Below are 115,343 nucleotides of genomic sequence, written 5' to 3' on the forward strand. Positions count from 1 at the left end.
CGACCGTGACGGCTCGCGTTCGGGCGCTCCCCGCGAGGGTGGTTTCCGGGGCGGCGACCGTGACGGCTCGCGTTCGGGCGCTCCCCGCGAGGGTGGTTTCCGGGGCGGCGACCGTGACGGCTCGCGTTCGGGCGCTCCCCGCGAGGGTGGCTTCCGTGGCGGGGACCGTGATGGTTCGCGCTCGGGCGCCCCGCGTGAGGGTGGTTTCCGTGGCGGTGACCGCGAGGGCGGTTACCGGGGCGGAGAGCGTACCGGGGGTTTCCGGTCCGACGAGCGGCCGCGTCGCGAGAGAGAGTTCCGTCGCGATGACCGCGCGGTTGGCTCCGAGTCGTCCGAGGGTGGGCGTAGCTCGGCCCCGGCGCTGCCGGACGACATTGTCGCGACCGACCTCGACAAGGACGTCCGCGCTGAACTGCTCTCGCTGAACAAGCCGGTCGCCGAGACGGTGGCCCGGCACCTGGTCGCCACTGGGCAGCTGATCGACGAGGACCCCGCCGAGGCGTTGGCGCACGCGCTGGCCGCCCGGCGGCTCGCGTCGCGCATCTCCGCTGTCCGCGAGGCGGTCGGCCTGGCCGCGTACCGCGCGGGAGAGTGGCAGTCGGCGATCGCCGAGCTGCGCACGTACCACCGGATGAGCGGACTGCAGAGCCACCTGGCCGTGCTCGCGGACTGCGAGCGGGCTCTGGGCCGGCCGGAGCGGGCCATTGACCTGTTCCGTGGCGCGGACCGGGAGAAGCTGGACCAGGCCGTGGCGATCGAACTGCTGATCGTCGCCGCCGGCGCGCGGGGTGACCTCGGGCAGAAGGACGCCGCGGTCGCGATGCTCCAGGTTCCGGACCTCACCAACGAGGCCACCGTGCCGTGGACGGCCCGGCTGCGGTACGCGTACGCCGACGCGCTGCTCGCCGTGGGTCGGCGCGAAGAGGCCCGCGAATGGTTCTCCCGCGCTGCCGACGTGGACACCGAGGGCGAGACCGACGCCGCCGAGCGGTTGCTCGAACTTGACGGCGTGCTCATCGAGGGTGACGACGAGGACGAGGCCGCCGAGGAGATCGCCGCGGGCCCGGGTGCTCCCGGCGCGGTGCCGGCCCGACCCGACGCCGACCTGGCCGGCGACGACGACGATGACGACGATCGCGACGACGACGACGATCGCGACGACGAGGACTTCGACGACGACGACGAGGACTTCGACGACGACGAGGACGACGACGCTGTCGGCCGTCCCGCTGACGACGAAGGCTTCGACGACGAGGACGAGGATCGCCACCCCACCGAGAGCGGTAATGCCGACGCGGCCACCACTGGCGGCAGCGGCGTGACGAACGGGGACGCGGAGAGCAGCGACGCGGCGACCGCCGACGGGACCGTCCCGGCCCGGGACGACGAGTCGGGGTCGACGCAGCGGTGAGCGCGGGCGTGGGGGAGCGGCTGGTCGACGGGTACACCCTGGTCGTCTTCGACCTGGACGGCGTGATCTACCTGATCGACCGGCCGATCCCCGGCGCCGTCGATGCGGTGGCCCGGCTGCACGCGGAGGGACGGGCGGTGGCGTACGCCACCAACAACGCGTCACGCCGGTCCAGCGAGGTCGCGGACCTGCTGACCGGGATGGGCGTGCCGGCCCGGCCGGAGGAGGTCCTCACCTCCGCGGCCGCCTCGGCCGAGTTGCTACGCGACCGGCTGCCCGTCGGCGCGTCGGTGCTGGTGGTCGGCGCGGAGGCGCTGCGCGCGGAACTGCGCGCGGTCGGCCTCAACCCGGTCACCCAGGCCGACGAGAAGCCGGCGGCGGTCGTGCAGGGGTACGGCCCGCAGGTCGGCTGGGCCGAGCTGGCCGAAGCGTCGGTCGCGGTGCGGGCGGGTGCGATCTGGATCGCCACCAACACCGATCGGACCCTGCCCAGTGGGCGGGGACCGCTGCCCGGCAACGGGTCGCTGGTCGCCGTGCTGCGTACGGCACTGGAGCGGGACCCCGACGTGGTGGTCGGCAAGCCGGAGCCGGCGCTGTTCGAGACCGCAGCCAAGCGCAGTGGCGGTGGGCGGAGCCTGGTGGTGGGTGACCGGCTGGACACCGACATCGAGGGCGCCCGTCGGGCCGGGCTGGACAGCCTGCTCGTGCTCACCGGCGTCAGCGGCGTACCGGAACTGCTGGCCGCCGAGCCGCGGCGACGTCCCACGTACGTCGCGAAAGACCTGGCGGGGCTCTTCGACCCGGCCGCCGCCGTGCGGGTCCCGGGCCCGGCGGACGCCGGCGGCTGGTCCGTGACCGACCGGGACGGCACGCTTGAGCTGGCCGGGGCCGGCCGGCCGCTGGACGCCCTGGCGGCGCTCTGCGCGATGGCCTGGTCGGCGCCGGAGCCGGCGCTGCCGAAGATCCGTCCGGTGGGCCCGGACGCGGCCCACGTGGTGGAGAGTTTCGGTCTGACCGCGACGGCATGAGCCGGGCGGTCGTCAGAGCAGCTTGCGCAACTTGAGCAGGTCGAACGGGTTGGCCTTGATCGACACCCGGCGGGAGGTCACCGCGCTGGTGACGTCCAGCTCGCCCCGGACCAGGGCGAGCAGGTCGTCGCTGGACGTGCTCATCGCGATCTTGGCCTTGGGGTCGTCGCCGTCGGTCAGCTCGACCAGTCGGCCGCCGGTGATCCGGCCGTGGAACGCGGTGTCCAGGTCGGTGATCCGGCAGGCGAGCGTCCGGTCCAGGTCGATCCGTTCGCGCACCGTCTCGGCGTTGCGATCCAACCGGGCGGCCAGCTCCTGCAACGCCTGCCGGCACTCGTCCACGCTGGCCACATCTCCCCCTCGCTGATCGCCACGCCGTCCTCGGCACCGTACCGCACGGGTCGGTCGGGGGTGCCCGGTAGCGTGACACCTGCACACCCCGCCCCGTGGAAGGACTCAGGCATGCAGGACGCGTGGCGCGCCTACCTCGAGCTGGCCATGGGCCTTGCGGAGGCGCCCCGGAAGAAGGCCCAGGACGTGGCACGTCGCCTCGTCGGCTCCGGCGGTGCGACAGCCGCCCAACTCCAGGCCCTCGGCGAGGAGCTGGTCACCACCGGCGCCGCCAACCGGGAGGCGCTGACCAAGCTGGTCCGCTTCGAGGTCGACAGGGCCCTCGGCGCTGTCGGTCTGGCGACCGCAGACGAGGTGGCCGAGCTGACCCGGCGGGTGCACGACCTGGAACGGCAGTTGCGGGAGGCGCGGTCCACCGAGCCGGCCGAAGCGCCGACCGCCGGCCCCACGCCACAACCCGACCCGACCGTCGCCGCGCAGCCTGGCACCGGTCTCGTGCCGTCCGACACCGCGGCCGGTGCCCCGGTCTCCGCGCCGGTGGCGAAGAAGGCGGTCGCGAAGAAGGCCATCGCCAAGAAGGCGCCGGCGACGATCAGCCGGACCTCCGACGAGGACGTCCCGACGCCGGCCGTGATGCCCGCCAAGAAGGCGGCGGTCCGCAAGCAGCTGCCGGACGACGCCGAATGACCCGCCCCGGTCCGCCGCCTGGCAGCTCGTTTCCGGCCCGGCCCGGTCCGCCGGGTGGCGGCTCGTTTCCGGCCCGGCCGGGCCCGCCGGTGGGTGCCCGCCCCGGACCGCCGCCGGATCTCGGGGACGACGAGCCACGGCATCCGGCGGTGGACGCCGCCGTGCGGTCCATCGCCAACGCGGCGACGCTCGCTCCCGCCGACCAGATCGCCCAGTACGAGGCGGCCTACGAGACGCTGCGGGAAACCCTCGCCACCATCGACCAGACCTGAGCGGGACGACCAGGCCTGAACAGACCGGAGAACCACCCATGGCACGTCGTAACCGGCTGGACGCCGAACTCGTCCGCCGCGGTCTGGCCCGCTCCCGTGAGCAGGCCGCCGCGTTGGTGGAGGCCGGCCGGGTCCAACTGCGGGGCGTGGTCGCCCGCAAGGCGGCCGCGATGGTCGACCCCGCCGACCCGCTCCTGGTGACCGGTGCGGACCCGGCCGAGGAGTACGTCTCCAGAGGCGGGCACAAGCTCGCCGGCGCGCTGGCCGCGTTCGCCCCCGGTGGGCTGCACGTGGCCGGGCGGCGTTGCCTGGACGCGGGAGCGTCGACCGGTGGGTTCACCGACGTGCTGTTGCGCGCCGACGCGGCCGAGGTGGTGGCCGTGGACGTCGGCTACGGGCAGCTCGCCTGGCCGCTGCGGACGAACGAGCGGGTCCGCGTCCTGGAGCGCACGAATGTCCGTACCCTCGATGCGGACACGATCGGTGGCCCGGTCGACCTCACGGTGGCCGACCTGTCGTTCATCTCGCTGCGACTGGTGCTGCCGGCGCTGGCCGGCTGCACCCGCGACGACGGTGACCTGGCGTTGATGGTCAAGCCGCAGTTCGAGGTCGGCAAGGACCGGGTCGGCGCCGGCGGTGTGGTCCGCGATCCGGAGCTGCGCGCCGAAGCGGTGCTGGACGTGGCCGCGACAGCCGCGCGGCTCGGCCTCGGGCTGGCCGACGTTGCGGCCAGCCCGCTGCCCGGGCCGAGCGGCAACGTGGAGTTCTTCGTATGGTTGCGCCAGGGCGCACCAGAGGCCGACCCGCAGCGGGTGCGGGCCGTGGTAGCGGCCGGGCCGGACGGCTCGACGACGGCCGGCGACGTGCCGGACGTGGCGGCGGAGGAGGTCGCAGGGTGAACGCGCGCAGTGAGGGCGTCGCAACGGGCCGCGCGGTGACACGCGGCAGTGCCGAGGTGTCGGCGCCGGTGGCGCGACGCCGCCCGCTCCGGCGTGAGCGGGCGGCCCGATGAGCCGGACCGCGCTGCTGGTGACCCACACCGGCCGTCGGCGCAGCACGGAGCACGCCCGGTCGGTCGCCGCCGACCTGATCGACGCCGGTTTCGAGGTACGGGTGGTCGCCGACGAGGCCGACGACCTCGACCTGCCCGGCGTGGTGCCGGTCGCCGGCCCAGAGGCCGCCGAGGGCGCCGAGATCGTCTTCGCGCTCGGTGGGGACGGCACCTTCCTGCGCGCCGCCGAGCTGGCCCGCCCGGCGAAGGTGCCGCTGCTCGGCATCAACCTCGGCAAGGTGGGTTTCCTGGCGGAGGCGGAGATCGACGACCTGGACGTCGCGGTGCGTGACGTCGTCAGTCGCAACTACACCGTCGACGAGCGGCTCACCCTGGACGTCACCGCCGAGTTCGACGGTGGGCCGACGATCGAGTCATGGGCGCTCAACGAGATCAGCATCGAGAAGGGCGAGCGGGCCCAGATGCTTGAGCTGCTCGTGGACGTGGACGGCCGGCCGCTGTCGCGTTACGGCTGCGACGGTGTCGTCTGCGCCACTCCCACCGGCTCCACCGCGTACGCGTTCTCCGGGGGCGGCCCGGTGGTCTGGCCGGAGGTGGAGGCGCTGCTGCTGGTGCCGATCAGCGCGCACGCGTTGTTCAGCCGCCCGTTGGTCACGGCCCCGACGTCCACCTTCGTGATCACCGTGGACCCGTTCACCACCCTCGCCGTGCTCTCCTGCGACGGCCGGCGCGTCTACGACCTGCCACCCGGCGCGCGGGTGACGGTGCGCCGGGGCGCCCTGCCGGTACGCATCGTGCGGCTGCGTCCCCGACCGTTCACCGACCGGCTGGTGGCCAAGTTCGGCCTCCCCGTGCACGGTTGGCGTGGCAGCCGCCGGTGACCGCGGCGCACACTGTCGGTGGATGTCGGTTGTCCACCTGACGACATGTCGCCGCTGCGGCGGCGGGCGACTAGTGACCTGATGACACGCTCCGACGCAGACTCCGATCGGCCCTCGTCTACGGATGACGGGCCTGGAGGAGTAGAGGAGCCCATCGCATGCACTGGTCCCCACGCTGGCTCGCCGTCGGCGCTGTCGGCGCGTTGGTGGTCGGCGTCGCCGCACCGGCGTCCGCCGACCCGCCCGCCCGGCCCACCGGCCCGACGTCGGGCACGCCCGCCCAGCACGCACCCGTCCGCATCACCCTGATCACCGGCGACCAGGTCGACCTGGTGCAGGCGGCACCCGGTCGGGTCGCCGCCACCGTCCACCCCGGCCCGGGGCGCGACCGGATCGCCTTCCAGACGGTCGAGGCCGACGGCGGGTTGCGGGTGCTGCCCAGCGACGTCATGCCGTACCTCTCCGCGGGGGTGCTCGACCCCGACCTGTTCGACGTGCAGGAGTTGACGGCCGACGGGTACGGCGACGCCGCGCAGGGCGCGTTGCCGCTGATCGTCCGCTATCAGGAGCCGGCCGCCGGACGGGTCAGGCCGCTGGCCGGCGCGACCGACGCGCGTCCCCTGGAGAGCATCAACGGCGCCGCGCTGCGGGTTGCCAAGGGTGACCTGGGTGGCCTGTGGACGTCGCTGCGCGGCGCGCCCGGGCAGCGGGTGACAGCCGGTTCGCCGGCCCGGCTCGGCGCCGGCGTCGCACGGATCTGGCTGGACGGGAAGGTCCGCCCGACGCTGGAGCACAGTGTTCCGCAGATCGGCGCACCGATCGCCTGGGCCGCCGGCCGGGACGGTGCCGGCGTGAAGGTGGCGGTGCTCGACACCGGCGTCGACGCCACCCACCCCGACCTGGCCGGTCGGGTCGCCGAGGCGCAGGACTTCTCCGGCAGCGGCAGCGCCCGCGACGGGCACGGCCACGGCACCCACGTTGCCGCCACCATCGCCGGCAGCGGGGCGGCGTCCGACGGGAAACGCAAGGGCGTCGCCCCGGGCGCGCGGTTGCTGGTCGGCAAGGTGCTCGACGACGGTGGTTCCGGCTACAGCTCGTCCATCATCGCGGGCATGGAGTGGGCCGCCCACTCCGGCGCGAAGGTGGTCAGCATGAGCCTCGGTGGCGATCCGACCGACGGCACCGACCCGATGAGCCAGGCGGTGAACGACCTGACCGCTGAGACCGGCGCGCTGTTCGTTGTCGCCGCCGGCAACTCGGGCGCCGCGCGTACCGTCGGGGCGCCCGGCGCGGCCGCGTCGGCGCTCACCGTCGGCGCGGTGGACGGTGCCGACAACCTTGCCGAGTTCTCCAGCAGGGGCCCGCGCCTCGGCGACAACGGCCTCAAGCCGGAGATCACCGCGCCGGGCGTCGGCATCGTCGCCGCCCGGGCCGCGGGCACCGCCATGGGTACGCCGGTGGACGACGCGTACACGACCGCGTCCGGTACCTCGATGGCCACCCCGCACGTGGCCGGGGCGGCGGCGATCCTCGCCCAGGAACACCCCGACTGGCCCGCCGCGAAGCTCAAGGACGCGCTGGTCAGCACCACGAAGGCGAACCCGGCGCTGACCGTCTTCGAGCAGGGCGCCGGCCGGGTCGACGTGGCCCGCGCGCTCGGCCAGCGGGTGTACGGGTCCGGTACCGCGGACTTCGGCCGGCTCAGCACCGGTGGCGTGCCCGCCGAGCGGACAGTGACGTACACCAACGGCGGCACGGCCCCGCAGACCCTGCGGTTGGCGCTGGAGCTGCGCAACCTGGACACCAGGGCGGCCGAGACCGACGGGGTCGCTGTCGGCGGCGGCGAGGTGACAGTGCCGGCCGGCGGCAGCGTCGCCGTGCCGCTGCGGGCGGACCCGGCGAAGCTGGACCGTGGTGTGCACAGTGGATCGCTGGTGGCCACCGGCGCGGACGGCGTCGCCGTGCGTACCGCTGTCGCGCTCACCCTCAGCGGTCCGCTGCACACGGTGACAGTGAAGGCGCTGGACATGCAGGGTCAGCCCGGTCTCGCGTCGGTGCTCACGCTCTTCGGTGAGCAGCCCGAATCCGACTGGCTCGGCTGGGTCGGCGGCGAGGTGCAACTCCAGGTGGAGGAGGGCCCCTACCTGGTCGAGGCGTTGATCGAACACGGCGCACCGCTGGACGAGCAGATCACCCTGGTCACCGACCCGGAGTTGCTGGTCGACCGGGACCTCACAGTGGTGCTCGACCCGCGCAAGGGCACCCCGGTGCGGATCGAGACGCCGAAGCCCACCGAGCAGCGCTCGACGATCAGCTTCTACGAGCACCGGGTCTTCGGCAACGGTCGGCAGGTCGACCACGGCGTGATGACCTACAGCACCATCCAGCAGGTCAATGTCACCCCGACCCGCCCGGTGCGGCAGGGCGAGTTCGAGTTCGCGTCGCGCTGGCAACTGGTCGCGCCGATGGTGGACGCGAAGATCAGTGGGGTGTCCGGTCCGCTGGACATCAACCTGGTGGGCTACTCGCCGGCGACGTCCGACCGGCGCAGGCTGCCGCTGGTCTGGGCCGGCACCGGCACCCCCGCCGAGCTGACCCGGGTACGCGGCGCCGCGGCACTGCTCAGCACCAGCCCGGACGCCTCGGAGGAGGAGCAGATCGCGGCGGCGGCCGCCGCTGGCGCGACTGTGGCGCTCGTCGTCCGACCGGCCGACCAGAGCGCGTGGACGTCGTGGACGCCGTTGGGTGACCGGCTGCCGATCCCTTCGATGGCGGTGGCGTACGACGACGGGCAGAAGATCATCGCGGCGGTGCGGAAGCGTCACACGACGCTGGACCTGACGTTGACGGTGGAAAGTCCGTACCTGTACGACGTGTGGCAGGTCTCGAAGGACCGGGTCCCGGAGCGGATCCTGCACAAGGTCACCGAGCGCAACACCGCCGAGGTGACCAGCCACTACGGGAACGTCGGCGGGGAGTGGGCCAGCGAGCAGCGGTTCGGGTGGCGTGAGTGGCAGGACACCGCGTGGAACGACAACCAGCGGCTGGTCCGCGCCGGCACCACCCGGCGAGAGTTCGTCAGCTCCGGCGACAACTGGTGGCAGCAACGGGTGCTGCACAAGCTCATGTTCATGCAGTGGGGGCAGCTGACCGGTGGTCTGACCCAGCAGCCCCGGCGCTACGCCGCCGATGACCGGGTGACCGAGACCTGGCACGCGCCGGTGCTCCGCCCGGCCGTCCCGGCCAGCGGGGCGCCGGTGCCCACCCGCACCGGTGACAACCTGGAGTTGTGGGTGCCGGAGTTCGTCGACGCCGAGGGGCACTACAGCGTGGCGGGCGAGAGCGAGGAGTCGGACACCGTCACGGCGCGGGTCAGCCGCGACGGGCAGCAGATCGCGGACCTCTCCGACGGTTGGGCGTCGGTGCCCACGACCGCCGGGGCCGCCCGCTACCGCCTGGACGTGACCACCCAGCGGTCCTCGGCCGACTGGCGGTACGGCACGCGGACCGACACGGCCTGGGAGTTCACCTCGGCCCGACCGGCGGGCGACAGCGCCACGCCGTTGTCGCTGCTCCAGGTGGACTACCGGGTGCCGGCCGACCTGCGCGCCACGGTACGCGGCAACCGGCCGCACCAGCTCGGGCTGACAGTGCGGCAGCCGGCCGGGGTGCCGGCGCCGACCGGTACCAGCGTCCGGGTGCAGGTCTCCTTCGACGGGGGTGTCACCTGGCGCAACGCGCCGACCACGGGGTCGGGCACCCGGTACACCGCTACCGTGCCGGCGGGGCGCGGAACGGTGTCGCTGCGGGTGCGCGCCGCCGACCGGGCCGGGAACACCGTCGACCAGACGGTGCTCCAGGCGTACGGGCTGCGCTGACCGGGTGGGGCGGGGCGGCCTGGCCGTCCCGCCTCGCCGGTTGAGGGTCCGCCGTCGGCCGACGGCGGGCCCTTTGGCGTCAGAGCCAGCCGCGTCGGGCCACCTGGAACGCCAACCCGGGCCGGGTGTCCACCCCGGCGGCGGCCATCAGGTCGGCGATCCGCCGTTGCACCGTCCGCCGGCTCACCCCGAGCTGGGAGGCGATGGACTTGTCCGGTACGCCCGCCACGAACAGCGACAGCAGCCGGGCCTCCTCGGCGTCGGGCTGGTAACCGTCGCCCGGCCGCTCCGGGGGCTCCGGCCGTCGAGCCTCGGGGGTCGTGACGGCGAGGGGGTCGTCGAGGCGCAGCCGGGTGGCCACCCGCCAGTGGCTCTCGAAGAGGGCGAGCAGCGCGTCGAGCAGTTGGCTGCGGCCGATCACGGCGGCGCTCGGTTCGCCGCCGTCGCGGTCGGGCACCAGCGGACAGATGGCCGTACTGGCGTCCACTATGGCCAGTCGGACCGGCAGCCGGTCCAGGACGCGGGCCTGTTCCCCGGCGGCGACCCCCTTGGCGAGGTCGGCCAACGCGCCCGGCTCCAGCAGCAGGTCACGCTCGTAGATGGCCCGGTAGCTCACCCCACGGGCCAGCGCGTCGAACTCCTCGACATTCTCCGGGCCGGCCATGGCCAGGGGATTCGCCCGGCAGAACCAGAGCACCTCGGTACGCGCCGAGTTCTGCAGGTCGCGCAGGCGGTCGCGAAGGACCCGGGCGCCGGTGATCACCTCGACCAGGTGGTCGACGTGGTGTCGGCGCAGCCCGGAGCGGTATTCCTCGGCCAGTTGGGTGACCAGTCGGCGGGCCGACTCCAGGTCCTCCTGGCGTCGCAGCAGCGTTCCGCCGAGGGCGACGTCCGGGGCGGTCGGGCGCAGCGGGGCGTCCGGGTCGTTGTCGCTGCGCTGCACGAGGCCCTTGCCGCGCAACGCCTCGACCTGGGCGACGACCTGCTCACGGGGCCGGTGCAGGCGACGGGCCAACTCGTCGATGCGGGCTGTGGTGAGCTGGAGCAGGCAGCGGTAGAGCTCCTCTTCAGCCGAGGTCAGGCCGATCACGTCCAACACGGGGCAGAACTGTACGTCGGCCGGGTACGGGCCGTGCCCGGGCCCGTCGGCTGGTCAAGTGTCGGGCCTCGCGTCTACTGTCGGTGGCTGTGCTGGAAGAGCTGCGCATCACCGGACTGGGCGTCATCGAAGACACCACGCTGCCGTTGACCGGCGGCATGAACGTCATCACCGGCGAGACCGGTGCGGGCAAGACGATGGTGGTCACCGGCCTCGGCCTGCTCTTCGGCGGCCGGGCCGACGCCGGGCGGGTCCGCGCCCAACCCGGCCGCGCCGTGGTGGAGGGGCGGCTGCGGCTGCACGGGCGGGTCGCCGACGCCGTGCACGCGCGGATCGTCGAGGCCGGCGGCGAACCCGACGAGGACGGCTCGGTGCTGCTGAGCCGCACGGTGACGGTGGAGGGGCGCTCACGCGCCCACGTCGGCGGCCGGAGCATGCCCGTATCGATGCTCGGTGAGGTCGGCGAGCAGGCGGTCGCCGTGCACGGCCAGTCCGACCAGCTGCGGCTGCTGCGCCCGGCCGAGCAGCGGGCCGCACTGGACCGGTTCGCCGGCCCCGCGCACGAGAAACTGCTCGACGCGCTGCGCGAGGCGTACACGGGGTGGCGTCGGGTCGTCGACGACCTGGCCGACCGCCGACGTAACGCCCGCGAGCGCAACCAGGAGGCCGACCTGCTGCGGTTGGGCCTCGACGAGATCACCCGGGTCGATCCGCAGCCCGGTGAGGACGACGAGCTGAAGACCGAGGCGCAGCGGCTGGAGCACGCCGAGGGCCTGCGGACGGCCGCGCAGATCGCCCAGCAGTGCGTGGCCGGTGGCGTGGAGGCCGCCGAGGAGACCCCGGACGCGGCGGGGCTGCTCGGCACCGCCCGGCGGACCCTGGAGGCGCAGTCCGGCACCGATCCGGCCCTCGGCGAGCTGGCGGCCCGGCTGGAGGAGGCGGCCACGCTGGTCACCGACGTGTCAGCGGAGCTGTCGGCGTACCTGGCGACGCTGGACGCGGACCCGGCCCGGTTGCAGCACGTCTATGAGCGGCGGGCGGCGCTGCGCGGGTTGACCCGCAAGTACGCCGACGACGTCGACGGGGTGATCGCCTGGGCCGATCGGGCGCGCACCCGACTGTCCGACCTGGACATGTCCGACGACGTGCTCGACGAGTTGGAGCGGGAGGGCCAGCGGCTCGCCGTCGAGGTGGCCGACCTGGCCGGGCGGGTGTCCACCTCCCGGCAGGAGGCGGCGGTCCGCTTCGCCGACCAGGTCACCGTCGAGCTGGCCGGGCTGGCCATGCCGCACGCGCGGATCGAGGTGGCGGTGCTGCCCCGTCCGGCCGGGCGTGCCGAGCCGACGCTTGCGGTCAACGGCGTCGAGGTGGGTGTCACTCCGGACGGCGGTGACGAGGTGGAGCTGCGGTTGCTGGCCCACCCGGGCGCGCCGTCGCTGCCGTTGCAGCGCGGTGCCTCCGGCGGTGAGTTGTCCCGGGTGATGCTCGCCATCGAGGTCGTGTTCGCCGGCTCCGGCGGCCCGCCCACGTTGGTCTTCGACGAGGTCGACGCGGGGGTCGGCGGGCAGGCGGCGGTGGAGATCGGTCGCCGGTTGGCCCGGCTGGCCCGCAGCCACCAGGTGCTGGTGGTCACGCACCTGCCGCAGGTGGCCGCGTTCGCCGACCGGCACCTGGTGGTGGCGAAGGACACCGGCGGCGCGGTGACGACCAGCGGGGTGCGGGTGGTGGAGGACACCGAGCGGGCCCGGGAGTTGGCGCGCATGCTGGCGGGTTTGCCCGATTCGGATCTGGGTATCGCCCACGCCGAGGAGCTTCTGGCAGTGGCCGCCAAGGAAAGGCGGTTGTGACGCCGCGTATTGTGAGCGCAAGCACACCGGCTTGTGCCGGTGTGTGCTTCCCTGGGTAGGCGGCCCTGCTCAGGCATGTCGCGACAGAAAAGCCTGCCTCACATGCCAGGATGGTCACGATGCGTCTACCCACGTTGCGCCGGAACCGGAACTCCGAACCGGGCACAGTCCTCGGCACCGCGCGCCTTGATCGCCGGACGAAACGCCTGGTCGGTCGGCTGCGCCCCGGTGACATCGCTGTCATCGACCACGTCGACCTGGACCGGGTGGCGGCCGACTCGCTCGTCGCCGTCGGCGTCGCGGCGGTGCTCAACGCCAAGCCCTCGGTCTCCGGCCGTTACCCGAACCTCGGCCCGGAGGTGTTGATCGCCGCCGGCATTCCGCTCCTCGACGACCTGGGGGAGGGCGTCTTCGAGCGCATCCGCGAGGGCGACCAGGTGCGCATCGAGGGCAACACTGTCTTCGCCGGCGACGAGCCGGTGGCCCACGGCAGCCTTCAGGACGCCGAGTCGGTCGGCAAGGCGATGGCGGACGCCCGGGAGGGTCTGTCGGTGCAGTTGGAGGCGTTCGCCGCCAACACGATGGACTACCTGCGTCAGGAACGTGACCTGCTGCTCGACGGTGTCGGGGTGCCGGACATCGAGACCCAGATGCAGGGTCGGCACTGCCTGATCGTGGTGCGCGGCTACGACTACAAGGCCGACCTGGACGTGCTGCGCCCGTACATCCGGGAGTTCAAGCCGGTGCTCATCGGCGTCGACGGCGGCGCGGACGCCCTGGTCGAGGCGGGCTACACCCCCGACATGATCATCGGGGACATGGATTCGGTCACCGACGACGTGCTGCGCTGCGGCGCCGAGGTGATCGTGCACGCGTACCCGGACGGGCGCGCGCCCGGCCTGCCCCGGGTCAACGGCCTCGGTGTGCCGGCGATCACCTTCCCGGCCGCGGCGACCAGCGAGGACCTGGCCATGCTGCTCGCCGACGAGAAGGGGGCCTCGCTGCTGGTGGCGGTCGGCACCCACGCCACCCTCGTCGAGTTCCTCGACAAGGGTCGCGGCGGGATGGCCTCGACGTTCCTGACCCGGCTGAAGGTCGGCGGCAAGCTTGTCGACGCCAAGGGGGTGAGCCGGCTCTACCGGCAGAGCATCTCCGGCTCGTCGCTGTTGCTGCTGGTGCTGTCGGCGATCGCGGCGATGGCGTCCGCGGTGGCCGTGTCGACAGTCGGAAAGGCGTACCTGGGCGTGGTCGCCGAGTGGTGGGACAATTTCGTGTTCCAGCTGTACCGGCTCTTCTAGTTCCCGACCGATCAAGAGGCTGCAAGCGTGATCAACTTCCGCTACCACGTGGTGTCCCTCACCGCGGTCTTCCTGGCTCTGGCGATCGGCCTGGTGGTCGGCACAGCCGCCCTCAACGGCCCGGTCGCCGACTCGCTCGAGGGTCAGGTCACCGGGCTGCGCAAGGACAACCAGCACTGGCGTCAGACGGTCAGCAACATGGAGAAGCAACTCGCGCTGGAAGAGGAGTTCGCCGAGGAGACCTCCCAGATCCTCCTTCCCGGCACCCTCACCGCGCGTCGGGTCGTGGTTGTCAGCCTGCCCAACGGGCGCGACCACACCGAGGGCGTGCTCAAGAAGCTGCAGCTCGCCGGGGCCACCATCACCGGCCAGGTCGACCTGCAGGACAAGTTCATCAACCCGGACAACAACTCCAACCTGCTGGAGTTGGCCGTCACCGCGGCCCGCCCGACCGCGCAGACCACCGGCCTGCCGGGCAACGGGCACGGCGTGGAGACCTCCAGCGCGCTGCTGGCCAGCGTCCTGCTGGACCGGCCCCAGGGCGTCGCGCCGGTCAGTGACGCCGACCGGCGGGCGGTGCTCGCCGCCTACAACAACGCCGGCTACCTGACCACCGACAGCAACAAGGTCACCGCCTCGGCGGAGGCGGTCGTCGTGGTCAGCGGTCAGCCGTACGTCGACAAGGACTCCGACAAGCGGGACGAGTCAGTCGTCAACGTCGCGGAGCAGTTCGACCGCACCGGTTCGATCGTGGTGGCCGGCAACGGTTCCGTCGGCGGCAACCTGGTCGGCGTGGTGCGCGGCGACCCGGTGCTCACCCAGACCATCTCCACTGTCGACAACGCCAACACCGTGCAGGGCCAGGTGGTCACCACCCTCGCCCTGGTGCAGCAACTCACCGAGAAGAAGGCCGGGCAGTACGGCGTCGGCGACAACGCCGCGTCGCTGCTGCCTAGACTGCCCCAGTGAGCGAACGACGTACCCCCGTGTCCGGATCCGACCAGGTGGCGCGTGACCGAGCCAGCGAGGTGACGGCGTGAGCACGCTGGGCCGGCTGTTGATCGCCGGCGCGGGCGCCGCGGCGGCCCGCTACGCGCTGCGTGAGGCGCGCAGCTCGCCGGCCGGCCCCGCGCTGGAGCGCACCAACTTCCGTGGCCGCACGGTGAGCCTGGCCGCCGGGCCAGCGCTCGCCGTCGGCGCTGCCGCCGCCGGCGCGTTCGGTGCCACCGGCGGCGCCGCCGGTGGGGCCGCAGTGGTCGCCGGTCTCGGCGCGGGCGGCGTCGGCCTGTACGACGACGTGGTCGGCGCGCGGCCGGAGCAGAAGGCGGCCAAGGGCTTCGCCGGGCACCTCGCCGCGCTGCGCGAGGGGCGGGTCACCGCCGGTCTGGTCAAGGTCGTCGGGGTGGGCGCCGCCGGGCTGGGCGCCGCCGCGCTGCTCGCCGCCGACCCCCGGGTCGCCGCGCACCCGCGCCGGCAGCGGCACGGTGCGTTCGGGCGGAGCGTCGACGTGCTGCTCGGCGCCAGCGTGATCGCCGGCACGGCCAACCTGCTCAACCTGCTCGACCTACGGCCGGGCCGTGCGCTCAAGTCCGGGCTGCTGCTCGCCGCGCCGCTGACCGGCGGCCCGCAGGGCGGGATCGCCGCGGGCGCGGCCGGCGCCGCAGCCGGCCTGCTCCGCGACGACCTGGCCGAGGACGTGATGCTCGGCGACAGTGGCGCGAACGCGCTCGGGGCGGTGCTCGGCGTCGCGCTCGCCGCCCGTACCGGCCCACTCGGCCGGGCCGGTCTGCTCGCCGTCCTGGCCGGGCTCACCGCCGCCAGCGAGAAGGTCAGCTTCACCGCGGTGATCCAGCGGACCCCGGGGCTACGCGAACTCGACGCACTGGGCCGACGCGCCGACTGACGTGAACAGACCGGCACCCCTCGCCGGCGCCGGCCGGCTGGCCGGGGCAGCCGCGCTCATCGCCGTCCTCACCGTGGCCAGCCGACTCGCCGGCTTCGGTCGCACCGCCGTCTTCACCTGGAGCTTGGCGCCCACCGACCTCGGTGGCACCTACGTGGTGGCCAACGCGGTGCCGAACTTCATCTTCGAGATCGTCGCCGGGGGAGCGCTGGCCAGCCTCGTCGTGCCGCTGCTCGCCGGCGCTGTCGCGGCGGGCGACCGCGCGGCAGTGGCCCGGACCACCGGTGCGCTGCTGACCTGGACGCTGGCCCTGCTGGTCCCGCTGGCGCTGCTCGTGGTGCTGCTCGCCGGGCCGGTGGTCGAGTCGCTGGGCCACCACCTGACCACCGCCCAGCAGCAGAGCGGCGTGCGGATGCTGCGGGTCTTCGCGCCGCAACTGCCGCTGTACGGGGTCGGCATCGTGCTCACCGGGGTGCTCCAGGCACACCGCCGTTTCGCCTGGCCGGTGCTCGCCCCGTTGCTGTCCAGCCTCACCGTCATCGTCGTGTACCTGGGGTTCACCGTCACGCAGGGCCGCTACGCCACTGTCGGCGGGGTGAGCCCCGGCGGTGAGCTGCTGCTCTCCGGCGGCACCACCCTCGGCGTGGTGGTGCTGTCGTTGTCGTTGCTGATTCCGGTCCGCCGGTTGCGCCTCGGGCTGCGGCCCGGGTTCGGGTTCCCCACCGACGCGCGGGCCCGGGTCGGCGGGTTGGCGGTGGCCGGCGCGGTCACCGTCACCACCCAGCAGATCGCTCTGATCGTCAGCCTGAACCAGGTCACCGCCGGTGCGCGGAGCAACCCGGGTGTCTACAACCTGGCGCAGACCGTCTACCTGTTGCCGTGGGCGGTGCTGGCGGTGCCGCTGGCCATCGCCGCCTACCCGACCCTGGCGGCGGCGCGGGCCGCCGGGGACGAGCAGACCTACCGCACGACCCTGGCACCGGCCGTCCGCGGTGTGCTCCTGTTCAGTTGCCTCGGCACGGCCGCGTTGATCGGGACCGCCGGGCCGGTCGGGCACTTCTTCTTCCCGTCGGACACCGCGTCGACCGCCGCCGCCGCGATCATCGGGTACGCCCCCGGTCTGGTCGGCTACGGCCTCTTCGCGGTGCTCACCCGGGCGCTCTACGCGCGGGGCGAGACCCGGGCGGCGACGCTCGCCACGGCGGTCGGCTTCCTGGTGGTGCCGGTCGTCGTCCTGCTGCTCGGCGCGGTGCTGCCACTGCGGGACCGGGTGCTCGCGGTGACGTCCGCGAACTCGGTGGGGATGCTGGTGCTCGGCGCCCTGCTGCTCCTGGCGGTGCGGCGCAGCGCCGGCCGTCCCGCCCTCGCCGGAGCGGCACGGGCCGCAGCGGCCGGTGGCCTCGCCGGTGTGCTCGCCGGGCTCGCCGGGCTGGGCCTGAGCCGTTGGCTCGACCAGTCGGACGGCGGCACCCCGACTACGGCGGCGGCGTTCGGTCAGGGCATGCTGTCCGGGGTTCTGGTTGGGGTTGTGTTCCTCGCCGTGGTCTGGTTCGTCGACCGGCGGGACGTAGCGCCACTGCTCGCCGGGGTGCTGCGGCGTCTGGGCCGGCGGAGGCCGTCCGGCGGTGCGCCGACACCGGGCGCGGGCTCCGCGGAGCGGGGCGACGGGAAGGAGACGGCGACGCGATGACTGAGCCAGCTCAGCCTGCCGGCTGGTCGGGCACCGTCGCGTTGGTGCTCGCGTCCAGCACCGGCGGGGTCGGCCAGCACGTCCGTTCGGTGGCCCGTGGCCTCGTCGCGGGCGGCACCACCGTCGTTGTCTGCGGGCCCGCCGCCACCCAGGAGCAGTTCGACTTCACCGGTGTCGGTGCGCGGTTCGCGCCGGTGGAGATCCCGGCCAGCCCGACGCCGGCCGACGCGCGGGCGGTGCTCGCGCTACGCCGGGTGCTCGCTGCCGCGCACGTCGACGTGGTGCACGCGCACGGCCTGCGGGCCGGGTTGGTCGCCGTGCTGGCCCGTCCGGCCGCCCCGCTGATCGTCACCTGGCACAACGCGGTGCTCGCGGGGGGACTGCGGGGCGGTGTGTCACGGCTCGTCGAACGGGTGGTCGCCCGGGGCGTCCGGGTGGCGCTCGGCGCCTCCGCGGACCTGGTGCGACGGGCGGCCGAGGTGGGGGCCGCCGACGCCCGGCTCGCCCCGGTCGCCGCGCCGACGCTGCCCGCGCCGCGTCGACGCCCGGCGGCGGTACGCGCCGAGTTCGGCGTCCGCCCGGACCAGCCGTTGATCGTCTCGGTCGGTCGGTTGCACCCACAGAAGCGCTACGACGTGCTGATCGACGCGGCGGCCCGCTGGCGTACGCGTACCCCGCCGCCGGTCGTGGTGATCGCGGGCAGCGGGCCGGCGTATCTGCCGCTCGCCGCGCGGACGTCGGCCGCCCGCGCCCCGGTGACCCTGCTGGGGCACCGCACCGACGTGGCCGACCTGCTCGCCGGCGCCGACCTGGCCGTGGTGACCAGCGACTGGGAGGCACGGCAGCTCTTCGCCCAGGAGGCGCTGCGCGCCGGCGTGCCACTGGTGGCCACCGCTGTCGGCGGGCTCCCGGACCTGGTCGGCGACGCCGCGACGCTGGTCCCCGCCGGTGACGTGGACGCTGTCGACACGGCCGTCCGCGCGTTGCTGGACGACCCGGCGGCGCGTGCGGAGTTGGGCCGGCGTGGCGCCGAACGGGCGGCGACGTGGCCGACCGAGGCGGACACCGTGGCCACGCTCGCCGCCCTCTACGCCGAGCTGGCCGGAAATCCCGGCGGTCCGGCGGCCGCCCCGGGCTCCGACGCCCCGAGAACGGGACACCGGTGATGCTGCGCCGAATCGCCCCCGCCCTGTTGACAGTGCTCGTGGTGGCGCTGGGCGTCACCGCGCTCGCCGCCCGTCCACCCCAGGGCACTCCGCAACGCACCGCCGACTTCGTGGTGCTCGCCGGGATCGCCGGGCTGCGCTGGGAGGACGTGGATCCGCAGCGCACCCCGACGCTGTGGCGGATGGCCCAGGACGGCTCGATCGGCTCACTGTCGGTGCGTTCCGCGCACCGGCCCACCTGCCCGGTGGACGGCTGGCTGACCCTCGGCGCGGGCAGCTTCGCCGCGTGGAACGGCAGCCGGTCGGTCGACGGTTGCCCGTCGGCGGCGGTGACAGTGGAACAACCGGACGGCATCGGCGCGAACCTGCCCGACCAGGAGAGCGTGGTCCAGTACAACCAGCAGCGGCTGCCCTGGGGAGCCCTGCCCGGCTCGCTGTCCGAGTCGGTGCGGTGCTCCGTGGCCGTGGGCCCGGGCGCGGCGGTCGCCGCCGCCCGACCGTTCGGCCGCGTCGACCGGTACGCCTCGGGGTTGCCGGCCGACCCGCGGCCGCTGCTCGGCTCGTGTGTGCTGAGCATCGTCGACCTCGGCACTGTCAAGGGGGCCGACCCGGCCACCCGCGCCGAGGAGGCCCGTGCGGCGGACGCCGAACTGGCCCGGGTGCTGGCGGCGCGACCCCCACGGTCGTTGGTGCTGGTAGCGGGGATCTCCGACACCACCCAGCCGGCCCGGCTGCACGTGGCGGTCGCCGACGGGCCGGGCTGGGAGCGGGGGTGGCTCACCTCGGCCAGCACCGGCCGGGACGGGTACCTGCAACTTGTCGACCTCGCGCCGACCGCCCTCGCCGCGTTGGGCCGGCCCATGCCGGAGCGGCTCTTCCTCGGCCGCCCGGCGATCAGCACCGGCGGCCGTCCCGCCGACCTGGCCGAGGCCGTCAACGCGCCGGCGAACGCCGACCGGGAGGCGGCCGCCCAGCGCTCCGTCTCCGGGGCGTTCTTCGCGCTGTTCGCCGGGGTGCAGGTGTTGCTGGCGATCGCGATCCTGCCACTGCTGCGCCGGGCCCGTCCGCACGCCGGCCCGGCCGGTCCGACGCCCGTCTCCGGGCGGATCGTGGCGGTGATGGAGCTGCTGCTGGTCGCCGTGGCGTTGACAGTGCCGGCGGCGCTGCTGGCCGACGCGGTGCCCTGGTGGCGCGGCGAGCACCCCGCGTGGATCTTCGCCGGGGTGACAGCGCTGCTGGTGGCCGCCGGCACCGCGGCGGTGCGGTTCGCCCCCGGGTACGCGAACACCCTCGGGCCGCTCGGAGCGGTGGCCGGCCTCAGCACGCTCGTGGTCGGGCTGGACGTGCTCACCGGGGCCCGCCTCCAGCTCAACAGCGTGATCGGCTACTCCGCGTTGCAGGGCGGCCGGTACGCCGGGCTGAGCACTGTGGGGTTGGGAGTGTTCCTCGCCGGTGCGCTGGTCACCGGCGGCTGGTTCGCCCAACGGGTGCACCGGGGCTGGCGGCCGGCGGTGATGGTGGCGGTGGGTGGCCTCGCCGTGGTGGTGGTCGGCAGCCCGTACCTGGGTGCCGACCCGGTCGGCGCGATCGCGCTCACCGCCGGGGTGAGCGTCGCCGCCGTGATCAGCGCCGGTGGCTGGTTGACGATCAGCCGGCTGGCCTGGGCCACCATGGCCGCACTGGCGGTCGGTATCGGGTTCGCCGTGGTGGACCTGCGGCGTCCTCCGGCGGAGCGCGGCAGCCTGGGCCGGTTCCTCTCCGCGCTCGGTGACGGCACCGGCGGGTTCGCCGTGCACCGGTCCAGCACTGAGAATTTCGAGACGTTGGTCAACAGCCCGCTGACGGTGCTGGCGCTGACCGGCGGGTTGCTGGTGTGGTTCGCCCTGTTGCAGCCGTGGGGTGGGCTGATGCGGTTGTTCGGCATCTACCCCGCGGTCCGGGCCGCGCTGGCCGGCACCGTGGTCGCCGCGGTACTCGGTGGTGTGCTCGACGGCGCGGCCCTGGACGTGATGGGCGCTGCCGCCGCCCTGGTGGTGCCGATGGCCGCCCTGGCGTCGCTGCGGGTGCTCGGGCACGCCGCGGACCGGACCCGCCCGGCAGCGGGCCGCCCCCGCGCCAACGACGCCGACGACGACTCGGGGTCCGGCGGGGTCGGCCCGGTCGGTGGGGGTGACGGTCCGACCGGCGGTGGTGGGCCACTGGGTGCCGTGCATCCCCGTCCGATCGCCGGCCCGCCTCCGAGCGCCCCGGCGACCCTCGCCCAACCGGCGTCCGACGCTGCGGGCGAGCGCCGCGGGGACGCCGACGAACCGGCCGAGCCGACCGCGAGCCTGTCGACGCCGGACGCCGACCCGACGGTGCCCGTAGCGCCCCGGCAGGTCTCCCGGTCATCGACGGAGGTTGCCGCGTCCTGAGCGCCGGGCCTCGTCCGGATGGCCCGGAGGTGTCGCAGCCGGGGTGCGGCCTGCGGGTACCCGCCCGGGAGGTGTTACCGTCGAATCCCGTGGATCGCGTGATCACTTTGCTGATCAAGCACGGCGGTCTGCATGACCGCGACAGACGACACGGGAGCAGGCCTTGGCCCCATCAGCACGGACGACCAGGCACATTTTCGTCACCGGGGGCGTCGCCTCCTCGCTGGGTAAGGGCCTCACCGCCTCCAGCCTCGGCAACCTGCTGACCGCGCGCGGGCTGCGCGTGGTGATGCAGAAGCTCGACCCCTACCTGAACGTCGACCCGGGGACGATGAACCCGTTCCAGCACGGTGAGGTCTTCGTCACCGAGGACGGCGCCGAGACCGACCTCGACGTCGGGCACTACGAGCGGTTCCTCGACCGGGCGCTGTCCGGCAAGGCGAACGTCACCACCGGCCAGATCTACTCCGACGTGATCGCCAAGGAGCGGCGCGGCGAGTACCTGGGCGACACCGTTCAAGTCATCCCGCACATCACCAACGAGATCAAGTCGCGGATCCTGGCGATGGCCGACCCGGACGAGGACGGCCAACTTCCCGACGTGGTGATCACCGAGGTCGGCGGCACCGTCGGCGACATCGAGTCGCTGCCGTTTTTGGAGGCGATCCGTCAGGTCCGCCACGACCTGGGCCGCGACAACTGCTTCTACCTGCACGTGTCGCTGGTGCCGTACCTGGCGCCCTCGGGTGAGCTGAAGACCAAGCCGACGCAGCACTCGGTGGCGCAGCTGCGCAACATCGGTATCCAGCCGGACGCGATAGTGCTGCGCTGCGACCGGGAGATCCCGGTGAAGCTCAAGGAGAAGCTGTCGCTCTACTGCGACGTGGACGCCGAGGCGGTCGTCGCCGCCCCGGACGCCCCGAGCATCTACGACATCCCGAAGGTGCTGCACCGGGAGGGGCTCGACGCGTACGTGGTGCGCCGGCTCGGCCTGTCCTTCCGGGACGTGGACTGGGCCAGCTGGGACGACCTGCTGGAGCGGGTGCACCGCCCCCGGCACACCGTCACCGTCGCCGTGGTCGGCAAGTACGTCGACCTGCCCGACGCGTACCTGTCGGTGAGTGAGGCGATCCGGGCGGCGGGCTTCGGCCACCGGGCCCGGGTGCAGCTGCGCTGGGTGCCCAGCGACGAGTGCGTCACCCCGGCCGGCGCCGCCGCGGCGTTGGCCGGCGTGGACGGCATCCTCATCCCCGGCGGCTTCGGCGTCCGCGGCATCGAAGGCAAGATCGGCACCGCCCGGTACGCCCGCGAGGCCGGCGTCCCGCTGCTCGGTCTCTGCCTCGGCCTGCAGTGCATGACCATCGAGGTGGCCCGGCACCTGGCCGACCTGGACGGCGCCAACTCGTTGGAGTTCGACGAGCAGGCGGCCCACCCGGTCATCGCCACGATGGCCGACCAGGAGGACATCGTCGCCGGCCGGGGCGACCTGGGCGGCACCATGCGGCTGGGCGCGTACCCGGCGACGTTGACCGAGGGCTCGATCGTCGCCGAGGCGTACGGCAGCACCGAGATCAGCGAGCGGCACCGGCACCGCTACGAGGTGAACAACGCCTACCGGGACGCGCTGACCAAGGCGGGCCTGCACATCTCCGGCACCTCGCCGGACGGCCGGCTGGTCGAGTTCATCGAACTGGACCGGAGCCTGCACCCGTTCTTCGTGGCCACCCAGGCGCACCCCGAGTTGAAGAGCCGACCGACCCGCCCGCACCCGTTGTTCGCCTCGTTCGTCAAGGCCGCTGTGGCGTACTCGCAGGCCGACCAGCTACCTGTCGACCTGGACGCGGCGGCGGAGGCCCCGACGACGCGCAAGGCCGCCCGCAACGGCGCCGCGACGAAGGCGTCGTCGGCCTCGTGAGCGAGCGCAGCGAGCGAACCAGCAGGCTCAGCAACGTGGCGCCTCGCGCCGTCGTCGAGCGCAGCGAGGCGACGGCGTGAGCAACCTGGAGCACCGCTACGAGGTGCGTTCCCGGCAGGAGCGGTACCGGGGGCGGATCTTCGACGTGGTCACCGAGGAGGTGACCATGCCGGGCGGTGGGACCGGGCTGCGGGACCTCGTCCGGCACGTCGGGGCGGTGGCAGTGGTGGCGCTCGACGACGCCGGCCAGGTGGTGCTGATCCGGCAGTACCGGCACCCGGTGGGGCGGCACCTGTGGGAGCTGCCGGCCGGTCTGATGGACGTCTCCGGCGAGGAGTTGCCGGCGGCGGCGCTGCGGGAGTTGGCCGAGGAGGCCGACCTCACCGCCGGGCGGGTCGACGTGCTGGTGGACCTGCACAGCTCGCCGGGGTTCACCAACGAGATCGTCCGGGTGTTCCTGGCCCGCGACGTCGCCGACGTGCCGGCCGACGAGCGGCACGAGCGCCACGACGAGGAGGCCGACCTCCAGGTCGTCCGGATCGACCTGGACGAGGCGGTCGCCATGGTCCTGGCCGGTGAGATCACCAACGCGTCAGCGGTGGCCGGGCTGCTGGCCGCGGCCCGCGCCCGGGACACCGGCTTCGCGTCTCTGCGCCGGGCGGACGCGCCGCTGCCGCGCTGAGCGTCGCCGCCGGTCCAGCCCGGTTCGGGAGTACGCACGAAAGGGGCCCCGCGGTCAGCCGCGGGGCCCCTTTCGCTGGCTGGTCTAGGAGTCGCGCAGCGGACGGCCCTGCGCGTCCGTGCCGCCGTTGACCAGGATGAGGATGCCGTCGACGACGCCCCAGAGAGCGCCGACGCCGCAGGTCACCAGGCTCACGACGAGCTGGAGAACGGCGATCTTGGTGTGTCCGGTGTAGAAGCGACCGGCACCGAAGGTGCCGAGCAGGATGCCGAGGATGCCCGCGACGATCTTGCTCTTGTCGGAGACGCCCTGGGGATACCCCGGCTGGGGGTACCCGGGCTGGTAAGGAGGAGTGGTCATGGGCGGACACATTAGTGATCCACTCGCCGGCTGTCCGCACCGCCGCCCGGCAGATGGGACGATAATGGTGAAACACTGTCCTGTTGGCTGAGGTGACGCCCGGCCGCCGAATCTCGGCGCCGCCCTGACACTTCGTCAGAACACCCGGGCACCGGGTGCCACTGTGCTGGCTCCCGGCGGCACCGGGCGCGCCTAGACTGCCGCCGCAGGACCGGTGTACCGCGATGGCAAAGGGGCCGTCGTGGCACCGAGCAGTCGGGGGAGAGCAGCCCCGAAGAGAGGTGTCTGCATCGTGAAGGTCGGAATCCCACGCGAGGTCAAGAACCACGAGTACCGCGTGGCGATCACGCCAGCGGGTGTCAACGAGTTCACCCGCAGCGGCCACCAGGTCTTCGTCGAGTCCGGCGCCGGGGTTGGCTCCAGCATCACCGACGAGGAGTTCGCCGCCGCCGGCGCGAAGATCCTCGCCACCGCCGACGAGGTGTGGGAGACCGCCGAGCTGGTGCTCAAGGTCAAGGAGCCGATCGCCGAGGAGTACCACCGGATGCGCGAGGGGCAGGTGCTCTTCACCTACCTGCACCTGGCCGCCTCCAAGGAGTGCACCGACGCGCTGATCGACCGCCGGGTCACCGGCATCGCGTACGAGACCGTCGAGCTGCCCGACCGGTCGCTGCCGCTGCTCGCCCCGATGTCCGAGGTGGCCGGCCGGCTCGCCCCGCAGGTGGGCGCCTTCTACATGATGCGTACCGGCGGTGGGCGCGGTGTGCTGCCCGGCGGCGTCTCCGGCGTGTACGCGGCCAAGACCGTGGTCATCGGTGCGGGCGTCTCCGGCATGAACGCCGCCGCGATCGCGCTGGGTCTGCAGTCCGAGGTGCTGCTGCTGGACAAGAACGTCGCCCGGCTGCGGCAGGCCGACGCGATCTACCGGGGCCACCTGCAGACCGTCGCCTCCAACGCGTACGAGGTCGAGCGCGCCGTGCTCGACGCCGACCTGGTCATCGGCGCGGTGCTGGTGCCCGGCGCGAAGGCCCCGACGCTGATCTCCAACGAGCTGGTCTCCCGGATGAAGCCGGGCAGCGTGCTCGTCGACATCGCCATCGACCAGGGCGGCTGCTTCGAGGATTCGCGCCCCACCACCCACGCCGACCCGGTCTACAAGGTGCACGAGTCGATCTTCTACTGCGTCGCGAACATGCCCGGCGCGGTGCCGAACACCAGCACCTACGCGCTGACCAACGTCACCCTGCCGTACGCCCTGGAGCTGGCCAACCAGGGCTGGCGCGAGGCGCTGCGCAACGACCCGGCGCTGGCGCTGGGCCTCAACACCCACGCCGGGCAGGTCACCTACGGCCCGGTCGCCGAGTCGCACGGCATGGACGTGCTCCCGCTGGCCGACGCGCTGGCCTGAGCGGTGGCGGGCTGACCAGCGGCACGGACTCCGCCGGCGTGGGCACAGCACCCACGCCGGCGCTGCGCCGTGCCGTTCGCGGTTACCTCGACCACCTGACCGTCGAGCGTGGCCTCTCCGCCAACACGCTCTCCTCGTACCGCCGGGATCTGGACCGCTATCTCGCCACCCTGGCCGATGCCGGCGTCACCGACCTCGCGTCGGTCGGCGCCGGCCTCGTCGAGTCGCACCTGGCGCGGCTACGCGCCGGTGACGACGCGCACCCACCGCTGGCGGTCTCCTCCGCCGCCCGCGCGGCCAGCGCGGTACGGGGCCTGCACCGCTTCGCGGTGCGCGAGGGCCTGGCCGGCGCCGATCCGAGCCGCGACGTCCGCCCGCCCACGCCGCCCCGCCGGCTGCCCCGGGCGCTACCTGTCGACGACGTGGTCCGGCTGTTGGAGACCGCCGGCCCGATCACCGCGACCGGCGACGACGCGCCGCTCGCGCTGCGCGACCGGGCGCTGCTGGAGTTCCTGTACGGCACCGGCGCGCGCATCTCCGAGGCTGTCGGCGCCGCAGTGGACGACCTCGACACCGACGACGGCACTGTGCTGCTGCGCGGCAAGGGCGGCCGGGTGCGGCTGGTGCCCATCGGCGGGTACGCCGTCGACGCCGTCCGCGCCTACCTGGTCCGGGCCCGCCCCGGGCTGGCCGCCGCCGGCCGGGGCACCCCGGCGGTGTTCCTCAACGCCCGCGGCGGCGCGCTGTCCCGCCAGGGCGCCTGGGGCATCCTGCGCCGCGCCGCCGACCGGGCCGGGCTGCCCGTCGACGGACCGGCCGCGGTCTCCCCACACACGCTGCGCCATTCCTACGCCACCCATCTGCTCGACGGCGGCGCCGACGTTCGGGTGGTCCAGGAGCTGCTCGGTCACGCGTCGGTGACCACCACCCAGGTCTACACGTTGGTCACCGTGGAGCGGTTGCGCGAGGTGTACGCGACCGCCCACCCTCGCGCCCAGGGCTGAACCGGTCGCTGTCGACGCCGACACGCCGGGCCGGTGCCGAACCCCCTGCTGGTCGGTGGCGTACAGTCGGCATCGGCGCGGACCTCCTGGAGCGACACGACCGGGGTGCGCAGCGGCGCCGCGAAGGACGTCGGACGGCTCCGACGCCGGGTGGGTCGTCGGGAGGGGGCAACGAGCACATGGCTGGCAACGGTGACCGTGCCGAGACCTGGACGTCGGAGCTCCGCGAGCAGCAGGCCACGCTCGGCGCGGACCTGGGTCCTGCGGACCCGGCTGCCTACACGATGCGCAAGCCCATTCCCGAGCCGATGCCCACCGACCGGCACGGCCCCGCGCGCATCATCGCGATGGCCAACCAGAAGGGTGGCGTGGGTAAGACCACCACCACCATCAACCTGGGCGCCGCGCTCGCGGAATATGGCCGCAAGGTGCTGCTCGTCGACTTCGACCCGCAGGGCGCGCTCTCGGTGGGGCTGGGCGTCAACCCGCACAACCTCGACCTGTCCGTCTACAACCTGCTCATGCAGGACGACGTGATCGCCGAGGACGTCCTCATCAAGACCGACGTGGCGGGGCTGCACCTGCTGCCGGCCAACATCGACCTCTCCGCCGCCGAGATCCAGCTCGTCAACGAGGTCGCCCGGGAGATGGCCCTGGCCCGGGTCCTGCGCACGGTCCGCAAGGAGTACGACTACATCCTGATCGACTGCCAGCCGTCACTCGGCCTGCTGGCGATCAACGCGCTGACCGTCGCGCACGGCGTGCTCATCCCCCTCGAATGCGAGTTCTTCAGCCTGCGCGGTGTGGCACTGCTGCTGGACACCATCGACAAGGTGCGCGAGCGACTCAACTTTGACCTGGAGCTCGAAGGCATCCTCGCCACCATGTACGACAGCCGCACCACGCACTGCCGCCAGGTCCTCCAGCGGGTCGTGGAGGCGTTCGGCGACAAGGTCTACCAGACGGTCATCACCAAGACGGTGAAGTTCCCCGAGTCCACCGTGGCCGGTGCCCCCATCACGACGATGGACCCGGCCTCCTCCGGGGCACGTAACTACCGTCAGCTGGCCCGCGAGGTGATCGCCGCCCAGTCGGAGCGGTAGCCGGAACACCCGGTGCCCGACTCGTGGACTACGGTCGTCCGGTGACCGCGCCACCCCTCGACCCACCAGAGACCGCCGACGCGGCAGTGGTCGACGGTGTGCCGCCGGCCGACCCGGTCGCCAGCGGTTTCACGGTCCGGCTGGCCAACTTCACCGGCCCCTTCGACCTGCTGCTGCAACTGATCGGCAAGCACAAACTCGACGTCACCGAGGTGGCCCTGCACACGGTCACCGACGAGTTCATCGCCTACATCAGGGCGATGGGCGACGACTGGGACCTGGACGAGGCCAGCGAATTCCTGCTGATCGCCGCGACCCTGCTCGATCTGAAGGCGGCCCGGCTGCTGCCCGCCGCCGAGGTGGAGGACGAGGCCGACCTCGCCCTGCTGGAGGCACGGGACCTGCTCTTCGCCCGGCTGTTGCAGTACAAGGCGTACAAGGAGGCGGCGGCGCACATCGCCGAGCTGGAGGCCGTGGGCGGCCGACGCTATCCGCGCGCCGTCAGCCTGGAGGCCCGCTACGCCGAGGCGCTGCCCGACCTGGTGCTCGGCATCGGCCCCCAGCGGCTGCTGAAGCTTGCCGTGAAGGCGATGACCCCGAAGCCGGTGCCGGAGGTCTCCATCGCCCACGTGCACATGGTCCGGGTCAGTGTCCGGGAACACGCGACGATCCTCGCCGCCCGGCTGCGCCGGGCCGGCACCGCCACGTTCTCGCTGCTCTGCGCCGACTGTGAGGCCACCCTGGAGGTGGTGGCCCGGTTCCTCGCGCTGCTGGAGCTGTACCGGGAGGGCCTGGTGTCGTTCGTGCAGGAGCAGGCCCTGGAGGAGTTGACAGTGCGCTGGACCGGCCCGGTCGACGGCGACACCGACCTGCACGTCGACGAGTACGCCGGCACCCCGACCGACCCGGAGCCGGCTGGGCCTGAGCCGGAGGGGGCTGCGCCTGAGCCGGCGGGGGAGGCCGGCGGGTCGGACGGGACGGGAACGACGGAGGGTGCGCGGGATGAGTGACGAGCAACGTCGGGACTCGCTGGCCGATCAGGCCGCCGCCTGGGTCCCCCCGTGGGACCGCCCCCGACCGCCCGCCGCCGACACCCCCACGGAGCCGGACGACTCGGCCGCGGCACCCGAGGCCGAGGAGCTGGCCGAGCCGACCACCGATCGGGCCGCGTCGGCCGAGGCACTGCCCGAAGCGGCGGCGCGCCGACCGGAAATCGACGCGGCCACCGATTCCGCTGAGGCGGACATGGTCGCGTCGGGTTCTGCGCAAGTTGACCCGGATGGGCCGGGCCCAGACGACGCGGGCCCGGGTGGACCAGGCCCTGTCGAGGTGGCCGCGGCTGGGCCCGATCCCCTTGAGGTGGCCGCGGCTGGGCCTGATCCCCTTGAGGTGGCCTCGGACGAGGCGGGCCCGGGTGAGCCAGATCGCGGTGAGACGGCCGCAAACGAGGTGGGCCCTGCGGGACCGGACCTCGGTGCGGTGACCGACGACACGGTGGGGGAGCCGGGGGGCGCTGGGGGCGTACCCCGGCGGCAGCTGGCGGGGCGGCGGCGGGCGACCGTCGCCGCGGAGCCCGCGCCCGAGCTGTCCGACCCGGAGCTGCGCGGCGCGTTGGAGGCGATCCTGCTGGTCGTCGACGAGCCGGTCAGCGAGCTGGTGCTGGCCCAGGTGCTGGAGCAGCCCGCCGAGCGGGTCGGACCGATGCTCGACGAGATCGCCGCCGGTTACACAGCGGCCGGGCACGGGTTCGAGCTGCGCCGGGCGGCCGGCGGGTGGCGGCTGTACACCCGGCCGGAATACGCTACGTACGTTGAGCGGTTCGTGTTGGACGGGCAGTCCGTGCGGCTGACCCAGGCGGCGCTGGAGACGCTCGCCGTGGTTGCGTACAAGCAGCCGGTGACCCGTTCGCGAATCTCAGCCATCCGGGGTGTGAACTGCGACGGGGTCATCCGTACGCTGGTCACCCGTGGCCTCATCGAGGAGTGCGGCACCGAAACGGACAGCGGGGCGTTCCTCTACCGGACCACCACGTTGTTCCTGGAGAAGCTCGGGCTGAACACCGTCGACGAGCTGCCGCCCCTCGCACCCTTCCTGCCCGACGACGTAGAAGAGCTTGCTGATGCGACCCGATAACCGTTCCCCCAAACCCGACGCCCCCGTCTACGAGGGGGCTGAGCGCCTGCAGAAGGTGCTCGCCGCCGCCGGCGTGGGTTCCCGGCGTGCCTGCGAGGATCTGATCTTCCGTCGCCGGGTCACCGTGGACGGGCGGGTCGCCAAGCTCGGCGACAAGGTCGACCCGGCCACCTCCGTGATCCACGTGGACGGGGAGCGCCTCCAGGTCGACATTCGCCTGGTCTACGTGGCGATGAACAAGCCGCGCGGGGTGGTTACCTCCATGGCGGACGACAAGGGGCGCAACGAGCTGGCCGAGTTCATCGGCAACCGGGTGGAGCAGCGGGTCTACCACGTGGGGCGGCTCGACGCGGACAGTGAGGGCCTGCTGCTGCTCACCAACGACGGCACCCTCGCGCACAAGCTCATGCACCCCTCGTACGAGGTGCTGAAGACCTATCTCGCCGAGGTGGTCGGGCCGATCCCGCGCAACCTGAGCAAGCGGCTGTTGGCCGGCGTCGAGCTGGAGGACGGGCCGGTGAAGGTCGACTCGTTCAAGGTGGTGGACACTCTGGGTAAAAGCGCCCAGGTGGAGCTGAGCCTGCACGAGGGCCGCAAGCACATCGTCCGACGGCTGATGGAGGAGGTCGGACACCCGGTCACCCGGCTGGTGCGTACCTCGATCGGTCCAATCCGGCTGGGTGAACTGCGGACCGGGCGGATCCGGCGGTTGACAAACGCCGAGGTCGCCGCCCTGTTCAACGCGGTGGGTGACTGACCCCCGAGTTCGGGGTACGGCAGCCGGTAGGCTCCACCGATGGCCGGGACGCGGCCGCCGGGTGGCGTGGGTCGCCTCCGGCGGCGTCGCGCGCGGGTCCGCTGATGGACCCGGGCATGATTGATGACGATTGACCAACCGCTTGCGGCGCCAGCTCACCGGGCGATCCGTGAGGTACGGGCTGAGGAGGACACGGTGGAGGAAAACGTACGGGCCGGGCGATGTGTGGTCGCTGTGGACGGGCCGTCCGGTTCGGGGAAGTCCACCGTGTCGCGGCGGCTCGCCGCGAGCATCGGTGCGCGCTACCTGGACACCGGGGCGATGTACCGGGCGATCACGTGGGCCGTGCTGCGCTCCGGCGTGGACCTCACCGACGCCGCGTCGGTGGCCAAGGTCGCCGGCGAGGTCGATCTGCGCATCGGCACCCACCCGCAGGGGTACGCCGTGACAGTCGACGGTGTGGGCGTGGACGCGCAGATCCGCGGCACCGAGGTGACCGGCGCGGTCTCCGCCGTCGCCGCCGTGCCGGCGGTTCGCGAGCTGCTCGTCACCCGGCAGCGCGAGATGATCGCCAACGCTGGTCGGATGGTGGTCGAGGGTCGTGACATCGGCTCTGTCGTGGCGCCGGACGCCGACCTGAAGGTCTTCCTGACCGCCTCCGAGGCGGCCCGTGCCGCCCGGCGCAGCGCCGAGGACGCCGCCGACGTGGCGGCCACTGCCGCCGATCTGGCCCGGCGGGACCGTCTCGACTCGACCCGCAAGGTCAACCCGCTGGCCCAGGCGCCCGACGCGGTGGTGCTGGACACCACCGAGCTGGGCATCGACGAGGTCGTGGCGCGGATGCGCGACCTGCTCACCGAGCGGGGCGTGGCGATGAGCCGTGCTGTCGTGTCTCATGACGGTCCGGAGCGAAGCGGAGGAGCGGCATGAGCAGCGATGGCGGCGGGTGGGTCGAGCTGCGTGAGCCCGAGGTCGCCCTCGAGGAACCGAGCGGCCCGCAGCCGGTGGTGGCCGTGGTCGGCCGCCCCAACGTGGGCAAGTCGACGCTTGTCAACCGGATCATCGGCCGCCGGCAGGCGGTCGTCGAGGACGTCCCCGGCGTGACCCGCGACCGGGTGCCGTACGACGCGCAGTGGAACGGCCGGGCGTTCACTGTGGTGGACACCGGCGGTTGGGAACCGGACGCCAAGGACCGGGCCGCGGCCATCGCGGCGCAGGCCGAGACGGCCGTCGTCACCGCCGACGTGGTGCTCTTCGTTGTCGACGCGATGGTGGGCTCCACCGACGTGGACGAGGCCGCGGTGAAGATGCTGCGGCGCAGCGCCAAGCCGGTGATCCTGGTGGCCAACAAGGCCGACAACAACTCCATCGAGATGGAGGCCACCTCGCTGTGGTCGCTCGGCCTCGGTGAGCCGTTCCCGGTGTCCGCACTGCACGGACGCGGTTCCGGCGACCTGCTGGACGCCATCCTCGCCGCGCTGCCGGAGGCACCGGCGATCGTGGAGAACCGTCCGCGGGGGCCGCGCCGGGTGGCGCTGGTCGGGCGGCCGAACGTCGGCAAGTCCAGCCTGCTCAACCGGTTCTCCGGGGAGGAGCGGGCGGTCGTCGACTCGGTGGCGGGCACCACTGTGGACCCGGTGGACAGCCTGGTCGAGATCGGCGGTCAGACCTGGCAGCTGGTCGACACGGCCGGGCTGCGCAAGCGGGTCGGCAAGGCCAGCGGCACCGAGTACTATGCCAGCCTGCGTACCGCCGGCGCGATCGAGGCCGCCGAGGTGGCAGTGGTGCTGCTGGACTCCAGCGAGCCGATCAGCGAGCAGGACCAGCGGATCCTGTCGATGGTGACCGAGTCGGGCCGGGCGCTGGTCATCGCGTTCAACAAGTGGGACCTTGTCGACGCCGACCGTCGGTACTACCTGGACAAGGAGATCGACCGGGAGCTGCGCCGCATCCCCTGGGCGATCCGGCTGAACCTGTCGGCGATGACCGGCCGTGCCGTGGACAAGCTGGCCCCGGCCCTGAACAAGGCGCTGGCCAGCTGGGAAACCCGGGTGCCGACCGCGCACCTCAACCAGTGGCTGACCGCGCTGGTGCAGGCCACCCCGCACCCGGTGCGTGGTGGGCGGGCGCCGCGGATCCTGTTCGCGACGCAGGCCGGTGTGGCACCGCCACGGTTCGTGCTCTTCACCACGGGCCCGCTCGACGCCGGTTACCAGCGCTTCGTCGAGCGCAAGCTCCGCGAGGAATTCGGGTACGAGGGCAGCCCGATCGAGATCTCGGTCCGCCCGCGCAAGAAGCTCGGCCCCGGCGGCCGAGGCAAGGCACACGGCTGACCCGGTCCAGTTCTGCCGAAATGCCGGATGGGCAACATCGCCCATCCGGCATTTCCCTACCTACCCAACCCCACCCTCCTAGGACGCTCTAGGGGTTGTGCGGTGGCTCTTTACGGGGTGGTTCGGCTACATCGCGGTGCCGGTGGGGCCTGTGCGGACGACTCCGAGCTGCTGCGCTAAGCTGTACCGGCTGCCGCGGGGAAACCACGCGGGGGCGGGACGTGGCGCAGCTTGGTAGCGCACTTGACTGGGGGTCAAGGGGTCGTCGGTTCGAATCCGGCCGTCCCGACTGGTATTCACCAGCGGATATCGAAGATCATTTTTGATCTTCCGGTAACGCTGGCGGTAACGGAGATCGCCTAACGTGGGTTGCATCCCTCGATCCCGTTACCGCGGAGGTGCAGCCTCATGGCTGTCTACAACTCCCACCTCGCCAACGGCCAGACCCGCTGGTTTTCATCATCGACCTCCCGCCCGACGCGAACGGGCGGCGCCGCCAGCACAAGCGGCAGGGGTTCCCAATCAGGCCGCTGCCCTGAAGGCGGAGCAGGACGCCCGAGCCGCCTATGGCGGAGCAGACCTCCGGTGCACCTTCTGCGGGTCGACCGGCGATACCTGGTGCCTGTTCATGCGATCCGCAAGCTGCTTGGCGTTGAGTAGCCCCTGAGCGAGTCCGATCGATCGCTATCACGACTGGGCTGTCCCGCGCCCGCCGGCCGATCGCTCGACCACGGTGGCCCGGTAGCTGTTAAGCCGGCCTCGGTGGCGCTGCATGCCGCAGGTAAGTAGTCCGCGCAGGCGTCCAGGTGACAGCGCGGGGAGCAATAGCGCCTGTGCGCCGACGTGACCAACTAGGACAGATTTTTCCCGCACGGGCGGGGAGCAGTAGCTCGGATCCCGTGGGTTCATGGGGTAGCTGGGATCACCCCGCGTGCGCGGGGAGCAGACCTCTTGACCTGCGGCGCTAGAGATCGACTTTGCAGTTTTTATGCACTAGGTTCCGCAAGGCCGCCTCGCTTCGTCGCGGTCGTGTTGGCCCCGAGCTCAGGTAGTGGGCGGGCGAACTCTGCTACGGCGCGAGTCCGAGTCGAGCTAATCTCGCCGTGCGAGTTTGCTAGCCGGATGCGGCTCGGATCCAGCGGACGAGTGTGGTCAGGTAGCCGGCCGCGAACGAGCCGTCTGGTAGCTGCACCCGATGATTGCCGCCCGGGAACACCTCGATCGTCAGGGTTGCCGCGGGGATGCGGTCGGGCCGCCCGACCGCATCGGCGAAGCCGCGAACGCTGTCCGCCACTGGCACAACGCGGTCGGTGCCGCCGAACATCGCCAGCAGCGGGCAGCGGAGCCCGACAACGTCCGGGATCGCGTCGTGGTTCTGCTTGCCTTTCATGAACTCCCACAGCCGTTCGTCGACGTCGGCCCAGAACGCCGCCAGCGCGGGCGGGGCACTCTCCTGAACGAGCGCGTCCGCTTTGGCAAATGTCGCCCCCTGCTGAACGAGCGTGCCCAAGCGGTCGTAGAAGGCGAGTGCCGCCTCGGCGTCTGCTGCTGGCAGCTGGGTGCGCAACTCGTTCACCACCGCGTAGCGGTCCTGCTCCGCCGGGGTCACGCTCGGTGTGCCATTCGTGATCACGAACGCCACCTCGGCTCCGAAAGTGGCGGCCCGCAACGCGGTCCAACCGCCCTCGCTGTGCCCGAACAAGCCCACCGCGTCCGGATCGACGGCGGGAGCGGTGCGTAGAAAGCGCACCGCCGCAACGGCATCGAGGGCCAGGTCGTCCATTGTGCCGGCGAGCCAGTCACCAGACGATCCGCCGACACCGCGCTTGTCGTAGGACAACACCGCGAAGCCTGCGGTGTTCAGGTGCTGGCGGATCGGCGGGAACAGCACATCGTTGTCGCGGTCAGCCGGGCCGGAACCGCCGATCATGACAACCGCAGGGCAGCGCACGGCACCGGGCGGAACGGTCACTGTGCCGGCCAGGAGCACCTTGCCGCTGGGAAATGCCACCTCGCGTCGCTCGACCTCGTCAGCCATGAGCATCAGTATTCCGTCCCGCCACAGATCGGATTCCCGCTCGCCGCGCTGGCCAAGAAGCAGGGGAAACCGGCGCGCCCTGATCCATGGGTTCACCCCCTCACGCGCAATGCCTTGACCAGGGACGCTCGGTCAAACGTCGACCGTCAACCTCGAGTTCCGCCGGGGATCCGCCCGTCGGTCGGCTCACCGCAGATCACCACGGCGCCCGTGGCGCGTCGCAACCGGGTCGCGCGCTGCGGCCCCGTGCGAGCGGCCTTTGTAGCATCGATGGTGTGGACGAACCGCGCCCGCGCAGCAGCCGAGCGACGAGCAGGGTCCGCATGGTCGCGCATCGTCTCCGCACCAGTCCACGGACCGTCGACACCGTGCTCCACGTTTGCCTGCTCGGTGTGCTGGGCGCGGACGCGAAGAGCCTCGCCTCCCGCCCCTGGGAATACGTGACGGCGCCGTTCCTCATCGTCGGCGCGGTCACCCTGTCCCGGATCCGGCCGGCGTGGTCACTCACCCTCGCCGCCCTGTCCGGCACCTCGTACCTGGTGGAGGCCGACGGCTTGCCGGAGTGGCCGATCGCCCTCATGATCATTATCGGCTACCTGGTCGGGCGCCGGTCGGTCGACCATCGCCGCGCCCTGGTGGGGCTGACCGGCGCACTGGCCGTCGGTCTGCTGATCACCCTCTTGGCCGGGACGCTGAGCCGTTGGCTGAGCATGGCGCTCACCGTGCTCGGCGCTGCCGCTGTGCCCTGGCTGGTGGGGCGTTACCGGCGATTGCGGGCTGACCTCGCGTACGCCGGGTGGGAACGCGCCCGCCAGCTGCACCGTGAGCAGCGGATTCGCACGGCCCAGGCGCGTACCCGCGAGCGAGCCCGGATCGCCGGGGAGATGCACGACTCTCTCGGCCACGAGCTGAGTCTCATCGCGCTTCGGGCGGGCGTGTTCGAACTCGACGACGGCCTGGACGAGCGGCAGCGCCGTGCCGCCGCCGAGTTGCGGGCCACGGCCGTGGCCGCCACCGATCACCTGCAGGAAATCACCACCATGCTTCGGGATGGGGACGAGGTGGCAACCGACGCTGCGGTCCCCACCGTCGCCGACCTCGTCGCCCGAGCGGGTGATCTCGGAGTCTCGATCTCGCTCAGCGAGACCGACGAGACCACGGGCTTGGTCGGCGGTGCCACCAGCGCCATCGCGAGCGACCCGTGTGGCTTTGGGCTCACGCCGATGGCTGCGCACGCGCTGCACCGGGTGGCGCAGGAGGCGGTCACGAACGCCACCCGTCATGCGGCCGGGCTCCCGGTGTCCATCCGACTCCACCGCACGGCCGCCGAGTTGACGGTGATGGTCACCAATCCACTGCCGGCGACCTCGGCGCTGGTCGCCGGTCCGTATTCCGGCCAGGGCCTGATCGGCCTCTACGAGCGGCTCCGCCTGGCCGGCGGTACGGTGAGCGCAGGGCCGAAGGACGGCGTCTTCGAGATCAGCGCCCGGCTGCCGATCGGCGCGCGGCCCGCGTCGACCCGCCGGAGCGCAACCGAGGCAATCGGTGATCGGATGTTTGCGGACCACGCGGTCCTGACGGCCGGACCGCCGCCTGGGCTGCCCGAGGCGGAATGGCACATGCGGCGCAGGCTGCTGTCCGCCGCCTGGCTGCCCGCCGCCGCCGTCGGTGCGCTCGGGGCCGTCCTGCTCGGCTACCACCTGCTCACGGTCGCCAACACCGCGCTCGACCCGGCGCACTTCGACCGACTGAGGGTGGGGCAGCACCGTGACGAGTTCGCCGGATCGCTGCCCCGGCGCAGCATCAGTAGTGCCCCTCCGGTGCTGATCGAGCCGCCGGTGCCTGCCGACGCGCACTGTGAGTACTATCTGACCGACCGCAATCCCCTGGTCATCTCCAGTGACATGTTCCGGCTCTGCTTCACGGGCGACACCCTGGTTACCGTGGACAGGCTCACCCGGTCATGACTCTGGTGGTGGATCCTCGAGAGACGAGCGAGGAGCCCCTGTGATCACGGTCCTGCTGGCCGACGACGAGTTGATGGTCCGGTCCGGCGTCAAGGCGATCCTGTCCACGCAGGCCGACATCCGGGTCGTTGCCGAGGCGCAGAACGGGCAGGTCGCCGTTGAGCTCGCCCGTCTCCACCGGCCCACGGTGGCTCTGCTGGACATCCGGATGCCCTGTCTCGACGGGCTGGCCACGGCTGCCCTGCTGCGTGACGACGTGCCGGAGACCAGGGTGGGCCTGCTGACCACGTTCTCCGAGGACGACCTCGTCGCCCGGGCGTTGGACGAGGGTGTCCCGGGCTTCCTCCTCAAGGCCGCCGACCCTCGTGACCTCATCGCCGGCGTCCGCGCGCTGGCCAAGGGTCAGACGCACCTCGCCCCGAAGGTCGTGGAACGGCTGATCACCGAGGTCGCCGGCGGGCGGATGGCTCGCGGGATCGCCGCCCGCGAGCGGATCGGCGGCCTCACCCAGCGCGAGGCCCAGGTCCTCACCCTCCTCGTCACAGGGTTGTCCAACAGCGAGATCGCCGAACGGATCGGGCTCACCGAAGGCACGATCAAGGCCTACGTCAGCACGATCCTGCTCCGGCTGAACGTCAAGAACCGCGTGCAGGCGGCGATCCTCGCCTACGAGGCGGGGTTGGTCGGCACGAGCACTGATCAGCGGTCCGGCCCGCTATGGCGTGGCGATGGCGCTTAGGACGTTGGTCCGAACAGCGCGCAGCGCGGGCAGGACCGCCGCGAAGACACCGGCCACGCCGGCTCCGGCGACGTAGATCGCCATCTGCCCCCATGGCACGACGAGTTCGTTGATGCCCTGCTCCTCGAGACCCTGCGCCGCGGCAGCGCCAAGTCCGCCTCCGACGGTCACGCCGAGCAGCGCGCCGAAGAGCGAGATGATCACCGCTTCCACCATGATCATCTTGATTGTCTGGGTCCGGTTCAGGCCGACCGCCCGCAGCAGGCCGATCTCCCTCACCCGCTCGATGACCGACAGAGCGAGCGTGTTCACCACACCCAGGATCGCGATGAAGATGGCAAGACCGAGCAACAGTTGGATCATCAACCGGATCTGGTCGAGCGACTCGGTCTGCTGGTCGGCGAAGCTGGACAAATCCATCACCGAGACCTCCGGATCGTCGGCGAGAAGCGCCTCGATCCGCGGCTTGACCTGACCGACCGGCACCTCGTCGGCGAGTTGCACGTATCCGAGGGAGATTGTCGGGGCGCTGAGATACTGCGCGGCGTCCTTCGGCAGGGCCATCCCACCGGGGAGGTCGGATTCCGGGTAGATGGCGGTGACCGTGTAGGTCAGCTGCTGCCCCTTGGCGAACTGGATGGTTACCGGGCTGCCCAGCGACAGCCCCATGTCGGCGGCGTGATCCTGGTCGATGACGATGTCGCCCGGCCCGAGCGTCCGCGGATCGCCCTGCACCGGGCGCAGAGAGAAGACCTCGGTCAGTGAGCCCAGGTCGTTGATGACGGTCACGTACCGCTGATCGCCGTTGACGAGTGCCTGGTCGCGGTAGACCGCGGCCGCCGCGCTCACCCCGGGCAGCTTCGCCATCTCGTCGAACACCTCGGGACGTACGCCCGGTTGTTGCAGTCCGGTCTGTTCGCCACGCACCACGAGGTCGGCGCGCAGTTGCCCGGATGCCAGGCCACGGATGCTCTCCGACGCCGAACCGAGGACCACGCTGACCGCGGTGATCAGGGCGATGCCCACCATGAGCGCGGCCGACGTGATTGCGGTACGGCGCGGGTTCCGACCGGCGTTGAGCCGGCCCAACTTGCCGGGGAGGCTGCCGGCGAACGCCCGTCCGAGCAGGGCAACCGCGGGCCGGCTGAGCACGGGCGTGAGCAGCGAGACCCCGACGAACGAGGCGAGCACCCCGAAGAGCACGGCGACCATCGCACCGGGCACCACGGCGGTGAGGCCCAGCACCAGGAGCACCGCACCGACCCCGGTGATCACGGCGCCGACCGTCGTCAGCCGGGTCAGCGGCCGGTCCGGCCCGGCGGCGTCCCGCATCGCGGCGATCGGCGGTACGCGGGAGGCTCGCAGTGCCGGCACGACCGCGGCGACCACGGTCACCACGACGCCGACTCCGAAGGCCGCGACGACCGCCGCCGGCGGCACGCTCAGCCCGGCCAGGGTCAGGCCGCCGCTGTACCGGCTGACCAGGTACGCGAGCCCGGCGCCGGCACCGACCCCGCAGGCCAGGCCGAGCACCGCGGCGATCAGGCCGATGACCGTCGCCTCCCCCAACACCGAGAACATCACCTGCCGACGGCTGGCGCCGATCGAGCGCAGCAGGGCCATCTCCCGGGTGCGTTGGGCCGCGATGATCGAGAACGTGTTGAGGATCAGGAAGATGCCGACGAAGAGCGCTACCGCGGCGAAGCCGAGCAGGATCTGACTGAAGAACGCCAACCCGTCGCGGAAGCCGGCGGCAGCTTCGTCGGCAAGCTCCGTGCCGGTCTTGGCCTCGTACCCGCCGCCGATCACCTGGCGCACCCGGTCCCGCAGGTCAGCCGGCTCGACACCGTCTACGGCCCGGACGTTCAGGCGGCTGAAGACGCCGGCGCTGCCGAGCATCAGGCGCTGCGCGACCGGCTCGGTGAAGGCGACGGACATGGTGCCGCCGAGGGTGTCCCGGTCGCCGCTGTAGCCGAAGATGCCAACCAACTCGAAGGAGCGGCGCGGCTCCAGGGTCAGCACGTCGATCGAGTCGCCCACCGCGAAGTCACCGACGTCGGCGAGGGAGGCGTTGATGGCGACCTCGTCCGGCGCGCTGGGCCCTCGGCCCTCCCGCAACCGGATCAGTGCGCTCTCGCCGGTCCAGCTCTCGCCGACCCGCGGGGCCCCGACCGACGGGATGACCTTGCCGTCGCCGCCGACGACCCGGACGCCGTCGACCGAGACGACGCCGGTCACCGTCGCGACGCCGGGCACCGCCGCGACGGTGTCGATGAGCGACGCCGGCACACTCGTCGGTGCCCCACCGCCGTCGACCTCGGAGACCTCCACCTTCGCCGCGCCGTTCACGCCCACGTCGGTGTCCGAGTACACCGAGGAGAACATCGAGTCGAAGGAGCGGCCCAGCGTGTCGGTGAGAACCAACGCTCCGGAGACGAACGTGACCCCGAGGACGACCGCCATCGCCGACATGGTCAGCCGCAGCTTGCGGCTCAGCAGGCTCTTCAGGGTGGCCCGAAACATCAGTCGACTACCGCCGTCCGGTCGAGGTGTCATCGATGTGCGTCCCGATCGGCCCGGCCCGACCTACGCGGCTTCAACGTATGCGCGCACCGTGAGCGCCGCGTCGACACTGCGGACGACGTCCAACGTGCCGAAAGTGGGTCGTGGGATCAGGGACATCCCTGACACCGACCCGACTGGCTTCGCATCCCGGTCGATCAGCGCGGGGAGGAAGACGAGGGGCGGCCGGGTGGGGCGACGGACGTGGCGGGTCGTGCTGTCCGCGGTGTGTCGCACCGATCGGCGCCGAGGCGATGCCTTTCCCTGACCGCGATGGCGTTCTGCGCCGACCTCACCGGTCCTGGCGTGTTTCCCCTGCGGAACGCTGTGTGTGCTACCGCCTGACGGCCGCCGGCGCGGGGCAGCGGGCGGCCCGGCCCGTCACTACGGTGTGGAGGATGGACAGCTCCCATCCGGTGGTGGCTGGCATCGTGCACCGGGTGCCCGGCTCGACCGTACGGCTGCGCCCGGTGGCCGAGGACGATCTGGCGATGATGCGTCGGTTCGCGGTCGAGCCTGGGTTGATCGGGCTCGACTGGGCTGGCTTCCGGGACGCCGTCGCGCCGGCTCGCCGCTTCGCCGAGGACGGCTATCTCGGCGAGCGGACTGGCGGCCTGATCGTGCAGGTTGAGTCGGGGGCGGACGCCCGGGCGGGCTACCTCAGCTATCTCCAGGGCCAGTACGGTGGGCGGGCGCCCTACTGGGAGATCGGCATCGTGCTGCTGCCCGAATGGCGCGGCCAGGGCATCGGCTGGCGGGCCCAGGCGCTGCTTTGCGATTACCTGTTCAGCCACACCCCGGCGCAGCGCATCCAGGCCAGCACCCATGTCGAGAACGCCGCCGAGCAGCGGTCGCTGGAGAAGGCCGGCTTCCGGCTGGAAGGGGTCCTGCGGGCCTGCGAGTTCCGGGCCGGCGCCTGGCGTGACGGGTGGCTCTACAGCCGGCTGCGCGACGACCCGTCACCGCTATGACCGTGTCGTAGCCGGCACACCCGTTTCCGGCAACCCGGCAAGCTGCCAACGCCGGCTGAACTCTTCTCCGGATCTACCGTGGTCGCCGAAGACCGCGGCAACGGGGGTGGACACCATTCTCGACGTAGGCCACACCCTCGATCTCGAGGAGATTGGCACGGCGCAGCAGCACATCCCGAGGACACACTCGACATCACTTCGTGTTGGTGTCGATTGTGTAAACCACGTCTGCCCCGACGTCGTGGCGGGTGATGCCGGGTACGTCCGGGACGTGAAGCAGTGGTTCGTACGGGGTGCCTTGGACCCGGTCGCGCAGCAGGACGACGCTGCGGATGCCGAGCTGGCGCAACCGATCCAAGGCCGGCTCGCTGGGAAAGGTCGCCATAACGTCGCGGATCGACTGGCGGTTGGGTGTGGTGTAGCTGGCCGCACCGTTGACCATGGTGGGAAAACCGTCGGTCGACCACAGCAGGACGTGGAGGTCGATGCCGTCGTTGGACGGCAATACCATGATCGGAGCGTGCGCGGAGGCTAGCGCCATCGCGGCCGGTTCGGCTGGGGTTCGGGGGTGGTCCAGGTCAGGCAGGCCCTCAGCTAGCACGAGGACCAGCAACGGAACGGTCAGCAGCCGTGCAGCTCCGACCGCCCATTTCGGCTCGGCGCCCCTGCGAGCCACCTCGGCCAGCTGGGTAACCAGGCCGGCCGCGAGGATGGCCAGGCAAAGAGTCGGCCACAAGATCAACCGGCCTGGCGTACGGGATCCATCGAACCCGGGCACGTAGAGATAGAGCAGGCGGTAGATCGGCCCGTTCGTGCCCAGCGCGAACAGCACTCCGACGACCGCCCCAAACAGCAGCAGAAGCCGTTGCACCGGTGACCAGCGGGATAGAAACAGGCCGCCGAAGGCCAGTAGATACAGTGCGTACCCGCACAGCAGCACTTTCTCAGTCGGTACGTCACCAAGAGCGGTGCGGGCCTCGTTGTGCAGGGTGCCCCAGGGCAGCGAGGACTGCGGCGCCACGAGAAGCCCGCGCAGTGTCGGGGAGAAGAACGCGACGTAGTCCCAGTCCCGTGTGACATCTGGGTTGAGCTCGCGCACGTGTTTGTACGCGTACGCGAAGTATCCGGTCACCGCGGTGAAGACCAGCCCGCCGATCAGATCACTGACGATCAGCCGGAGGCTAAGGCGTGGGCGGCGGATCAGCCAAGCTATCAGTGTGATCAGGCAGAGGGCGGCGAGGACGTATACGAATCCCAGCCCCACACCGAAGCCTAGGCTGACCTGCCAGGCCGCGACCAGCCAGCCAGCGAACGCCCAACCCGGCCGGACTCGTTCGGCAAGGTAGCCGCGGGTGAACGAGAGTCCGTGGCCGCGCGCCAGCATCGCCAGGGCCAGAGTGATACCACCGGTGGAGAGAATATTCAAATGGCCGTCGTGGCCGTAGCGCCAGGGCGCGTAGGCGAGAGCGGCCCCGGCCACCGCGGCGGCGACCTTGTTCGCGCCAAGCTGGCGCAGGAGCGCGTAGCCGCCGAGAAAGGCGAGCGCGAAAGCCAGCACGAACAGGATGTTGTAGCGCAGCACGGCGCCGACTACGCCGCTGCCTATCAGCCCTGCCGGGGCATAGCCGAGCAGGCTGTCGTTCAGGGCCAGGCCGTACGTGTCGGGATAGAAAGCGTTGGTATTCCACAGGCCACGCAGGCCGTGGGTGAGTGCGTGGCCACCCCATCCCACCAGCCATGCTTGGGCCGTCGGGTCACCCACGTCACCGACGATGGTGTGGGCCGGGTCGGCGATCGGCACAGTCTTGGCGCCGGCAGTGACGATGCGAATCGCGTACGGCGGAATCAGCCAGATCATCGCGACAGCGAGGAGCACCGAACCGAGGCTCGCGTTACTCAGTTCCCGCCGATGGTCCCCACGTGTCAGCCAGTCCCTCGTGCCTCGGCCGGCGCGCGCGAGACGGCCAGGTTGTCCAGGCTCGCTGAGGGTGACGGCTGATGTGGGGCCTCCTGCCGGTGGGTCTACCTGCGTCATCGCATCTACCCCCACATTTGAGCCGCCGCAGTAAATCATGAGCAGGGCGGCGCATAGAGTCAAGGCATTGATCGATGTCGTTCAGGTGGCCGGGCCTTACGCTGTTTGTCAACGGCGTCTTGTCAGGCGGGAGTCGGGATCGGTGCGGCGGCGAATCTTGCCGCTGTCGGAACAGGACGCGCCACGTTGCTGCGGGCCCTCGCCCGGGTTCCGGACCCACGGGCGCCGGCGGCCGGATCCATCCGCTGCCGGACTGCTCGCGATCGCGGCGGTGGTTTCGGGATCGAGCCGCGTCGTGGAGATCGTCGAATGGGCCGCCGACCTGCCGGAGCGGTGTGGACCGTCTCGGTGCAACCCGCGACGCGTTCACCGGTGCCCGGCGGGCGCCTGACGACGGCACCCTGTCCCGGGCACTGACCGGTGTCGACGCTGACGCCCTCGATGCTGCGGTGTGCCGCCGCGCTGCTCAGCCGGGTGGATGCCGTTCAGAGCGGTGCCGGTATGTCCGCACGGTTGCGCTCCACCCGACGTGAGGGCATTGTCTCAGCCCCGCCGGTGAAAATCGACCGTCTCAGCATCGATGCGTACACCGCGCGGCCTGAAGCCGGCCGCAGTGATCGCCTTGCCGAGCGAGTTCTGCGATGAGTACCAGTAGGGGAGGTGCTTTCTGGCGGAGGGTGCCAAGGCGTCTCCGAGGATGTCTTCGATTTCAGCGAAGGTCATCGAGGTCGAGTCGGCCCTGATCGCGCTGAGGTAGTCGGCGAGCGGCCTGTACTTGCCGGCTGGCTCGAACTCCACTTCCGTGTCTGATCGTGGCGATCTCGGGTTAAGGATCTCCGTGACCTCTGGGGGGATCCGTACCGCGTAAAGCCGTCCGGGACCGCGGTACAGCGCCGTCAGCATGGGAGTTACCGCTTCAGGCAGACGCTGTTCGGCTTGCAGGCTGGCGGTGATGCGGGCGGTTGGGCGGGTGAAGCCAACCAACAGTCGGTCGTTGCTGTAGCCGCATATCGCGTAGACGGCATCGCGGCTGATGGTGCCACCCTGGCGAGCGGCCTCAAGGATAACCTCGGCCAGATCTCGTCGGCCCTCAATGCGAAGCCGATCCAGCAGGTCGTCCACGGTCTCGGCGGTCCACTCTCCGACGCCCACGTCGTCCGCACCCGCATCTATGACGTCATCGATGTCAGACCGGCTGGTGCCGGCGTCCTTCGCGGAGTTCGGGTTCACCTGCACGTTGAGGGCGTCCGAGTGGTCGAGTAAGTCACTGGGACGCATCAGGAACAGCCTGTGTCCCGTGAGGTCGAAGAACTCTCTCGTCATCTCCTGGCGCGGTCCGATCAAGTCTCCGCCCCGTCGCCACCACCAGTCTTCCTTCTCGTCGTTGGTGACGATGACCAGGTCTAGCTGACGGGTCTTGGCCTCTTCGCATGCCTGGATGTATACGAGGAAGTCGCCCGCGGCGCCCTCCGGATTCTGATCGCTTTTCTCCGCATCCAGGTAACCGGGCGGCACCATGTCGGCTACCCGCTGCTTCCCCTCGTCGATCAGGGCAGACCAGCGGCCGTCGTCGGGGCGCGCAAGCACCTTGCCGTCGAGAAGGTCTGTCAGCCTGTGCAGGACAGGGTCCTCGTCAGTCGGTGTGGATGGGTGAACGCGATCTGGCGCGGCGCCGTCGACGGCGGTCCGCAGCTTGTCGAAGATTTGTCCCACGTCGGCGTGTAGGTGCTGCAGTTGGGATTCATCCAGTGCGACCTGTTTGGACCAGCTATCGAGGGCGCGCAGGGCTGCCTGCTGACTCTTGTCGAGCGCGGTACGTGCATCGTTGTTTGCTTGTTCCGGGTTGCCGATCGCTTTGAGGCGGTTGCGGTGAAACTCTAGAATTGCCTGATGGGGTACGACGAGTCGATCGCCGAGCTTGTCGAGAACCGCCAGTAGATCGTTCGTCGTCCGCGGGTTGTAGCGGTACAGGTTGAGAAGCACGTTGGCGTCGACTGCAACCAGGGCTGCGGTGAGCGCTTGGCGCTTCTCCGCAGTGGTCACTACCCGGTAGCCCTCGAAACCGTCGAACAAGCCGGCCATCGTTGCCTTCCGCCAGGGCCCTCCGGGGCTGACCAATCTCGCAGCGTGCCGAGTTCATTGAGATTAGCGAATCGCCACGGGTCCTGGGAACTATGGAAATCCGGCGAAGCGTAGGCAGGGCCGGCCGGTGGCCCTGACCACCCCAACCCTGGCCTGCCGCTGACGAGCTGTGACTTGTACTTCGATCATGATCGTTTCCACCAGCCCTGGGAGGAGGAGCTGTCGTGCCGGAGTGACTACGCGACGGGCCCCGCGGGCCGCCCTTGACCCCGGAGCCTGTGCGACCCCTCGGGCCGGCTATTGCCGGCAGGCACTGGCCTGCCCGTGGTGCACGCGCCGCATCTCCACCACGACCTCGTCGGGGCGTGCGGCGTCAATCCCCGCCTGACGTGGGGAGGGTCCTCACGATCGTTCCTGCCAGGGTCGTCGCCTTCTCTTGAGCCACGGCGGTGATTTCGGAGGCAGAGTTCTGCTTGCGAGGCCAGAGCGTGAGCGCTTCGATGCTGATCAGCATTGACCCATGTGCGAAGACCAGCCGGGCGTCGCCAGGCAGATAGTTCACGCCTGCATCGATTTCCGGGTTCACTCGTTTCACCGTCGCCGTGGTTAGCCGCGCGCTCGTCGACCCGATGGTCACCGCGCGTGACCCCCACCGGGCAGTCGCTTGGCCGATGTTGAGGCGGAACTCGTCGCTCGGGCAACGTGCAGTTCGCACCCTGGTCGCGGCGGCCACGGCCGCAGACGCATCGGGCAGATGGACCACCCTGACGTCCAAGAGGGTCATCGGGGACTGGATGTTCTGGAAAGACGCGACGGGGTTGACCTCAAGGCCAGCGGCCCAAACTGCATCAAGTTGCAACCCGGCCCCCTTCGCCCGGTCCGGATCGGCGATCAGCAAGTCGCAGGGTTCGTACTGTGCCTCGCCGGTCTCGATCTCTCCCTGCCGGAAGTCGTTGCCTAAACCGGCCTGCTTGACCAGCCCGCCGATGGTCGCCATCAGCGCCTGCGGCTTGTCGGGTAGCGCCGAGCGCGTGGGCGTCACCGACGGCGGCGGTGCCGACGGGGCTGGCTGTTCCACGCAGCCGGCAAGTCCCGCCAACACCAGCACGCTCGCGATGAGCTGTTTTCCGCGCATTTGATCACCCACACTCATGGATCACCCGATTCCATTCGGGCCGCAGCATACTGTTCTTCGCCTTCGGCGGCTGCCCGTGCCGTTTGGCGACGACGTGAGGGCGAAGTCGGGCCCACACCCGTGACGGCGAGACAAAGATGGAGGCCACCGTGGTGCCGGTGAGCGATGGCGCTGGCGGCTGGGTGACCACCTCGGTGACGAGCGACACGGGCAGAGGCGGACGCCGACGAACGCTGGTGGACCGCTCGGGCAGCTCAGTCAGGCCGCCACCGCAGCTAATCGACTAGTGATCGTTCCTTCACACCGAAGGCGTGTGCTCGGTCCACAGCGGACCCGACGGGCACCGCTCCCAGCCGGTGATGTCGCAAGCCTGCACATTGGCCGCCGCGTGGATCGAACCCGGTACCGGGAGCAGGTCTGTTCCACGATGTGCGGACTCACGGCGGAGATGGCTTGAAGCGCAGGAGCAGCCCCTTGCCCCACACCAGCCGCCAGCAGTCATGATCTTTTCAGGACGAGAGCAATATGATCGGTGGCCCGCGTCAAGGAGGTCAGATGGAGACATGGCGCTTCGTGGCCGCTGTCGCGATGATTTTGACCATGGGCCTCATCGGTGTCGCCCTGGCGACCAACTTTCGAGGCGTGACTGAGTGGCACATGCGCAGGTCGATGGCGACCGCGAGTGTGCTGCGGCGAGTTCCGCCGTGGCGCTGGCGTCAGAATGACCAGTACGACGAGCGTCTGGCGCGTTTCGTTCTGCTGGAGCGGGCAATTGGCGTGATCTTCGCCGCGGCCAGCGTCATGTTCTTGATCGTTCTCGTTCACGGGGTCCTGTCCGGCGAGCCGATGCCGTCGAGCAAATGAGGAAGGCGACGGTCAACAGCGGTCACCTCCTGGACGTGCCGGACAGTAGGGCGACGCAGTCCAAGAGGGTTTCCACAGGTCATCGACTTGCGGAAACCCTCTTTGTGTTCATCTGGCGCAATCTCTCGCCGTGTGAGGCGCTGCTGGAACCCTGAGGTGGTCTGCCGGCACAGCGCTTTGGCGGCTCCAGCCCCGGCCTCGCCGCGGAGCGCACAGACGTCGACAGGTGCCCGGCTCGGGCTCCTGAGTCGCTGCCCCGCGCAGGAGAGCCGGTCATCGACTTCGATGACCGGCCCACTGAGAGGACCGCGCTGCGCGTCAACTGTGAGACCAAGCGATCGGGCTCAGCAGCGCGGTCACACTCGTTCCGGCAGGGTCACGCGGAGTTGCGCCACTTGCGGCCGTTCCGGCCGATGAGCCGGTCGGCGTCGGTCGGGCCCCAGGAGGCGGCCTCGTAGGTGGGGATCGGAGAGTTGTCCTTCTTCCAGTTGTCGATGATCGGGTCGACGATGCGCCAGCACTGCTGCACCTCGTCGCTGCGGATGAACAGCGACGCGTCACCGATCAGCGCGTCCAGGAGCAGACGCTCGTACGCCTCCGGGGACTCCTCGACGAACGTCTGGTCGTAGGAGAACTCCATCGTGGCGGTGCGGACCCGGAAGGAGTGGCCCGGCACTTTGGCGCCGAAGCGCAGCGAGATGCCCTCGTTCGGTTGGATCCGCAGGATCAGCGCGTCAGCATCGAGGCCGGTGAGCTGGTCGGTCGGGATCGGCAGGTGCGGCGGCCGCTGGAACTGCAGTGCCACCTCGGTGAGCCGGGCCGGCAGGCGCTTGCCGGTGCGTACGTAGAAAGGCACCCCGGCCCAGCGCCAGTTGTCCACGTTGAGCCGCATCGCGGCGTAGGTCTCGGTCCGCGACAGGGGGTCGACGCCGGCCTCCTCGCGGTAGCCGGCCATCAGCTCCTCGCGGGTGCCGCCCCGGGTGTACTGTCCCCGGACCGCGGCCTCGGCGATGTCCCGGTCGGTGGGGAGCCGGATCGCCTGTAGCAGCTTGACCTTCTCGTTGCGGAGGCCCTCAGCCTCGAACGAGGCCGGTGGCTCCATCAGCGCGAGCGCGAGCACTTGAAGCACGTGGTTCTGCACGATGTCCCGCATCGCGCCGGCGTCCTCGTAGAAGCCGCCGCGGCTGCCGACGCCGAGGGTCTCGGCGACGGTGATCTGTACGTGGTCGACCCAGGAGCGATCCCAGATGGGCTGGAAGATCGAGTTCGCGAAGCGCAGCGCCAGCACGTTCTGGACGGTGTCCTTGCCCAGGTAGTGATCGATACGGAAGACCTGGTGCTCGTCGAACGCGCTGTGCACCACGCCGTCGAGTTCGCGGGCCGTGACCAGGTCGCGCCCGTATGGCTTCTCGATGACCAGGCGGGAGAAGGAGCCTTCCCGTGGTTGGTTGAGCCCGACACCGGCCAGTCCGTTGATCACCGGCTCGAAGGCCCCGGCCGGGGTGGACAGGTAGAAGAGCCGGTTGCCGGACGTGCCCCGTTGTGCGTCCAACTCGTCGAGGGTCTCCACGAGCCGCTTGTAGGTCTCCGGGTCGTCGTAGCCGCCGGCCACGTACCGTACGCCGCCCTGGAGCTGGCGCTTGGTGGCGAGGGTGCGTTCGCCGAGGGCGCTCTCGGCGAACTGCTCGTCGGTCATCGACGTGCGGGCGACGCCGACCAGCGCGAACTGGTCCGGGAGCCGTTCGTGCCGAGCCAGGCTCTCGATTGCGGGCAGCAGCTTACGCCGGGTCAGGTCACCGGAGGCACCGAAGATCACCAGTGTGGCCGGCGGGGCACTCCGCTCCTGGATGAGCTGAGATGCGTGGTCCATGGTCTGCGTTCCTCCGGGCACCAGGGGTGTGGGTTGGGGCTGTGCTGTCGTGCAGGGATTGTGCGGGCTGTGGCGGTGTTGTCCGGGGGCCACACGGCGTGGCCCGTTGGTCACGGAGCTTGAGCGTCGCATGCCGGGCTGACGGGTAGGCGATTCGGTGTGGACTGTCGGCGTACGCGGTGGTGGTACGAATGATCGTGGCCAGGCTGCCCGCGAAGGTCAACGGGCTCGCCGACGGCAACGCCGGGGACCGCCAGGGTGTCGGCTGCGGGAGCGGCCCATCGACGAGCAGGGCCGCCGGGGCGCTCGAGAGCTTGCCCGGACTACCCTCATCGGCGTGCCGGTCGATGATCTTCCGTTGCCTCCTGCGTTCGAAGCGGTGACGGCCTGGGCCGGTACCGGGCGGGTGGTGCGTGCTACCGAGCTGGACGTGGCGACGTGGCGGCTTCCTGAGCAGCAGAAGGCCGCGTTGGTCTGCTGTGGTGTGCCGTTGATCGATGACCTCGTCAGTGCGGTGTCATTCGACGCGAAGCCAACGATGTACCGGTTGGCGAACTCCGACGACGCGCGCTGGGTGTACGGTGCCGCGCCGGGGACAGGTGAGGTGCAGATATGGTCGCCGGACGGCAGCGCCGGGTTCGTCAACTCGACTATCATCCAGTGGCTGTGTTCGCTGCACCTGGTTGGTAGCTGGCTGACCAGCTCAACCGTCATCGACCGCTGGGACGAGGACGGACAGGCCGAGGAGCAAGCGCTCGCGGAGCTCGCCGACCTGTTGGGACGCATCAGGGACCTTGACCCGCCCGCGTTCGGGGACGGCGACCATACAACGCACTTCTGGCCCGGGGTGCTCGACCGGTGGCTCTACTGATTGTTGAGGCTGTGCGTCACATCCTGGACGACCCTTCGGGCTTGTCACCGAGAGCTGCCCATTTCCTCCGTCAAGCCGCGCAGCGAACGTCGTTCGAGCTTTCGGACGGGCCCACGACGGACGAGCTCCGGTCGCTGTTGAGCCGGCTGCCCGGCGTGGACGTCCAGGCAACGATGACCCTGTTTCGACGAGCTGCGGCTCGATACGGTGGTCTGCGTTATCGCAGCCTCGCCTGGTCGCTCGAGGAGACCGTCACGTTCGTACCGGTCCCGTGGGCGGCGGGCGACTACAGCCCCGTGGACCAGGACGCGATGGCCCACCTCATCGAGCACGACGTCGCGCACCCGTACGCGGTTTGGCTAGCCGGCGACGGCGCCGTGGTCTACTGCTTCACGGGCCCCGGCTCGCCGCCGGTGGTGCCCGTCTTCCCTGGCGTCGACGCACTGCTCGAAGCCGAGGCGCTCTACCAGGATTGCGCCACGTGGATTCCGGTATCGCTCGATGACGCGCCTGGCCTGGCGGCGGTCGAAGCACACGCGGCCCGCCTCACCTTGATACGGGAGGCGTGCGGGTACACCGAGCGCTGGTGGGAGCAGGACGGTTTCCGGCTGCACGTCTGGAAGACGTTCGCCGCCGTGTTCCCCGGCGCTGGTGCACGGTGGGCAGTTTGGGCCCGTGACCACGCCGGTGAGCTGGCGGCCCGATCCTTCCTAACCCAGGCGAGGACGTAGCCGCTCTTTCGGTGAAGCCAGGGCGTGACGCATCGTGCGGAGTACGACACGCCGGCCGAAGTGGACGCTCCTGTTGAGTGTCAAGCTCGCGACGGGGGACCGGGCGGGCTGAAACGGCGCTATCCGCGGCCCACCCAGGTAGATGGTGAGGCACCGCTGCTCGGTCTCGCTGGCCAGCTGACCGATCTCATCGACGAGCGCGATGCCTTCGGCCAGCGAACCGATCCGGAAATAGGCCGAGACCAGGTGGTACAGGGACCGCCAGTCCGCGACCGTCGAGGGTGGCAGCGACCGGCACGGTCATCCCACTGGAGTGAGGTCAGGCGACCCGATGGCCTGCCGGTGTTCGGCCGGGCTGAGGCCGCGTACCCGTTTGAAGGCCGCGCTGAGTGCGAATGAGCTGCCGTAGCCGACCTGGCGGGCCACCGCGGCGACGGTGGCGTCCGGCTCGCGCAACAGGTCGGCGGCCAGCGCGAGCCGCCAGTTGGTGAGGTACGCCATCGGTGGCTCGCCGACCAGTTCGGTGAACCGGCGGGCCAGCACCGCCCGCGAGGTACCGGTGTCGGCCGCGAGGGTGGCCACCGTCCAGGGCTTCGCCGGGTGGTCGTGCAGCAGCCGCAACGCCCTGCCGACCACCGGGTCGCCGTGCGCTCGGTACCAGGCGGGCGCCGCCGCGTCCGGCCGGGAGAACCAGGCCCGGAGCACGGCGATGAGCAGCAGGTCGAGCAGCCGGTCCAGGACCACGTCCTGCCCCGGCTCGTCCTTGGTCATCTCGTCGCCGAGCAACGGAATGAGCGGGCTGTCCAGTGCTCCGGCCGGCAGCACCAGAAGATGGGGCAGGACCCTCAGCAGCCGTTGGCTGACCTCGCCCTGCAACTGGTAGGTGCCACTGAGCAGCACCGCCGTCCCGTCAGCGCGTTCGCCCCAGGTCCGGATACCCAGGTCCATCACTTCGCACAACTCGTCCCCGGTGGGGGTGGTGCTGTGCTCACCGGGATGAATCACTGCCTGCGGCGCTGTGGCCGGGTCGTCGGCGATCGTGTACGGCTCCGGGCCACGGATGATCGCGACATCGCCGGGGCGTAGCGGCACCGGAGCATCCCGGTCCGGCACCACCCACGCTGTGCCGCGCAGCATGGTGACAAGGGTGAGGGGCGCGCGATCCTGGATCCGTACCGACCATGGCGGGTCGAACACCGACCGCATCAGGAACGCACCGCGCGCCCTGGGCCCGTCCAGCAGCCCCGCGAGCGCATCCATCCGCTCAGGCTAGCCCTGCCAGGTGGGCGGCCGAGACGCCGGGACATGCGATCGAGAGTCTCGCCCATTCCCGGTGCGCTCGCTCTCCACTTGACTGGCTGACATGACGAAGACCGTTGATGAGCAGCCAATCCTCGTACTGGGCGGCACCGGCAAGACCGGCCGCCGGGTGGTGGACCGGCTCGCCACACTCGACCGGCCGGTACGGGTCGGCTCCCGCTCCGGTGAGCCGCCGTTCGACTGGACCGACCAACGCAGCTGGGCACCCGTACTGAACGGGGTTTCGTCGGTCTACCTGGTGTACTACCCGGACCTGGCCGCGCCGGACGCCCCCGCGACGATCCGCTCGTTCACCGAACAGGCGGTGTCCGGCGGCATCGAACGGTTGGTTCTGCTTTCCGGCCGGGGCGAGGAGGAGGCCAAACTCAGCGAGCAGGTGGTCCAGGACTCCGGTGTGGCCTGGACGATCGTGCGGGCGAGCTGGTTCAGCCAGAACTTCAGCGAGGACTTCCTGACCGACTCGATACGCGGCGGCGAGGTAACCCTCCCGGCCGGGAACGTGCCGGAGCCGTTCGTCGACGCCCGCGACATCGCCGACATCGTGGTCGCGGCGCTGACCGACGACGGGCACGCGGGGCAGCTCTACGAGGTGACCGGCCCGCGGCTGCTCACCTTCGCCGAGGCGACCTCGGAGATCGGCGACGCGCTCGGGCGGGAGATCCGCTACCGATCGGTCTCGCCCGAGGAGTACGCCACCGTGATGGCCGGGTACGACGTGCCGGCGGAGCTTGCGGCGGTGCTGACCGAGCTGTTCGGCAAGGTGTTGGACGGCCGCAACGCGCAGCTCGCCGACGGTTTGCAACGGGCCCTGGGCCGCAGCCCACGCGACTTCACCGACTATGCCCGGGACGCCGCCGCCGCTGGTGCATGGGTCCGCTCACCCGGTGGAGACCGGGCATGAACGCCACAGTGGCTGCCTGGTCGGCGGCGGTGACCCTGGCGGTCACGGGCGCGATCACCGGTGTCTACTACGCATTTTCGGTGGCGGTGATGCCCGGTCTGAACGCCGCCGACGCCGGCACCGCGATCCGGGCCATGACGAGCATCAACCGGAGGATCCAGAATCCGCTGTTCTTCGTCACGTTCTTCGGCCCGCTCGTCGCCGCCACGGTGACCGGTGTGTTCCTGTTGATCCTCGGGAAGCGGTCGGCGGGTGCGCTGTTCCTGATGGCCGCGGCGGTGTACCTGGCGGGCGCGTTCATCCCGACGGTGGCCATCAACGTGCCGATGAACGGGAACCTCGACGCCGCAGGCGTGCCGACCGATCCTGCGGAGGCGGTCCGGGTGTGGGCTTCCTACTCGTCGGCCTGGACGTGGTGGAACTCGGTACGTGCCGGCGCCAGCCTGATCAGCCTGTTGCTGGCTGGTCTCGGGGTCTACCTCTCGGGCACGTCCCGATGACGTCGCCGTCCGGTGCTGGCAGGGTGGCCAGTTCTGAAAACGTGGTCAGCGTGCCCGAAGTGTTCATCGATGTTGGACAGGGCGGCCGGCGTCGACCCGCTGAGTGTCACGGTGGGCACCGGCGCGGTAATGGCGGGAATGTTCGACCTGGTGCTTCACACTCGACTGCGGGGGCTTTCCGGCCATGAGCACCTCGCTCGTGCGGCTCCGTACCTGCTGTTAGCGTCGCGGCATGTTTGCCACCGACCGGGTCCGACTGCGCCCGCCCACGCCCGACGACGCGCCGAGCATGTTCCTTCTGCTCGGTGACCCCGAGCTGCACCTGATCACAGACGGCGAGCCATTCCTGCCGCGTCACGTCGGCCAGGTCCGGGCCCGGCTGGAGAAGCAGGTCACCGAGCCGCCCGACGCCCAGACGATGGTGTCGCTGCTGGCCGAAACCGTGGCCGACGGCGTTTTCCTCGGTGGCGGCACGTTGTGGGGGATCAACGCGTTCAATCGGTACGCTCACCTCGGCGTCGCCCTGCTACCTGACGCGCGCGGCCAGGGGTATGGGGCCGAGGTGATCCGGCTGCTCTGCCGGTACGGCTTCCGTAACCGCAACCTACGCCGCCTGGAATTGGAGACGCTGGCCAGCAACACGGCCATGCGGCGGACCGCGGAGACGTGCGGCTTCACGCACGAAGGCACCCAGCGGGAGCGCGAGTACGACGGCGACGGCTTCGTGGACATGGTGAGCTACGGTCTGCTCCGGCGAGACTGGACGCTGTAGCCGGTCGGTTCAACATGGCCCGGAGCGCCCTGAAATTGATCGGCGCGAAACAGGTCTCCATCGTTCAGATGCTCCACGACATTACCGGCGTCATCCCGAAGCACGCTGTATCTGGTGCTTGATATCGAGCGGGTCGGGTGCCCGACAGGGGTCGATCTGTGGTGCCGTCGGGCGAAGCAAGTTGGCGAGTGGCGACCGGTAGGCACGTTCGCCGCGGTCATGGGCTTGACGCCCCAAGGAGGATGGACGCATGCCGCGCCGCCTTCAATCAAGACGTGTGCCCGTCGGGCAATCAAGACGTGTGCACGTCGGGGAAATCAGTCGCCCGGCTCAAGTGGAGCCCGAGCCCGTGCGGCATGAGTTCCTCGTGCAAGTGCTGGGACCGTTTCTTGCTGGAATCCCCATCTTGATGGCCGGAGCGAAAGTCCTGCTGGTAGCTAATGGGAATGACGCAACCCTGGGCGCCCTTCTCTCCACGCTGAATATTCCTGCCGTGCTCCTCTCTGTATACCTGTCGGTCATCCCGCTATTGCTTGTGGTTCTCCCGGGGGCGTTTTTGGTCTACAAGTATGGTCTTTCGGACGACCCGAGAACGGCCGAGGGGAGGCTTCGGACCGGCCTGGCGCTTCTCCCGTTAGTCGGGATCAGCTTCCTGCTGACGCCTGCGAATACTCGGGATATCCTGTCGCAGCTCGGTATCGCGGGCGTGTTTTGCGTGATAGCGTTCTCGCGCTTTTTGCCGAGTGTGGCTCAGGTGCGATTTCCTAGGGTATGGCAGTTGAATCGGTTGAAATCCTGGCTCGTGCAACACGTCAATGCGGTCGCGGTCGCCTACGCAATGTACGCAGTTGTGGCTTTCCCGCTCACAGGAGACCCGCTTCGGGGGATCTGGCTCCCCGCCGTTAGGATTGAGATCGAAGGACATACCGTAGGCACCGGCTGGGTCCTGGAAGAGAATGAGCAGACGACCCAACTGTTGTGGCCGGACAGCACAGTGGCGAGATTTCCATCAAGCCAAATTCAGCGGATCGAATTCTGCAACCTTCGGCGCAGCACTGGCGTCCCCGGGAACCGGCCTCTGGTGCTTCTGCTGTCGGCGAGGGACCCAGGAAGGCAGCCTGCCTGCCCATAGGCGACGCAGCGATCCTCCTGGTGGGGCGCTGGAGGGCAAGGTTGAGAGTGTCCATCGCGAAGAGAGGCGTTGGGGACGGTTGCACAGGCCGGCCCGGCAGCCTGTCCGAGAACGCTACCAACGTCAGCCGTGCGGATTTGGGATCAGTGCGTGAGGTGTCGCAGATCAGCTGGCGGACAGTCGCCGCGCATCAGTTGACGGAGGAATCAGGCACGCCCGGACGGTGCGAGTTCCGTTCTTCAGATCGAGGCGGCCCGCAATGCGAGCCGTGTCCGATGGGGGCAGGCTGGCGGCGAGCGCTGATACCGGTCGCCAGGACGAGCGGCCTGTTTCTGTGCACGAGCCGCCAGGGGCAGTGGCCGAGGAAGCGGTGGTGATGCCTCTCCACCTGTTGTTCATCGAGGTCCCTTCCCAGGCATCACCGTTGACCGAGGACCAGTCACCAGAAGGACCGGCCCCGCGATGTGACCGTGGAGGAACCCGCTAAAGGCCACCCGTGGGCCGGTAACTATGGTCGCAGGGGCAGGAGCGGGGAGACGCAATCGGACCCACCACCAGCCGCAGGCGTTCCGGGCATCTCGACCGACCGACTGGGGGCTTCGAGCCTGGCGCTCTGAGGCCGTCAATCAAAGAGCCTGCCGAGCAGGGCTGATTGGCCGGCGGACAGAACGTGCCCCTGGGCCAGGGGCAGCCAGTACAGCTCGAAGCGGATCGGGTTGCTGTCGCTGTCGCCGCGTTCCACCGCGACCCACCGATCCGGAACCTCGGCGTCCTCGACGGACAGGTGGAAGAAGTGCCGCACGTGCACCGCGTCGGCGTAGGGCCGCATGTCCCACTCGGCTGCACCGAGGTACCGCTCGATGCGTAGTCCATGGAGGGCGGTTTCCTCGAACGCCTCGCGCAGCACAGCCTGCTCCAGTAGTTCGCCCTCACGAACCGTGCCGGCAGGAACCTGCAGGCCCGACTGATCAAACCGTTCATCGTCGGCGTGGACGAACACCAGCAGCCGATCCTCGTGGACGATGTACGCCACAACCTTCTGCGGTCGCTTCACCGGCGGAGCCTACGACGACAGGTGCGCCAACTGCGTGCGGGTTGTCGACGTATCCAGTCACGGCCCGGTGCGTGCGCCGGCGATCCGGCGATCCGGCGATCCGGCGATCCGGCGATGCGCGCGGTGGGGGACGGCTGAGTCGGAGCCAGCGTTGGTATGCGACGGCCGGCGTCGTCCTCACCGGCATCCTCGGGGCCGTGGTGGCCCTGGACACCAGCGGGTTTGACGTGGCCGACCGGAGATGGTGGCTGACGGTCGCGGTGATGGTTCTTCTCGTGGTCTGGTGGCAGTCACCTACGTCCAAACTGATCCCGGCTCGCCAGCGGACTGGGAGAACGCGGTCGAGACGGAGGCCGTCCGGCTGGCCTCCGAGGTGAAGTGCAGGTGGAGCGGACGCAGGGTAACGACAAGCGGGAGGGGCGTCGTCCAGGGTCTGGTTCTTCGCCCGGACCTCGCGCCGGGTAGCGCAGGGGGACGGGCGCTCGGCCCGTTTCCGTCGGCCGGATGCCAGCGGCCTTTCTGCGCTCGTCTCTAATGTGCTTGTTGCGTCTGCATGTTGCTGTTCGCATGTTGAATATTGGCGGCAGGTGGCCGGCGCTGACGGTGGGGTTCCAGCCATTTTCCGCCGTGGGAATCCCTTGCCGTCGGCTCATCAGGTGGGATGAGTGTCGCGGCTGAAGGGTCAAGGTAGGAATATGACCGCTTAGGGCGATTCACTATAGACGGCCATAATCGGGGCGGTATTGGATTAGGTGCGGTCCTCCGATGTTTGTCCAGATGAGCTTGCCGTACGCCCTTGTCGGCAGTGGTCCGGGGCTCGTTGGCGATAGCAGGGTGCGGCAGGTAGCGAGTGATTTGTTGGGCTTCCGGGCATCATTACGCCCTTCTGGCTACCGGTCTTTTTCTGCGGGTTGTGGTGCGATGTCGGAAAGAACTACATCTCGACGCCACCTGTCAAATACGGGTTGGCCGCGCGGGTATGTTTCGACACTCGACAGTGCTCCGGTATAGTGCGACCAATTCCCATTGACTGTGCCGGAAGGCGTCTGGTCTGCGTGATGACACCTGGGCTGGAAAGCGCATCATCGAGCCTGCGCTTCGTTGGGCGACGACCACAGTTGGCACGTATCGGGAGGGCCCAGGCCACGGTGCTGAGCCGTGGCCGGCAAATGGTTTGCGAGGTGGTCGGAGAGCCGGGCATCGGCAAGACCCGGTTCGTCCGCGAGGCCCTGGCGCGGTGCGACTCCACAGTCCCCTGGGCCGTCGGGACCTGTTCGCCGGATGAGCGAGGAGTCCCCTTCCATGTGTTTCGACACGCCTTCACGAAGGGGCAGTCACTCCGACGCGGGGTGCGTACTGGACGGCCCACCCTGGAGAGTTGGGCGGAGTCCGTCGCCGCGGTGCCAGCGGCGCCGGCGCGGGCGTCGGACGCCCGACGGTTCCGGACCTACCAGTTGGCCCGCCGGCTGATCGGCCTGGCGGCCCGCGACGGTCTGGTGCTGGTCCTCGACGACCTGCACTGGGCGGATGCCTCCTCCACCGGCCTGATCGCCCACCTACTGCGCTATCCGCTGCCCGCCCCGCTGCTGCTCGTGCTCGTCTACCGCCCGCGGCAGATGGCGACCCCGATGCCGTTCGGGCTACCAGATGCCGACAAGCACGCCGATGCGGAGCCGACGTCACACGACCGGATCGAACTCGGCCCTCTCAGCCTTGCCGAGGTCGCGCTCCTGCACCCCGACACCGACCAGGTGGAGCTGCGCGCCCGGTACGACCTGACCGGCGGCAACCCCGGTTACCTGGCAGTGCTGCCGAGCGACAGCACCTCGAACCGCGCAGACCCGATCCGTGAGGCACCGGGTGGCCGGCTGTCCGACGCGGCGGTGGCCGTGCTTCGCCGCGAGTGGACGGACCTACCGCCCGTCGAGCTGGCCTGTCTGCGGGCCGGGGCCATCGTCGATGCACAGTTCACCGCGGACCTGCTCGCCGAGGTTGCGCAGGTCCCGACGTCACCGGCGGTCGAGGCCTGCTGGCGGCTGGCCCGTCTTGACCTGATCCGCCGCGTCCCCGGCACTGGACGTTTCGCCTTCCGGCACCCGGTGCTGCGGATGGCGGTCGCTCAGGACACCGACACGCAGTGGCAGGTGGAGGCGTGTGCGCGGGCGCTCACGGCGCTGGTCGATCTGGGCGCGCCACCGGCGGATCGGGCCCGCTACGCGGAGCGCCTGCTCACCCTGCCCAACGGCGGCTGGGCCGACCGCTGCGTCAACGTGCTCTGCCGGGCGGCGCAGGAGGTCCGACGCGAGACGCCGGACCTGGCCATCCGCTGGCTGCGGCTGGCGTTGCGTGCGCTGCGGCCGACGGCCGCTCTGACGCAACGTCGCCAGGACGTGTCGCTCGCGCTGGCCGAGATCACCGGCGAGACGGGGGATCTGGCCGAGAGCAGGGCCCTGCTCCAGGAGATCGTGCCGCTGTTCCCCGCCGACCCGGAGGGACGGCGGACGCAGGCAGTAGCTCTCTGGGCGCGCGTGGAACGTCTGCTCGGCAACTACGCGGAGGCGGCGGCCATCAGCCGGCGGGAGTTGTCCGTCCTGCCAGCCGATGCCGGGCCCAGCGACGGCTACCGCCTCGCCACCGAGATTGGCGTCGCCGGCATCCTGGCCGGCCGCCCCGTGACCGGGCTGCCCGACGTGCTCAGCGGAGATCTCGGCGGCTCCGGCGCGGACCGGGCCAGCCTGCTGGCGGTGCGTAGTCTGGCCGCCGCACTCGACGGCGCACTCGACGACGCCCGGGGCTTGCTCGATGCCGGCGCGCGGATCGTCGACTCGCTGCCGGACCGGGACCTGCGGGACCATCCCGACTGCTTCACCGCACTCGGCCTGAGCGAGCTGTACCTCGAACGGCAGGCCGACGCGGTGCGGCACCTCGACCGAGGGCTGACGCTCGGCCGTGCCGCACACCGCGACGACGGACTGTGCCAACTGCTGCTCGGTCGCAGTCAGGTGGCCTACCACGGGGGACAGTTGAACACCGCCATCGGGTTGGCCACCGAGGCGGGCATCGTCGCCCGGCGCATCGGCAGTCACCACCTGCTGAGCTTCGCCCTGGCGTTCGAGGCGGAGGCGACGGCGTGGCGTGGTGGCCTCCGCGACGACGACCGGGCGGTGGCGCTGGCCCGCAGCGCCGCCGGAATCGCCACCGACCTCGCCACCTGGTGCGGTCGTACCGCCGCGACGGCGCTGGCGACTGCGGCGCTGCTGTCGGGTGATCCGGCGACCTGCGCCGACCTGGTGCGCTCGGCCGGCGGTGACAGCCGGCTGAGCCGTCTTCAGGCGTCCCTCCGACCCAGGTGGTACGAGCTGCTCTGCGCCGCCGCGCTCGCCGCGGGCGACGTGGCCGACGCCGAGCGGCAGGCGCGACTGGCACTGGCCGAGGCGGATCAGGTCGGGCTGCCCGGGCAGCGGGGGTTCGCCGAGTCGGCGTACGGCGAGGTGCTGCTCGCCCGCGGCGAGGTCCGGGCGGCGCTGCCGCACCTGGAGTCCGCGGCCGACCTGTTCCGCGCCGGCGGGATGGTGCTGCGCCGCAGTCTTGTCCTGGCCTCCCTGGCTCGGGCGGCCGAAGCCGCCGACCAGGCCGGCCTGGCGGCACGGGCCCGCCGCCGGGCGCTGGAGCTGGCTGGGTGGTGCGGGACGGAGCGGGTCGGCCTGCGACTGGCCCGTCCGGTCGGCCCGCGCGGGGTCGCCGCCCTGACCGACCGGGAGTGGCACATCGCGCGGCTGGCGGCGACCGGGGCCACCAGCCGACTGATCGGGCGGCAGCTGAACATCAGCCCCCGGACTGTGGAAGCGCATCTGACCCGCCTCTACCGCAAGACGGGCGTTGCTTCCCGGTCGGGCCTGGTCGCCTGGGTGGCTCGGCTCGATGACACCGATCGATGACTGCGTTCCAGGCCGGATGACGTCGTTCGGTGCAAGGTCGACAGGCCGGGCAGCACGAGGCCGCGCCGCCACCGTCGTAGCCCGACAGCCGCTCACATACTCGACTGCGTCGGGCGCGATTCCCGCGCACCGGTGGTGGATGGAGGACGAGATGCTGGGCAGAAGATCCGTCAGGAGCCCGCGTACCCTCGCCGCGCCGGTGCCGGCCATGCCGTTCGCCGCCGCCACGGTGGCGCTGCTCATGCTGACCGGCTGTGCTGGTGAGCCGGTGGACGCGGCCACCCCGGCGCCCCCCGGTTCGGCCACTTTCGGTCGGGACCGGGCCGCGCTCGTGCTCACCGCCTTCGACCAGGCCGACTCGGCCGCCTCGGTGGCCGGCGACGTCGAGGCGCTGCGGGCGCAGGAGGTTTCGCCCTCGCTGGACCTCAGCATCGCCGCGGTGCGTCGGGCCGCGTACAACCAGCGTCCGCAACCGTCCTTCCAGCACATCAACCCGGTCTTCGCGGTGCCACCCGGGGAACCGTCCTGTTTCCTCGCCACGGCTACTCTCCGGCTGACCGGCTCGGAGCTGGCGCCCACCGACGTCAGCCAGTTCGTGCTGGGTGCCGACGGTCAGTGGAAGCTCAGCCACAACGTTCAGGTCACCCAACCGTCGCTGGTGGTCGCCCGCAGCATCGACGGCCGGCCGGCCACCGCGGGCGGCACCGCCCTGGACGAGACCAGCCGTCGGGCCCTCGCCGCCGAGGTGTTCTCCCGCAGCATCGGGTCCACGACGGGCAACCGGTCCCTCGTCGTGTCGAGCCCGCTGCTCGACGGCCAGTTCGCCGGCGGTTGGGAGGTCTACGGGCAGCAGCTCGCCGGCGTCGGCGGGGCGGTGCAACGGACGATGGACCGGGCGGAATGGTCCGACTGCGCGGTCGCGGTGCCGACCGGCACGCTCACCTTTCTGACGATCCACGCCACCGACACGCTGCGCCCGGCGCCCGGCGGCCCGTCCACCGTCGGGTTGGAGCCGCAGAGCCCGGACCTGATCGCCACCGGTCACCTCAAGGCGGTCAGCGGAAAGTCGATCCGGGTCACCCGGGTGGAGACCTTCGTGCTGCTCGTGCCGGCACAGAGCGTCGGCACATCGGTGCTGGGACTCAACGACACCGCGCTGACGGTCACCGCCGACTGACCCTGCCGCCGAGCGTCCTCGGCGTCGGCGACGGCAGAAACCGGTGGCATCACTCGGATCGGACACCACCGGACCGCGACGATGACAGCAGCCGTGATCGCCGGCGGGGCCGGCGGTACCGCGGTCCGACCACGAAGCTCGGGAGGAACCCATGTGGCGTCCGCGCTTCCGATCGGACTACGTGCCGGTGCGGCTGCCCGACGGTCCGCTCGTGGTGCTGGGGGAGACCCGCAGCCTGCTCATCGACGACCCGGTCGCCGCGGACCTGGCCGACCAGCTCGACGGTGCCGCCCCGTTGGCCGACGTGGTGGCCCGGCTGGCCACCCGACACCCGGTCGCCGCCGTCGCCGCGGCCCTGGCCCGGCTGCGCGACCACGGCCTTCTGGTGTCCGGTCCGGCGCACACCTCGCCAGCCGAGGCTGCCGGCTGGGACGCCCGGGGTGTCCCGCCTGATGCCGGGCGGCGGTGGATGGCCGGGGGAGCCGTCACCATCGTGGACCTGGGGGCGCCCCGGGTGGCCGAGACCGCCGACGCGCTGCGCGCCCTCGGGCTCGCCCCGACAGTGGTCGGGCCGGACGCACCGGACCCCGACCCGGGCACCGCCCAGGTGCTGGTGCTGCCGTCGTCGATGCTCGACCCCCGGCTGGCCTTGCTCAACGACCGCCACCTGGCCGCCGGTCGCGCGTGGACGCTGGCCCGGCCACACGGCAACGTCGTCTTCCTCGGCCCACACCTCGTGCCGGGTCGCACCGGCTGCTGGGTCTGCCTGCGCCAACGCTGGCAGGAGAACGATCAGGTGAATGCCTTCCTCGACGGGCAGGACCTGGCCGGTCCGCTGCCGCAGCCCGGTCACGCGGTCCTGCCCGGACTGGCCACCATGGCGGCCGGGCTGCTGGCCGCGGAGCTCGCCGTGCTCGCCGTCCGGGGCGCGTCTCCCCGCCTCACCGGCCGGATGGTCGCCCTGGACACCAGGGACCTGAGCACGGAGAGCCACCAACTGGTACGACAGCCGCAGTGCCCCGCCTGCGGTGACCCGGACCTCGTCCGCAAGGCCGAGACCCGGATCGACCTGCCACCCAGCGGCAGCCAGCCCAGTCGGGCCGGCGACTCCCGCATCCGGGAACCCGCCGAGGCGTACGCCTCGCTCGTCCACCATGTCAGCCGGTATCTGGGCGTGGTGAGCCGGCTGACCCCGCTGGAGGCGACCGACAACGGCGTCACCCACACGTACTCGGCCGGGCACAACTTCGCCCAGCCCCGCCAGGTCGCCGCGCTGCGCCGCAATCTGCGCGGGCAGAGCGGCGGCAAGGGCCGGACCGACCTGCAGGCCCGGATGAGCGCGGTCGGGGAGGCGGTGGAACGCTACTGCGGGGTGTGGCGCGGCGACCGCCCGGTCCACCGGGCGAGCTACCGGCAGCTCGGTCCGGACCGCGCGGTACACCTGCGGGAGCTGCTGCTCTTCTCGGAACGCCAGTACGCCGACCGGCACCGGCTCAACCGCGACCTGGGCCACCTGCACCGCATTCCCCGCCCGCTGCCCGACGAGGTGGAGCTGGACTGGACCACGGGCTGGTCACTGACCCGGCAGACACCGCGTGAGCTGCCCGCCGCACACTGCTGGTACGGGCATCCGGAGCTGACCGGGCTCGGGGTGTGTTCGGCCGACTCGAACGGCTGCGCGGCCGGCGGCAACCTGTCCGAGGCGATCCTGCAGGGCTTCTGCGAACTCGTGGAGCGCGACAGCGTGGCCCTGTGGTGGTACCACCGGTCCCGGATGCCGGGGGTGGACCTCGCCTCGTTCGGCGAGCCGTGGACGTCCGCCTGCGTCGACCATCACGCCACCGCGCTGGGCCGTGAACTGTGGGCCCTCGACCTGACCGCCGACCTGGGTGTGCCCACGTTCGCGGCGGTGTCCCGGCGGGTCGACCGGGGGCCGGAGGACGTCCTGGTCGGTTTCGGCGCGCACCTGGACGCGCGGGTCGCGCTGACCCGGGCGCTCACCGAGGTGAACCAGTTCCTGCCCGCCGTCGCCGGTCCCACCTCCGCCGGCAACCGGTACGGGGTCGACGACCCGGACACGGCGCGCTGGTTCGGCACCGTGCGGGTGGCCGCTCAGCCCTGGCTGACCCCGGACCCCACCCGGCCGCCGCGCACCGCCACTGACCACCCGCCACTGACCACCGGCGACGTCGGGGACGACGTGCGCCGTTGCGTACACCGGGCCCAACGGGCCGGCCTGGAGGTGATCGTCGTCGACCAGTCCCGTCCGGATGTCGACCTGGCGGTGGTGAAGGTCGTCGTGCCGGGCCTGCGGCACTTCTGGCGCCGGCTCGGTCCCGGTCGACTGTGGGACGTGCCGGCCCGGCTCGGTCGGGACCCGCTGGCGGTCGACGAGATGTCGGCCAATCCGCTGAACGTCTTCTTCTAGCCGGCGCTCCCGGGGGCACCGGGACCGTGGGAAGGATGTGGGGATGACCACCGTGGTGGACCCGGTCGGTCGGCGGTCGTCGTGAGCGGCTCCGTCGGCGGTCCGCCGATGCAGGAGTCGTACCGACTGCGCCGTGACGCGGAGCTGCGGCTCGGCGAGGACGGCTCGCTGACGCTGCGGCAGACCCGCTTCCAGCTCACCCTGGAGCAACCTGGCATGGGCCGGCGGGCGCTGCTGCTGCGGCTCGCCGCCGACTGGGTCAACGACGTCGAGGTCGGCCGGCTGATCAGCGGCCTGGAGGGGGAGAACCGGGTGTTGCCCGCGCAGTTGCTGCTGCGCCGGCTGCTCGCCCACTCCTGGCTGGAGCGGCGCGTCCAGGTCGACGATCGGGCACTGCTCGACCTGGTGCCCACCGGCCTGGGGCGAGGCAGTCTGCCGGAGAGTCGCCTGCACACCCCCGGGGTCCGCTACCGGCTCTCCCGCTTCGCCGCCCTCCAGCACGAACGGGGCATGCTGGTGGCCGCATCACCACTGAGCACCCTCGTTGTCGGCTGCGCCGACGCCGCCCTCGGCGCGGTACTGGCCGCCTCCGCGCCGGGCGTCGGACCCGAGGCGGTGGCCCGCACGCTCGGCGTGCCGCCGGAAGTCGCCGGACGGGTGCTCGACGAGCTGGCCACCGCCCGGATCCTGGTCACCGACGCCGAGTTCGAGGCGGAGTGCGACGAGGCGCCGCTGGCCTACTGGTCACCGGAGGAGCTACGGCTGCATCATCGGTCCCGGGCCGGGCGACACGCGCTGCCGGTGGGCGGCACCTACCGGATGCGGGGGAGCTTCGCCCCGCAACCGCTGCGCCGCCCGTACGACGCGGGCCGGGCGGTGGACCTGCCACTGCCGGACCTGGCGACGATCGCCAAGGCGGATCCCGCGTTCGGCCAGGTCGTCTCGGACCGGCGCAGCGTGCGCGAACACGACGACGCCGCGCCGCTGCCGCTGGAGCGGCTGGCGGAGTTCCTGCACCGGTCGCAGCACACCAGCGCCGTCGGCGAGGCCGGCGGGCAGGAGATCGGCCACCGGCCCTACCCGGGCGGCGGCGGCGTCTACGAGCTGGAGATCTACCCACTGGTCGCGCGCTGCGTCGGGCTCGACCCCGGGCTGTACCACTACGACGCCGTCGGGCACCGGCTGGAACCGGTCGCCGGTTGGGGACCGGCCGCGGACCGACTGCTGGCGTACGCCCGGGCGGCCGGCGCTCTGCCTCGGCCGCCGCAGACGGTCCTGGTGGTCACCGCCCGGGTCCAGCGGCTCATGTGGAAGTACGAAGGGATGAGCTACGCCATGATTCTCAAGGACGCGGGTGTGCTGACCCAGCAGATGTACCTCGTCGCCACCGCCATGGGGTTGGCGCCGTGCGCCCTCGGCGCCGGGGACTCGCAGGCCTTCGCCGAACTGTCCGGGCTCGACCCGCTGGTCGAGCCGAGCGTGGCCGACTTCCTGCTCGGCTCGCGCCGCGCCGCCGGTCCGGCCGCAGCGGAGGCCCGGCCATGAAGTTCCGGCGGCAGGCGCTGCGCCAGTTGGAGGCGCCCGAGCAACTGGACCGGGCGGTCCGGCTGACCACAGTGCCGAACTGGCTGGCGACCACCGCGCTGGTCATCGTCGTCGTCGCCGCAGGTGTGTGGTCGGTGCGCACTGTGGTGCCCCGGACCGTCGAGGCTGCCGGGGTGCTGATCCACTCGAACGGGATCTCGGCTCTCGACGCGCTCGACAGCGGCCAGGTCACCAAGGTGTGGGCGTCACCGCACCAGCGGGTGCCGAAGGGAACCCCCCTCTACAGCCTTCGCACGACAGACGGCAAGGTACGGGTGGAGACCGCGCCGGGTGACGCGTACGTCGTCGCCTGGCTGGTCTCGGAGGGCGAGATCGTCACCCCGGGCACCCACCTGGCCGACCTGGAACGGCTCGACGCCGCGGGGGACGCGTTGCAGGCAGTCGTCTACGCCCCCGCCGTCGCCGCCCCGCTGCTGCAACCCGGCGTGTCCGTCGAGGTGGCCGCCGCGGCAGCGCCGCGCAACGTGTTCGGCACCCTGGCCGGCCAGGTGACCACAGTCGGCGCGTTCCCGGAGACCGAGGCGTCGCTGCGCGCCTTCCTGGGCACCGGGCCGGACGTCCGGCGACTGCTCGCCCGCGGCAGCGTGGTGCGGGTGACTGTCGCCCTGGAGCCCGACCCTGCCGCCCCGGGCGGCCTGCGCTGGACCAGGTCTCCGCCACCGTTCCAGCTCAACTCGGCCAGCGAGGTCACCGCCTGGTTCACGGTGGACCGGGAACACCCGATCGACTGGTTGCTGCGGCGATGAGCGCGCCGACGACCGCCGTCGGCGGCGCGCCGGAACTGCCCAGGATCCGGCGTCGACGGGTCCGTACGCCCACCCTGATCCAGATGGAGGCGGTGGAGTGCGGCGCCGCAGCGCTGGGAATCCTGCTCGCGCACCACGGTCGGCACGTGCCCCTTGAGGAGCTGCGCCGGGTGTGCGGAGTGAGCAGGGACGGCTCCACCGCGGCCACCGTGCTCAAGGGCGCCCGCCGCTACGGCATGGTGGCCAAGGGTTTCCAGATGGACCTGGCCGGCCTGGCCACCGTGGCGCTGCCGGCGGTGCTGTTCTGGCGGTTCGAGCACTTCGTGGTGCTGGAAGGGCTCGGGCGCAAGGTCTTCATCAACGACCCGGCCACCGGTCCCCGTGCGGTGAGCTGGGAGGAGTTCGACGGGGCCTTCACCGGCATCGTGCTCACCATGGAGCCCGGCCCGGAGTTCCGGCCCGGCGGCACCCGCTACCGGCTGGTGCGGGCGCTGGCCGAGCGGTGGCGCGGCCCGGGCTCGGCGATCGCGCAGATGTTGCTGCTCGGCCTGCTGATCGCCGTGGTCGGTCTGACCATTCCGGTGATGGCCAAGGTCTTCGTCGACCGGGTGCTGTTGCAGGAGGACCAGGCCGCGTTCGCCGGTCTGGTGGCGGCGGTGGCGGTCGCCACCGTGCTCACCTTCCTGGCCAGCCTGCTTCAGCAACGCCTGACGGTACGCGCGGAGACCGCGCTCGCCCTCGCCAGCGCCGCCAGGTTCTTCCGACACTTGCTGCGGCTGCCGCCGACCTTCTTCGACCAGCGGCAGGCCGCCGACCTCGGCCAGCGGGTCCGCGGCAACGAGGTGGTCGCCGAGGTGCTCACCCGCCGGACGGCCACCACGGTGGTGGACACCGGCCTCGTGCTGGCGTACGGGGCTCTGCTCTGCCATTACGACCTGCTGCTCGGACTGTGCGCGGTGCTCCTCGCCGGGCTGAACGTCAGCGTGCTGCGCTATGTCGCCTCGACCCGGTCCACCGCTGTCGCCGGTCTTCAGGCGGACCGCAGCAAGCTGGTGACAACTGTGTACACCACCGTCCAAATGATCGAGACGGTGAAGGCCGGCGGTGAGGAGGAACGCGCGGTGGCCCGGTTCGCGGCGCGCCACGCCACCGTCGCCAGCCGTCAGCAGCGGCTGGGGGTGCCCACCGCGGTGCTCTCCGTCCTGCCGGCGCTCCTCGCCTCAGGGACCACCGGGGTGCTGCTGTGGTTGGGTAGCCGGCAGGTCGTGGCGGAGGCGATGAGCGTCGGCGTGCTGGTCGGCATGCAGAGCCTGGCCGTCGCGATGAACCGCCCGCTGGGCAACCTGACCGCGCTGGGCTCGCGGTTGCAGGACATGAGCGCCGACCTCAACCGGCTGCGGGACGTGGAGCGGTACCCGTTGCCGTCGGCCCAGCACCGATCCTCCCGTCCGGTGACGCCGATTCAGGGGCACCTGCGCATCGAGGAGGTCACCTTCGGCTACAACCCGTTGGGCCGGCCACTGCTGGAGAACTTCAGCCTTGACCTGCCGCCGGGCGCCCGGGTGGCCCTGGTCGGTCGGTCGGGCAGTGGCAAGTCGACCGTCGGCCGGCTGGTCGCCGGGCTCTACCGTCCCTGGACCGGACAGGTCACAGTGGACGGGCTTGAGCGGGCCGCAGCCGACGACGGGCTCTGGGCGGCCACCGTCGCCATGGTGGACCAGGACCAACGGCTGTTCGAGGGGACGGTCCGGGACAACGTCACCATGTGGGACCTCACCGTCGCCGACGAGGACGTCGTCGGAGCGCTGACCGACGCATGCCTCTACGACGAGGTCGCGGCCCGTCCGGGTGGCCTCGGCAGCGTGGTGCGGGAGAACGCCCGCAACTTCTCCGGTGGGCAGCGGCAGCGGCTGGAGATCGCCCGAGCGCTCGTGCGCAACCCCCGGGTGTTGGTGCTGGACGAGGCCACCAGCGCGTTGGACGCCGAGACCGAACGTCGGATCGACAGGCACCTGCGCCGGCGCGGGGCCACCTGCCTGATCGTGGCCCACCGCCTGTCCACCGTCCGCGACTGCGACCTGATCGTCGTGCTGGACGGCGGCCGGGAGGTGGAGCGCGGCACCCACGAGCAGCTCGTCGCCCGGGACGGGGCGTACGCGCGCCTGGTCCGGGACCACTGACCACGACGATCCGAGGAGACGCTGATGAGTGGCGCGGTGGAGGATGCCCCGGCCGGCGGCCTGATCGACTTCTGCTCGGACGGCGTACGCCAGGTCTGTCGCCTGGACGGCCCGGCGGCCAGTTGGCTGGTGACCGGAGGCGAGGCCGACCTGTTCGCGGTGCGCCGGGCCGGGATGAGCCCCTCGCGTCGTCACCATGTGGCCCGGCTGCCTGCGGGTGGCCTGGTGCCGACGTCCACCGCGATCGGTGCGTGGCAGTTGATCCTGGTGCCGCTGCCCGGTACGGAGCTGCGCGGGCTGTCCCGGCGTCACCTGTCCCTGCTGGAGCGGCATGTTCGGCTCGGCCGTGTGGCGGACGACGGGGCGTCGCTGCGGGCACGGACTGCCGCGACGGAGCTGGTGGCGGCGCTTGACCTGGTGCTGGTCACCGTCGCCGACGCGCTGCGCCGCGGGCAGGCGCCCCGGGAGGCGTCCACCCTGCGCGGACGCGAGATCATTTCGCTGGTGCAGGGGAGCGCCCTCACCTCCACCGGCGGCGCGTGGTGGCTGCGCAGCGCCGGTGGACAACTGCGACGCAACGACGGTGGCCCGGCGGAGATGTCGGGGGAGCGGGAGCTGCTGCTGGTCGCCGAGCGGGACTGGGTGGTGGCCGAGTCGCCGTGCGCTGTGGAGAGCCACGGTAGCTGGGACCTGCTGGTCAACGATCAGCTCCGGTCGGCCGTCGACCAGCATGTGGCCCGGCTGCTGCGGATGGTGGAGACCCGGATCGAGGAGGCTGACGCGGCGTTGCTGAGCGCCGTACAGCGGCGCCGGGAGACCGACGCGGCGGTGCTCGCCGCGGCGGCCCGACGGTCGATCGGGGTGATCGGCGCGGGCGGTGCGGTTGCGGTTCCCGACGGCGAGCCCGGCTTCGACCGGTACGGGCGGGCGGCCTCGGTGGTCCGGGTGGTCACCGAGGGGATGGGCAGCCCGATCAACGAGCCGGCCGACCGCAGCCGCGCGCCGTTGGACGACCGGGCGGCGGTGCACGCGGTGACCCGGGCGTCCAGCCTCTTCCTGCGTGAGGTGCGGCTGCCCGACCGCTGGTGGCGGCGGGACCTGGGGCCACTGGTGGGGTGGCGGGCCGGCGATGGTCCGGAGCGCGCCGTCGCGGTGCCGCTGGTGTTCCGTCGAGGCCGCTACCACCACGTCGACCCGGACACCCGGGCGTACGGTCCGATCGACGCGACAGTGGCCGCGACGTTCGCTGCCGAGGCGACCGAGGTGCAGGCGCCGCTGCCGCCTACCGCTCGGATGCGCCACCTGCTGCGGGCCGGGCTGGTCGGTGCGTCCCGCGACGTGCGGGGGCTGCTGTTCGCCGCCACCTGCGTGGCACTGCTGGGCCTGGGCGTGCCGCTGGCCACCGGCGAGGTGCTCGGCCAACTGGCCCGGCAGGGCGAGGTGAACGGCCTTGGCGGTTTCCTCGCGCTGATGCTCAGCGCCGCCGTGGTCGCGGGTCTGGTGGGGGTGGTGCAGAACCTGCGTCTGCTGCGGTTGGACGGCCGGATGCAGTCCGGCGCGCAGCTGGCGATCTGGGATCGCCTGATGCGGTTGCCGGCCCGGTTCTTCGCCGGTCGCAGCAGCGGGGAGATCGCCAACTCGATGTTGGGGATCTCGTTCGTCGGTGAGGCGCTGAGCGCGCTGTTGCCGCAGCTCGTCTCGGCGGCCGCGACGGTCGCGGTGACCCTCGGCATGCTCCTGGTGGTCGAGCCCGTGCTCGGGCTGTGGGGAGTGGGGATCGTCGTCGTCACCATGTTGACCTTCGGCGCGTTCGCCGGGCTGATCGTCAGTCAGCAACGGGCCGCGCTGCCGGCCGAGCACCGGGCGGCTGCGATGACCAACCAACTGCTCGGCGGCATCGTCAAGATTAAACTGGCGGCCGCCGAAACCCGTGCCCACGCGCGCTGGTCGGAGGTCGCCGCGACGGCCCGAGCGGCGCTGCAACGGGTCCGGCAGAGTCAGGCGGGCCTGGTCGCCTTCGGCACCGTGCTGCCGGTCGCCGGCCAACTGGTCCTGTTCGCCGTGCTGATGGGGCCGATGGCCGGTCGGGTCGCACCGGCCGACTTCTTCATCCTCAACGTCGGTTTCGCGATGCTACTGGGCGCGCTGCTGGTGCTGGTGTCGGCCGGGGTCGAAGTGATCGCGGCGGTGCCCCGGCTGGGCAGCCTGCGGGAAATCCTGCGCGCCGACCCCGAGGCGCGGCCGGACCGGGTGGACCCGGGGGAGCTGCGCGGCGAGATCGCGCTGCACCGGCTCACCTTCGCCTACCAGCCGGACGAGCCGCCGGTGCTCGTCGACATCGACCTGCACGTCCGCCCGGGTGAGTTCGTCGCCATCGTCGGACCGAGCGGCTGCGGGAAGTCCACACTGCTGCGGATGCTGCTCGGCTTTGAACGCCAGCAGCAGGGCGCAGTGCTCTACGACGGCCAGGACCTCTCCGAACTTGACGTACACGCGGTCCGCCGGCAGTGCGGAGTGGTCCTGCAGGATGGTCAGCTCTTCGCCGGCTCGATCCGCGACAACATCTGCGGCGCCGGCAGCTTTCCACTGGACCAGGTCTGGGAGGCGGCGCGGATGGCCGGCCTCGCCGATGACCTGGAGGCGCTGCCGATGGGGATGAGCACGATGGTGCCGTTCGGCGGCGGGACGCTCTCCGTCGGACAGCGGCAGCGGGTGCTGATCGCCCGCGCGCTGGCCCCGCTACCCCGGATCATCTTCCTCGACGAGGCGACGAGCGCTCTGGACAACCGGACGCAGGAGGTGGTCAGCCGCAGCACCGCGGCCCTGGCCGCGACCCGGGTGGTCATCGCCCACCGGCTGTCCACGGTCCGTGCGGCGGACACCATCGTGGTCCTTGAGGCAGGGCGGATCGTCCAGCGGGGCAGCTTCGACGAGTTGATGGACGACACCGACGGGTTGTTCCACCGGTTGGCGCGGCGGCAACTGCTCACCGAACCGGAACGGTCCGACACCGTGCCGGAGAGCCGACAGGCGCACGGGCAGCCCGCGGCCGGCTGACGACCCGGTCACCCGTTGTCGATGACAGTGCTGTCCTCCAGGCACACGTCCGCGTCCAGGTGGTTCTCCAGCAGTTCGGCGATGTGCGCCTCCGACTGGTTCTCCACGGCGAGCCGGAACGCCTCGGTGAGCACGTTGACCACGCCCTGGGTCAGCAACAGGGTTTCCCGGTCGAGCTCGGCCCAGGACGACCGGGCGCCGCTGCGTACCAGCTCCGGAGCGAGGGTCAGCAGCCGGGCGGTGACGGCGGCGACCAGCTCGTCAGCCACCGGCCGGAGGCTGTCCAGCACCTCGCTGAGGGTCTGCAGTGCCGGCACCGTGCCCACTCGTACCCGATGCAGGTCCAGGGCGGCGCGCAGCGGGCGTGGCCGGACGGTGCGGACGGTGCCGTCGGTGGTCCGGCCGATCACGCCGTGGCGGGTCAGCGCGTGGGCCAGCGCCGGACGGTCGGCGGTCAGGCGTTGCAGCATCGCGGTGAGCCCGTCGGGCGCCTCGTCACTGGCCCGGACCCCGAGCATCGCCTCGATGGACACCAGGTTGAAACCCTGTCGTTGCAGGGCGAGGATCGCGTCCAGTCGGCGGACGTGGGAGTCGTCGTAGAGCGCGGCCCGACCGCGCCGCACCGGCGGGGGCAGCAGCCGCCGGGCCTGGTGGGCTCGGATGTTGCGCGGCGACATCCCCACCTTGCGCGCGAGCTCGTCCACGCTGTACCCGACCGGGGCACCGGGCGTCGTCGTCACCTCGTCGATGGTCACGGTGGCCTCCGGCAGCACTCGGTGGCGGAACACGGCAACCCCGTCGAACCGCTGTCACGCTGAACGGTCCGCCGATCGCAGCGTAGGTGTGCGGACCGGGCGGGTGACAGGCGGGGAATTGCTACTTGTCCACAGTGGTGAAACTGATTAAAATCGCGGTCCGCCGCAAGTCGCTGATTCCCAATTACCCGGCTTTCGCCGCAGCGCGACCTTTTCGCGGCCACATTCGATGAAATTCCCGCTCGCCGGGCGGACCGGATCCACCGGTGACCCACGATGAAGCGAAACCGGTGGCCCGGAACTCCCCGCGCTGCCTGTCGCCGCCGCCGGCGGCCGACCATCGAAGGGAGCAGGGTGTGACACCTGTCGATCGAGCGGTCTTCGTGGCCGCGTACAGCCGACTGGTCGCCGAAGTCTGGGCCGACCCGGCCAAGGAGCAGGCGCTCGACCGGGACCCGCGCGGGTTCCTCGCCGGCTACGGGCTCCAACTGTCCGAGGACGTGCAGGTCCGGGTGGTCCGGGACGTCGCCGACGCCGATCCGGATCTGGAGGCGCAGGTCGAGTCGTGGCAGCAGGCGGGCACCACCGGCACTTTCGTGCTCTTCGTGCCGTCGCTGCTGCCGGTGGCTCAGGCGGAACTGGCCGAGGACGAACTGGACAGCGTCGTCGCTGGTCTGGATCCCAGTTGCGCCTGCTGCTGCCCGTGCTGCTGCACCTGACACCGAAGTCAGCCGCCCATTAGCTGGCGCGGCAGATTCTGATGGCAGCCAGACGGAATCATTGATTGTCGAACCTCAATTTTCGTAGCGTTCTCGCCACGGCGATCACCCCCGTCTTGCACCGACCCCCGAGGAAAGGACCGAACGATGAGCAACGACGAACAGGAATATGGCGCGAGGTTCGTGACCAAGTACTCGGAACTGGTCACCGCGGTGTGGCGCAGCGACGAGGAACTGCAGCGCCTGCTCGCCGACCCGACCGGCTACGCGACGGCAGCCGGCCTGCCGGTCGCCCCCGGCGCCCGGGTCGAGGTCGACCGCGCCCAGCCCGCCACGCTCTACACCAAGGATCAGGTCGTCGCCGACTGGGCCGGCACGCCCGGCCTGCACGTGCTGCACGTGCCCGAGGTGCCGCTGGTCGACCTCAACGAGCTGACCGAGGCCGAGCTGGAGACGGTCGCCGGCGGTGTGGCCCCGATCGCCGACAACAACGTCAACATCATCGCCGTCCTCATCCTCTGAGTTCCCCACCCCCCGCCGGGAGCCTCGATGACTGACATGACCGAGACCATCGCGTTCCGATCCGGCACCTACCGGACGGCCACCGTGGAGCAGACCTGGGAGCGGATCGGGAGTCTGCTCGACCGGTTCCGGATCACCCGGGTCGCCGACATCACCCGGCTCGACGAGATCGGCCTGCCGGTGCACGTCGCCTACCGGCCGGTGGGAGCCACCATGGCGGTGAGCGTCGGCACCGGCGCCACGGCGACGCAGGCCCGGGTCAGCGCGGTCATGGAGAGCATCGAGTCCTGGCATGCCGAGAACCTCCGGCCGGGGACCGTGGTCCGGTCCCCGGCCGAGGCGCTCGACCTGCCGTACGACGTCCGGTGGCTGCACCTGGCGGAACGGTCACCACTGACCCCCGCCGTCGAGCTCGACTGGGTGGCTGGCCGTGGGCTGGTGACCGGTGCGGACTGTCTGGTGCCCCGCGCCACCATCGAACTCGACTTCACCATCCGGCGTGGCTGGGACCGCGCCCTGTTCACACCCAGCAGCAACGGGCTGGCCACCGGGAACACCTTCGCCGAGGCCAGCCTGCACGCTCTGCTGGAGGTCATCGAACGTGACTGCATCGCCCCGTACTGCACCTCACCGTTGGCCGAGCGCACCTACGCCGACCCGGGCACCGCCACCAACCTGATGACCCGCACTGTGTACGAGGCGCTGGTGCGGGCCGGTTGCTGGGTGGAGGTCTGCGACATCACCAACGCTGTCGACGTACCCTGCTACGCCGCCTCGATCTGGTCGGAGGACCTGCCGGTCACCTTCGGCGGCTTCGGCTGCCACGTGGACCCTGAGATCGCCGTCGGTCGCGCCATGGCGGAGGCAGCGCAATCGCGGCTGGTCATGGTCTCCGGAGCCCGGGACGACATCGACGCCACCGCGTACCAGGACGTGGGCGGACCGCCGGTGCCGCCGCCCACCGTCGACCGGCCCGTGCGGCCGGTCCGCCGGGATTCGCCACCGGCGGGTGACGTGACCCAGGTGCTGCGCGAGCTGGCGTCGCGGGTGCAGCGGGTCACCGGCGTCGAGCCGTTCAGCGTCGACCTGACGCACGACGACATCGGCATTGCGGTGAGCAAGGTGTTCGCCCCTGGCCTGCGGATGTTCGACGAGCGTGCCCTCAGTACCCGACCGGGAGTGCCCCGTGACTGACGTCGTCTTCATAGGTCCGAGCCTTTCGGCCGACGAGGTCGGTCGTCTGCTGCCTGACGCGCTGGTGTTGCCGCCTGTCGCGCACGGCGACCTGCTCCGCCTGGACGTCGTCCCCGGCGACCGGGTCCTCGTCATCGACGGGTTCTTCCTGCAACACCCGCCGGTCCGCCACCGGGAGATCCTCGACCTGCTCGACCGCGGCGTGACGGTGGCCGGCGCCGCCAGTATGGGCGCGCTGCGCGCCGCCGAGCTGTGGCCGTTCGGTATGCGTGGTGTGGGGGAGGTGTTCCAGCTCTACCGCGACGGGATCGTCACTGGCGACGACGAGGTGGCAGTAGTGCACGGGCCCGCCGAGGAAGACCACCGCGCGTTGAGCGTCCCGCTGGTGAACATCCGGGTCGCGCTGCGCCGCGCCGTAGCGGCCGGCGTGCTCAGCGACACCGAGGCTGCGCTGCTGCTGGACATCGGCCGGGACCTGCCCTTCCGGCGGCGGTCGTACCAGGCGTTGGAGCGCACCACGCCACCCGAGGCCGCGGCCTTGGTGGGCCGGTTCCTGACCTGGCACCGGCGGGACCCCTACGACGCCAAGAGCGCTGACGCGCGGCTGCTGCTGTCGATGGCGGCGGACAACGCGCCCGAGCTGTGCCCGGCGCACGCCGGCGACCAGCCGCTCGACAACCTGCACACCCGCTTCCTCGACAGCTGGCGCTCGCGGTTCGCCGGAGAGTCGGTCGGCGGGCACTGGGCCAGCGACCGGGAGGCCGCCTCGGTGCTGATGCTGCTGCATCCCGAGTCGCCAACCTGGCACCGGCGGTCGGTGCTGGCCGGGCTGGCCGAGGCCGACATCGACGACCCGATGGTCGAGGAGCGCGCCAGCGAGGTGGCCCGCCGACGCGGGCTGACCGGTGCGCCGCCGAGCGGGTGGGACTGGCTGACCGACCGGGAACGGGGTCTCGACGACCACGAGGCGGTGCTGCGGGTGTTGGTGCGGGCGTTCGGCACCACGCCGTACCGCAGCCTGGCGCTGTGGATGGTCGCGGCACCGCTGCGTACCCCCGCGTTACTCACCGCGGCACGGCAGGTCGCGGCGACCGCGGCGTCGCTGAACGAGACGCTCGTCCCGCGTACGACGGGGCGCCGCCGCCCGGGTGCCCGGCTGCACTTCCGCACCGAGATCGTCGACGCGTGCTTCGCCAGGCTGTGGGGCTGTGCCGCCGACGGGCTGGAAGCGGCGGCGTGGGACCGGGGCTTCGTCGACCTCGCGGCGTTCCGGTACGCCGCCGAACCGTTTGTCGCCTACGTCAAGGCGTTCGGCGCCCCGCGACTGCCCGCGGTGGGCACGCGGGCGCAGGAGGACACCCTGGCCGTTTCAGCGGCCCGGGTCGGCTGAGGAGGAGTCGATGAGCGGCACCGTGAAGGCAGCACTGATCTACCCCCCGCTGACCGATCCCACCTCGGGATACCACTCCCTGAACTACCTCGATTCGTACGCCCGGGCACAGGGGCACCGGCCGGCGGAGATCATCGACGCCAACATCGAGGCGTTCCACCACTCGTACACCCCGTCGGCGTACGAATGGCTGCGGCGGGAGCTGTCCCGGCTCTCGATCGAGGATCTCAGCGGCCCGGACGCGCTGATGGCCCGGGCGAACCAGCTCGGCGTGCCCGACCCGGATCCGGAGCGGCTGCGTCGGTCGATCGGGGTGCTGCAGGATCCGACCCTGTTCTACGACTACCGGCACTACCAGGACGCCGTCGAGGGCGTGATCTCCTGGATGGACGCGCTCGGCGGTGTCGGGTTCCCCGGGCAGTTCCACGCCGGCTTCCGGCTGCACCCGCCGCCGATGATCTCGATCGGCTCGGTGGCCGCGCTGACCGACGAGGCGCTGCTCGCTCGGCTCAACCGGCCTTTCCTGCCCTACTACGAGGATGTGCTGATTCCGCGGCTGGCCGCTGGCGGGCACCAGGTGATCGGCATCAGCGCCACCTACCAGTGGCAGTTGCCGTTCGCGCTCTGGATCGCCCGACTCGTCCGGAAGGCGTGCCCGGACGTCTTCCTCATCGCGGGTGGTACGGAGATCTCCGACGTCTGGAAGTGCGCCAGCAAACCCGAGTACGTCTTCCAGGTGCTGGCCGACTTCGACGCGATCGTGGTCGGGGAGGGGGAAAGCGCGTACACCGAGATCCTGGACGCGGTGGCGGCGGGCACGCTGCCGGCCGGGCATCCCAATGTCCGGCTGCACCCCAAGTACGGCCGCCAGCGTCAACTGCCCCTGCGCTACGAACGCCTGGCGCAGGTGCCGGTCCCGGACTTCTCCGGCCTGCCCTGGGATCTCTACCTCAGCCCTGAGCGGTTCGTCTACTATTCGCCGACCCGGGGCTGCTACTGGAACAAGTGCACGTTCTGCGACTACGGACTGAACACCGACGGTCCCACCAGCCCATGGCGGCAGGACACGGTGAGCACCATGATCGCGGACGTCACCGAGCTGTCGAAGTTCGCCAAGTTCATCTACTTCTCGGTCGACGTGCTCGCTCCCGCTACCATCCTGCGCTTCGCCGAGCAGGTCGTCGAGCGAGGGCTGGACTTCCGTTGGGGTGCCGAGATCCGACTGGAGAAGTACTGGTCGGACGAGCGCTGCGACTTGCTGAGGCGCAGCGGCTGCGTGGCCATCTCGGTCGGCTTCGAGTCCGGTAACCAGCGCGTCCTCGACCTGATCGACAAGGGCACGAAGCCGGAACAGGCACGACGCACCATGATGGCGATGACCAAGGCGAACATCGGTGTGCAGATGATGGGCTTCACCGGTTTCCCCACCGAGACCCGCGAAGAGGCGCTGGACAGCGTCAACTTCCTGCGTGACAACCCGGACCTGTGGACCCTCGGCGGGCTCGGCGACTTCATGCTGACACCGGGCGCCATCGTCGCCAAGGAGCCGGAGCGGTTCGGCATCACCAATGTGCGGCCGGTGCGGGGATCGGACATCGTCCGGATGCTCAAGTACGACGAGCCGGTCACCGAGGCGGCGCAGGCCGAGGTCGCCCAGGCCAAGGCCGGCCTGAACCCCGGGCATTACCACCGCCCGTGGTTGGGCGCCACCGACACCCCGCACACGTTCTTCTACCACGACCGTTACGGCACCGCTGTTCGCGGCGTCCTCGCCCACGACCGGTTACGACACGACACCGACGACCAGACCGAGTTCCTCGCCAACGGCTCCTTCGTGGACCGCGACGACGAGCAGGTCTGGCAGGCGTACCGGCGGATCCGCTCCGACGAGCAGGAGGGCGTCCCGGGCGACCTGCCGGCCGACCGGCACCTGTTCCGCCGAGTCGACGGTCAGGTGTTCGCCCTCAACCGCAGCAGCCGGCTGTTCCTGGATCTCTTCAGCGCGCCGCTCACCCTCGCCGAGGCGCAGCGCCGGCTCTGGATCGTCGAACCGACCGTCGCGGACCGGGTCTGGCGGACCTTCATCGGGCAGCGGCTGATCCGCCGGCATCGGCTGCCGGCCGGGCCGGCGCGGTGACCCGATCGCCGGTCGGGGCACGCGTCGGCCAACACCGATGGCGGCATCCCGGAACTCGCCGATCGGATCCCAACGCGGGCCGATTGCGTTGCGTGGCTCCGGATGCCACTGGTGGAAGTCCTGCGCGACCACCAGCCGGGCTCCGAGTGCGCTGGGCGTCCGGGGCGCGAGGTTACCGCCGGAGCCACAGTCGGCGTTGACGACGTAGCGGACGTACGCGTGATCGGAGTTCCCGCCGCGAACCTCGGCGTTGATGGTGTTGGTGCTCTGGTTGCCGGCATAGGCGGAGTCCAGCTCATGGCTGCCCGTCCGGGCCGAGGCGTCATCGGTTGTCGGTCGGCCCCAGTGCGCCGCGCCGCCAGGTGTGCCACCCCCGGCAGAGCAGGTAGGCGGCGACGGTGGTCAGCGACACGAATCCGTCGGCGAGCAGGGTCCGCGCCGCGTGCGGGATGTCGAGGACGAATGCGGCCTGCACGGTGACCACGATCTTGTGGAAGAGGAGGAGTTCCCACATGCCGCGCTGTTTCCGCGGCGCGATCGCCAGCATGGCCCACATACCGGCGAACACGATGTACGCACACGTCCGCCAGAACTCCGTCAGCACCATGTCGTCGGGGAGGCTGCCGAGGCGGGAGACGCCCTCGACGAACGGGACCAGGGTGGCCGCCGCGGTGATCGCCATCAGCACCCGCCCGGTGCGATCCTGCCAGCGGGTCGGGTTGGTGGCGGTCGTCGCGTCGGTGCGTAGGTCAACGTGGGCGGTCATTGATCTCTCCCTGCTCGATGTCGTGGCCAGCTGTCAGGCACTGAGATCATCCGATGGCAGGGCTCGGCATCGCATCGGTAAGAATTACGTAGCCGGCTGTCGGTCGCCGCGATCGTGTGGGTCGCCACAACGGTCTCGGCCAGCCGCGGGACCGCCCGGATTGCCGCCGTCACCTACGCCTACTGCCGAGCTGCATCCCACTGAGGACGCCGCGGCCAGGTCGGCGGCGCGATGCGGGCTGGCTGGGGGGAGCAGGTTGGGAGCAGCCGGGCGCCGATGCGGTCAAACCAGTCGATCCAGCCGGTCGCGGGCGGCGGTGTCAGGCCTAGGCGTGAGGATTACCAGGCGTAGGTCGGTGTTCTGGGTGGTCAGGACGTTGGCGTCCAGCGGGATGGCGCCCACGTCGGGGTGTACGGCGGTCTTGTGCGCGCTCTCGTGATTGGCCACCGCGCGGAGGGCCCAGAGTTGGCGGAATCTGTCGTTCCCGGTCATGCGTGAGACCAGTGCCGCCACGTCGGGGTCGTTGGGATAACGGGCGCTGGTGGCGCGCAGGTCGGCTACCAACGACTGCTCGAAGTAGGCGCGTTCGGTGTCGGTCTGGCGGACTCGGGGGTTTCGGGATTCGAACTGGACGATCAGGGCGTTGCGATCGTCGGCGGTGGCGCCCGCGGGGTCGCCGAAGACGGCCGCGAACAGGCGGTTCCAGTGCAGCAGCCGCCACAGGGCGTCATAGACGGCCGCGGGGGTGTCGCCGAGGTGGTCGATGACGCGGTGCAGGCTGCTGGGAATCAGCCGGGGGACCCGGTCCGGGGCCGCGGCGAAGCCGGCAAGGCGCATCAGGTGCGCCTCCTCGTCGTCGGAGAGTCGTAGCGCGCGGGCCAGGGACGCGCATACCTGTGCCGATGGTGTGGCGGCCCGGCCCTGTTCGAGGCGTGCTACGTATTCGGGGGAGATGCCGGCCAACGCTGCCAGTTCGCCGCGTCGTAGCCCGACGACGCGGCGCGGGGATGCGTTCGGGAGACCGACCGCGGCCGGGTCCGTGCGATCCCGCCAGGCCCGCAGCGCGGCTCCGAGGTCATTCATGAAACACATGATCCGCCATCGGTCTGGGACCTGGGTGGTACCAGCGGTACGCGGAACAGCTGTGCCTTCCCCAGTGGTGGCTCCGCCCTTGAGGATAGGGATCATGAGCAGAGTGACCAGGATGAATCACATCGGAGTGCCGGTCAGCGATTTGGCGCGCTCGGTGCGGTGGTACGAGGACGTCCTCGGCATCGCGCCGAACGGCGTGACGATCTCGGCGGCGAACCCGGCAATTGGTGCGGTTGTCGAGGTTGAGAACCCGTCGATGCGGGCCTCGTTCGCGCTGGCCGGAGACAACGTCCTCCTGGAACTCATCCAGTACGACAGCCCGCAGCCGAGGTCCTTCACCGGGCGCAACTGCGACGTCGGAGTGATGCACCTGTGTTTCGAGGTCGACGACCTCGACGCGGCGCACCGCGACCTGGTGGAGCGGGGCGTGCACGTCAACGCCGATCCGGTCGTGCTCCAGGACGGCGATGGCGTCGAAGCGGGGGCGCTGGCCGGTACGAAGATCCTTTATCTACGTGACCCCGACGGCATCCAGCTGGAACTGTTCGAGTTGCCCTCGTAGGAGCGTCGGCAGGAACCGGTGGCGGTCGAAGCGGTCGGTGTACCGCTGTGGATACCATCGGTCGCGCCGAACAGTCGGAGGGGAGCTGGCACCGTTACCCGCCATACGCTCGATATCAGGTCAGGGTCTTTCGTCGTCGCCCGAGCAACGGAGCTGGGCGAGATTGCTTCGGTGACGGCGCGTGCGGCACAAGGCCGTGGAGGGGCGATACTCGTTCTCGGTGAGGCGGGGATCGGCAAGTCGACGCTCATCGACCAGGCCGCCGCGAGGCTCGACGGATGGCAGGTGCTGCGCGCCGGTGGTATCGAGTTCGAGAGCGAACTGCCCTACTCGGCCCTGCACCAGTTGTGCGCGCCAGTGTTCGATCATCGCGCCGGGCTGCCCGCACCGCAGCGGCGCGCGCTCGACACGGTGTTCGGGCTCTACGCCGAGGTCACGCCGACCCCGATGCTGGTCGGCTTGGCGGTCCTGGGCCTGCTGAGTGCCGCAGGCCGTCGCCGGCCGGTGTTCTGCGTGATCGACGACGTGCAGTGGATCGACGCCGGCTCACGGCAGGTACTGGCCTTCGTCGCGGCACGCGTGGCGGCGGAGCGGGTCGCCATTGTCTTCGCTGCCCGCGACGTCGCCCCGGTGTCGGAACTCGGTCGCCTACCCGCCCTCACTCTCACCGGGCTCACCGACTCGGAGGCGCTCGCCCTGCTGCGGTTTCGGGCGCCGTTTGGGCACGAGGCGGCGATCGTGCAGCGGATCCTCGCCGAAGCTGCCGGTAATCCGCTCGCCCTGGTGGAGTTCGCCAACGATGCCGGACCGTTCGGACTACCCGGCGACGCCGGGCGCGGCACAGTGGAGCGCCGGTTCGCGAGCCGGTTCCTGCGGCTGCCGGCACCCACGCGCTCAGTGCTGGCGCTGGCCGCGGCGGAGCCGACCGGCGACCTCGTACTGCTGAGGCGCGCCATGACGATCCAGGGACTGGACGCCGCGGACCTGGCCGCGGCCGAGGACAGCGGCCTGTTGATCACCGGCCCCCGGGTGCACTTCCGACATCCGTTGGCGCGTTCCGCCGTGTACCGGTCGACCGGGGCCGGGGCGCGACGGCGGGCACACGCGGCGCTCGCCGCCGCTACGGACGTCGACGTCGAACCCGACCGGCGGGCCTGGCACCAGGCGAACGCGATCAACGGCCCGCACGAGGAGACCGCGGCAGAACTGGAGCGCTCGGCCGGACGGGCACAACGCCGCGGCGGACTCGCGGCCGTGGCCGCGTTCCTCGAACGCGCGGCCCGACTGACGCCAGGCCGGTCGCAGCAGGCACGCCGCCTGTTGGCCGCGGCCCGAGCACGGTTGGGTTCCGGCGCGCCTTGTGCCGCCCGTGAACTCGTGGACGAGGCCGAGCGTCTCCAGCCAGAGCCGGCCGACCGCTGCGCCGCGCGACTGCTGCGTGCGACGATCGACTATCACGTGACGCGCAGCATCCCGGCGACGATCGCCCTCATCGACGCGGCCGACGGCGTGGGGCCCGATGACGCTCGCGAGACCTACCTGGAAGCCTTCGCGTCGCTCATGTTCAGCGTCGACGAGCCTGGGAGGTTACGGCGGCTCGCCCTGCACATCCGGGAACGGGTACCCCCGCGTCAGCCGCCACGCCCGGCCGACCTGCTGTTGCAGGCGTTGGTCGAGCAGAACCTCCGCCCGGTGGACGAGGCGATGCCCCAGATGCGCCGTGCTGTCGACGCCTTTCGGGAGCACGCGCGCACGCCGGACGCGGATCCATGGTGGATGGAGCGCGCCTGCGTGTTGAGCGTCGACGTCGGTGACAGCGATGCCATGGATGAGATCGTCGACCGTCAGGTGGAACTCGCCCGGGAGCAGGGCGCCTACGCGATCCTTCCCCACGCGCTGCGTTTTCAGGCGGTCGCCCGGACGATTGTGGGCCGCTTCGCCGAAGCGCACGTCTGCATCACCGAGGCGCGTGCGGTCGACGAGGCCGCGGGGACCTCCAACCTTGTCGGGTCCGACCTGATGCTCGCCGCGTGGAGTGGCGATGCCGAGCGGTTCCGGGAGATCCGGGAGAAGCTGCGCGGCTGGGTCGGGGTGAACCCCACAGCGTTGCACTACGCGAACGGTGTGCTGTGCAACGGTAGCGGCGACCACGAGGCGGCGCTTGAGGCGATGCTGCTCGTGCGGGACCAGCACCGGCGCGGCGCGTACGTTGTCAGCGCCTTCCACCACGAGCTGGTCGAGGCCGCCGCGTACGTCGGACGTCCCGAAGAGGCCAAGGAATCGGCCGTCTGGATCGGGGATGTCGCACGGGCCAACCCGAACGCGTGGACGACTGGCGCGCATCTGCTGGCCTGTGCGCTGCTCGACGCGGGGCTCGGCGCGCAGGACCACTACCGAGCGGCGATCGGCCAGTTCGCTGGCAGCGGGATGCGAGTCCACTACGCGCGTGCCCGACTGCTCTACGGGCAGTGGCTGCGACGGGTCGGTCGTCGCGCCGACGCGCGGGAGGAGCTGCGTGCCGCGCACGACCTGCTCTCCACAATCGGCGCCCGCGGGTTCGCCGGCCGCGCCGCCCGCGAACTGGAAGCCATCGGCGAACCGACCCTGACCGACGACGCCGATCCGCTCGCTGGGCTGACCGCGCGGGAACTACTCGTCGCCCGCAAGGTCGCCTCCGGCGCGGGCACCAAGGAGGTTGCCGCGCTGCTCTTCGTCAGTCCGCGAACGATCGACGCCCACCTGCGCAACCTCTACCGCAAGCTGGGCATCACCTCACGCCGGCAGCTGCGCGAACTGCTCCGCTGACGGAGCCGGGCCGATCGTGCGACGAAGGGCCCCGCCGGCACGAGACCGGCGGGACCCTTGAGTCGCGTCAGCGCCGGGTCCGCTCACACTTCCGCTCGGCGCGCGTCTTCAGCTCCGTCAGCCACGTCTCCAGGCCCGTGCCGAGAGCCGCAGTGGAGAATTCGACGGCCTGCTCCACCTGCTCACCGCGCCACGTCTCCTCGGTACGCACCAGAACCCGGCCGTCGACCTCGGTGAACGTCCACACGTGAATGCCCTCGTCGATGGTCAGTCCCGCACCGACCGCCGGCCCGCTCCACCGAACGCACTTGTGGTGTTGGAGCTGCCGGACCGTCGACGTGACGACGAGGGTCGTGGCGGGATTCAGCGCGGTCTCGCGTACCGGTGTCGTCCATCGGAACGATGATCCGGGCCGCAGTGGGCCACGATCGAGCCGCTTGCTGGAGAGGACCGGCTCCTGCCACGACGGCCACCGTTCCACGTCGGTCTGGATCTCCCAGACCGTGCGCAGCGGGGCATCGATCACTGTCGCGGTCTTGTAGCGGATCTTCGCCGCGGTGTCGACACTTTCTCCCGCGCACCTCAGGGTTGCGCCGTCGGCGCTTCCATCATGGCGGGGACCGGCCTCAGCCGGCGCACCTGCGACGCCCACGAGGCCGGCCGCGATCACTGCCGCCACGACGGCAACCACATTCTTCTTCATGAGGCGGTCGACTCCTCGACGGTGCGCTTGAGTCGATCCAGCCACAAGGTGAGGGTCGTGTCGAGACCCTCCTGGAACGGCGCGGGGTCGGCCTCGACGGGCGGACCGGCGAAGGACTCCTCGGTGGACACCCGCACGCCGCCGCCGACCGGAGTGAGTGCCCAGACGTGGACGCCGAGGACGCCGTCCGGTCCGTCACCGTATCCCCGCCACACGAGGCGTTCCTGCGGCCGTACCTGAACGATCGTCGACTCGATCTCCATGCCCGCGGCGGACCAGCGGAACACGGAGCCCGCCGCGAGCGGCCCGGGTGTCTCGACGCGAGCGTAAGGGATTTCCGGCAGCCAGGTCGTCCACGCGTCGATGTCGGTGAGGATCCGCCACACGGTGTCCGCGGACGCGGTCACCGTGACGCTGTGGCGGCTGACGACCGGGGCCGACACGTCAATGCCGGCCTCGTCGGCGTCCGTAACGATCTTCATCAGAAAAACCCCTCTGCGGTCACTGACGTTCGAAGCGCCGGGCGTGAGCGAGCCGCTGAATGCACACCCGGCAGAAGCGATCGTGCCAAGACTGCCGCCGGTGCACATCGGCAAGAATCACCTAGCTCGACTACCGGACCGTCGACCTCTGCCGCTTGAACGATGCCGCCCCACGGATGGTCGTCAGCATCCCGGCTACACACGTTCGTGCCCCGGCATGTGATCTCCGCAGGGTGACCGGCCGGCCATCGCCTCGGACAACGTGCTGCTCGTGGTCAGCCCCGGTCGAGCGCGCCCGCACGACAGGCTGTCGTCAGGCGTCGGTCGCTCGGCGGTGTGGCTTCCTGTGGCTCATCTCTTGACTTCTCCTGCAACCGGGCGTAAACAAAGCACAAGCAAAACGAAACGGCGGTGAAACAACACCATGTACGCCGAAGAACGACAGCAGGAGATCCTCCGCATCGCCCGGGACGTGGGCCGCGTCGAGGTGGCCGGCTTGGCCGATGGGCTCAACGTGACGTCGGAGACCATCCGCCGCGATCTCACCATCCTGGAGCGGGCCGGGGTGTTGCGGCGGGTCCATGGTGGAGCGATTCCGGTTGAGCGGCTCGGCTTCGAGCCCGCGCTGGCGGCGCGGGACGCGGTGCTCATCGAGGAGAAGGAGCGCATCGCCAAGCTCGCCTTGAGTGAGGTGCCCGAGGAGGGCGCGATCATTCTCGACGCCGGCACCACCACCGCCCGGCTGGCCCGGTTGCTGCCGGTCGACCGGGAGCTGACCGTCGTGGTCAACTCGCCGGTCATCGCCACGACCCTCGGCACCTGTGCCAACCTCAACGTCCTGCTGCTGGGTGGACGCGTCCGTGGCAAGACCCTGGCGACCGTCGACGACTGGGCGCTGTCGCCGTTGGCGGACCTCTACGTCGACGTCGCGTTCGTCGGGACCAACGGCATCTCGGTCGAACGTGGACTGACCACCCCGGACCCGTCCGAGGCGGCGGTGAAGCGGGCGATGGTCCGTGCGGCCCGCCGCACTGTGGTGCTCGCCGATCACACCAAGCTCGGCAACGACTATCTGGCCCGGTTCGCAGAGCTTGTCGACGTCGACCTGCTCATCACCGACAGCCGTGCCGACCTCGACCTGGTCGGTGACCTGGAGTCCGCAGGCGTTCGGGTGGCACGCGCATGAGAGCGGTCCGGGCATGATCGTCACTGTCACTCTCAATCCCAGCCTGGACCGGGCCGTGGAGGTCGACTCGCTCACCCGGGGCGAGGTCATCCGCGCTGCCACCGCGCACCTCGACCCGGGCGGCAAGGGCGTCAACGTATCCCGTGCCCTGCTGGCCAACGGGGTGCCGTCGGTGGCGGTGGTGCCGTCCGGCGGTGACGAGGGCAACCAGCTCATCCGCCTCCTTGAGGCGGAGGGTGTGGAGGTCCTGGCCGTGTCGATCTCCGGACGGACCCGTTCCAACATCACCCTGGCCGAGCCCGACGGCACCGTCACCAAGATCAACGAGCCTGGTCCGACAATGGGCCGCGCCGAGTTCGACGAGGTGGCCGACAGCGTGCTTGCCCGCGCCAGCGGTGCCGACTGGGTCGTGCTGTGCGGCAGCGTCCCGCCCGGCCTGCCCGCCGACGCCTACGCCCAGTTGTGCCGGAAGCTGCGCGCTGCCGACGTCAGGGTCGCCGTCGATACCAGCGGTCCCGCCCTGCGCGAGGCCGCCCTGGCCGGGGCGACAGTGCTCAAGCCCAACCGCGACGAACTGGCCGACGTGGTCGGCACCCCGCTGAAGGACCTCGCCGACGTGGTCGATGCCGCTCAGTGCCTGCGGGCCTGGGGGGCCGACACCGTCGTGGCCAGCCTCGGCGCTGACGGCGCCGTCCTGGTCGACGCCGAAGGAGTGCGCACCGGCACCTGTCCGGTGGCCCGACCCCGTAGCACCGTCGGTGCCGGCGATGCGCTGCTCGCCGGGTTCCTCGCCGCGGGCGCGCAGGGTGCCGCGGCCCTCGCCGAGGGCCTGGCCTGGGGCGCCGCCGCGGTGAGCCTGCCCGGCAGCCGGATGCCCGGCCCGGCGGACCTGTTCCGCCACGACGTCACCATCCACCCCTAGCCGGACGAGCTTTCCCCCGCGGCCGTCTGGACCGCCCCTCGATGAAGGAGATACCCCCCGTGACCTCCTCTTCCTACACACCAGAGGTGAAGGGCCAGGGCCTCAGAGCCACTGTGCAACGCCTCGGCGGCTACCTGGCCGCGATGGTCATGCCCAACATCGGCGCGTTCATCGCCTGGGGCCTGATCACCGCACTGTTCATCCCGACCGGCTGGATCCCCAACGCGACACTGGCCGAACTGGTCGGCCCGATGATCAGCATCCTGCTACCGGTGCTCATCGGCTACACCGGCGGCCGGCTGGTCCACGGCCAACGCGGCGCCGTCGTGGGCGCGGTAGCGACAATGGGCCTCGTCGTCGGCGCGGACGTGCCGATGATCCTCGGCGCGATGATCATCGGGCCGCTCACGGCCTATGTCCTCAAGCTCTTCGACGGCCTGGTCGAAAACAAGGTCCGTCCCGGTTTCGAGATGCTGGTCGACAACTTCAGCGCCGGCATCATCGGCGCCGCGATGGCCATCGGAGGCGTCTACGGCATCGGCCCGGTGGTCGAGTGGCTCACCAAACAGGCCGGCGCGGGCGTCGACTGGCTCGTCGGCAAGGACCTGCTGCCGCTGACCTCGGTGCTCGTCGAACCCGCCAAGGTGCTCTTCCTCAACAACGCCATCAACCACGGCGTGTTCGGCCCGCTGGGCATCGCCGAGGCGGCCGACAAGGGCAAGTCGATCCTGTTCATGATCGAGTCGAACCCCGGTCCCGGCCTCGGTCTGCTGCTCGCCTTCATGGTCTTCGGCCCCCGCGCGCTGCGCCCCAGCGCCCCTGCCGCGATCATCGTGCAGTTCCTCGGCGGCATTCACGAGATCTACTTCCCGTACGTGCTGATGAAGCCGAAGCTGATCCTCGCCATGATCGCCGGGGGCGCGGCCGGCGTCGGCACCTTCGTGATCACCGGTGCGGGCCTGGTCGCCACCCCCTCGCCGGGCAGCATCTTCGCCTACCTCGCGGTCACCCCCAAGGGCGGGCACTTCGGGGTCATTCTCGGCGTCGTGGTCGCCGCCGCGGTCACCTTCGCGGTCGCCTCGGCCCTGCTCGGCTTCGGGCGCGGCGAGCCCGCCGCGGACGCTGTCGGCCCTGACGAGGAGACGGCTGTCCGCCCAGAGCAAGAAGGGGCTGTCGAGCCCGACGAGACCCTCGACAAGTCGGCGAAGCAGGAGGTCTGAACAGATGCCCACGATCAACGGCACCGAGATCAGGAAAGTCGTCGTCGCCTGCGACGCCGGCATGGGCAGCAGCGTGATGCTGGCCAGCCAACTACGGCGGCAACTGTCAAAGAACGCCGTGACCGTCGAGCACACGCCGGTCAACTCGATCCCGGCGGACGCGGACGTGGTCATCTGCCACCAGGGTCTCGCCGCGCGGGCCAGGGTCAGCGCACCCGACACGGTGATCGTGCCGATCCAGGTGTTCATCGGCGACCCTGCCGTCACCACCGTCGTGAACGCGGTGCAGCGCGGTGGTGAGCTGAGTGGCTGAGCTGCTGGCCCGTGACGCGATCCGGCTCGACGAGCGGGCCGGATCGCGGGACGAGGCGATCCGCCGCTGCGGCGCGGTACTCGTCGAGGTCGACGCGGTCGCCCCGGCGTACGTGGACGCGATGCTCGCCCGCGAGCAGAGCGTCTCCACGTACATCGGGGAGGGCGTCGCCATCCCGCACGGCACGCTGCACAGCAAGGAGTCGATCCGGCGCGACGCCCTCGCGGTACTGCGCTTCCCGGACGGCGTCGACTGGGGCGGGTCCGACGTGCGGGTCTGCGTGGCCATCGCCGCGGCCGGCGACGGGCACGTGGACATTCTGGCCCAGCTCGCCTCGGTGCTGATGGACCCGGCGCAGGCGCAGCGGCTACGAGAGTCGACGAGCGTCGACGACGTGATCACCATCCTCGAAGGGAAGCCATCGTGAAGGTTGTCCGGTTCCACGCACCCGGTGACGTCCGCATCGAGGACGCGCCCGAGCCCACCCCGGGCCGCGCCGACGTGAAGATCCGCGTCCGGGCCTGCTCCACCTGCGGCACCGACGTGAAGATCTCCCGCTTCGGGCACCACCACATCGCCCCGCCGCGCGTCATGGGCCACGAGATCGCCGGCGAGATCGTCGAGGTCGGCGGCGACGTCACGGGCTGGCAGCCGGGGGACCGGGTCCAGGTCATCGCCGCCATCCCGTGCGGTGCCTGCGCCGAGTGCCGGCGCGGCCGGATGACCGTGTGTCCCAACCAGGTGTCGATGGGATACCACTTCGACGGCGGGTTCGCCGAGTACCTGGTCGTGCCGCACAACGTCCTCGCCGTTGACGGGCTCAACCGGATCCCCGAGGGACTCAGCTTCGCCGAGGCGTCAGTCGCCGAACCCCTCGCCTGCGTCCTCAACGGCCAGAACCTCGCCGGTGTGGGGGAGGGCGACGACGTGGTCGTCGTGGGCTCCGGGCCGATCGGCTGCCTGCATGTCCGCCTGGCCCGGGCGCGCGGCGCGGCCCGGGTGTTCCTCGTCGACCTCAACCGCGAACGCCTCGATCTGGCCGCCAACCTGGTACAGCCGGATGCGGCGATCTGCGGCGCCGAGACCGACGTCGTCGACGCGGTACTCAAGCTCACCGAGGGGCGCGGCGCCGACGTCGTCATCACCGCCACGGCCGCTGGCGCCGCCCAGGAGCAGGCGGTGCAGATGTCCGCGCGGCAGGGCCGGATCAGCTTCTTCGGCGGCCTGCCGAAGGACAAGCCGGTCATCTCCCTGGACTCCAACCTCGTGCACTACCGCGAACTGACCATCGTCGGTGCCAACGGCTCCAGCCCTCAGCACAACAAGGAAGCGCTGCGACTCATCGCCGACGGCTCCGTCCCGGTCGCCGATCTCATCACCCACCGCCTGCCGCTCGACCGCGCCCTCGACGCCTTCGGCATCGTGGCGCGCGGCGAAGCGATCAAGGTGACGATCGAACCGTAGGAGGATCCGTTGCCCACCAGAACAGTCCTCGTCGGCTCCGCCAGCGGGCTGCACGCCCGTCCGGCGGCGCTGTTCGTCGCCGAAGCGGCGAAGCAGCCGATGCTGGTCACCATCCGCACCGGCGACAAGAAACCCGTGCCGGCCCGCAGCATGCTCGCCGTGCTGTCGCTCGGCGCCAAGAAGGGCACCGAGGTCATCCTGGAGGCCGACGGCGACGGCGCGCAGGACGCCGTCGACACCCTGGCTGACCTCCTGGAACGTGATCTGGACGCCGCCGATGCGTGAACTTCGGGGGATCGGGGCCAGCCCCGGCGGCGCGGCGGGGCCGGTCTACCGGCTGGCCCCGCCTCCGGCCCTGCCGCCGTTGGCGCAGACCGTTGATCCCGAGGCCGAGAAGGCGACCGTGCGGGCGGCCGTCCTCGCCGTCGCCGCCGACCTGACCCGTCGCGCCGACACCGCCCTGGACCCGACCGCCGCCGAGGTCCTGCGCGCTCAGGTGATGATGGCGCAGGACGAGACGCTCATCGACGCGGCCGACATCGCCATCGACGGCGGTGTGGACGCGCCGCACGCGATCACCGACGTGCTCGCCGTACATCGGGCTGCCTTCGAGGCGGCGGGCGGGTACCTCGCCGAGCGGGTCAGCGACCTGGACGACCTGCGGGACCGCCTGGTCGCCGCGTGCCTGGGGCTGCCGATGCCGGGCGTGCCGAACCCTGGTCACCCGTACCTGCTCATCGCCCGCGACCTGGCGCCCGCCGACACCGCCGGCCTCGAACCGGCCCTGGTGCTGGGTCTGGTCACGGCCGAGGGCGGCCCGACCAGCCACACCGCGATCCTGGCGCGGACACTCGGAATCCCGGCCGTGGTCCGCTGCACGGGCATCCTGGACGTGCCCGACGGCGCGCTGGCCACTCTCGACGGCGCGAGCGGCGTCGTGGTGGCCGGCGTCTCGGCCGAGACGGTGACCACTGTCAACGCGGACCGACTCGCGGAGATCGAACGCCGCGCCCGCTCCCGAGGCCCGGGGCGGACCGCAGACGGCCATCCCATCGCGCTACTGGCCAACATCGGATCCGCCCGCGACCTCACCGGCGAGGTTGAAGGCGTCGGCCTGTTCCGCACCGAGCTGCTCTACCTCGACCGCAGCGACCCGCCGTCGCACGAAGAGCAGGTCGCTGCGTACCGCGAGGTCTTCGCCGCGCTGCCCGGCCGCAAGATCGTCGTGCGCACCCTCGACGCCGGCGCCGACAAGCCGCTGCCGTTCCTGCGTCTGGCCGATGAACCCAACCCCGCGCTGGGCATCCGCGGTCTGCGGGTCGCGCGGCAGACACCCGCCGTGCTCACCACGCAGCTGGCCGCGATCGCGACGGCGGCTGCGGCGGCGGACGCCGACGTTTGGGTGATGGCGCCGATGGTCGCCACGGCGGCGGAGGCGGCCGCGTTCGCTGAGTCCTGCCGCGAGCACGGCCTGCCAACCGCCGGTGTGATGATCGAGGTGCCGGCCGCGGCCCTGCGCGCCAGCCAGGTGCTGCGCCAGGTGGACTTCCTCAGCGTCGGCACCAACGACCTCAGCCAGTACACGTTCGCCGCCGACCGCATGTGTGGCGACCTCGCTGACCTGCTCGACCCGTGGCAGCCCGCGCTGATCGCGCTCCTGGCCTCCTGCGCGGCAGCCGGCGTCGAGGCGGGCAAGCCAGTTGGCGTGTGCGGAGAGTCCGCAGCGGATCCCGATTTCGCACTGGTATTGGCAGGCCTGGGCATCACCAGCCTGTCCATGGCACCCCGCAGCATCCCGGCGGTGCGCGAGTCCCTGGCCGCGCACACCCTCGACGAGTGCCGCCAGATCGCCGAGGCGGCCCTGGCCGCCCCCAGCCCGGAGGCAGCCCGGGCGGCGGCGGCCGGCGCTTCGCGTCAGCTCCGGAGCGGCGACGGCGTGTCCGTGCGGTGAGCCGGAGGGCCCGCTTCACAAGAGCTGACCGGCGCGGCGGTGGCTGTGGTGACCTTTGCCGGGTCGGGGCTGCGCGGCGCGGGATCGCTACGGTGCAGTCCCCGGTTGTTCGCCGATGTTGGCCGCGTACCACTGGACGGGGTGGCACGCTGAGTCGGTGGACTGGGCAGGGAGCCGCGGGAAGCTGACATCGGGCATTACGGTGAACAACCTCTGATGCGTACCGCGTTGATCGTAGTAGCCGTGCTGGTTGCGGCGGTGGTTGTGGACCTGGTCTTCGGCGTGCTGATCCGCCGCATAGCCCACGGCCGTTACCGATGGCTGCTGGAGCCGCTGCGGCTGGCCTGCCGCCGCCCGGCGGCGGCGTGCCTCCTGGCCGGAGTGCTGTACTACGCGCTGCCGGCGGGGCCGGCCGGGTGGCAACGTACTCTGCGGCACACCGCCGCGATAGCCCTGGTCGCATCCGGGGCGTGGCTGGTAATCAGGGCACTGCACGTCGCCGAGTCGATAGTGTTCAACCGGCTACCGGGCGACGGGGTCGTCAGCCGGCGGATCCGGCGAGCCCGCACCCAGATCCGTCCCGTGCGGCGACTCACCGTCGCCGTGGTCACGATTGTCGCGATCGGCCTGATCCTGATCACCTTCCGGCCGGTACGCCTTTTCGGCGTCTCCGTGCTGACGTCGGCGGGAGTGGTTGGCGCATTGATCGGCCTGTCCGCCCGAACCGCGCTCGGCAACGCGTTCGCCGGTGTCCAGGTCGCCTTCGCCGACGGTCTGCACGTCGGCGACGTGCTGGTGGTGGACGGCGAGTGGGGCCGGGTCGAGGAGGTGAAGCTGACCAACGTGGTGATTCGGCTGTGGGACGAGCGGATGCTCATCCTGCCCACCACGTACTTCACCGAACGGCCGTTTCAGAACTGGACCCGCAACGAGTCCCGGGTGGTCGGCAAGGTCCAGATCCATGTCGACCACACCGCCGACCTCGACGACCTGCGCTGGGAGGCGCGTCGGCTGGTCGAGTCCTCACCGCTGTGGGATCGCCACCAGTGGGTGCTCCAGATGGTCGACTCCACCCCGCAGACGGTGGTCATCCAGGTACAGGCCTCGGCCGCCGACGGTGCCAGCGCCTGGGACCTACGCTGCGACCTGCGCGAGGGACTCGTCAGCTACCTGCGCGACCATCATCCCCAGTGGCTGCCCCGCACCCGCGGTCAGTACCAACCCTGACCACGCTGGCCCGCGCTCACATCAGCTGGTCAGCTTCGTGCGGGTGATGGCCAGTTCGCCTTCCGCGAGCCTCTACGATTCCGGATATCGACAACCTGATCCGGTAATCGCTTCGGGTATTCCCTAGATGATCCGTTCGAGCTGAAACGCTGAACGCATGGAGCAGCAATCGGGACCAGCGGCGCGGGGACGACTGCTGTCGGTCAGGCGTGCCCTGGGGTCGTTAGCCGTCGGTGTCGTCGCAGGGACCGCCACCGCACTGGCCGGGGCGCCGGAACTGACGCCGCTGGTGATCTGGACGATCGCGGCGGGCACGATCCTCGTCTGGGTGTGGCGGGCCTGCTGGTCGGCGAGCCCAGGGCGTACCGAGCAGCTTGCCGAGGCGGAGCGGCAGTCCCGGTCCACCGATGTGGCGATCCTGATCGCGTCCGGCATCAGCCTTGTCGCCGTGGCCGAGGCGCTCATCCGCGCCTCGAACCAGCAGGACACCGAGGCTGTCACGCTGGTGATCCTCAGCGTCGTCGCGGTGGTCCTGGCGTGGGCACTCGTGAATACGGTCTTCGCATTGAAGTACGCGCGGCTCTACTACCGCTACGACGGCGGCATCGACTTCAAGCAGGAAGATCCACCGGCGTACGCCGACTTCGCGTACGTCGCCTTCACGGTCGGCATGTCCTACGCCCCGGGCGAGAACGAACCGACAAGCAACCCCGTGCGCCGGGTCGCGCTCGGGCATGCGCTGCTCTCCTACACCTTCGGAACTGGCATCCTGGCCGTCGCCGTCAACCTGGTCACCAATCTGGGCCAATCGTGACCCCCGCCCAGCACGCGGTTGCGTGACCTGGCGAACCGCCATGCCACCACGACGGACGTCATCAGCTCTGCGGCTGCTGCCCCTGCGGTCCTGCCAGCCACGTCGTGACCTGCCTCAGTGGCTGGCTGCTGTTGACGATTCTCTTCATCCGTTGCCATGCGGCGTGGGCCGGAGAAAGGCCCAGCACGCCGCCGAGGCCGTTTCCGCTGCCGCCAGCAGCCGTTCCGGTGCTCTGAGCCAGTTGCTGAGTGGTCTGTCCGAGCTGCTGGGTGGCCTGTCCGAGTTGTTGACCGACCTGCTGGGTCGCCTGCTGCAGCGTCTGCGACAGCGGCCCATTGGGCCCCAGCGCCTCCTGCGCCGTCTGCCCGACCTGGTCCACGGCCGTGTTCACCGTCTTCACCACCGACTCGACGATCTGGGGGTTGCGCTCGATTGTGCGGAGGGCGCTGTCGAGAATGCCCCGCAGCTCATCGAGCCGAACCTCGAGCATGGCCTCGGCCTCGACGCCCTTGACGTCGATCTTCACCGTGCCGAGATGGGCCTGAACTCCCACGTCCAACTGGAGTAGGCTGCCCAGCCGCGCTCGCAGAGAAACAGAGGCGTCCAGATCGTCGACCTCGACGTAGATCTGTTCGACCTTGACCTGCGGGATTTGAAGGACGACGTGCGGGTCCGACATGGTTTTGCTGCTGCGCCCGCCGGCCGGCTGAGGAAGGCCGGGCCCACTACTCGTCGGGACGACAGGGCGTTCGCCGGGCTTGGCACCTTTCGGTCCGTCGGCGGCGTCGAGGTTCTGGCCCCGACCGGCGGATTCCGCGCCTTCCTGGGCGTCGCACTGCCGATCAGCCTCCTCACGCGGATGGGTGCGCGACTCCCGTGCGCCCGTGTACCGGCTCTCCGTTTCGGCCATCCCGCACTCCTCGGGCCTCGCCTAGCATGCGGACCGGATCGAGCGCACCATCGATATGGGGCTCCGATCCTCGGCCCATCCCCTCGGACCCGGTCGCGGTCTACCCGTGCCCCGACGCACAAAACGGAGTGTGGCCTAGGTACCGATCCGGCGGGGCTGGAGCTGTCCCGACCCTGGCCCGGTCAACTGCCAGAACTCCTGCGGCAACTGGTCGACAAAGTCCCCGTACTCCTTCGCGCTGGCAGCCTCACGGAGGGTGTCCAACACGGCTCGCGCTCCGTCGGTGGCCACCTGGCGATCCACCCCTGCCCGGGACTGCACCCGTTCCAAGAATTCGGTGAGGCCGAACCGTTCCGGATCTTCGGTGGGCCTGGACACCAGGCCGCGTAGCTCCTCGGGGAGTTGCGAGGCGAGGTCCCTTGCCTGGCCGCCGGTGACCCGTCTTGCCACGGTCTCAAGCGTGGCGCGGGTGATCGGTTCCGCCTGCCCCGGCGGAACCTTGGGTCGTGCTGCCACAGACTGAATGAACTCGCTGTAGTTCACCTCGGATCCCCTCTCGAACCGGATTGCGGCGGGTACCCGCCGCCGTCGGGGTGAAACGGCGGTTCGTCCGCCCTCAGGGTGGTGGCGGAGGACGGTGGGTGATATCTCGGGTCACGCGCAACTGGTACAGGCCGGCGCTGGTGATGGCGTAGAAGACGGGCAGAAGGAGGAAGATGGCCAGGCCGATCAACGGCGCGACCAGGTAGCCGACCAAACCCGCGAGGATGTACAGGACGACCCCGGTGAGGGCACGGACCCGCTCGACGCGAAAGAAGGCGTCCTTGACCTGTTCCTTCAGCAGGTCGGGGTTCCGGGCCAGATAGTGGAAGAACGCCAGCCACGCCGCGCACAGCATCGCGCCGATCAACGCGTAGAAGGCAACGGCCACCCGCTGGTCCGTGTTGTTGTGTTCCTGCAGCGCGTCCGACACGACGATGGTCGGAAACGGCAGCAGCGCCGTGCTGAACAGCACCAAGAGGTTCACCCAGTGAAGGCCGCGATCGGCCTGCTTGATGCGGTTGAACGCCGCCTTGTGGTTGAGCCAGACGACGGCCACATACGAGTAGGACGCGAGATAGGCGATGTACGAGGGCCACTGCTCCAGAAGGCCGGACAGGAGGTGGCCAGGGGGCACGTCCGGTACCCGGAGGTCCAGGACCAGCAACGTGATGATGATGGCGAAGATGGCGTCGCTGAACGCCACCGCCCGGCTGGTGTCTGACCGGGTGCCTAGGTCTGCGTCTGGCCCGCTCATCGACTGCGCCTACCCAGGGTCGTCTGTGGCAAACGAACGGACATCCGGATCGGGAATGTCGGGCGTCCTGGGGACCGGGCGCATCCGGACCGGACGACGCATCCGGCCACCGGGCGCGTCCCGGTGGCCGGATGCGGATCGTGGTCAGGGTTTGAGGACGACCTTCTCGCAGTTGTCCTGCTTGTTCTTGAAGATCTCGTAGCCGCGCTCGGCCTGGTCGAGCGGCAGGGTGTGGGTGATGACCCGGGTCGGGTCGATCTCCCCGCGTTCGATGCGCTGCAGCAGCGGCTTCATGTAACGCTGCACGTGGCATTGACCGGTACGCAGGGTCAGCGCCCGGTTCATCCAGGCGCCCGCGGGGAACTTGTCCAGCAGACCGCCGTACACGCCGATCACCGACACGATGCCACCGCTGCGGCACGACAGGATCGCCTGCCGCAGCGCGTGCGGGCGCTCGGTCTCCGAGCGGACCGCCTGCTTGACCCGGTCGTAGGCGTGCAGGGGCGCGCTGCCGTGGGTGGCCTCCATGCCGACCGCGTCGATGCACTTGTCCGGTCCTCGCCCACCGGTCAGTTCCAGCAGCCGGGACCGCACGTCCACGTCCTCGAAGTTGACCGTTGTGTGGCCCGCCCGTTCGGCCATCTGCAGCCGGTACGGCTCCTTGTCGATGGCGATGACCTTCGCGGCACCGAGGGCTCGGGCGCTGTCCATCGCGAACTGGCCGACCGGGCCGGCGCCCCACACCGCCACCACGTCGGTGGACTGGATGTCGCACATCTCGGCACCCATGTAGCCGGTGGGCAGGATGTCGGAGAGGAACAGCACCTGCTCATCGGTCAGGTCGGACTCGATCTTCAGCGGACCGACATCGGCGAACGGCACCCGCGCGTACTGCGCTTGACCGCCCGCGAAGCCGCCGGTCAGATGCGAATAGCCGAAGATTCCGGCGACCGGGTGGCCGAACATCTTCTCCGCGATCCCGGCGTTGGGGTTGGAGTTCTCGCAGCAGGAGTACAGCTCGGCGGCGCAGGCCCCGCACGCGCCACAGGCGATCGGGAACGGCACGACGACCCGGTCCCCGACGCGCAGCCGGCCTGGGTCGACGCCCCGGCCAACCTCGATCACTTCGCCCATGAACTCGTGGCCCATGACATCGCCGTCCTGCATCGTGGGTATGTACCCGTCGACCAGGTGCAGGTCCGAGCCGCAGATGGCGGTGGAGGTGATCCGTACGATGGCGTCCCGGTCGTTGAGGATCTTCGGGTCTGGCACGTCACGGACCTTGACCTTGTTGCGGCCGGCCCAGGTGTTCGCCCTCATGCCTTCGCTCCCTTGGCCAGCTCGGAATCCGACAGCGGTTGCGCCGGACGCTGCGGGAACTCCTTGCGGGCCCGCTTGCCCCACGGGGCGCCGTCGGATCGGACCACCTGACCGGTCTCCAGCACCTGCTTGAGCCGGCGCAGGTCGTCGTCGAGCTGCTGGTGCGGTTCCTCGCCGAAATACCGGGCGACCGCCTTGCCGACCGCGCCGCCCGGGACGTCGTACGACATGACGACGTGCACCTCGGTGCTCACACCGTCCGGAGCGGGCACGAACCGGACCGTACCGGCGTTCGGCACGTCCGCGTTTCCGGTCGACCGCCACGAGATCTTCTCGCCGGGTGTCTCGTCGACGATTTCCGCATCCCACTCGACGTTCTTGCCGAACGGAGCGCTGGCGGACCAGTGGCTCGTACGGTCACCGGTGGCGCGGATCTCCTCAAGGTGTGCCATAAACGTGGGGAGGTTGTTCAGGTCGCGCCAGTACGCGTAGACCTTGGGCGGGGGTTTGCGGATGGTCGTCGTGGCGGTCAGCTCCATGGGTCCTCCTTCGCGGACACCTCGTAGCGCCCCGGCCCTCTTCGCCCGGGTCGCCTGAACGGCGGTCAGCAGGTCCACCACCGTGATCCCGACGATGGCGCTGGTGACACCGACCAGGCGACGCCGGCGATGCCCGCTCCGGCGGGCGATGGCCACCCCGAGCGAGGCCAGGTCCATCGCGTCGCCCGCGACCCGGGTCCACGCCCAGATGCTTTTTCGTCGGCTGGTCAGGAGGCCGGCCGCGTGTACCAACTCGCGCGCCCCGACCAGCGGCACCACCCTCCGCGACGTCGGGGAGTCGTCCACTCCGCTGATCCGGCGCACTGTGTCCGGTGCCGCCAGCTGTGCCACGCCCAGACCGAGGCTCACCCAGCCGAGCGATCGGCCCCGCCGCTGAATCTCGTCCTGCCTTGCCTTTACTGCCTCTCGGGTTGCTAGTTGAGTCACGGGTAGCCTCCGTATCCGGTCGCACCGTCCGCGCATTCCGGTTCACCACGGTCCGGGCGCGACCCGTAGGCGTCCGGATACCCCTCGAAAACCACCTCAACCCGCCCACCGGCCGCAGTGTGGGGGCGATTCCTGTCCCACTGCTCGGCACAACGTCACGGACGATCACCGGGCGGCGGGACAACGCCTACGCGGGCTCAGGACCGGCCTGATGCTCCCGCCCTGAGCCCGCGGTTGGTCAGGCCGTCGCCATCTGGCGGACGTTTTCGCCCTGGGCGAACACCTCGACCATCTTGGCGCAGAAAGCCGGAAGGTCGTTGGGGTTGCGGCTGGTGACCAGGCCGTTGTCGACCTGTACCTGTTGGTCCACCCAGTTCCCGCCCGCGTTGCGGATGTCGGTGCGCAGGCTCGGGAACGAGGTGACGGTCCGGCCGTTCACCATGCCGGTCTCGACCAACGACCAGGGGCCGTGGCAGATCGCCGCCACCGGCTTCTGTTGCTGGAAGAACGCGCGGACGAAGTCCATCGCCTGTGGGTTCATCCGGAGCCGGTCGGGGTTGACCGTTCCGCCCGGCAACAGGAGGGCGTCGTAGTCGGCCGCATTGGCCTCGGTCACGGTCCGGTCCACCCGATAGTGGTTGGCCGGATTGATGTCCTGGTTCATGGACTGGATCTCGCCGGAATTCAACGAGATCAGGTGGACCTCGGCGCCCGCCTGCTCCGCGGCGGCCCGGGACTGGGTGTACTCGACGTCCTCCACCCCGTCGGCGGCGAGGCAAGCGATTCTTTTGCCGGTCAGTGGCTGTTGGCTCTGCGCCATTGTGGGCGGCCTTCCCTTCGCGGCGCCGCCCCGTCGGCGGCGCATCGTTCGCTTGCGGTCGCCTTCCCGGTGTCGGGACCGGGAAACAGGTCGCCGAACGCCACTCGAGGGCGGACAAGCCCGCCGGTGCGCCCGCCGCTCAGAAGAGCCCGCGCGGAGAAAGGTCGCGCCGCGAGTGCTTCCTGTCACAGCGGGTAACGCACTCAACCCACTGGTATCCAGGTTCCCGGAAAGGTCGCCATGACTGCCCCTACCGCTTCGATCGAACTGCCGTCCGGCCAGACCATGCCCGTGCTCGGCCAGGGCACGTGGTACCTGGGTGAGCACCCCGGAAGGCGGCGGGACGAGATCGCCGCCCTACGCACCGGGCTCGACCTGGGCATGTCCATGATCGACACTGCGGAGATGTACGGTGACGGCGCCTCCGAGGAACTCGTCGGCGAGGCGATCGTCGGACGACGCGACGACGTCTTTCTGGTCGACAAGGTGCTGCCGTCCAACGCCAGCCGACAGGGAACCGTGCAGGCGTGTCGCCGCAGCCTGCAGCGACTCGGCGTCGACCACATCGACCTCTACCTCCTGCACTGGCGCGGCTCGCATCCACTCGCCGAGACGATCGAGGCGTTCGCCGAGCTCGTCGACGCCGGCGACATCGGGCAGTGGGGCGTGAGCAACTTCGATCTTTCCGACATGACCGAGCTGATGGAGGCGGGCGGGAACGACTGCGCGACCAACCAGATCCTGTACAACCTCACCCGCCGGGGTCCCGAGTACGACCTGCTGCCGTGGCTACGTGAACACCGGATCCCGGTGATGGCGTACTCGCCGATCGAGCAGGGCCGACTGCTCGGCCACCCTCAGGTCGCGGAGGTCGCCGCCCGGCACGGGGTCACGCCCGCTCAGGTGGCGCTGGCCTGGCTGCTACGGCAGGAGATGGTCGCGGCGATCCCCCGATCGTCGAGGTCGGAACACGTCCGGGAGAACGCGGAAGCGCGAGACCTGCGGCTGACCGACGAGGACGTGGCGGAACTCGACACCGCGTTCCCACCGCCGACCGGCCCGCAGCCGCTGGAGATGTTGTAGGTCCAGCGGCCGCTACCTACCGTTGTGGCTGCCGTCCTTCTCGTCCCGCCAGCCGCCTGGTTCGGGATGGTAGCCGTAAGCGGCAGCTCGGACCGTCTCCTCGTTCTCCAGCCCGGAGCCGATCGCACCGCCGACCGTGGCAAGCGAGCTGGTGATCCATGCCAGCGTCAGATAGTCGGTGACATTGACCGGCCGCCCCAGGACCTGTTCCAGCACGGATGTGTCGATCAGCAACGATCCGACGAGCACCGTTCCCACGAACAGCACCACGTAGGACACCGCAGTGGCCAAAGTGAGGGTGAGGATCGTACCCAGGTTGAACAGCCGTGCCAGCTCAGCCGGTGTCTCGCGGCTTGGTTTCTCCCACAGGTCGTGCGCGACGATCAGCCAGACCACCAATGCGGTCAGCCCGAGCAGCATGATCACGGCGAGTCGGAGTCCGCCGAGCGCATCGCCCATCTGCCAGATGGTGTCCGTCGTGAGCGCAAACGCGGCCGTGCCGAACGCGCCGACCAGCAGCTTGGACAGGCCCAGCAGGGCGCGTCCCGGGCGGTTGGCTCGCACCATTCCGGCCAACAGCCGCACCCGGCCAATCAGCCCCGAGGCGACGTAGCGCCGCTCACCGGCGTCGGCCTCGCCGACCACTCGGTGGGTGGCGGGAACGCGGCGTGTCATCTCGGCCGGTGCCCAGCCGGCCGGCGGCACCCGCTGGTCGGGAGCGTCGGTCAGCAGCCGCCTCACCAGATCCGGAACGGCCGTGCGGGCCGCGCGCAGTTGTGCCAGTCCCAGCGCGGGCAGGGAAATCATCGCAACTTGGCGCCGGACGGAGATCTGCGCGACCAGCGGCACCCGCTCGGCATGCAGCGGCAGGTCGGTCAGGCAGATTGCGAGATCCCACTGGTCGACGGTGCGCCGTCTAGCAAGATCGTCGAGCAGGGCCTCGGCGCCGCCGTCGCGGCGCGGTGCCACGTCTCCCCAGCCTTCCCGGACGGTCCACCGCACGTCCGCGCTCACCCGCTCGGTCAGCCGGTCGGCCAACTCGGTGACGAGTTGCGCGGCCACGCGGGCCGGGTGGTCCGGCGGGGTCGCCACCAGTCCGACGACGATCTCCGGATGGTGCTGTTCGCGCTGCGCCATTGGTGCTCCTCACCGGTAGCCGGGCTCGGCCGCTGACCGCGAACGGAGCGCGGCGTCACGCGCCATCGCGACAGCTCCACGGCCACCGAGGTAGTGGGAGAGTCGCCCGCCGAGAGGAGCGCCCGACGACCGGCCCGCGCAGTGCCACCGTGACGCTCTCATCGAACTGAGCGCTCGCCCCGCAGCCTAAGAGACCACCCGCCGGCGTGTAGCGGATTCATGGGAAGGCGCTCCGGTAGCTCAGCCGGTTCATCGAGACGGAGAGCGACCGCCACCATCTCCGCTCGGAGTCAGGACGTGTCGGGTCCGGTCCCCGGCCCAGGCCGCTTCGAGGATCGCGGTCAGGCTGGCGGTGTCGGTCGGGCCTGGATGGTTCTGGATCAGGCGGGTGACTCCACCGGCCATCTCCGCGAAGCGCGGGAGGTCGGCGCGTGCCACGCCGATGTCCGCCAAGGTGGGAGGGATACCGATGTCGGCAAGGAGCCCGTCGAGCCAGGTGAGGAACGTATCCGCGGCCTCGGCATCCGATGCGTCCGTCACGTCGAGCCCGCACACCCCGGCGAGGATGGCCAACCGGTCGCTGATGGCGTCCTTGGCCGCCGCCAGGGCATGGGGCAGTAGCAGCCCGACGCCCAGGCCGTGCGGCGTGTGCGTGGCCGCGCCGATGGGGTATTGGAGAGCGTGCGGGGCAGCGTTGCCCGCGTGGGAGAAGGCGAGCCCGGCCAGCATCGACCCATAGGACATGTCCGCGCGCGCGTCCGTGTCGCCTCCGTCTCGGACAGCACGACGCAAGCTACGGGCGATCCGCTCCGCGGCCAGGAGCGCGTAGTGGTCGGTGATCGGGTTGCGGCCGAGGAAGACCTGCTCCACCGGGTCGCGCGGCCCGTGGGCCCGGGGTCGCGCGGTGTAGCTCTCCACCGCGTGACACAACGCGTCGATGCCGGAGTGGGCGGTGACGCTCGCAGGACAGGTGTAGGTGAGTTCGGGGTCGACGATGGCGAAGTCGGGCACGATGTGGACGCTGGAGACCCCCACCTTCAGCTCGCGGTCCGGGTCGGTCAACACCGAGACGGGTGTGAGCTCCGAGCCGGTGCCTGATGTCGTCGGGACCGCGACGAGAGGAATCGTCGGCCCCGGCACCTTCGACTCGCCGTAGAAGTCGCGCGGCGTCCCACCGTGGCGGCGGATGACGCCGACGATCTTGGCGAGGTCGATCACCGTGCCACCCCCGATGGCGAGGATCACGTCGGCATCCACCTCGGCGGCCACCGAGACGGCCAGGGCGACATCGGAGAGTGGCACGTCTGGAGTCGCGTCGGAGAAGACCTCGACGGCCTCGACCCTCTCCCGCACGGCGGCCACGATCTCGGCCACGCCGGGCTGCCCCAGCAGAACCTTGTCGGTCACGATGAGGACTCGCGAGCCGCTCTCGGCCACCACTCGTGGAATGTTCTGCGCGACCCCTTCGCCCACTATCAGCTGGCGTGGTCCGCGGACGGTCTCAAGCATGTCAGTGCCTCTCCGGAACGTCGGCGGCGATGTGCTGGTCGGCGGGCGCCCGGGGCAGCAGGCCGGTCATGGTAGGTCGATCGCCACGTAGGTGAGGTCGAGGTACTCGAGGATGCCCTCGTGCGACCCCTCCTTGCCGATCCCGGACTGCTTCACGCCACCGAACGGAGCCGACGGATCCGAGATCAGGCCACGGTTGATGCCGAGCATTCCCGTATCCAGCCCCTCGCTGAACCGGAGTGCCCGCTGGAGGTCGCGGGTGAAGACGTATCCGGCCAGGCCGTGCTCGGTGTCGTTGGCCTTCGCCATCACCTCGTCGTCGGACGTGAACGAGATGATCGGCGCCACCGGGCCGAAGATCTCCGCCTTCAGCATCTGCGCGTCTTCGGGTACGTCGACGAGGACGGTGGGCGGGTAGAAGTGGCCCGGCCCGTCCGGACGTTCGCCGCCCACCAGGACCCGGGCCCCGCGATCGACAGCGTCGGCGACGAGCCCATCGATTGTGGTCACCGAGGCCTCGTCGATCAACGCCCCGACGTCCACGCCGTCGTCGAGACCATGGCCCACCGACAGTGCGCCCATCCGCTCGGCGAAGCGCGTGGTGAACTCCTCGCGCACCGGCTCCTCGACGTAGATCCGGTTGGCCGCGATGCAGGACTCCCCGATGTTGCGCATCTTGGCCACCATCACGCCGTCGAGCGCGACGTCGAGGTCGGCGTCGGCACACACGATCAGGGCCGCGTTGCCGCCCAGTTCCATCGAGGTACGCAGCACGTTGTCCGCGGCCTGTCGGAGCAGCACGCGCCCGACCTCTGTCGACCCGGTGAACGAGAGCTTGCGGGTCCGACCGTCGGCCAGCAGTGCCGAGACCACCGCGCCGGAGCGTTTTGTGGTCACCACGTTGACGACGCCGGGGGGAACGCCGACCTCCTCCATGATGCGGGCCAGCAGCAGCATGGTGAGTGGCGTCTGACCTGCTGGCTTGGTGATCGTCGTGCAGCCCGCCGCCAGCGCGGGAGCGATCTTGCGGGCACCCATCGCCAACGGGAAGTTCCAGGGCGTCACGAAGACGCACGGTCCGACCGGCTTCGGCACGGTGAGGATGCGATACCCGCCAGCGGGAGCGACGCTGTAGCGCCCCTCGACGCGCACCGCCTCCTCGGCGAACCAACGGAAGAACTCGGCGCCGTATGCCACCTCACCCCGAGCCTCGGCGAGCGGCTTGCCCATCTCGAGCGTTATCAGCCGGGCGACCTCCTCGGATCGCTCGGTCAGTGCCCGGGACGTCGCTGTCAACAACTCTGACCGTTTCCGCGGCGGGGTAGCCGCCCACTGCGCCATTGCCGTGCTCGCCGCGTCCAGGGCGGCGAGCCCGTCAACGACATCGGCGTCGGCCACCTCGGCGATGGTCTTGCCGGTGGCCGGGTCCTCGACGGCAAAGGTGGCTCCGCTTGCGGCGTCGCGCCAGGCGTCGCCGATCCGGAGCCGCCGATGCTCGGGAGCCAGCACGTTCATCGGGTCACTCATCGCGTCGCCTCCTGTGATCTTCTTCGTGATGTCCGGCGTGCGTCAGCGATCGCTGCGTGCGTAGACGGACGGGTCACCCGCCCTCGTCGGGGCGAGGTTGCCGAGCGGGTCGAATGCGGCCTCGCCCCGCGCCGCCGATCGCCTGCGCGGACCATGGCCGTCGCAGCGCCGTCAGGCCGTTCGCGCTGACGGCGGGCCGCTGAGGCTCGAATGCCACGTGTCGGCGCATGTCGCCGTCGCCGCCCGTCGCCGTTACCGCCCCGCCTCGGACAGCGACAACCCGGTGCCCGCATCGAACAGGTGCGCACGGTCCAGGTCGACAGTGACCTGCAGGCGCTCGCCCGGCGTCCCGGTGACTGTGGGTCGCGCCTTGACCTTGAGGATCTCCGTCCCCACCCGGACGTCGACCACCGTTCGGTCACCGAGCGGCTCAAGCCCGTAAAGCTCGCCCGACAACGACACGTCCCCACGTCGCTCGACTGACAGGTCCTCCGCGCGCAGGCCCAACAGCAGCTCACGACCGTCCTCAGCCGTGGTCCAGCGGGGCCGTGGCAGCGTCCAGCCGTCCGCACCGACCAGGCGATCTCCCTCGGCGCGGCAGGCGAGCAGGCTGATCGGTGGGCTCCCGACGAATCCGGCGACCCACTGGTTGGCGGGACGCTCGTACACCTCGGTCGGCGTTCCGACCTGTTGCACCTTGCCCTCCTTGAGGACCGCGACCTGATCGGCCATGGACAGGGCCTCGACCTGGTCGTTCGTCACGTAGACGAAGGTCGCTCCGAGGCTCCGGTGGATGCGGGTGAGCTCGGTGCGCATCTCGACGCGGAGCTTGAGGTCGAGGTTGGTGAGCGGTTCGTCCATGAGGAACGCGCGCGGGCTACGGACCAGCGCCCGGGCCAGGGCGACACGCTGCATCTCACCGCCCGACAACTGCGCGGGCCGACGTTGCAGCAGACGTTCGATGTGCAGCAGGCTGGACATCTGCTCGACGGCGGCCGCGATCTCGCCCGACGAACAGCGCCGGGCCCGCAGCGGCGAAGCGATGTTCTCGTACACGGTGTGGCGCGGGTAGAGGGCGTAGCTCTGGAAGACCATGGCCAGGTCGCGTTCGGCCGGGGCGTCGCGGGTCGCGTCCCGCCCGTCCAGGTGCACCGACCCGGCGTCGAGCTTCTCCAGGCCGGCGATCGCCCGTAGGGTCGTCGTCTTACCCGCCCCGGAAGGCCCGAGCACGACGAAGAACGAGCCGTCCGGCACGTCCAGCGTCACCCCGTCCAGCGCCTGGACCTTGCCGAAGGACTTGCGCAGCCCGTGTGCTGCAACGGTTCCCATCAGGCCACCAGCTCTTCCGTGCTCACGTCGTAGACCGTCGGGGTTCCGCCGGTGTGCCGCAGCCCGACCTTTGCTTCAGCGGCGAAACGAACAGTCGGTGGCATCCGGACCCGAACGTCACGTTGGCCGCCGTGGTCGACCACGTAGATGACTTCGTCGCCCAGCCACTCCACCGAGACCACCCGGGCCGGGATCGAGCCTTCCGCCTCGGGTGCGGTGACTTCCAGCGCCTCCGGCCGGACGCCTGCGACCAGGCGGCGGTCGCGTGGCAGGCCGGGCGGTGGCGGGAGAACCAGTCCACCCTGACTGTGCAGCTTCCCGTCGACCACCTCCACCTCGATCAGGTTCATCGGCGGAGAGCCGATGAACGCGGCGCAGAAAAGACTCGCCGGACGGTCGTAGACCTCCAGCGGGGTGCCGATCTGCTCCACGCGGCCCTTGTTGAGGATGGCGATCCGGTGACCGAGCGACATCGCCTCGACCTGGTCGTGGGTGACGTAGACCATCGTCGCGCCCAGTTCCCCCTGCAGGTGCTTGATCTCCGTGCGCATGTCGGCCCGCAGCTCCGCGTCCAGGTTGGTGAGCGGTTCGTCCATGAGGAAGGCACGCGGTCGTCGCACCAGGGCGCGGGCGAGCGCGACACGCTGCTGCTCCCCGCCGGACAGCTGGCGCGGTCGCCGGTCCAGGAGCGGGCCGAGCCGCATCAGCCGGGCGGCCTCGGTGACCCGCGCGTGCACCTCCGGCTTGGGCAGTCCCTCGGCCCGCAGGGGGAACGCCAGGTTGTCGCGGGTTCGCAGATGCGGGTAGAGAGCGTAGAACTGGAACACCATGGCGATGTCGCGTTCCGCCGGCGGCAGGTCGTTGACAAGCGTGTCGCCGATGCGGATGTCGCCCGCGGTCTGCCTCTCCAGGCCGGCGATGGCCCGCAGCGTCGTCGTCTTGCCGCAACCCGAAGGGCCGAGCATCACGAACAGCTCGCCGTGGCCGATGGACAGGTCCACGTGATCAACCGCGACCGTCCCGTCCGGGTAGCGCTTGTGCAGCGCTGTCACCTCGATGCCCGCCATCAGCGTCGCACCGCCCCGAGCGTCACACCGGCGATGAGGTGTTTGCGCACCAGGTACGCGAAGACCAGCACCGGTAGGGCGAACACCACGGAGGCGGCGGCCACGAGACCCCAGTCCGTGGTGGTGCCGCCGATCAGGCCGGCGATGGCCGGTGGGGCCGTCCGCACGCTGTCGCTGGAGGTGAGGAAGGTGGCGAACACGAACTCGTTCCACGAGAAGATGAGTGCGAACACCGCCGTCGCGGCGATGCCGGGCACGAGCAGCGGCAGGGTGTATCGCCAGAACGCCTGCAGACGGGTGTAGCCGTCGAGCATGGCGGCATCCTCGTACTCGGCGGGCACCTCGTCGACGAACCCCTTCATCATCCAGATCGTGAACGGGACGTTGAAGGCGGCGTAGATGAGGATCAGGCCGAGCTTGTTGTCGATGAGTCCGAACTCGCGGTACATCAGGAAGATCGGGATCACGACCACCACCGGCGGCATGAAGCGGGTGGACAGGATGAAGAACAGCTGGTCCTTCTTGGCTCTCACGGCGAAGCGTGAGTAGGCCCAGGCCGCCGGGACCCCCAGCACGGTGGCCAGCAACGTGGAGACACCGGCGACCACCACCGAGTTGAAGAACGAGACGGACAAGGCGGTGCGACCACCGTCGGGGGCGACGAACACGTCCTTGAAGTGGGCCATGGTGACGTCGAAGTCGAAGAACTTGGCCGGGATGGCGTAGACGTCCCGGTTCTCCTTGATCGACGTCTCGAGCATCCACAGCACTGGAAAGAGCATCACCACGGCCAGCACGGTCAGCAGCACGACCTCCAGCACGGAGCGCCCGCGACCGCCAAGGCGGCGCGCCGGGGGAGCGTGATCCCGGGCCGGGCCTGTGGACACGGCCTCGTCGACGGAGACGGCCATCAGTCCTCCTTGAGCTTGTTCAGGTAGCGCAGGTAGAGCTGCGTGAGGACGATGACGACGAGGACCATGAGGATCCCGTACGCCGAGGCGGTTCCGGTGTTGAAGCCCAGGAACGCGACCTTGTAGATGTGGAACGACAACGTCTCGGTGGAGACGCCGGGGCCTCCGTTGGTGAGGATGTAGACGAGGTCGAACAGCCGGAAGGCCTCGATGGCCCTGAACATCACGGCAATGAGAAGCAGCGGCCACACCAGCGGAAGAGTGATGGTGCGGAATCGGAACCACTCGGACGCCCGGTCGATCGAGGCCGCCTCGTACAGGTACTTGGGAACCGCGCTGAGGCCGGCGAGCGCGATGAGCATGATGAACGGCGTCCACTGCCAGGTGTCGACAACGATCAGGGAGATCAGTGCGGTCCGCTGACGGGTGAGCCACTCCACCTGCCCCAGACCGACCGAGCCGAGCATGCTGTTGACCACGCCGAACTGCGCGTCGAGCATGAACCGCCAGAACAGCCCGACCACGACCGGCGACAGCATCATCGGAACCAGGAACAGCGTGGTCAGCACTCCTCTCCCGTGCGTGCGCCGGGAGATCAGGTAGGCGATGCCGAAACCGAGCACGGTCTGCAGGCCGACCGCGCCGACCACGTAGACCAAGGTCGTCAGGGCCCTCGTGTGGACCTGCGCCGACGTCAGGATCGCTGTGTAGTTCCCGAACCCGATGAAATGGGCCGGCCCGCCGCGGGTGGCCGAGTAGTCGGTGAAGGACAGGTACAACGACCACAGCAACGGGAACACCGACATGGCGAGCAACAGCAGCATCGCGGGGGAGATGAACGTGACGGCGAGCCAGCGGTCGCTCAGCCGGCGGGACCGCCCCGGGGCAGGTGGCGTCACAGACACCACCTGCCCGGGGTGGTCGGTGGTCAGCGGGGCGGGGTCTTTCACAGTCCGCCGCCACCCTTGCGGTTGCTGGAGTCGAGCACGCCCTGCTGCTCCTTGGCGATGTCGTCGAGCGCGTCCTTCGGCTTCTTCGCCCCGTTGAGTGCCGCGTTCACGTTGGTGTTCTCGATGTCGACGAGGCGCGCGTACTCCGGTACGTTCCACATGTCCCGCATCCGCGGCACCGAGTCGGCGTACACCTTGTTGAACGGCCCGGCATTGAGGAACTCGGGCGACTGCAGGGCGTCGGTACGCGCTGGCACGCCGCCGGCCGCAGCCCACTTCTTCTGGACGTCAGCCTGCTCGAACCACTTCATGAAGTTCAGGGCCTCGGCCTGGTTCGCGCTGGCGGAGTAGGCCGAGACGTGCATCCCCATACCGCCGAGCGGGACCAGGTTGGTCTTCTGGCTCGGCAGGGTGGCGAAGCCCAGCTTGTCGAGAATCTGCTCCCGCGTGGTGCCGAGCGTCGACTGCTTCGGATCGAGCAGGCCGCCGCTCGCGGCGATCCAGTTGAACGCGATGCAGGCCTTGCCCTGGGCGACAGCCGCGTTGACCTCGTCGATGAACCAGTTGCCGGAGCCCTTGGCGGTCAGCGGCTTCATCTTGTTGACCAGGACGTCCATCGCCTCCTGGCCAGCGGCGTCGTTGAGGACGCCGTCGATCTTGCGGGCCTTGGGGTCCCAGAGGTTGCCGCCGTAGACGCCGTTGACCGTGTTGTAGGTTACGGCCGCGGCGTCGGAGCCGTTTGCCTGGTGGAAGGCCAGCCCGCTGATGCCGGGGTTGTCCGCCTGGCACTTCTCGGCGGCCGAGATCATCTGGTCCCAGGTCTGCGGTGGCTTGTCGCCGATCAGGTCCTTGCGGTAGATCATCGTCCAGGTGTCGCCGAGCAGCGGCAGTCCGTACAGGCTGGCGTTCTCGTCGCGTTTGCCGGTCTCCGCCTGGGGGAACTGGCCGTAGGCGGCCAGGAGGTACGGGTTGTAGGCATTGACGTCGATGTTCGACTTGACGAAGTCGGTGAGGTCGAGGATGTTGCCGTTGGTCACGGCCTCACCGATGTGCTGCGAGTCCAGGATCGCGATGTCGAAGTCGGTCTTGCGCGCGGCGAACTGGGTGAACATCGCGTCGTGCCAGTTCGCGTTCGGCACGGTGTTGACCTTGATGGTCGCGTTCGGCCGTTCCTTCTTGTACTCCGCGTTCGCGAAGTCTTCGAGTGCCTTCGCAGGGGGCCAGTCGAACCAGATGAAGCTGAGGGTCAGCGGATCCTTGGTGAGCTCCGGGATGGTCGCCGGTGCCTTCGGGGCGCTCGTCTTCGCGCCGTCGTCCTTGCTGTCGCCGCAGGCCGTCACGGTGGTGGCCACCAGCAGCATGGCCGCCGTCGCCAGCCGCACCCTTCGCCCGGGATTGGACGTTTGTCCTATTCGCTTCGGAAACCGCATCTTCTTGCCTGCTTTCTGGGTGGGGACTTCTAAGGCCTCGCTATGTGCTTCGCCGAGCAGTTGCTGGGTTGTTCAGACACGTCGCCGGGCTGTCGCGGGGACCGACCCCGCGGACCGGCGTCCCGAGTACGCCGCGACGTACCGGATCTTCACGCCGTCGAGAAGTGCTTCGGTCCAGCTGCGACCCGGTGACGAACCGAGCAGGACGTCGAGCATGCTCGTGGAGTTCCAGGTGATCGAAGTAGAGCCGTGACGGGCGGTGCCGCGAGGTGCAGGATGGCGGGCGACAGTCACTTTTCCTATACGATCGAGTTGGGGCGTCAGCATGCCGCAGCGTTGTGACTGGTGTCAATAGGCTCGCGAAGGCGTAAGAAGGGACCTCACGTCACGATGGACGACGAAGCGATGATCGTGCGGGGCCGCAGGTCCGTGACGGGCGGAACGCCGCCGGGAAGATCTGGCGGCCGGCTTGCCGACGAGGTGTACGACACGCTGCTCGGACAGCTGATGTCGCTACGGATCGAGCCTGGCTCCCGCGTCACGATCGACGTCCTGGCGCGGGAGCTGGGGGTCTCACAGACACCGATCCGGGACGCTCTCAACCGGATGGAGGCAGAGGGCCTGGTCGTGCGGGTACCCCATGCCGGCTACCGCATCCCCCCGCAGATCACCCGGCACCGATTCGAGGACATGCTCGAGGTCCGCCTGCTCCTTGAGCCGGCGGCGGCCCGTAGGTCCGCCGAACGCGCATCCTCGCAGCAGGTGGCCGGACTGCGACGGATGCTGGAGGAGATGGCCGAGCTGGAGGGGGGCAGCGGGCCGATGGCCTACGGCGCCTTCGGACTACGCGACGCCGCCTTTCACGATCTCGTCGCCCTGAGCGCGGAGAACCAGGTCATCCGCGAAGCGCTCGCTCGCCTGCACAGCCACGTGCACCTCTTCCGGCTTCACCACGACACCCAGGTCACGCACCTGGCCATGGCCGAGCACGAGGAGGTTGTGGCCGCGATCGCCGCGCGTGACCCCGACGCCGCCGCCTACGCGATGCGTCGCCACATCTTGCGATCCGGCGAACGTTTCAGACGAGTGTTCGACGAGATCGAGGACGCCGGCGCAATGTCGGTAGAGGCTTGACGAGCGCGCTGGGCCCAGGAATGCTAACCCAATCCTGATCGGATCGGATTGGATCCACCTCACCCGCCCCCAGATGCGAGGAGAAGCAGGTGCCCAGAGCGCTGCTCCTGACCGGCGACGCCGCCGAGGAGCTCGACACCATGTATCCCTACTACCGCGTGCAGGAGGGCGGCTGGGACGTCGACGTCTCGTCACGGACGATGCGTGACGTGCAACTGGTCATCCACGAGTTCGACCCCAACTCCGACGCCTACGTGGAGAAGAACGGCCGCAAGCTGCCGGTCGACGTGCCCTGGGCCCAGGTCGACGTCGAGCGCTATGACGCCCTCATCATTCCCGGGGGACGTGCTCCCGAGTGGATCCGGGTCGACGCCGACGTCAGGCGCATCACCGAGCACTTCTTCGCGCGCAACCTTCCCATCGCGCTGGTGTGCCACGGCGCGCAGGTGCCAGCGGTGTACGGGCTGCTGAAGGGTCGGAAGACGGCGTGCTTTCCCCCCATCACCGGTGACATGGAGAACGCGGGCGCGACGGTCATCGACGCTCCCGACGTCGTGGACGGCAACCTCGTCTCCTGCCGGGGATGGCCCGACATGCCGCAGTTCGGCAGGGCGATGATGGAGCTCTTCTCGAAGTCCGTCGACCCCGCCTCGGCATGAGCACACCTGGCCTGCCCTGGTGACCGCACTTCGGACCGTCACAGTGGACGGTTCCCCCGTCCACGTCCTGGAGAGCGGCGCGGGGCCCGCGGTGTTGATGCTGCACGGCTCCGGACCCGGCACCACCGGGTCCGGAGCCTGGGCAACGACGGCGCAGGCGCTGGGCGCGTCCTGGCACCTGGTGGCGCCGGACCAGGCGGGGTTCGGCCGTACACCCATCCCGGCGGGCTCCAGGGGTGGGCTCCGGCTGTGGACGGAGCAGGCCGCGGGCCTGATGGATGCTCTCGGTATCGAGTACTACGCCGTGGTGGGTCACTCCATGGGCGGCGCCGTGGCGCTGGCGTTGGCGGCCACGCGCCCCCAGCAGGTCACCCGTGTCGTGGCGGTCTCGACGATGGGCGCCCCCGGGGCGCCGCTCTCCGCCGACCTCGACGCGGTCTGGGCCGCCCCCGCCGGCCCGCTCGGGGCACGCGACATGCTCAGTCGCCTCGTCCTCGACCAAGCGCTCGTGACCGATTCGGCCGTCGACGCTCGTGCGGCCGCGATGCGAACGGGGGAGGCCGCATTCGCGTCGTTGTTCCCTCCACCAAGGGCACGGTGGGTCGACGACCTCACCCTCTCGGCGCAAACGCTGGCAGCGGTGCGCGCGCCAGTGCTGCTCGTTCACGGCGCCGAGGACCGGATCACCCCGATCGAGACGGCAGCCCAGCCCCTGCTCGAATACCTGAACGATGCCCGTCTGCACGTGCTCGACCGATGCGGGCACGTGCCGGCGATCGAGCACCCGCACGAGTTCAGGCAACTGCTGTCGCGCTTCCTCCGCCTCGACCGAGATCACTAGCTGCTGCGGCATGCCAGGGCGACGACCGTGCAGAGTCACGGCAGGTCATGAGACGCACAGCGGTGCCCCGACGACCTGAGGTCGACGGGGCACCGCTGGTGCAGCGAGTAGATCAGGCGACGAAGCGGTTCCTGCGGCGGCGGGTCGCCACGAAGCCCGCAGCGCCGGCGGCGAGCAGTACGCCACCGATGGCGGCGGTCAGGCCGGCCTTGGCACCCGTGATCGGCAGCGAGCCATCGGTGTCCCCGCCCCCCTGGCCGTCATCCCCGCCGGGGTTCTCGCTCCCGCCGTCAGCGCTCGCGATGATGGTGACCTTCGCGCTGTCGTTGGCAGGGTTGAGGTCCACGCCCGCGTCGAAGGTCAGCTGCACCTGGGCGGCCCGGGTCCCGGCCTCGTCGAGGCGCACTCCGAACTCGTACCCCATCTTCTCGCCCTGCGCCAGGCGCTTGTGCTCGATGCAGTGGTACACCTTGGCGCCAAGCTTTCCAGGCACCCAGTCGCCGTGGCTCGAGCAGGTCATCGGAACGCGTACGGCCGTGACGCCACTCGGCAGCGAGAGCACGGTACGGGCCCGGAGATCCTTGGCTCCGTCAACGTTGACAGCCGCCGGGCCGTTGTTGACGTAGCCGACCTTCAACGCCACCGTGGCACCGACCTCTCCGGTCGCGGTCGTCGGCGTCACGAGCGCCGCCACCTCAGCCCCCTGGTCACCGCTGACCTGGAGTCTCATCCCCGTACCGTTGTTCTGGTCGTTGACGTCTGTCTGCCGCGACCTGCTTTGCAGACCAACCGGCTCAAGCCTCAGCTCCCCCTCGGTGCCCTGCTGGCCAAGTCGCGCCGGGTTGAAGGACTGGAACTCCTCCCAGTCTGCCGGCGTGAACCAGCGCGCCACGCCGGTGTGACCGTTCGGGGCCGGATCGTCGGTCGGCACTGTGAAACCGAAGCTGGAGTCCAGCCGTGCGGCGCCGCCCGGCTCGATGGGGTTGGGGAACCGGCAGGCGAAGGCGTGGCGGAAGGCGTCGGCGGGGCTGTACTCACAGTTCTTGTACCGCTTCGACGGGCCGTAACCGTAGCCGCCTTCGAAGAACAGCACCACGCTGTTGACGGCCTTCTCGCCGCGGTTCGCCACCGTGAGCGGGACGTCGAGCGTGCCGCCGAGGGGGCCTGTCAGCTCGAGCCTTTGCTCGATGCCGGCGAGATCCACGCCCTCACCGATACTGACGCTCGAGTGGTAGGTGGCCGAACCGCCGCCGCCATCGGTGATGGTGAACTTGATTTCGCCCTGCTGGTCGAGCATGGCGCTCTTCTTCGCCCGCACGACCAGGTTGACCATGGTGATGTACGTGTAGTAGTCGTTTTCCTCCGCCACCACCTTGCAGGTGAGGATCGCACCCGACTCGGTGCAGGGGGCAGCACTGTTGGCGTCCCGCACGTCGGCGAAGCCAGCGACCTTGCTCCGGTCCACCGTCACGGTGTATTCGCCCCACTCCGAGTTGCTGGCGCGGGGGCGGGCAAAGAGGTTCGATCCTTTTGCAGGGCCGCCGGGGGCGACAACCACATCATGGGCGAAGAAATCGAGGTCCCCGGCGGCAGGGGCGGCGAAGGCGGGGATGGCGGAGGCGGCGAGGAGCACGCCTACGACGACGAACCCGGCAAGCCAGCGTCGGGCGAGTTGCTTGGGCATTACCGGGTTCCTCCGTGGGGTTGATCAATAGGGCCCGTGGAGCTTATGAGGCCGTCAGGGGCTGGTGCCGCCCCACTCGGGCGCCAGCGGCGGATATCGGCCGAACGGAGGGCCAGCATCGTCGTACGGCCGACCGCCGCACCATGGCGATCGTCATTTTTCTGATCTTCCCGGGCCGGGCACCTAGCATGGCGTCATGACCGTAGATCTGTTCGCGGGCATTCCCGTTCGCGACTACGCCGCCGCGGCGGCCTGGTACGAGCGACTCCTCGGCGCCCCGCCATCGTTCCTACCGAACGACACCGAGGCGGTGTGGGAACTCGCCGAGCACCGGTATCTGTTCATCGAGGTGCGGCCCGACCATGCCGGGCACGCCATGCACACCGTCTTCGTCAGCGACTTCGACGCCCGTATCGCCCAGATCGCCGAGCGCGGCCTGGAGCCGGCCGGGCGCGAGACCTACGACAACGGCGTCCGCAAGGCCACCTTCCGCGACCCGGACGGCAACGAGATCGGCATCGGCGGCGAGCCGGTCTGACGAAGGTCGGCGACGTCCGCAGACCCCCGTAGGGGCGACGGACACGCAGAATGCCCCGACCGGAAATCGGTCGGGGCAGTGGCGTTCGTATGATTCCAGCGCCTAGGGGACTTCGATACAGTGCCGTTCATGGTGTGCGATGGCTAGCGTCAGAGGCCGGTTCGAGTATCCCGATGGGCTGATCCCAGGAGTGTCCAAAGCGGGCGGACTTCACCAAAATCTATACAATGACGCCGGGAAGCTCGTTGACCACGGCACGTTCATCCCGGACGGTGACAGCACGGGTTCGGCAGGGCCGGGGCGAGAGTCGTCGGAATTCAAGGATCTGGTCAAGACGCTCGCCCTGGAAGCCGCCGCGAGGGCTGCCATGGCGGCCGCGCCGCATGTCGAGCGGTGGCTGGTGCAGCAGGCGCTGCCTGCTGCGAAGACCGCGTTGACCCAGCAGGCGGTGCCAGCGGTGAAGTCGACATGGAACAACCAGGCGCTCCCCGCCATGCGGTCGACGTGGAACTTTGTGTCGGGAAAACGAACCTCTCGTGGTGCCATCGCCGCCGAATCGGCCCCGGAGGCGGGTCCGATCTGGGTTACCTCGACTGTGGGCGGGGAACCGTCGCCAGAACTGGTTGCGGCGCTTGAGAGCTTCAGCGCCGGGGGCAGCGAGGCGGAAGCGAGGGAGCGTT

At 70.5% G+C, this 115,343-nt stretch carries 95 protein-coding genes and 1 tRNA gene (1 of these 96 only partly in view); 65 read left to right on the plus strand and 31 right to left on the minus strand.

All coding sequences use genetic code 11. The features are described from left to right. Window positions 1-445: 445 nt before the first annotated feature. Both AB0B94_RS12420 and AB0B94_RS12425 read left to right on the plus strand, forming a co-directional pair. Window positions 446-1,411, plus strand: a complete 966-nt coding sequence (locus AB0B94_RS12420; RefSeq protein ID WP_357276723.1) for a Replicase polyprotein 1ab — start codon at window positions 446-448, stop codon at window positions 1,409-1,411. Continuing rightward, complete coding sequence (locus AB0B94_RS12425; protein ID WP_357274679.1) at window positions 1,408-2,439, plus strand: HAD-IIA family hydrolase; 1,032 nt, start codon at window positions 1,408-1,410, stop codon at window positions 2,437-2,439. The genes AB0B94_RS12420 and AB0B94_RS12425 overlap by 4 nt, the downstream gene beginning before the upstream one ends. 12 nt (window positions 2,440-2,451) lie before the next feature. On the opposite strand, the gene AB0B94_RS12430 is transcribed toward AB0B94_RS12425, so the two are convergent. Further along, the gene (locus tag AB0B94_RS12430; protein WP_357274693.1) at window positions 2,452-2,790 is read right to left on the minus strand and encodes an SCP2 sterol-binding domain-containing protein; all 339 of its coding nucleotides are present in this window, start codon (window positions 2,788-2,790) and stop codon (window positions 2,452-2,454) included. 111 nt (window positions 2,791-2,901) lie between these two features. On the opposite strand from AB0B94_RS12430, the gene AB0B94_RS12435 reads away from it, so the two are divergent. The 5 genes from AB0B94_RS12435 (at window position 2,902) to AB0B94_RS12455 (ending at window position 9,520) form a co-directional block, all read left to right on the plus strand. After that, window positions 2,902-3,477, plus strand: a complete 576-nt coding sequence (locus AB0B94_RS12435; protein ID WP_357274701.1) for a hypothetical protein — start codon at window positions 2,902-2,904, stop codon at window positions 3,475-3,477. Next, window positions 3,474-3,749 carry a hypothetical protein gene (locus AB0B94_RS12440; protein ID WP_357274708.1) on the plus strand — a complete coding sequence of 92 codons (276 nt, stop codon included), beginning with the start codon at window positions 3,474-3,476 and terminating at the stop codon, window positions 3,747-3,749. The genes AB0B94_RS12435 and AB0B94_RS12440 overlap by 4 nt, the downstream gene beginning before the upstream one ends. Window positions 3,750-3,787: 38 nt before the next feature. Further along, window positions 3,788-4,648 carry a TlyA family RNA methyltransferase gene (locus AB0B94_RS12445; RefSeq protein WP_357274720.1) on the plus strand — a complete coding sequence of 287 codons (861 nt, stop codon included), beginning with the start codon at window positions 3,788-3,790 and terminating at the stop codon, window positions 4,646-4,648. 109 nt (window positions 4,649-4,757) lie between these two features. Then, a complete protein-coding gene (locus tag AB0B94_RS12450; protein WP_357274737.1) occupies window positions 4,758-5,642 on the plus strand; it encodes an NAD kinase in 885 nt (294 codons plus the stop codon). A gap of 158 nt (window positions 5,643-5,800) precedes the next feature. Then, complete coding sequence (locus tag AB0B94_RS12455; protein ID WP_357274744.1) at window positions 5,801-9,520, plus strand: S8 family serine peptidase; 3,720 nt, start codon at window positions 5,801-5,803, stop codon at window positions 9,518-9,520. Window positions 9,521-9,599: 79 nt separating this feature from the next. On the opposite strand, the gene AB0B94_RS12460 is transcribed toward AB0B94_RS12455, so the two are convergent. Beyond that, on the minus strand, window positions 9,600-10,619 hold the full coding sequence (locus AB0B94_RS12460) for a helix-turn-helix domain-containing protein (protein WP_357274752.1): 1,020 nt from the start codon (window positions 10,617-10,619) through the stop codon (window positions 9,600-9,602). Window positions 10,620-10,708: 89 nt separating this feature from the next. Here AB0B94_RS12460 and recN point away from each other — a divergent pair, with 89 nt between their 5' ends. The 9 genes from recN (at window position 10,709) to AB0B94_RS12505 (ending at window position 23,534) form a co-directional block, all read left to right on the plus strand. Continuing rightward, window positions 10,709-12,466 carry a DNA repair protein RecN gene (gene recN, locus AB0B94_RS12465; RefSeq protein WP_357276729.1) on the plus strand — a complete coding sequence of 586 codons (1,758 nt, stop codon included), beginning with the start codon at window positions 10,709-10,711 and terminating at the stop codon, window positions 12,464-12,466. Window positions 12,467-12,585: 119 nt separating this feature from the next. Further along, window positions 12,586-13,764, plus strand: a complete 1,179-nt coding sequence (gene steA / locus AB0B94_RS12470; protein WP_357274760.1) for a putative cytokinetic ring protein SteA — start codon at window positions 12,586-12,588, stop codon at window positions 13,762-13,764. Window positions 13,765-13,791: 27 nt separating this feature from the next. Further along, window positions 13,792-14,733 (plus strand): copper transporter, encoded by a 942-nt coding sequence (locus AB0B94_RS12475; RefSeq protein WP_357274764.1) that lies wholly within the window; start codon window positions 13,792-13,794, stop codon window positions 14,731-14,733. A gap of 67 nt (window positions 14,734-14,800) precedes the next feature. Next, window positions 14,801-15,667, plus strand: a complete 867-nt coding sequence (locus AB0B94_RS12480; protein WP_357274771.1) for a hypothetical protein — start codon at window positions 14,801-14,803, stop codon at window positions 15,665-15,667. Between the two features lies 1 nt (window position 15,668). Beyond that, the gene (locus AB0B94_RS12485; protein ID WP_357274780.1) at window positions 15,669-17,357 is read left to right on the plus strand and encodes a lipid II flippase MurJ; all 1,689 of its coding nucleotides are present in this window, start codon (window positions 15,669-15,671) and stop codon (window positions 17,355-17,357) included. Further along, a complete protein-coding gene (locus AB0B94_RS12490; RefSeq protein WP_357274784.1) occupies window positions 17,354-18,523 on the plus strand; it encodes a glycosyltransferase family 4 protein in 1,170 nt (389 codons plus the stop codon). Before AB0B94_RS12485 ends, AB0B94_RS12490 begins: the two co-directional genes overlap by 4 nt. Further along, window positions 18,523-20,937, plus strand: coding sequence for a hypothetical protein (locus AB0B94_RS12495; RefSeq protein WP_357276732.1), 2,415 nt, complete (start codon window positions 18,523-18,525; stop codon window positions 20,935-20,937). Before AB0B94_RS12490 ends, AB0B94_RS12495 begins: the two co-directional genes overlap by 1 nt. A gap of 163 nt (window positions 20,938-21,100) precedes the next feature. Further along, window positions 21,101-22,852, plus strand: a complete 1,752-nt coding sequence (locus AB0B94_RS12500; RefSeq protein ID WP_357274792.1) for a CTP synthase — start codon at window positions 21,101-21,103, stop codon at window positions 22,850-22,852. A 76-nt stretch (window positions 22,853-22,928) separates the two neighbouring features. Next, window positions 22,929-23,534: an NUDIX hydrolase gene (locus tag AB0B94_RS12505; RefSeq protein WP_357274799.1), complete on the plus strand. Its 606-nt coding sequence runs from the start codon at window positions 22,929-22,931 to the stop codon at window positions 23,532-23,534. An 84-nt stretch (window positions 23,535-23,618) separates the two neighbouring features. Here the strand turns inward: AB0B94_RS12505 and AB0B94_RS12510 are convergent, their stop codons facing one another. Beyond that, window positions 23,619-23,960: a TM2 domain-containing protein gene (locus AB0B94_RS12510; RefSeq protein WP_091407251.1), complete on the minus strand. Its 342-nt coding sequence runs from the start codon at window positions 23,958-23,960 to the stop codon at window positions 23,619-23,621. 226 nt (window positions 23,961-24,186) lie between these two features. Here AB0B94_RS12510 and ald point away from each other — a divergent pair, with 226 nt between their 5' ends. The 9 genes from ald (at window position 24,187) to AB0B94_RS12555 (ending at window position 32,921) form a co-directional block, all read left to right on the plus strand. Further along, window positions 24,187-25,302 (plus strand): alanine dehydrogenase, encoded by a 1,116-nt coding sequence (gene ald / locus AB0B94_RS12515; protein WP_238670846.1) that lies wholly within the window; start codon window positions 24,187-24,189, stop codon window positions 25,300-25,302. A 38-nt stretch (window positions 25,303-25,340) separates the two neighbouring features. Then, a complete protein-coding gene (locus tag AB0B94_RS12520; RefSeq protein WP_357274809.1) occupies window positions 25,341-26,306 on the plus strand; it encodes a site-specific tyrosine recombinase XerD in 966 nt (321 codons plus the stop codon). A gap of 179 nt (window positions 26,307-26,485) precedes the next feature. Next, window positions 26,486-27,409 (plus strand): AAA family ATPase, encoded by a 924-nt coding sequence (locus AB0B94_RS12525; protein WP_124862901.1) that lies wholly within the window; start codon window positions 26,486-26,488, stop codon window positions 27,407-27,409. 41 nt (window positions 27,410-27,450) lie between these two features. Beyond that, on the plus strand, window positions 27,451-28,419 hold the full coding sequence (locus AB0B94_RS12530) for a segregation/condensation protein A (protein WP_357274824.1): 969 nt from the start codon (window positions 27,451-27,453) through the stop codon (window positions 28,417-28,419). Further along, window positions 28,412-29,542, plus strand: a complete 1,131-nt coding sequence (scpB, locus tag AB0B94_RS12535; RefSeq protein ID WP_357274839.1) for an SMC-Scp complex subunit ScpB — start codon at window positions 28,412-28,414, stop codon at window positions 29,540-29,542. Before AB0B94_RS12530 ends, scpB begins: the two co-directional genes overlap by 8 nt. Next, a complete protein-coding gene (locus tag AB0B94_RS12540) occupies window positions 29,529-30,299 on the plus strand; it encodes a pseudouridine synthase (RefSeq protein ID WP_238659881.1) in 771 nt (256 codons plus the stop codon). Before scpB ends, AB0B94_RS12540 begins: the two co-directional genes overlap by 14 nt. Window positions 30,300-30,494: 195 nt before the next feature. Next, window positions 30,495-31,229, plus strand: a complete 735-nt coding sequence (cmk, locus tag AB0B94_RS12545; protein ID WP_357274851.1) for a (d)CMP kinase — start codon at window positions 30,495-30,497, stop codon at window positions 31,227-31,229. After that, window positions 31,226-32,632, plus strand: coding sequence for a ribosome biogenesis GTPase Der (gene der, locus AB0B94_RS12550; protein WP_357274859.1), 1,407 nt, complete (start codon window positions 31,226-31,228; stop codon window positions 32,630-32,632). Before cmk ends, der begins: the two co-directional genes overlap by 4 nt. Before the next feature lie 215 nt (window positions 32,633-32,847). Next, window positions 32,848-32,921 (plus strand) — tRNA-Pro (locus AB0B94_RS12555). 825 nt (window positions 32,922-33,746) lie between these two features. Here the strand turns inward: AB0B94_RS12555 and AB0B94_RS12560 are convergent. Continuing rightward, complete coding sequence (locus tag AB0B94_RS12560) at window positions 33,747-34,670, minus strand: alpha/beta hydrolase (RefSeq protein WP_357274868.1); 924 nt, start codon at window positions 34,668-34,670, stop codon at window positions 33,747-33,749. A gap of 368 nt (window positions 34,671-35,038) precedes the next feature. Here AB0B94_RS12560 and AB0B94_RS12565 point away from each other — a divergent pair, with 368 nt between their 5' ends. Both AB0B94_RS12565 and AB0B94_RS12570 read left to right on the plus strand, forming a co-directional pair. Continuing rightward, window positions 35,039-36,637: a histidine kinase gene (locus AB0B94_RS12565; RefSeq protein ID WP_357274877.1), complete on the plus strand. Its 1,599-nt coding sequence runs from the start codon at window positions 35,039-35,041 to the stop codon at window positions 36,635-36,637. A gap of 40 nt (window positions 36,638-36,677) precedes the next feature. Beyond that, complete coding sequence (locus tag AB0B94_RS12570) at window positions 36,678-37,376, plus strand: response regulator transcription factor (RefSeq protein WP_357274886.1); 699 nt, start codon at window positions 36,678-36,680, stop codon at window positions 37,374-37,376. Here AB0B94_RS12570 and AB0B94_RS12575 read toward each other — a convergent pair. Beyond that, window positions 37,353-39,899: an FtsX-like permease family protein gene (locus AB0B94_RS12575; RefSeq protein ID WP_357276739.1), complete on the minus strand. Its 2,547-nt coding sequence runs from the start codon at window positions 39,897-39,899 to the stop codon at window positions 37,353-37,355. The genes AB0B94_RS12570 and AB0B94_RS12575 overlap by 24 nt on opposite strands. A 437-nt stretch (window positions 39,900-40,336) precedes the next feature. On the opposite strand from AB0B94_RS12575, the gene AB0B94_RS12580 reads away from it, so the two are divergent. Further along, window positions 40,337-40,909 (plus strand): GNAT family protein, encoded by a 573-nt coding sequence (locus tag AB0B94_RS12580; RefSeq protein ID WP_357274897.1) that lies wholly within the window; start codon window positions 40,337-40,339, stop codon window positions 40,907-40,909. Window positions 40,910-41,102: 193 nt separating this feature from the next. On the opposite strand, the gene AB0B94_RS12585 is transcribed toward AB0B94_RS12580, so the two are convergent. The 3 genes from AB0B94_RS12585 to AB0B94_RS12595 all read right to left on the minus strand — a co-directional run bounded on the left by AB0B94_RS12585 (window position 41,103) and on the right by AB0B94_RS12595 (window position 46,161). After that, window positions 41,103-42,785: a hypothetical protein gene (locus tag AB0B94_RS12585; protein WP_357274902.1), complete on the minus strand. Its 1,683-nt coding sequence runs from the start codon at window positions 42,783-42,785 to the stop codon at window positions 41,103-41,105. A 702-nt stretch (window positions 42,786-43,487) separates the two neighbouring features. Further along, on the minus strand, window positions 43,488-45,026 hold the full coding sequence (locus AB0B94_RS12590) for a PIN-like domain-containing protein (protein WP_357274913.1): 1,539 nt from the start codon (window positions 45,024-45,026) through the stop codon (window positions 43,488-43,490). A gap of 373 nt (window positions 45,027-45,399) precedes the next feature. Then, complete coding sequence (locus AB0B94_RS12595; protein WP_357274916.1) at window positions 45,400-46,161, minus strand: hypothetical protein; 762 nt, start codon at window positions 46,159-46,161, stop codon at window positions 45,400-45,402. 555 nt (window positions 46,162-46,716) lie between these two features. Between AB0B94_RS12595 and AB0B94_RS12600 the strand changes: the two genes are divergently transcribed. After that, on the plus strand, window positions 46,717-47,025 hold the full coding sequence (locus AB0B94_RS12600) for a hypothetical protein (protein WP_357274925.1): 309 nt from the start codon (window positions 46,717-46,719) through the stop codon (window positions 47,023-47,025). A gap of 376 nt (window positions 47,026-47,401) precedes the next feature. Here AB0B94_RS12600 and zwf read toward each other — a convergent pair whose 3' ends face one another. Then, the gene (gene zwf / locus AB0B94_RS12605; RefSeq protein WP_357274936.1) at window positions 47,402-48,895 is read right to left on the minus strand and encodes a glucose-6-phosphate dehydrogenase; all 1,494 of its coding nucleotides are present in this window, start codon (window positions 48,893-48,895) and stop codon (window positions 47,402-47,404) included. A 337-nt stretch (window positions 48,896-49,232) separates the two neighbouring features. On the opposite strand from zwf, the gene AB0B94_RS12610 reads away from it, so the two are divergent. Both AB0B94_RS12610 and AB0B94_RS12615 read left to right on the plus strand, forming a co-directional pair. After that, window positions 49,233-49,766 carry an SUKH-4 family immunity protein gene (locus tag AB0B94_RS12610; RefSeq protein WP_357274951.1) on the plus strand — a complete coding sequence of 178 codons (534 nt, stop codon included), beginning with the start codon at window positions 49,233-49,235 and terminating at the stop codon, window positions 49,764-49,766. Further along, the gene (locus AB0B94_RS12615; RefSeq protein ID WP_357274959.1) at window positions 49,754-50,497 is read left to right on the plus strand and encodes a hypothetical protein; all 744 of its coding nucleotides are present in this window, start codon (window positions 49,754-49,756) and stop codon (window positions 50,495-50,497) included. The genes AB0B94_RS12610 and AB0B94_RS12615 overlap by 13 nt, the downstream gene beginning before the upstream one ends. Window positions 50,498-50,797: 300 nt before the next feature. On the opposite strand, the gene AB0B94_RS12620 is transcribed toward AB0B94_RS12615, so the two are convergent. Further along, complete coding sequence (locus AB0B94_RS12620; RefSeq protein WP_357274984.1) at window positions 50,798-51,757, minus strand: AraC family transcriptional regulator; 960 nt, start codon at window positions 51,755-51,757, stop codon at window positions 50,798-50,800. A gap of 103 nt (window positions 51,758-51,860) precedes the next feature. On the opposite strand from AB0B94_RS12620, the gene AB0B94_RS12625 reads away from it, so the two are divergent. The 4 genes from AB0B94_RS12625 (at window position 51,861) to AB0B94_RS12640 (ending at window position 55,122) form a co-directional block, all read left to right on the plus strand. Beyond that, on the plus strand, window positions 51,861-52,718 hold the full coding sequence (locus AB0B94_RS12625; RefSeq protein ID WP_357274993.1) for an NAD(P)H-binding protein: 858 nt from the start codon (window positions 51,861-51,863) through the stop codon (window positions 52,716-52,718). Beyond that, complete coding sequence (locus AB0B94_RS12630; protein ID WP_357275007.1) at window positions 52,715-53,218, plus strand: anthrone oxygenase family protein; 504 nt, start codon at window positions 52,715-52,717, stop codon at window positions 53,216-53,218. The genes AB0B94_RS12625 and AB0B94_RS12630 overlap by 4 nt, the downstream gene beginning before the upstream one ends. A gap of 232 nt (window positions 53,219-53,450) precedes the next feature. Beyond that, window positions 53,451-53,990 carry a GNAT family protein gene (locus tag AB0B94_RS12635; RefSeq protein ID WP_357275016.1) on the plus strand — a complete coding sequence of 180 codons (540 nt, stop codon included), beginning with the start codon at window positions 53,451-53,453 and terminating at the stop codon, window positions 53,988-53,990. Window positions 53,991-54,339: 349 nt separating this feature from the next. After that, a complete protein-coding gene (locus AB0B94_RS12640; RefSeq protein ID WP_357275026.1) occupies window positions 54,340-55,122 on the plus strand; it encodes a hypothetical protein in 783 nt (260 codons plus the stop codon). A 622-nt stretch (window positions 55,123-55,744) separates the two neighbouring features. Here the strand turns inward: AB0B94_RS12640 and AB0B94_RS12645 are convergent. Then, window positions 55,745-56,176 carry an NUDIX domain-containing protein gene (locus tag AB0B94_RS12645; protein WP_357275031.1) on the minus strand — a complete coding sequence of 144 codons (432 nt, stop codon included), beginning with the start codon at window positions 56,174-56,176 and terminating at the stop codon, window positions 55,745-55,747. 1,058 nt (window positions 56,177-57,234) lie between these two features. Here AB0B94_RS12645 and AB0B94_RS12650 point away from each other — a divergent pair. The 7 genes from AB0B94_RS12650 (at window position 57,235) to AB0B94_RS12680 (ending at window position 71,307) form a co-directional block, all read left to right on the plus strand. Next, window positions 57,235-60,114, plus strand: a complete 2,880-nt coding sequence (locus AB0B94_RS12650; RefSeq protein ID WP_357275038.1) for an AAA family ATPase — start codon at window positions 57,235-57,237, stop codon at window positions 60,112-60,114. A gap of 151 nt (window positions 60,115-60,265) precedes the next feature. Beyond that, window positions 60,266-61,291, plus strand: a complete 1,026-nt coding sequence (locus AB0B94_RS12655) for a hypothetical protein (RefSeq protein WP_357275043.1) — start codon at window positions 60,266-60,268, stop codon at window positions 61,289-61,291. Window positions 61,292-61,442: 151 nt separating this feature from the next. Beyond that, window positions 61,443-63,719 (plus strand): TOMM precursor leader peptide-binding protein, encoded by a 2,277-nt coding sequence (locus AB0B94_RS12660; protein WP_357275055.1) that lies wholly within the window; start codon window positions 61,443-61,445, stop codon window positions 63,717-63,719. Between the two features lie 81 nt (window positions 63,720-63,800). After that, on the plus strand, window positions 63,801-65,264 hold the full coding sequence (locus AB0B94_RS12665) for a SagB family peptide dehydrogenase (protein ID WP_357275065.1): 1,464 nt from the start codon (window positions 63,801-63,803) through the stop codon (window positions 65,262-65,264). Continuing rightward, window positions 65,261-66,070: a hypothetical protein gene (locus AB0B94_RS12670; RefSeq protein WP_357275071.1), complete on the plus strand. Its 810-nt coding sequence runs from the start codon at window positions 65,261-65,263 to the stop codon at window positions 66,068-66,070. The genes AB0B94_RS12665 and AB0B94_RS12670 overlap by 4 nt, the downstream gene beginning before the upstream one ends. Then, complete coding sequence (locus AB0B94_RS12675; protein ID WP_357275081.1) at window positions 66,067-68,250, plus strand: NHLP family bacteriocin export ABC transporter peptidase/permease/ATPase subunit; 2,184 nt, start codon at window positions 66,067-66,069, stop codon at window positions 68,248-68,250. Before AB0B94_RS12670 ends, AB0B94_RS12675 begins: the two co-directional genes overlap by 4 nt. A gap of 24 nt (window positions 68,251-68,274) precedes the next feature. Beyond that, window positions 68,275-71,307 carry an ATP-binding cassette domain-containing protein gene (locus tag AB0B94_RS12680; RefSeq protein ID WP_357275093.1) on the plus strand — a complete coding sequence of 1,011 codons (3,033 nt, stop codon included), beginning with the start codon at window positions 68,275-68,277 and terminating at the stop codon, window positions 71,305-71,307. Window positions 71,308-71,315: 8 nt separating this feature from the next. Here AB0B94_RS12680 and AB0B94_RS12685 read toward each other — a convergent pair whose 3' ends face one another. After that, window positions 71,316-72,095, minus strand: a complete 780-nt coding sequence (locus AB0B94_RS12685; RefSeq protein WP_357275100.1) for a MerR family transcriptional regulator — start codon at window positions 72,093-72,095, stop codon at window positions 71,316-71,318. 323 nt (window positions 72,096-72,418) lie between these two features. Here AB0B94_RS12685 and AB0B94_RS12690 point away from each other — a divergent pair, with 323 nt between their 5' ends. From AB0B94_RS12690 to AB0B94_RS12710, 5 genes are all read left to right on the plus strand, one after another. Then, on the plus strand, window positions 72,419-72,781 hold the full coding sequence (locus AB0B94_RS12690; RefSeq protein WP_357275108.1) for a hypothetical protein: 363 nt from the start codon (window positions 72,419-72,421) through the stop codon (window positions 72,779-72,781). Window positions 72,782-72,928: 147 nt separating this feature from the next. Further along, complete coding sequence (locus AB0B94_RS12695) at window positions 72,929-73,303, plus strand: class IIb bacteriocin, lactobin A/cerein 7B family (RefSeq protein ID WP_088948968.1); 375 nt, start codon at window positions 72,929-72,931, stop codon at window positions 73,301-73,303. A 27-nt stretch (window positions 73,304-73,330) separates the two neighbouring features. Then, on the plus strand, window positions 73,331-74,497 hold the full coding sequence (locus tag AB0B94_RS12700; RefSeq protein WP_357275119.1) for a YcaO-like family protein: 1,167 nt from the start codon (window positions 73,331-73,333) through the stop codon (window positions 74,495-74,497). Then, on the plus strand, window positions 74,490-75,887 hold the full coding sequence (locus tag AB0B94_RS12705) for a TfuA-like protein (protein ID WP_357275128.1): 1,398 nt from the start codon (window positions 74,490-74,492) through the stop codon (window positions 75,885-75,887). The genes AB0B94_RS12700 and AB0B94_RS12705 overlap by 8 nt, the downstream gene beginning before the upstream one ends. A gap of 10 nt (window positions 75,888-75,897) precedes the next feature. Next, window positions 75,898-78,024: a radical SAM protein gene (locus AB0B94_RS12710; protein ID WP_357275148.1), complete on the plus strand. Its 2,127-nt coding sequence runs from the start codon at window positions 75,898-75,900 to the stop codon at window positions 78,022-78,024. 322 nt (window positions 78,025-78,346) lie between these two features. Here the strand turns inward: AB0B94_RS12710 and AB0B94_RS12715 are convergent, their stop codons facing one another. Both AB0B94_RS12715 and AB0B94_RS12720 read right to left on the minus strand, forming a co-directional pair. Further along, window positions 78,347-78,790, minus strand: coding sequence for a hypothetical protein (locus AB0B94_RS12715; RefSeq protein ID WP_357275151.1), 444 nt, complete (start codon window positions 78,788-78,790; stop codon window positions 78,347-78,349). 282 nt (window positions 78,791-79,072) lie between these two features. Next, a complete protein-coding gene (locus AB0B94_RS12720; RefSeq protein ID WP_357275159.1) occupies window positions 79,073-79,873 on the minus strand; it encodes a helix-turn-helix transcriptional regulator in 801 nt (266 codons plus the stop codon). A 121-nt stretch (window positions 79,874-79,994) separates the two neighbouring features. Between AB0B94_RS12720 and AB0B94_RS12725 the strand changes: the two genes are divergently transcribed. Together AB0B94_RS12725 and AB0B94_RS12730 are read left to right on the plus strand one after the other, a co-directional pair. Then, complete coding sequence (locus AB0B94_RS12725; protein WP_357275168.1) at window positions 79,995-80,444, plus strand: VOC family protein; 450 nt, start codon at window positions 79,995-79,997, stop codon at window positions 80,442-80,444. Between the two features lie 18 nt (window positions 80,445-80,462). Continuing rightward, entirely contained in the window at window positions 80,463-83,249 is a 2,787-nt protein-coding gene (locus AB0B94_RS12730; RefSeq protein WP_357275175.1) for an AAA family ATPase, read from the plus strand. A 67-nt stretch (window positions 83,250-83,316) separates the two neighbouring features. On the opposite strand, the gene AB0B94_RS12735 is transcribed toward AB0B94_RS12730, so the two are convergent. Both AB0B94_RS12735 and AB0B94_RS12740 read right to left on the minus strand, forming a co-directional pair. Next, window positions 83,317-83,952, minus strand: coding sequence for an SRPBCC family protein (locus AB0B94_RS12735; RefSeq protein WP_357275187.1), 636 nt, complete (start codon window positions 83,950-83,952; stop codon window positions 83,317-83,319). After that, window positions 83,949-84,542, minus strand: a complete 594-nt coding sequence (locus AB0B94_RS12740) for an SRPBCC family protein (protein ID WP_357275199.1) — start codon at window positions 84,540-84,542, stop codon at window positions 83,949-83,951. The genes AB0B94_RS12735 and AB0B94_RS12740 overlap by 4 nt, the downstream gene beginning before the upstream one ends. 316 nt (window positions 84,543-84,858) lie before the next feature. Between AB0B94_RS12740 and AB0B94_RS12745 the strand changes: the two genes are divergently transcribed. The 10 genes from AB0B94_RS12745 (at window position 84,859) to AB0B94_RS12790 (ending at window position 93,531) form a co-directional block, all read left to right on the plus strand. After that, the gene (locus AB0B94_RS12745; RefSeq protein ID WP_357275209.1) at window positions 84,859-85,620 is read left to right on the plus strand and encodes a DeoR/GlpR family DNA-binding transcription regulator; all 762 of its coding nucleotides are present in this window, start codon (window positions 84,859-84,861) and stop codon (window positions 85,618-85,620) included. A gap of 13 nt (window positions 85,621-85,633) precedes the next feature. Continuing rightward, window positions 85,634-86,542 (plus strand): 1-phosphofructokinase, encoded by a 909-nt coding sequence (gene pfkB, locus AB0B94_RS12750; RefSeq protein ID WP_357275218.1) that lies wholly within the window; start codon window positions 85,634-85,636, stop codon window positions 86,540-86,542. Between the two features lie 59 nt (window positions 86,543-86,601). Next, the gene (locus AB0B94_RS12755) at window positions 86,602-87,762 is read left to right on the plus strand and encodes a PTS mannitol transporter subunit IICB (RefSeq protein WP_357275227.1); all 1,161 of its coding nucleotides are present in this window, start codon (window positions 86,602-86,604) and stop codon (window positions 87,760-87,762) included. A 4-nt stretch (window positions 87,763-87,766) separates the two neighbouring features. Continuing rightward, complete coding sequence (locus AB0B94_RS12760; RefSeq protein ID WP_357275237.1) at window positions 87,767-88,075, plus strand: PTS lactose transporter subunit IIB; 309 nt, start codon at window positions 87,767-87,769, stop codon at window positions 88,073-88,075. After that, window positions 88,068-88,502: a PTS sugar transporter subunit IIA gene (locus AB0B94_RS12765; RefSeq protein ID WP_357275244.1), complete on the plus strand. Its 435-nt coding sequence runs from the start codon at window positions 88,068-88,070 to the stop codon at window positions 88,500-88,502. Before AB0B94_RS12760 ends, AB0B94_RS12765 begins: the two co-directional genes overlap by 8 nt. After that, a complete protein-coding gene (locus AB0B94_RS12770; protein WP_357275254.1) occupies window positions 88,499-89,539 on the plus strand; it encodes a zinc-dependent dehydrogenase in 1,041 nt (346 codons plus the stop codon). Before AB0B94_RS12765 ends, AB0B94_RS12770 begins: the two co-directional genes overlap by 4 nt. A 9-nt stretch (window positions 89,540-89,548) precedes the next feature. After that, the gene (locus AB0B94_RS12775) at window positions 89,549-89,824 is read left to right on the plus strand and encodes an HPr family phosphocarrier protein (RefSeq protein ID WP_357275260.1); all 276 of its coding nucleotides are present in this window, start codon (window positions 89,549-89,551) and stop codon (window positions 89,822-89,824) included. Continuing rightward, window positions 89,817-91,490, plus strand: a complete 1,674-nt coding sequence (ptsP, locus tag AB0B94_RS12780) for a phosphoenolpyruvate--protein phosphotransferase (protein ID WP_357275265.1) — start codon at window positions 89,817-89,819, stop codon at window positions 91,488-91,490. Before AB0B94_RS12775 ends, ptsP begins: the two co-directional genes overlap by 8 nt. A gap of 243 nt (window positions 91,491-91,733) precedes the next feature. Then, the gene (locus tag AB0B94_RS12785) at window positions 91,734-92,717 is read left to right on the plus strand and encodes a mechanosensitive ion channel domain-containing protein (RefSeq protein WP_357275285.1); all 984 of its coding nucleotides are present in this window, start codon (window positions 91,734-91,736) and stop codon (window positions 92,715-92,717) included. Between the two features lie 157 nt (window positions 92,718-92,874). Continuing rightward, window positions 92,875-93,531 carry a DUF1345 domain-containing protein gene (locus AB0B94_RS12790; RefSeq protein WP_357275298.1) on the plus strand — a complete coding sequence of 219 codons (657 nt, stop codon included), beginning with the start codon at window positions 92,875-92,877 and terminating at the stop codon, window positions 93,529-93,531. 61 nt (window positions 93,532-93,592) lie between these two features. Here AB0B94_RS12790 and AB0B94_RS12795 read toward each other — a convergent pair whose 3' ends face one another. The 6 genes from AB0B94_RS12795 to AB0B94_RS12820 all read right to left on the minus strand — a co-directional run bounded on the left by AB0B94_RS12795 (window position 93,593) and on the right by AB0B94_RS12820 (window position 98,864). Beyond that, window positions 93,593-94,441: a hypothetical protein gene (locus tag AB0B94_RS12795; protein WP_357275301.1), complete on the minus strand. Its 849-nt coding sequence runs from the start codon at window positions 94,439-94,441 to the stop codon at window positions 93,593-93,595. Window positions 94,442-94,576: 135 nt separating this feature from the next. Continuing rightward, complete coding sequence (locus tag AB0B94_RS12800; protein ID WP_357275308.1) at window positions 94,577-94,984, minus strand: DUF2267 domain-containing protein; 408 nt, start codon at window positions 94,982-94,984, stop codon at window positions 94,577-94,579. Window positions 94,985-95,057: 73 nt separating this feature from the next. Further along, window positions 95,058-95,687, minus strand: a complete 630-nt coding sequence (locus tag AB0B94_RS12805; protein WP_357275317.1) for a TMEM175 family protein — start codon at window positions 95,685-95,687, stop codon at window positions 95,058-95,060. A gap of 195 nt (window positions 95,688-95,882) precedes the next feature. Beyond that, window positions 95,883-97,058 (minus strand): zinc-dependent alcohol dehydrogenase, encoded by a 1,176-nt coding sequence (locus AB0B94_RS12810; RefSeq protein WP_357275328.1) that lies wholly within the window; start codon window positions 97,056-97,058, stop codon window positions 95,883-95,885. After that, window positions 97,055-97,966: an SRPBCC family protein gene (locus AB0B94_RS12815; RefSeq protein WP_357275338.1), complete on the minus strand. Its 912-nt coding sequence runs from the start codon at window positions 97,964-97,966 to the stop codon at window positions 97,055-97,057. The genes AB0B94_RS12810 and AB0B94_RS12815 overlap by 4 nt, the downstream gene beginning before the upstream one ends. A gap of 316 nt (window positions 97,967-98,282) precedes the next feature. After that, a complete protein-coding gene (locus AB0B94_RS12820; protein WP_357275347.1) occupies window positions 98,283-98,864 on the minus strand; it encodes a type 1 glutamine amidotransferase domain-containing protein in 582 nt (193 codons plus the stop codon). A gap of 240 nt (window positions 98,865-99,104) precedes the next feature. Between AB0B94_RS12820 and AB0B94_RS12825 the strand changes: the two genes are divergently transcribed. Continuing rightward, window positions 99,105-99,947, plus strand: coding sequence for an aldo/keto reductase (locus AB0B94_RS12825; protein WP_357275354.1), 843 nt, complete (start codon window positions 99,105-99,107; stop codon window positions 99,945-99,947). A 12-nt stretch (window positions 99,948-99,959) separates the two neighbouring features. Here the strand turns inward: AB0B94_RS12825 and AB0B94_RS12830 are convergent, their stop codons facing one another. The 8 genes from AB0B94_RS12830 to AB0B94_RS12865 form a co-directional block, all read right to left on the minus strand. Further along, window positions 99,960-101,084, minus strand: a complete 1,125-nt coding sequence (locus AB0B94_RS12830) for a hypothetical protein (RefSeq protein ID WP_357275361.1) — start codon at window positions 101,082-101,084, stop codon at window positions 99,960-99,962. Window positions 101,085-101,333: 249 nt separating this feature from the next. After that, on the minus strand, window positions 101,334-102,593 hold the full coding sequence (locus tag AB0B94_RS12835) for an iron-containing alcohol dehydrogenase (RefSeq protein WP_357275369.1): 1,260 nt from the start codon (window positions 102,591-102,593) through the stop codon (window positions 101,334-101,336). A gap of 66 nt (window positions 102,594-102,659) precedes the next feature. Next, a complete protein-coding gene (locus AB0B94_RS12840) occupies window positions 102,660-104,120 on the minus strand; it encodes an NAD-dependent succinate-semialdehyde dehydrogenase (protein WP_357275381.1) in 1,461 nt (486 codons plus the stop codon). A 252-nt stretch (window positions 104,121-104,372) separates the two neighbouring features. Beyond that, on the minus strand, window positions 104,373-105,449 hold the full coding sequence (locus AB0B94_RS12845) for an ABC transporter ATP-binding protein (protein WP_357275398.1): 1,077 nt from the start codon (window positions 105,447-105,449) through the stop codon (window positions 104,373-104,375). Then, window positions 105,449-106,516, minus strand: a complete 1,068-nt coding sequence (locus tag AB0B94_RS12850) for an ATP-binding cassette domain-containing protein (RefSeq protein WP_357275411.1) — start codon at window positions 106,514-106,516, stop codon at window positions 105,449-105,451. Before AB0B94_RS12850 ends, AB0B94_RS12845 begins: the two co-directional genes overlap by 1 nt. After that, on the minus strand, window positions 106,516-107,427 hold the full coding sequence (locus tag AB0B94_RS12855) for a carbohydrate ABC transporter permease (RefSeq protein ID WP_357275420.1): 912 nt from the start codon (window positions 107,425-107,427) through the stop codon (window positions 106,516-106,518). Before AB0B94_RS12855 ends, AB0B94_RS12850 begins: the two co-directional genes overlap by 1 nt. After that, the gene (locus tag AB0B94_RS12860) at window positions 107,427-108,326 is read right to left on the minus strand and encodes a sugar ABC transporter permease (protein WP_357275432.1); all 900 of its coding nucleotides are present in this window, start codon (window positions 108,324-108,326) and stop codon (window positions 107,427-107,429) included. The genes AB0B94_RS12855 and AB0B94_RS12860 overlap by 1 nt, the downstream gene beginning before the upstream one ends. A gap of 47 nt (window positions 108,327-108,373) precedes the next feature. Continuing rightward, window positions 108,374-109,759: an extracellular solute-binding protein gene (locus AB0B94_RS12865; protein WP_357275439.1), complete on the minus strand. Its 1,386-nt coding sequence runs from the start codon at window positions 109,757-109,759 to the stop codon at window positions 108,374-108,376. Window positions 109,760-110,197: 438 nt separating this feature from the next. On the opposite strand from AB0B94_RS12865, the gene AB0B94_RS12870 reads away from it, so the two are divergent. The 3 genes from AB0B94_RS12870 (at window position 110,198) to AB0B94_RS12880 (ending at window position 112,441) form a co-directional block, all read left to right on the plus strand. Beyond that, complete coding sequence (locus tag AB0B94_RS12870; RefSeq protein WP_357275447.1) at window positions 110,198-110,941, plus strand: GntR family transcriptional regulator; 744 nt, start codon at window positions 110,198-110,200, stop codon at window positions 110,939-110,941. An 89-nt stretch (window positions 110,942-111,030) separates the two neighbouring features. Then, a complete protein-coding gene (locus AB0B94_RS12875) occupies window positions 111,031-111,600 on the plus strand; it encodes a DJ-1/PfpI family protein (RefSeq protein ID WP_210781253.1) in 570 nt (189 codons plus the stop codon). Window positions 111,601-111,619: 19 nt separating this feature from the next. After that, window positions 111,620-112,441 (plus strand): alpha/beta hydrolase, encoded by an 822-nt coding sequence (locus AB0B94_RS12880; protein ID WP_357275460.1) that lies wholly within the window; start codon window positions 111,620-111,622, stop codon window positions 112,439-112,441. Between the two features lie 112 nt (window positions 112,442-112,553). Here the strand turns inward: AB0B94_RS12880 and AB0B94_RS12885 are convergent, their stop codons facing one another. Next, a complete protein-coding gene (locus tag AB0B94_RS12885; protein WP_357275464.1) occupies window positions 112,554-114,125 on the minus strand; it encodes an LPXTG cell wall anchor domain-containing protein in 1,572 nt (523 codons plus the stop codon). Window positions 114,126-114,321: 196 nt separating this feature from the next. On the opposite strand from AB0B94_RS12885, the gene AB0B94_RS12890 reads away from it, so the two are divergent. After that, complete coding sequence (locus AB0B94_RS12890) at window positions 114,322-114,663, plus strand: VOC family protein (protein WP_238668577.1); 342 nt, start codon at window positions 114,322-114,324, stop codon at window positions 114,661-114,663. A 190-nt stretch (window positions 114,664-114,853) separates the two neighbouring features. Next, window positions 114,854-115,343, plus strand: the 5' portion of a protein-coding gene (locus AB0B94_RS12895; RefSeq protein WP_357275475.1) for a hypothetical protein. 221 nt of this gene lie beyond the right edge of the window; 490 of the gene's 711 nt are visible here — the first part of the coding sequence; it begins with the start codon at window positions 114,854-114,856; its stop codon lies off the right edge, out of view.

Source organism: Micromonospora sp. NPDC048986 (genome assembly GCF_040649335.1).
In the GTDB taxonomy this organism is placed as follows: domain Bacteria; phylum Actinomycetota; class Actinomycetes; order Mycobacteriales; family Micromonosporaceae; genus Micromonospora; species Micromonospora alfalfae.

Coding starts and splice junctions, on each gene's coding strand:
- AB0B94_RS12450 (WP_357274737.1), top strand. CDS start 4,758: ATGAGCCGGACCGCGCTGCTGGTGACCCACACCGGCCGTCGGCGCAGC.
- AB0B94_RS12590 (WP_357274913.1), bottom strand. CDS start 45,026: ATGGCCGGCTTGTTCGACGGTTTCGAGGGCTACCGGGTAGTGACCACT.
- AB0B94_RS12845 (WP_357275398.1), bottom strand. CDS start 105,449: ATGGGAACCGTTGCAGCACACGGGCTGCGCAAGTCCTTCGGCAAGGTC.
- AB0B94_RS12620 (WP_357274984.1), bottom strand. CDS start 51,757: ATGGATGCGCTCGCGGGGCTGCTGGACGGGCCCAGGGCGCGCGGTGCG.
- AB0B94_RS12635 (WP_357275016.1), top strand. CDS start 53,451: ATGTTTGCCACCGACCGGGTCCGACTGCGCCCGCCCACGCCCGACGAC.
- AB0B94_RS12850 (WP_357275411.1), bottom strand. CDS start 106,516: ATGGCGGGCATCGAGGTGACAGCGCTGCACAAGCGCTACCCGGACGGG.
- AB0B94_RS12595 (WP_357274916.1), bottom strand. CDS start 46,161: ATGCGCGGAAAACAGCTCATCGCGAGCGTGCTGGTGTTGGCGGGACTT.
- AB0B94_RS12790 (WP_357275298.1), top strand. CDS start 92,875: ATGGAGCAGCAATCGGGACCAGCGGCGCGGGGACGACTGCTGTCGGTC.
- AB0B94_RS12840 (WP_357275381.1), bottom strand. CDS start 104,120: ATGAGTGACCCGATGAACGTGCTGGCTCCCGAGCATCGGCGGCTCCGG.
- steA (WP_357274760.1), top strand. CDS start 12,586: ATGCGTCTACCCACGTTGCGCCGGAACCGGAACTCCGAACCGGGCACA.
- ptsP (WP_357275265.1), top strand. CDS start 89,817: ATGCGTGAACTTCGGGGGATCGGGGCCAGCCCCGGCGGCGCGGCGGGG.
- AB0B94_RS12435 (WP_357274701.1), top strand. CDS start 2,902: ATGCAGGACGCGTGGCGCGCCTACCTCGAGCTGGCCATGGGCCTTGCG.
- AB0B94_RS12455 (WP_357274744.1), top strand. CDS start 5,801: ATGCACTGGTCCCCACGCTGGCTCGCCGTCGGCGCTGTCGGCGCGTTG.
- AB0B94_RS12495 (WP_357276732.1), top strand. CDS start 18,523: ATGCTGCGCCGAATCGCCCCCGCCCTGTTGACAGTGCTCGTGGTGGCG.
- AB0B94_RS12630 (WP_357275007.1), top strand. CDS start 52,715: ATGAACGCCACAGTGGCTGCCTGGTCGGCGGCGGTGACCCTGGCGGTC.
- AB0B94_RS12725 (WP_357275168.1), top strand. CDS start 79,995: ATGAATCACATCGGAGTGCCGGTCAGCGATTTGGCGCGCTCGGTGCGG.
- AB0B94_RS12650 (WP_357275038.1), top strand. CDS start 57,235: ATGACACCTGGGCTGGAAAGCGCATCATCGAGCCTGCGCTTCGTTGGG.
- AB0B94_RS12490 (WP_357274784.1), top strand. CDS start 17,354: ATGACTGAGCCAGCTCAGCCTGCCGGCTGGTCGGGCACCGTCGCGTTG.
- AB0B94_RS12440 (WP_357274708.1), top strand. CDS start 3,474: ATGACCCGCCCCGGTCCGCCGCCTGGCAGCTCGTTTCCGGCCCGGCCC.
- AB0B94_RS12540 (WP_238659881.1), top strand. CDS start 29,529: ATGCGACCCGATAACCGTTCCCCCAAACCCGACGCCCCCGTCTACGAG.
- AB0B94_RS12795 (WP_357275301.1), bottom strand. CDS start 94,441: ATGGCCGAAACGGAGAGCCGGTACACGGGCGCACGGGAGTCGCGCACC.
- AB0B94_RS12575 (WP_357276739.1), bottom strand. CDS start 39,899: ATGTTTCGGGCCACCCTGAAGAGCCTGCTGAGCCGCAAGCTGCGGCTG.
- AB0B94_RS12700 (WP_357275119.1), top strand. CDS start 73,331: ATGACTGACATGACCGAGACCATCGCGTTCCGATCCGGCACCTACCGG.
- AB0B94_RS12580 (WP_357274897.1), top strand. CDS start 40,337: ATGGACAGCTCCCATCCGGTGGTGGCTGGCATCGTGCACCGGGTGCCC.
- AB0B94_RS12445 (WP_357274720.1), top strand. CDS start 3,788: ATGGCACGTCGTAACCGGCTGGACGCCGAACTCGTCCGCCGCGGTCTG.
- AB0B94_RS12525 (WP_124862901.1), top strand. CDS start 26,486: ATGGCTGGCAACGGTGACCGTGCCGAGACCTGGACGTCGGAGCTCCGC.
- AB0B94_RS12760 (WP_357275237.1), top strand. CDS start 87,767: ATGCCCACGATCAACGGCACCGAGATCAGGAAAGTCGTCGTCGCCTGC.
- AB0B94_RS12625 (WP_357274993.1), top strand. CDS start 51,861: ATGACGAAGACCGTTGATGAGCAGCCAATCCTCGTACTGGGCGGCACC.
- AB0B94_RS12890 (WP_238668577.1), top strand. CDS start 114,322: ATGACCGTAGATCTGTTCGCGGGCATTCCCGTTCGCGACTACGCCGCC.
- AB0B94_RS12885 (WP_357275464.1), bottom strand. CDS start 114,125: ATGCCCAAGCAACTCGCCCGACGCTGGCTTGCCGGGTTCGTCGTCGTA.
- AB0B94_RS12745 (WP_357275209.1), top strand. CDS start 84,859: ATGTACGCCGAAGAACGACAGCAGGAGATCCTCCGCATCGCCCGGGAC.
- AB0B94_RS12830 (WP_357275361.1), bottom strand. CDS start 101,084: ATGGCGCAGCGCGAACAGCACCATCCGGAGATCGTCGTCGGACTGGTG.
- AB0B94_RS12695 (WP_088948968.1), top strand. CDS start 72,929: ATGAGCAACGACGAACAGGAATATGGCGCGAGGTTCGTGACCAAGTAC.
- AB0B94_RS12710 (WP_357275148.1), top strand. CDS start 75,898: ATGAGCGGCACCGTGAAGGCAGCACTGATCTACCCCCCGCTGACCGAT.
- AB0B94_RS12870 (WP_357275447.1), top strand. CDS start 110,198: ATGGACGACGAAGCGATGATCGTGCGGGGCCGCAGGTCCGTGACGGGC.
- AB0B94_RS12735 (WP_357275187.1), bottom strand. CDS start 83,952: ATGAAGAAGAATGTGGTTGCCGTCGTGGCGGCAGTGATCGCGGCCGGC.
- AB0B94_RS12825 (WP_357275354.1), top strand. CDS start 99,105: ATGACTGCCCCTACCGCTTCGATCGAACTGCCGTCCGGCCAGACCATG.
- zwf (WP_357274936.1), bottom strand. CDS start 48,895: ATGGACCACGCATCTCAGCTCATCCAGGAGCGGAGTGCCCCGCCGGCC.
- AB0B94_RS12740 (WP_357275199.1), bottom strand. CDS start 84,542: ATGTGCACCGGCGGCAGTCTTGGCACGATCGCTTCTGCCGGGTGTGCA.
- der (WP_357274859.1), top strand. CDS start 31,226: ATGAGCAGCGATGGCGGCGGGTGGGTCGAGCTGCGTGAGCCCGAGGTC.
- AB0B94_RS12600 (WP_357274925.1), top strand. CDS start 46,717: ATGGAGACATGGCGCTTCGTGGCCGCTGTCGCGATGATTTTGACCATG.
- AB0B94_RS12820 (WP_357275347.1), bottom strand. CDS start 98,864: ATGGCGCAGAGCCAACAGCCACTGACCGGCAAAAGAATCGCTTGCCTC.
- AB0B94_RS12655 (WP_357275043.1), top strand. CDS start 60,266: ATGCTGGGCAGAAGATCCGTCAGGAGCCCGCGTACCCTCGCCGCGCCG.
- AB0B94_RS12675 (WP_357275081.1), top strand. CDS start 66,067: ATGAGCGCGCCGACGACCGCCGTCGGCGGCGCGCCGGAACTGCCCAGG.
- AB0B94_RS12835 (WP_357275369.1), bottom strand. CDS start 102,593: ATGCTTGAGACCGTCCGCGGACCACGCCAGCTGATAGTGGGCGAAGGG.
- pfkB (WP_357275218.1), top strand. CDS start 85,634: ATGATCGTCACTGTCACTCTCAATCCCAGCCTGGACCGGGCCGTGGAG.
- AB0B94_RS12680 (WP_357275093.1), top strand. CDS start 68,275: ATGAGTGGCGCGGTGGAGGATGCCCCGGCCGGCGGCCTGATCGACTTC.
- AB0B94_RS12660 (WP_357275055.1), top strand. CDS start 61,443: ATGTGGCGTCCGCGCTTCCGATCGGACTACGTGCCGGTGCGGCTGCCC.
- AB0B94_RS12810 (WP_357275328.1), bottom strand. CDS start 97,058: ATGAGGGCGAACACCTGGGCCGGCCGCAACAAGGTCAAGGTCCGTGAC.
- AB0B94_RS12720 (WP_357275159.1), bottom strand. CDS start 79,873: ATGAATGACCTCGGAGCCGCGCTGCGGGCCTGGCGGGATCGCACGGAC.
- AB0B94_RS12670 (WP_357275071.1), top strand. CDS start 65,261: ATGAAGTTCCGGCGGCAGGCGCTGCGCCAGTTGGAGGCGCCCGAGCAA.
- scpB (WP_357274839.1), top strand. CDS start 28,412: ATGAGTGACGAGCAACGTCGGGACTCGCTGGCCGATCAGGCCGCCGCC.
- AB0B94_RS12560 (WP_357274868.1), bottom strand. CDS start 34,670: ATGGCTGACGAGGTCGAGCGACGCGAGGTGGCATTTCCCAGCGGCAAG.
- AB0B94_RS12855 (WP_357275420.1), bottom strand. CDS start 107,427: ATGGCCGTCTCCGTCGACGAGGCCGTGTCCACAGGCCCGGCCCGGGAT.
- AB0B94_RS12715 (WP_357275151.1), bottom strand. CDS start 78,790: ATGACCGCCCACGTTGACCTACGCACCGACGCGACGACCGCCACCAAC.